78 protein-coding genes, 1 tRNA gene and 1 pseudogene are annotated in these 84,225 nt (G+C 61.3%); 36 read left to right on the top strand and 44 right to left on the bottom strand.

Annotation, left to right across the window (positions count from 1 at the left end):
- The 9 genes and pseudogenes from BTW08_RS17795 to BTW08_RS17755 all read right to left on the bottom strand — a co-directional run.
- Window positions 1-390: pseudogene (locus BTW08_RS17795) on the bottom strand (protein TolA); the annotation flags it as partial.
- 4 nt (window positions 391-394) lie between these two features.
- Complete coding sequence (gene tolR, locus BTW08_RS17790; RefSeq protein WP_075563833.1) at window positions 395-835, bottom strand: protein TolR; 441 nt, start codon at window positions 833-835, stop codon at window positions 395-397.
- Window positions 836-849: 14 nt separating this feature from the next.
- Window positions 850-1,527, bottom strand: a complete 678-nt coding sequence (gene tolQ, locus BTW08_RS17785; RefSeq protein WP_188113767.1) for a protein TolQ — start codon at window positions 1,525-1,527, stop codon at window positions 850-852.
- A gap of 25 nt (window positions 1,528-1,552) precedes the next feature.
- Window positions 1,553-1,951, bottom strand: coding sequence for a tol-pal system-associated acyl-CoA thioesterase (ybgC, locus tag BTW08_RS17780; protein ID WP_246837791.1), 399 nt, complete (start codon window positions 1,949-1,951; stop codon window positions 1,553-1,555).
- 4 nt (window positions 1,952-1,955) lie between these two features.
- Entirely contained in the window at window positions 1,956-3,053 is a 1,098-nt protein-coding gene (ruvB, locus tag BTW08_RS17775; protein WP_083627965.1) for a Holliday junction branch migration DNA helicase RuvB, read from the bottom strand.
- 7 nt (window positions 3,054-3,060) lie between these two features.
- Window positions 3,061-3,666, bottom strand: coding sequence for a Holliday junction branch migration protein RuvA (ruvA, locus tag BTW08_RS17770; protein ID WP_075563830.1), 606 nt, complete (start codon window positions 3,664-3,666; stop codon window positions 3,061-3,063).
- 89 nt (window positions 3,667-3,755) lie between these two features.
- A complete protein-coding gene (gene ruvC / locus BTW08_RS17765; RefSeq protein ID WP_075563829.1) occupies window positions 3,756-4,292 on the bottom strand; it encodes a crossover junction endodeoxyribonuclease RuvC in 537 nt (178 codons plus the stop codon).
- A 192-nt stretch (window positions 4,293-4,484) separates the two neighbouring features.
- Entirely contained in the window at window positions 4,485-6,266 is a 1,782-nt protein-coding gene (aspS, locus tag BTW08_RS17760; RefSeq protein ID WP_075563828.1) for an aspartate--tRNA ligase, read from the bottom strand.
- 59 nt (window positions 6,267-6,325) lie between these two features.
- Window positions 6,326-6,619, bottom strand: a complete 294-nt coding sequence (locus BTW08_RS17755; protein WP_075563827.1) for a zinc ribbon domain-containing protein — start codon at window positions 6,617-6,619, stop codon at window positions 6,326-6,328.
- Between the two features lie 346 nt (window positions 6,620-6,965).
- Between BTW08_RS17755 and BTW08_RS17750 the strand changes: the two genes are divergently transcribed.
- The 3 genes from BTW08_RS17750 (at window position 6,966) to BTW08_RS17740 (ending at window position 9,898) form a co-directional block, all read left to right on the top strand.
- Entirely contained in the window at window positions 6,966-7,898 is a 933-nt protein-coding gene (locus tag BTW08_RS17750; RefSeq protein WP_075563826.1) for a D-2-hydroxyacid dehydrogenase, read from the top strand.
- A 10-nt stretch (window positions 7,899-7,908) separates the two neighbouring features.
- Window positions 7,909-8,853 carry a ribokinase gene (locus tag BTW08_RS17745; RefSeq protein ID WP_075563825.1) on the top strand — a complete coding sequence of 315 codons (945 nt, stop codon included), beginning with the start codon at window positions 7,909-7,911 and terminating at the stop codon, window positions 8,851-8,853.
- An 88-nt stretch (window positions 8,854-8,941) separates the two neighbouring features.
- A complete protein-coding gene (locus BTW08_RS17740; RefSeq protein WP_075563845.1) occupies window positions 8,942-9,898 on the top strand; it encodes a nucleoside hydrolase in 957 nt (318 codons plus the stop codon).
- 197 nt (window positions 9,899-10,095) lie between these two features.
- Here the strand turns inward: BTW08_RS17740 and BTW08_RS17735 are convergent, their stop codons facing one another.
- The 8 genes from BTW08_RS17735 to BTW08_RS17700 all read right to left on the bottom strand — a co-directional run bounded on the left by BTW08_RS17735 (window position 10,096) and on the right by BTW08_RS17700 (window position 19,057).
- Complete coding sequence (locus BTW08_RS17735) at window positions 10,096-10,368, bottom strand: acylphosphatase (protein ID WP_075563824.1); 273 nt, start codon at window positions 10,366-10,368, stop codon at window positions 10,096-10,098.
- Window positions 10,307-11,299 carry a YihY/virulence factor BrkB family protein gene (locus tag BTW08_RS17730; RefSeq protein WP_083627966.1) on the bottom strand — a complete coding sequence of 331 codons (993 nt, stop codon included), beginning with the start codon at window positions 11,297-11,299 and terminating at the stop codon, window positions 10,307-10,309. The genes BTW08_RS17735 and BTW08_RS17730 overlap by 62 nt, the downstream gene beginning before the upstream one ends.
- Before the next feature lie 156 nt (window positions 11,300-11,455).
- Window positions 11,456-12,373, bottom strand: coding sequence for a LysR substrate-binding domain-containing protein (locus BTW08_RS17725; protein ID WP_075563823.1), 918 nt, complete (start codon window positions 12,371-12,373; stop codon window positions 11,456-11,458).
- A 91-nt stretch (window positions 12,374-12,464) separates the two neighbouring features.
- Window positions 12,465-13,895, bottom strand: a complete 1,431-nt coding sequence (cls, locus tag BTW08_RS17720) for a cardiolipin synthase (protein WP_075563822.1) — start codon at window positions 13,893-13,895, stop codon at window positions 12,465-12,467.
- Window positions 13,896-14,088: 193 nt separating this feature from the next.
- Window positions 14,089-15,594, bottom strand: coding sequence for a fumarate hydratase (locus BTW08_RS17715; protein ID WP_075563821.1), 1,506 nt, complete (start codon window positions 15,592-15,594; stop codon window positions 14,089-14,091).
- A 173-nt stretch (window positions 15,595-15,767) separates the two neighbouring features.
- Window positions 15,768-16,589, bottom strand: coding sequence for an endonuclease VIII (nei, locus tag BTW08_RS17710; RefSeq protein ID WP_075563820.1), 822 nt, complete (start codon window positions 16,587-16,589; stop codon window positions 15,768-15,770).
- 60 nt (window positions 16,590-16,649) lie between these two features.
- Window positions 16,650-18,683 (bottom strand): excinuclease ABC subunit UvrB, encoded by a 2,034-nt coding sequence (gene uvrB / locus BTW08_RS17705; protein ID WP_075563819.1) that lies wholly within the window; start codon window positions 18,681-18,683, stop codon window positions 16,650-16,652.
- Window positions 18,684-18,859: 176 nt separating this feature from the next.
- A complete protein-coding gene (locus BTW08_RS17700) occupies window positions 18,860-19,057 on the bottom strand; it encodes a hypothetical protein (RefSeq protein ID WP_075563818.1) in 198 nt (65 codons plus the stop codon).
- A gap of 292 nt (window positions 19,058-19,349) precedes the next feature.
- On the opposite strand from BTW08_RS17700, the gene BTW08_RS17695 reads away from it, so the two are divergent.
- Window positions 19,350-20,396, top strand: a complete 1,047-nt coding sequence (locus BTW08_RS17695; RefSeq protein ID WP_083627964.1) for a folate-binding protein YgfZ — start codon at window positions 19,350-19,352, stop codon at window positions 20,394-20,396.
- A 25-nt stretch (window positions 20,397-20,421) separates the two neighbouring features.
- Here BTW08_RS17695 and BTW08_RS17690 read toward each other — a convergent pair whose 3' ends face one another.
- From BTW08_RS17690 to BTW08_RS17680, 3 genes are all read right to left on the bottom strand, one after another.
- Window positions 20,422-21,192, bottom strand: a complete 771-nt coding sequence (locus tag BTW08_RS17690) for a TatD family hydrolase (protein ID WP_075563817.1) — start codon at window positions 21,190-21,192, stop codon at window positions 20,422-20,424.
- A gap of 3 nt (window positions 21,193-21,195) precedes the next feature.
- A complete protein-coding gene (mscL, locus tag BTW08_RS17685) occupies window positions 21,196-21,681 on the bottom strand; it encodes a large-conductance mechanosensitive channel protein MscL (protein ID WP_075563816.1) in 486 nt (161 codons plus the stop codon).
- Between the two features lie 211 nt (window positions 21,682-21,892).
- On the bottom strand, window positions 21,893-23,482 hold the full coding sequence (locus BTW08_RS17680) for a peptide chain release factor 3 (RefSeq protein ID WP_075563815.1): 1,590 nt from the start codon (window positions 23,480-23,482) through the stop codon (window positions 21,893-21,895).
- 393 nt (window positions 23,483-23,875) lie between these two features.
- Between BTW08_RS17680 and BTW08_RS17675 the strand changes: the two genes are divergently transcribed.
- From BTW08_RS17675 to BTW08_RS17660, 4 genes are all read left to right on the top strand, one after another.
- Window positions 23,876-25,147: an ATP-binding protein gene (locus BTW08_RS17675; RefSeq protein WP_075563814.1), complete on the top strand. Its 1,272-nt coding sequence runs from the start codon at window positions 23,876-23,878 to the stop codon at window positions 25,145-25,147.
- A gap of 51 nt (window positions 25,148-25,198) precedes the next feature.
- Entirely contained in the window at window positions 25,199-25,753 is a 555-nt protein-coding gene (locus BTW08_RS17670) for a response regulator transcription factor (RefSeq protein WP_075563813.1), read from the top strand.
- A gap of 130 nt (window positions 25,754-25,883) precedes the next feature.
- Complete coding sequence (locus tag BTW08_RS17665) at window positions 25,884-26,705, top strand: inositol monophosphatase family protein (protein ID WP_210403273.1); 822 nt, start codon at window positions 25,884-25,886, stop codon at window positions 26,703-26,705.
- 163 nt (window positions 26,706-26,868) lie between these two features.
- Window positions 26,869-27,138 (top strand): GrxA family glutaredoxin, encoded by a 270-nt coding sequence (locus tag BTW08_RS17660; protein WP_075563812.1) that lies wholly within the window; start codon window positions 26,869-26,871, stop codon window positions 27,136-27,138.
- 144 nt (window positions 27,139-27,282) lie between these two features.
- Here the strand turns inward: BTW08_RS17660 and BTW08_RS17655 are convergent, their stop codons facing one another.
- Window positions 27,283-28,599 carry an MFS transporter gene (locus BTW08_RS17655; protein ID WP_075563811.1) on the bottom strand — a complete coding sequence of 439 codons (1,317 nt, stop codon included), beginning with the start codon at window positions 28,597-28,599 and terminating at the stop codon, window positions 27,283-27,285.
- 410 nt (window positions 28,600-29,009) lie between these two features.
- On the opposite strand from BTW08_RS17655, the gene BTW08_RS17650 reads away from it, so the two are divergent.
- From BTW08_RS17650 to BTW08_RS17630, 5 genes are all read left to right on the top strand, one after another.
- Window positions 29,010-29,885 carry an acyltransferase gene (locus BTW08_RS17650; protein WP_075563810.1) on the top strand — a complete coding sequence of 292 codons (876 nt, stop codon included), beginning with the start codon at window positions 29,010-29,012 and terminating at the stop codon, window positions 29,883-29,885.
- Window positions 29,825-30,718: a M23 family metallopeptidase gene (locus tag BTW08_RS17645; RefSeq protein ID WP_083627963.1), complete on the top strand. Its 894-nt coding sequence runs from the start codon at window positions 29,825-29,827 to the stop codon at window positions 30,716-30,718. The genes BTW08_RS17650 and BTW08_RS17645 overlap by 61 nt, the downstream gene beginning before the upstream one ends.
- A 139-nt stretch (window positions 30,719-30,857) precedes the next feature.
- Window positions 30,858-32,015: a glycosyltransferase family 1 protein gene (locus BTW08_RS17640; protein ID WP_075563808.1), complete on the top strand. Its 1,158-nt coding sequence runs from the start codon at window positions 30,858-30,860 to the stop codon at window positions 32,013-32,015.
- On the top strand, window positions 31,984-32,538 hold the full coding sequence (locus BTW08_RS17635; RefSeq protein ID WP_075563807.1) for a phosphatase PAP2 family protein: 555 nt from the start codon (window positions 31,984-31,986) through the stop codon (window positions 32,536-32,538). Before BTW08_RS17640 ends, BTW08_RS17635 begins: the two co-directional genes overlap by 32 nt.
- A 9-nt stretch (window positions 32,539-32,547) precedes the next feature.
- Window positions 32,548-33,165: an alpha-ketoglutarate-dependent dioxygenase AlkB gene (locus tag BTW08_RS17630; protein WP_083627962.1), complete on the top strand. Its 618-nt coding sequence runs from the start codon at window positions 32,548-32,550 to the stop codon at window positions 33,163-33,165.
- Window positions 33,166-33,369: 204 nt separating this feature from the next.
- On the opposite strand, the gene gcvT is transcribed toward BTW08_RS17630, so the two are convergent.
- Window positions 33,370-34,482 (bottom strand): glycine cleavage system aminomethyltransferase GcvT, encoded by a 1,113-nt coding sequence (gene gcvT, locus BTW08_RS17625; protein ID WP_075563806.1) that lies wholly within the window; start codon window positions 34,480-34,482, stop codon window positions 33,370-33,372.
- 33 nt (window positions 34,483-34,515) lie between these two features.
- Entirely contained in the window at window positions 34,516-35,910 is a 1,395-nt protein-coding gene (locus tag BTW08_RS17620; protein ID WP_075563840.1) for a sodium:alanine symporter family protein, read from the bottom strand.
- A 675-nt stretch (window positions 35,911-36,585) separates the two neighbouring features.
- Between BTW08_RS17620 and gcvH the strand changes: the two genes are divergently transcribed.
- Together gcvH and gcvP are read left to right on the top strand one after the other, a co-directional pair.
- Window positions 36,586-36,993 carry a glycine cleavage system protein GcvH gene (gcvH, locus tag BTW08_RS17615; RefSeq protein ID WP_075563805.1) on the top strand — a complete coding sequence of 136 codons (408 nt, stop codon included), beginning with the start codon at window positions 36,586-36,588 and terminating at the stop codon, window positions 36,991-36,993.
- A gap of 104 nt (window positions 36,994-37,097) precedes the next feature.
- The gene (gene gcvP, locus BTW08_RS17610; protein ID WP_075563804.1) at window positions 37,098-39,998 is read left to right on the top strand and encodes an aminomethyl-transferring glycine dehydrogenase; all 2,901 of its coding nucleotides are present in this window, start codon (window positions 37,098-37,100) and stop codon (window positions 39,996-39,998) included.
- A 165-nt stretch (window positions 39,999-40,163) separates the two neighbouring features.
- Here gcvP and BTW08_RS17605 read toward each other — a convergent pair whose 3' ends face one another.
- On the bottom strand, window positions 40,164-41,084 hold the full coding sequence (locus tag BTW08_RS17605; protein ID WP_075563803.1) for a LysR family transcriptional regulator: 921 nt from the start codon (window positions 41,082-41,084) through the stop codon (window positions 40,164-40,166).
- Between the two features lie 410 nt (window positions 41,085-41,494).
- Between BTW08_RS17605 and BTW08_RS17600 the strand changes: the two genes are divergently transcribed.
- Together BTW08_RS17600 and ppnN are read left to right on the top strand one after the other, a co-directional pair.
- Window positions 41,495-41,782, top strand: a complete 288-nt coding sequence (locus tag BTW08_RS17600; RefSeq protein WP_075563802.1) for a YfcL family protein — start codon at window positions 41,495-41,497, stop codon at window positions 41,780-41,782.
- A gap of 33 nt (window positions 41,783-41,815) precedes the next feature.
- A complete protein-coding gene (gene ppnN, locus BTW08_RS17595) occupies window positions 41,816-43,180 on the top strand; it encodes a nucleotide 5'-monophosphate nucleosidase PpnN (RefSeq protein ID WP_075563801.1) in 1,365 nt (454 codons plus the stop codon).
- Between the two features lie 233 nt (window positions 43,181-43,413).
- Here ppnN and BTW08_RS17590 read toward each other — a convergent pair whose 3' ends face one another.
- The 11 genes from BTW08_RS17590 to BTW08_RS17540 all read right to left on the bottom strand — a co-directional run bounded on the left by BTW08_RS17590 (window position 43,414) and on the right by BTW08_RS17540 (window position 53,545).
- Entirely contained in the window at window positions 43,414-43,782 is a 369-nt protein-coding gene (locus BTW08_RS17590) for a hypothetical protein (protein ID WP_075563800.1), read from the bottom strand.
- A gap of 23 nt (window positions 43,783-43,805) precedes the next feature.
- Window positions 43,806-44,267 carry a flavodoxin domain-containing protein gene (locus BTW08_RS17585; RefSeq protein ID WP_075563799.1) on the bottom strand — a complete coding sequence of 154 codons (462 nt, stop codon included), beginning with the start codon at window positions 44,265-44,267 and terminating at the stop codon, window positions 43,806-43,808.
- Window positions 44,268-44,398: 131 nt separating this feature from the next.
- Window positions 44,399-44,707: an integration host factor subunit alpha gene (gene ihfA, locus BTW08_RS17580; protein ID WP_075563798.1), complete on the bottom strand. Its 309-nt coding sequence runs from the start codon at window positions 44,705-44,707 to the stop codon at window positions 44,399-44,401.
- A 28-nt stretch (window positions 44,708-44,735) separates the two neighbouring features.
- Window positions 44,736-47,117 carry a phenylalanine--tRNA ligase subunit beta gene (pheT, locus tag BTW08_RS17575; RefSeq protein ID WP_075563797.1) on the bottom strand — a complete coding sequence of 794 codons (2,382 nt, stop codon included), beginning with the start codon at window positions 47,115-47,117 and terminating at the stop codon, window positions 44,736-44,738.
- A gap of 28 nt (window positions 47,118-47,145) precedes the next feature.
- Window positions 47,146-48,165: a phenylalanine--tRNA ligase subunit alpha gene (gene pheS, locus BTW08_RS17570; RefSeq protein WP_075563796.1), complete on the bottom strand. Its 1,020-nt coding sequence runs from the start codon at window positions 48,163-48,165 to the stop codon at window positions 47,146-47,148.
- A gap of 159 nt (window positions 48,166-48,324) precedes the next feature.
- A complete protein-coding gene (rplT, locus tag BTW08_RS17565; RefSeq protein ID WP_075563795.1) occupies window positions 48,325-48,675 on the bottom strand; it encodes a 50S ribosomal protein L20 in 351 nt (116 codons plus the stop codon).
- A gap of 36 nt (window positions 48,676-48,711) precedes the next feature.
- Complete coding sequence (rpmI, locus tag BTW08_RS17560) at window positions 48,712-48,906, bottom strand: 50S ribosomal protein L35 (protein ID WP_071230088.1); 195 nt, start codon at window positions 48,904-48,906, stop codon at window positions 48,712-48,714.
- Window positions 48,907-48,999: 93 nt separating this feature from the next.
- On the bottom strand, window positions 49,000-49,539 hold the full coding sequence (gene infC, locus BTW08_RS17555; protein ID WP_075563794.1) for a translation initiation factor IF-3: 540 nt from the start codon (window positions 49,537-49,539) through the stop codon (window positions 49,000-49,002).
- Between the two features lie 21 nt (window positions 49,540-49,560).
- Window positions 49,561-51,474, bottom strand: coding sequence for a threonine--tRNA ligase (gene thrS / locus BTW08_RS17550; RefSeq protein WP_075563793.1), 1,914 nt, complete (start codon window positions 51,472-51,474; stop codon window positions 49,561-49,563).
- Between the two features lie 307 nt (window positions 51,475-51,781).
- Window positions 51,782-52,663, bottom strand: coding sequence for an OmpA family protein (locus BTW08_RS17545; RefSeq protein WP_075563792.1), 882 nt, complete (start codon window positions 52,661-52,663; stop codon window positions 51,782-51,784).
- A 399-nt stretch (window positions 52,664-53,062) separates the two neighbouring features.
- On the bottom strand, window positions 53,063-53,545 hold the full coding sequence (locus tag BTW08_RS17540) for a DUF2489 domain-containing protein (RefSeq protein ID WP_075563791.1): 483 nt from the start codon (window positions 53,543-53,545) through the stop codon (window positions 53,063-53,065).
- 304 nt (window positions 53,546-53,849) lie between these two features.
- On the opposite strand from BTW08_RS17540, the gene BTW08_RS17535 reads away from it, so the two are divergent.
- Window positions 53,850-55,304, top strand: coding sequence for a DASS family sodium-coupled anion symporter (locus BTW08_RS17535; RefSeq protein WP_075563790.1), 1,455 nt, complete (start codon window positions 53,850-53,852; stop codon window positions 55,302-55,304).
- Window positions 55,305-55,411: 107 nt separating this feature from the next.
- On the opposite strand, the gene BTW08_RS17530 is transcribed toward BTW08_RS17535, so the two are convergent.
- A tRNA-Pro gene (locus BTW08_RS17530) sits at window positions 55,412-55,488 on the bottom strand.
- 243 nt (window positions 55,489-55,731) lie between these two features.
- On the opposite strand from BTW08_RS17530, the gene BTW08_RS17525 reads away from it, so the two are divergent.
- Window positions 55,732-56,100 carry a CidA/LrgA family protein gene (locus BTW08_RS17525; RefSeq protein ID WP_075563789.1) on the top strand — a complete coding sequence of 123 codons (369 nt, stop codon included), beginning with the start codon at window positions 55,732-55,734 and terminating at the stop codon, window positions 56,098-56,100.
- On the top strand, window positions 56,097-56,825 hold the full coding sequence (locus tag BTW08_RS17520; protein ID WP_075563788.1) for an LrgB family protein: 729 nt from the start codon (window positions 56,097-56,099) through the stop codon (window positions 56,823-56,825). The genes BTW08_RS17525 and BTW08_RS17520 overlap by 4 nt, the downstream gene beginning before the upstream one ends.
- A gap of 91 nt (window positions 56,826-56,916) precedes the next feature.
- On the opposite strand, the gene BTW08_RS17515 is transcribed toward BTW08_RS17520, so the two are convergent.
- Window positions 56,917-57,492 (bottom strand): HAD hydrolase family protein, encoded by a 576-nt coding sequence (locus tag BTW08_RS17515; RefSeq protein WP_210403272.1) that lies wholly within the window; start codon window positions 57,490-57,492, stop codon window positions 56,917-56,919.
- Window positions 57,492-58,337 carry a 3-deoxy-8-phosphooctulonate synthase gene (kdsA, locus tag BTW08_RS17510; protein WP_075563786.1) on the bottom strand — a complete coding sequence of 282 codons (846 nt, stop codon included), beginning with the start codon at window positions 58,335-58,337 and terminating at the stop codon, window positions 57,492-57,494. The genes BTW08_RS17515 and kdsA overlap by 1 nt, the downstream gene beginning before the upstream one ends.
- A gap of 159 nt (window positions 58,338-58,496) precedes the next feature.
- Between kdsA and BTW08_RS17505 the strand changes: the two genes are divergently transcribed.
- The 8 genes from BTW08_RS17505 to modC all read left to right on the top strand — a co-directional run bounded on the left by BTW08_RS17505 (window position 58,497) and on the right by modC (window position 65,706).
- Window positions 58,497-59,876, top strand: coding sequence for an AlkA N-terminal domain-containing protein (locus BTW08_RS17505; protein ID WP_075563839.1), 1,380 nt, complete (start codon window positions 58,497-58,499; stop codon window positions 59,874-59,876).
- Complete coding sequence (locus BTW08_RS17500) at window positions 59,873-60,457, top strand: methylated-DNA--[protein]-cysteine S-methyltransferase (RefSeq protein ID WP_075563785.1); 585 nt, start codon at window positions 59,873-59,875, stop codon at window positions 60,455-60,457. The genes BTW08_RS17505 and BTW08_RS17500 overlap by 4 nt, the downstream gene beginning before the upstream one ends.
- 82 nt (window positions 60,458-60,539) lie before the next feature.
- Window positions 60,540-60,935, top strand: coding sequence for a DUF2946 domain-containing protein (locus BTW08_RS17495; protein ID WP_075563784.1), 396 nt, complete (start codon window positions 60,540-60,542; stop codon window positions 60,933-60,935).
- Between the two features lie 184 nt (window positions 60,936-61,119).
- Entirely contained in the window at window positions 61,120-62,514 is a 1,395-nt protein-coding gene (locus tag BTW08_RS17490; RefSeq protein WP_075563783.1) for a PepSY-associated TM helix domain-containing protein, read from the top strand.
- Window positions 62,515-62,593: 79 nt separating this feature from the next.
- Window positions 62,594-62,977 carry a winged helix-turn-helix domain-containing protein gene (locus tag BTW08_RS17485; RefSeq protein WP_075563782.1) on the top strand — a complete coding sequence of 128 codons (384 nt, stop codon included), beginning with the start codon at window positions 62,594-62,596 and terminating at the stop codon, window positions 62,975-62,977.
- Window positions 62,978-63,067: 90 nt separating this feature from the next.
- Window positions 63,068-63,859, top strand: coding sequence for a molybdate ABC transporter substrate-binding protein (gene modA / locus BTW08_RS17480; protein WP_075563781.1), 792 nt, complete (start codon window positions 63,068-63,070; stop codon window positions 63,857-63,859).
- Between the two features lie 12 nt (window positions 63,860-63,871).
- Window positions 63,872-64,585 carry a molybdate ABC transporter permease subunit gene (modB, locus tag BTW08_RS17475; RefSeq protein ID WP_075563780.1) on the top strand — a complete coding sequence of 238 codons (714 nt, stop codon included), beginning with the start codon at window positions 63,872-63,874 and terminating at the stop codon, window positions 64,583-64,585.
- Window positions 64,582-65,706: a molybdenum ABC transporter ATP-binding protein gene (gene modC / locus BTW08_RS17470; RefSeq protein WP_075563779.1), complete on the top strand. Its 1,125-nt coding sequence runs from the start codon at window positions 64,582-64,584 to the stop codon at window positions 65,704-65,706. The genes modB and modC overlap by 4 nt, the downstream gene beginning before the upstream one ends.
- Window positions 65,707-66,096: 390 nt before the next feature.
- On the opposite strand, the gene BTW08_RS17465 is transcribed toward modC, so the two are convergent.
- On the bottom strand, window positions 66,097-66,723 hold the full coding sequence (locus BTW08_RS17465) for a TetR family transcriptional regulator C-terminal domain-containing protein (protein ID WP_246837790.1): 627 nt from the start codon (window positions 66,721-66,723) through the stop codon (window positions 66,097-66,099).
- A gap of 260 nt (window positions 66,724-66,983) precedes the next feature.
- Between BTW08_RS17465 and xdhA the strand changes: the two genes are divergently transcribed.
- The 4 genes from xdhA to guaD are packed head-to-tail and all read left to right on the top strand — an operon-like array spanning window position 66,984 to window position 73,375.
- Window positions 66,984-68,507 (top strand): xanthine dehydrogenase small subunit, encoded by a 1,524-nt coding sequence (gene xdhA / locus BTW08_RS17460; protein WP_075563777.1) that lies wholly within the window; start codon window positions 66,984-66,986, stop codon window positions 68,505-68,507.
- Window positions 68,491-71,076 carry a xanthine dehydrogenase molybdopterin binding subunit gene (gene xdhB / locus BTW08_RS17455; protein ID WP_083627961.1) on the top strand — a complete coding sequence of 862 codons (2,586 nt, stop codon included), beginning with the start codon at window positions 68,491-68,493 and terminating at the stop codon, window positions 71,074-71,076. Before xdhA ends, xdhB begins: the two co-directional genes overlap by 17 nt.
- The gene (gene xdhC / locus BTW08_RS17450; protein WP_075563776.1) at window positions 71,073-72,047 is read left to right on the top strand and encodes a xanthine dehydrogenase accessory protein XdhC; all 975 of its coding nucleotides are present in this window, start codon (window positions 71,073-71,075) and stop codon (window positions 72,045-72,047) included. Before xdhB ends, xdhC begins: the two co-directional genes overlap by 4 nt.
- On the top strand, window positions 72,044-73,375 hold the full coding sequence (guaD, locus tag BTW08_RS17445) for a guanine deaminase (protein WP_075563775.1): 1,332 nt from the start codon (window positions 72,044-72,046) through the stop codon (window positions 73,373-73,375). Before xdhC ends, guaD begins: the two co-directional genes overlap by 4 nt.
- A 12-nt stretch (window positions 73,376-73,387) precedes the next feature.
- Here the strand turns inward: guaD and BTW08_RS17440 are convergent, their stop codons facing one another.
- Window positions 73,388-74,353 (bottom strand): hydroxymethylglutaryl-CoA lyase, encoded by a 966-nt coding sequence (locus BTW08_RS17440; protein WP_246837789.1) that lies wholly within the window; start codon window positions 74,351-74,353, stop codon window positions 73,388-73,390.
- Window positions 74,353-75,588, bottom strand: coding sequence for a CoA transferase (locus BTW08_RS17435; protein WP_139313709.1), 1,236 nt, complete (start codon window positions 75,586-75,588; stop codon window positions 74,353-74,355). The genes BTW08_RS17440 and BTW08_RS17435 overlap by 1 nt, the downstream gene beginning before the upstream one ends.
- Window positions 75,589-75,772: 184 nt before the next feature.
- On the opposite strand from BTW08_RS17435, the gene BTW08_RS17430 reads away from it, so the two are divergent.
- From BTW08_RS17430 to BTW08_RS17420, 3 genes are all read left to right on the top strand, one after another.
- Window positions 75,773-76,699 carry a LysR family transcriptional regulator gene (locus tag BTW08_RS17430; RefSeq protein WP_075563836.1) on the top strand — a complete coding sequence of 309 codons (927 nt, stop codon included), beginning with the start codon at window positions 75,773-75,775 and terminating at the stop codon, window positions 76,697-76,699.
- A gap of 182 nt (window positions 76,700-76,881) precedes the next feature.
- Window positions 76,882-77,868, top strand: coding sequence for a tripartite tricarboxylate transporter substrate-binding protein (locus BTW08_RS17425; RefSeq protein WP_075563773.1), 987 nt, complete (start codon window positions 76,882-76,884; stop codon window positions 77,866-77,868).
- 148 nt (window positions 77,869-78,016) lie between these two features.
- Window positions 78,017-79,393: a mechanosensitive ion channel domain-containing protein gene (locus BTW08_RS17420; protein ID WP_083627960.1), complete on the top strand. Its 1,377-nt coding sequence runs from the start codon at window positions 78,017-78,019 to the stop codon at window positions 79,391-79,393.
- A gap of 129 nt (window positions 79,394-79,522) precedes the next feature.
- Here BTW08_RS17420 and BTW08_RS17415 read toward each other — a convergent pair whose 3' ends face one another.
- Window positions 79,523-80,974 carry a mannose-1-phosphate guanylyltransferase/mannose-6-phosphate isomerase gene (locus BTW08_RS17415; protein ID WP_075563772.1) on the bottom strand — a complete coding sequence of 484 codons (1,452 nt, stop codon included), beginning with the start codon at window positions 80,972-80,974 and terminating at the stop codon, window positions 79,523-79,525.
- Between the two features lie 471 nt (window positions 80,975-81,445).
- On the opposite strand from BTW08_RS17415, the gene BTW08_RS17410 reads away from it, so the two are divergent.
- Window positions 81,446-83,170: an HD domain-containing phosphohydrolase gene (locus BTW08_RS17410; protein WP_075563771.1), complete on the top strand. Its 1,725-nt coding sequence runs from the start codon at window positions 81,446-81,448 to the stop codon at window positions 83,168-83,170.
- A 233-nt stretch (window positions 83,171-83,403) separates the two neighbouring features.
- Here BTW08_RS17410 and BTW08_RS17405 read toward each other — a convergent pair whose 3' ends face one another.
- Both BTW08_RS17405 and BTW08_RS19265 read right to left on the bottom strand, forming a co-directional pair.
- The gene (locus BTW08_RS17405; RefSeq protein WP_246837788.1) at window positions 83,404-83,646 is read right to left on the bottom strand and encodes a hypothetical protein; all 243 of its coding nucleotides are present in this window, start codon (window positions 83,644-83,646) and stop codon (window positions 83,404-83,406) included.
- 370 nt (window positions 83,647-84,016) lie between these two features.
- Window positions 84,017-84,225: hypothetical protein (locus BTW08_RS19265; RefSeq protein WP_210403271.1), on the bottom strand; the 209-nt coding region annotated here is incomplete at its 5' end.

Here is an 84,225-nt window from a genome sequence, read left to right as displayed (position 1 = left end):
GGCCTCTTTCGCCGCCTGCTGGCGACGCTCGGATTCCGCTTCGGCCTGCTCGGCAGCCGCCTGGCGCTCGGCTTCCTGCTGCTGCGCCTCTTCTTGAGCCTGCTGTTCGGCTGCTTGCTGTGCTTCTTCCTGCGACTGCTGTTCGGCCGCCTGCTGAGCCGCCTCTTCTGCCTGTCGCTGAGCCGCTCGCGCCCGCGCCTCCTTGGCGTACTGGGCCTGATCCGTGACGGTGACGTCGCTGACCAGCGTCGCCTGTACGACGGACGAGGAGCTCGGTGTCGGTTCACTCTCCGGCAAGCGCAACATCGTCAATAACAGCGCCGCGACATGAACGACGATCGCCAGAACGACGGGCAGGCCGTAACCGACTCGGCGGTTTCGCTTCGCCATGCGGTTACCCTTTGTCGCCATGGGGCGGCTCGGAAATCAATCCGACGTTCGCCACACCTGCCATCTGCAGTGTACTCATCAGCGTTACGACCTGGCCGTAGGAGGCATTCTGGTCGCCACGCACCATGACCGGGGTATCCGGCTTGCGCTCGAGAATCGCCACGACCTGATCGCCGACGGTCTCCAGTGTCACCGGCTTGTCTTCCTCGCCGAGCGAAATATAGTACTCGCCCTGGCTGTCGACCGAGACGATGATCGGCTCCTGCTCATCGGTGTCGATCGGTTCCGATGTGACCTGAGGCAGATCGACCTTCACGCCCTGGGTCAGCATCGGCGCGGTGATCATGAAGATCACCAGCAGCACCAGCATGACGTCGATGAACGGAACGACGTTGATTTCGCCCATCGGTTTGCGCCGTTGACGGCGGCTGTAGGGTCCACTCATGTTGAACCTCCGCCTCAGGACGCTTGATTGCTGCCGCGACCTTGCAGGTTACGGTGCAGGATCGAATGGAATTCCTCGGCAAAATCTTCGTACTCGCCGAGCAGGCGACTGGCGATGGCCGATAGACGGTTATAGAAAATGACCGCGGGAATCGCGGCGAACAGCCCCATCGCGGTTGCCACCAGTGCCTCTGCGATCCACGGCGCCACGGTCGACAGTGTCGCCTGCTGGGCCATCGATAGGCTCTGGAAGGACCCCATGATGCCCCAGACGGTCCCGAACAGCCCGATATAAGGGCTCGCCGAGGCCACGGTCGCCAACAGCGTAAGGTTGGCGTTGAGTCGATCCTCTTCACGAGAGAGCGCTACTCGCTGCGAGCGCTGCACGCCGTCCAGCACGGCTTCGCTGCTGCGCGTCTTGGGCATCAGCCGATTGAACTCGCGGAAGCCGGCACGAAAGACGTGCTCGGAGCCCTGCGCTTCGTAGTTTTCCGGAACATCCCGGTAGAGTTCGTTGAGATCGACGCCCGACCAGAAGCGCTCGTCGAACGCTTTCTGCGTTTTCCTGGCACGAGCCAGCGCGAAACTGCGTTGAAAGATGACAACCCAGGAGGCGATGGATGCGGCCAACAGCAGGAGCAAGACCAGCTGGACCACCAGACTGGCGTTCATGATCAGATGGGGGATGGACATGGAGTCGTTCACGAAAATCCTCGAATCACTGGCTTGGAATGTCTGACGTCAGCACCGCGCGGAGTTCGCTGGGCCAACGCATCGGTTTCAGGCGTTGCGCATCGACACAGGCAATATCGACCGTCGCTTCGCATAATGTATCCCCGTCGTACCGTACGGCCTGCTCGAATTGTAACGAGCAGGCCGACAGTCGACTGACCTTGGCCGTCACTTCCAGCCGGTCGTCGAGTCGCGCCGGGCGTGCATAGCGGCAACTCAGCGAATGAACCACCAGCTGCACGCCCTTCTCTATCAACCCACGCTGACCGAAGCCGCGCGCATTCAACCATTCGCTGCGCGCGCGCTCCATGAATTTCAGATAGTTAACGTAGTACACAATGCCACCGGCGTCGGTATCTTCGATATAGACCTTCACCGGAAACATGAATTCACTCATTGCCGACCTGACCCCCGCCCATCGACGAATTCTGCCCGGCGCCTGCAGGCGTCCGGTCATTGCGGGGGGCGTTATCGTCCGGCGCCTTGTCGTCAGGCGCGATGCCGAAATGCGTGTAGGCGGACCGCGTGACGACCCGGCCTCGGGTGGTGCGCATCATGAAGCCCTGCTGGATCAGGTAGGGCTCGATGACGTCCTCGATGGTGTCGCGTTCTTCGCTGATAGCCGCGGCCAGGCTGTCGACACCGACAGGCCCACCATCGAACTTTTCGATCATCGCCAGCAGCAGTCGCCGATCCATGTGATCCAGCCCGTGGCTATCGACGTTGAGCATGTTGAGCGCCTGATCGGCTACCACCGCGTTGACCCGCCCGTCGCCCTTGACCTCGGCGAAGTCACGCACGCGTCGCAACAGCCGGTTGGCGATACGCGGGGTGCCGCGAGCGCGTCGGGCAATTTCCCGGGCGCCTTCGACGTCGGCCGGTACGCCCAGCAGCCGGGCGGAGCGCGACACGATCTCGGTCAATTCGTCGACGGCGTAAAATTCGAGTCGCTGCACGATGCCGAACCGGTCGCGCAATGGCGAGGTCAGAAGCCCCGCCCGAGTCGTGGCGCCGACCAGCGTGAACCGCGGCAGATCCAGCTTGATCGATCGGGCCGCCGGGCCGTCGCCGATCATGATATCCAGCTGAAAATCCTCCATCGCCGGATACAGCACTTCTTCCACTGCGGCGGGAAGCCGGTGGATCTCGTCGATGAACAGCACGTCGCCCGGCTGAAGGTTGGTCAGCATCGCGGCCAGGTCACCGGCGCGCTCAAGCACCGGGCCTGAAGTCGACTTGATGTCCACGTTCATTTCGGTGGCGATGATGTTGGCGAGGGTCGTCTTGCCCAGCCCCGGCGGGCCGAACACGAGGGTATGATCGAGCGTGTCCTCACGCTGACGCGCCGCGGCAATGAAGATGTTCAGCTGCTCGCGCACGCGAGGCTGGCCGATATAGTCAGCGAGTCGGCGTGGTCGAATGGCATGGTCGACCTGCTGCTCGCCTTGCTGCGGCGGTGCCGCAATCAGACGGTCGGGTTCAATCATGAGCGGGTTATCCGGCCAGCTGGCGTGACAGCGCCGCTTTGATCAGCGCTTCGGTAGGGAGCGTCTTGTCCAGCGCGGACAGCATGCGCGATGCTTCCGTTGGCTTGTAACCCAGCGTGACCAGCGCGGCCTCGGCATCGGCCAGCGGGTCGGCCGGCGTCATCGTGGCGGCATTCTCGCTGCCCAGCAACGACGCCTGTCCTTCCTGCCAATGCGGGAAGCGATCACGCATCTCGACGATCAGGCGATCCGCGGTCTTCTTGCCGACGCCAGGCAGCTTGGTCAACGCCTTGCTGTCGCCTTCCATCACGCAGTGGATGAACGCATCGGTATCCATTCCCGACAGAATGGCCAGTGCCAGTTTGGGGCCGACACCGTTGACCTTGATCAGGGCGCGAAACAGCTGGCGTTCTTCGTCGTGGGAAAAACCGTAAAGCAGATGGGCATCCTCACGCACGCTGAGATGCGTATAGAGGCGCACAGCTTCCCCGGCGCCGGGCAGCGAAACCAAAGTGGTCATCGAGGTCTCGAGCTCGTAGCCAACGCCCTGCACATCGATGACGATCCAGGGGGGGTGTTTCTCCAACAGCGTGCCGTGCAAACGTCCAATCATGCCATTCGTGTCCTTACTCCGACGGCGTCCACTATACGCATAGCCGATTCAACTGACTAGCTACCCGAGGCGCTGTTATGACGCCTCTGTCAATCCGGCTTGAAGTCTCGCCAGCGCCCGCCCCGAGAGGGTTTTCCGCGGCGCTGCGGAGACACCGCCAACAAGCCCTGGCGGGCGTATCCATGGGTCAGCGCGATCGCCAGCGCATCGGCAGCATCGGCCGGTGGCGGCGCATCCAGGGAGAGTATCGCCGTCACCATATGCTGGATCTGCGACTTGTCGGCACCGCCGTTGCCGGTGATGGCCTGCTTGACCTGACGCGCGGCATACTCGTGGACCGGTAGACCATGATTTGCCGCGCAGACGATCGCGCTGCCACGAGCCTGACCGAGCTTGAGGGCGGAGTCCGCATTCTTGGCCATGAACACGCGCTCGATGGCGAATTCTGCCGGCCGATACAGGCCGATCAATTCGCTCACGCCGGCATAGACCCGTGCCAGCTTCTGGGCCAGATCTTCGCCGTCGATACGAATGCAGCCACTGGCGATATAACGTGGCTTGGCGGAGACATCGATCACGCCGTAGCCGGTTATCCGCGATCCGGGGTCGATACCCAAGAGAATCAAACGCCGGATTCCTGTATCCACTGGCCCAGATTCATCGAAATATGACCTCCCGACTGGCAGCGATGAATGTAATGAAGTTGCCCACGTCGAGCAGCACCGACACGGGATCCCAGACTACCGCCGAGCCTGGACGACTGCAGCCAAAACAACGCCGGCGCCCCTGAGGGCGCCGGCGTGTGAAGTCGAAAGCCGTTATTCGCCGCTGCTTTCGGGCTTCGCTTTCTGGCGCAGACGGATATGCAGATCGCGTAACTGCTGGCTGCTGACCTCGCCGGGCGCGTCGGTCATCAGGTCGGCGGCGCTCTGCGTCTTGGGGAAGGCGATGACGTCGCGGATGGTCCGTGATCCCGTCATCAGCATCACCAGCCGGTCGAGGCCGAAGGCCAGACCGCCGTGTGGCGGCGCACCGTACTGCAGCGCGTCGAGCAGGAAGCCGAACTTCTCCTCGGCTTCTTCCTTGCCGATACCCAGCACTTCGAACACCGCGCGCTGCATGGCCTGATCGTGAATACGGATCGAACCGCCACCCAGTTCGGTGCCGTTCAGCACCATGTCATAGGCGCGAGACAGCGCCGTGGCGGGCGACGCCTTGAGCTCGTCCGACGAACAGGACGGCGCGGTAAACGGATGATGCAGTGCCGACAGGCGGCCGCTATCGTCGGCTTCGAACATCGGGAAATCGACGACCCACAGCGGCGCCCACTTGGCCGTGTAAAGATCGAGGTCCTCGCCCAGCTTGACGCGCAGCGCGCCGATCGCTTCGTTGACGATTTTCGCTCTGTCGGCCCCGAAGAAGATGATATCGCCGTCTTCAGCGCCGACGCGATCCAGCAGCTGCTCGACGATGCCTTCCATGAACTTGACGATCGGCGACTGCAGCCCCTCGAGCCCCTTGGCGCGCTCGTTGACCTTGATCCAGGCCAACCCTTTCGCACCGTAGATACCCACGAATTTGGTGTATTCATCGATCTCCTTGCGCGACAGCTTGGCGCCACCGGAAACCTTGAGCGCGGCTACACGACCGTCGTCGGCCTTGGCGGGACCGGAGAAGACCTTGAAGTCCACCGACTGCATCAGGTCGTCGACATCGACCAGTTCCAGCGGGATGCGCATATCCGGCTTGTCGGAACCGTAGCGTTGCATCGCTTCGCTATAGGGCATGCGCGGGAACGCCGGCAGGTCGACATCCAGCACTTCCTGGAACAGCTGGCGCACCATCTGCTCCGTGGTGCCCATGATCTCCTGCTCGTCGATGAACGACGCTTCGATATCGATCTGGGTGAATTCCGGCTGGCGATCCGCGCGCAGATCCTCGTCACGGAAGCACTTGGCGATCTGATAGTAGCGATCGAAGCCGGAGACCATCAGCAACTGCTTGAACAGCTGCGGCGACTGTGGCAGCGCGAAGAAGTGGCCATCGTGGGTCCGGCTCGGCACGAGATAGTCCCGGGCCCCTTCCGGCGTCGCTCGAGTCAGGATCGGAGTCTCGATATCGAGGAAACCATGATCCTCGAGATAGGCACGCACGCTGTGGGTGATCCGCGAGCGCAGACGCAGGCGCTCGATCATCTCCGGGCGGCGCAGGTCGATATAGCGATACTTGAGCCGCACCTCTTCGCCCACCTTGCCGTGCTCGTCGAGCTGGAACGGCGGTGTCGCGGCGGTATTGAGGACTTCGACCTGCTTGGCCAGCACTTCGATCATGCCAGTCGGCATGTTGGGATTCTGAGTGCCTTCCGGACGCAGGCGAATGCGACCGACGATGCGAAGCACGTACTCGTTGCGCGCTCGATCGGCATTGGCGAAGGCCTCGGCCGTGTCGGGATCCACAACCACCTGAGCGATACCGTCACGATCGCGCATGTCGAGGAAAATGACACCGCCATGGTCGCGGCGGCGATGCACCCACCCGCAAAGCGTGACTTCGTGATCGATCAATGACTCGTTCAATCGGCCGCAATAATGACTGCGCATGCTGGATCCTAGAATTGTGAAGCTTAAAAATGTGAAGCCTAAAAACGTGGAGACAAGACTCAGGCAGACGCTTTGCTCTCACCGCTCGATTTGCTTTCGCCTGTCGACTTGCTGCCACTTTCGCTCGACGAAGCCGGCTTGGCGGCGTCACCGACGAGATTCTTCTTGCTGCCCGATTTGAAATCGGTTTCATACCAGCCGCCGCCGGCCAGCCTGAAACCGGCCGCCGACACCAGGCGAGAGAGTTCCGGGCGCTCGCAGGTCGGGCAATCCTTCAACGGCGGCGCGCTGATCTTCTGAAGCTTCTCCAGACGATGGCCGCAAGCCTTGCACTCATATTCGTAAATGGGCATGGATTGATCACTCTCTGGCTACGGGAAGCCTAGGCCCCGCTATGGGCGACTTCCTTGCGTTATCCGGGCGCCACCCGGTTGTCGGCCTGGCGCCAGCTGTTTGTCTAGTCCCGCTTATCCGTTTCCCGCCGGCGCGACGGCGAGAATGTTCTCGACGCCCAGCCCGAGCGGTGACGTACCGACCCTTTCCAAGCCGGGCAGGAAAGCCGCATAGTATAGCGCGCAGCAGCCGGTCGCGGGCAATATTACCGGCTGATAACGCCGATGTCGTCGTTCGCACGCAGCAATCGTGATACGACAGCGCCCGAGACCGCAGAGAGACCCGCAAGAGATAAGGAAAAGAAGCATGAAAGCCGTACTTCTGGACGCCGCTTCACTGGGGGACGATATCGATCTCGGCCCCATCCGCACCCTCGTCGACGATCTCGACATTCATCGTCTTACCGCTCCGGATCAGACTCGGGAACGACTCGAGGGCGCGACGGTAGCCCTCACCAATAAGGTCGTTCTCGATGCCGAACTGATCGAGTCCCTTCCCGCGCTGAAACTGATCTGCGTGCTGGCCACCGGCACCAACAATATCGACATGGCCGCCGCCGAGCGCCGCGGCATTGTGGTGCGTAATGTGACGGCTTACGGCACGGCCAGCGTCGCCCAGCATACGCTGATGTTGATACTGGCCCTGGCGGCGAGACTGCCTCGCTATCAGAACGAGGTGCAATCCGGAGCCTGGCAGCGTAGCGATATCTTCTGTCTGCTCGATCATCGCACGCTGCAGTTGGCCGGCAAGCATCTGGTGATCGTCGGTAGCGGCGTTCTGGGTACCGCCGTTGCCAAGCTGGGAGAATCCTTCGGCATGCGCGTGACGTTCTCCGCTCGCCCCGGCAGTGAAGCTGATGATTCGCGACCGGCATTGGCGACGCTGCTCGGCGAGGCCGATGTCCTGAGCCTGCACTGCCCGCTGACGGAAGCGACTCGCGGTCTCATCGATGGCGAGGCGCTGGCAATGATGAAACCGGATGCGCTGCTGATCAACTGCGCCCGGGGCGGCATCATCGACGAAGACGCCGCGCTTGCCGCACTGCGCGAACGTCGTTTGGGCGGGCTGGCTGTCGACAGCCTACCCAGCGAACCGCCCCGTGATGGACACCCGCTGCTTGACGCCCTGACCGAGCCGCTCAATCTGATCGTGACGCCGCACAATGCCTGGATCACGCCGGAAGCGCGTCAGCGAGTCGTCGAATTGACGGCGGACAATCTGCGCGGCTGGTTGGGCTAGGAGAGACGAGATGCCACGAGACACACCGAAGATTTACAACTACGGCTCCATCAACATCGATTACGTCTACCGGGTTCCCCATCTGGTGCGTCCCGGCGAGACCTTGGCCAGTACCAGCCTGAGCCAGGTGCTCGGCGGCAAGGGTGCCAATCAATCGTTGGCGTTGGCGCGTGCCGGCGGAAACGTCTCCCACTGGGGGCGTCTGGGCGAGAGCGATCGCTGGGCCCTGGGGGCGCTTGGCGACGCCGGCGTCGATATTCAGGACGTCGAGCTGACGGACGGCGCCAGCGGTCACGCGTTGATCCAGGTCGACGATGCCGGCGAGAACGCGATCATTCTCCACCCCGGGGCCAACCACGGTTTCGACGAGGCCCGGCTGAAGACGCTGGTCGGCTCGGCACGCGCGGGCAGCTGGGTCCTGATGCAGAACGAGTGCAACGCCGCGGAGTCGATGCTGCGTCTGGCGGTAGACAGCGATTTATCGATCGCCTTCAATCCGGCGCCGCTGTCCGCTGACGTGCCCGATCTGCCGCTGGAGCTATGCCGGATTCTGTTCCTCAATCGTGGCGAGGCCGCGGCACTAATCGAGCAACCGGAAACGGCCGACGTCGATACGCTACTCGATGCCCTCGCGGCGCGCCTGCCTGCCGTCGAGATCGTACTCACACTTGGCGGCGATGGCGTCTGTTATCAGTATCGGGGCACACGTGTCGCCATGGCGGCACACGAGGTCGAGGCCGTCGACACCACGGCCGCCGGCGATACCTTTATCGGTTACTTCATGGCCGCGCGACAGCGTGGCGACGAGATCGAGCAGGCTCTGCGCCTGGCGACGACCGCTTCGGCACTGTGCGTGCAACAGGCCGGTGCCGAGCCGAGCATCCCCACCGCCAAGGCTGTCGAATCCGCGCTGAACGCGTGGCCCGCGCTCTCGCTCGAGCCCCTCACGCCTTGATCGGCTCGTACGCCGATCATCGTGCATTATCCGAGTGACCGGTCTTGCATCCGGTCATGCCAACTGAATTGCCATGCAGGAATCCATCATGCCAACTCCGATCATTTTCGATACCGACCCGGGTGTCGACGACGCCCAGGCGATCGCCATCGCCCTCGCCCATCCGGACATCGAACTGCTGGGTCTGACGACGACTTTCGGCAACGTCACGATAGAAGTCGCGACCCATAATGCGTTGCTGCTGGCCGAGCTGGCCGGGCAATCGATTCCGGTTGCCCAGGGCGCCGCCGCGCCGCTGGTCAAGACCAAGAACCCGCCGCCAGGCCATATTCATGGCGACAACGGCCTGGGCGATATTTCACTGCCCCCTATCGAGACTCAGGCCCTGAAGCAGAGTGCGGCGCAGTTCATCGTCGATCAGGTCAACGCCCGCCCCGGCGAGGTGGTGCTGGTCGCCGTCGGCCCGCTGGGCAATCTCGCCGCCGCGCTGCAGCTCGATCCCGGCCTGGTCGACAAGGTCAAACGGGTCGTGGTGATGGGCGGGTCGATCCGGGAAGGCGGCAACGTGACGCCGGTGGCCGAAGCCAACATCTTCAACGACCCGCACGCGGCTGCCAAAGTGCTGGAAGCGAGCTGGCCGTTGACGCTGGTCGGACTGGATGCGACTCACCGCTGCGTGCTGGATCCGCAGAGCATGGCGCGGATCGTCGAGGCTCAAGGCGCGCTGGGGAAGGTGCTGGGTGAAAGCTACGCGTTCTACCGAAACTTCTACCAGCAGGCGCTGGGTATCGATGGCTGCTGCCCGCACGATAGCTGCGCGCTAGTCTGGCTGCTGCGTCCCGATCTGTTCAGCGTCGAACGGGGATACTTGAGCGTGGTGACCGACGGCCTGGCCGAAGGACAGACATTGATGGCGCCGGAATCACGCGAATTCGTCGATCCACGCTGGTCCCACGGCACGCCGGCGGATGTCTGCATGAATGCCAACGGCCCGGGCGTGATCGATTGGATCGTCGAGACGCTGACGACGCATAGGTCGCCCTGAACCGCCACTCAGACATCGCCCTGGCCCACCGCTCATACGTCATCCCGAACTGTTTCGGCTCGGCTCGGTTCGGCCGAATCAGTCCTGCCCGGGCCCGCCCGATCACTGTCGACGATCGGACGGGGCCGGTGGCTTTACCAAATCGCGGACGGTTGATTGGTAAAGTCGAGTAGCCGTGGGTTCAGCGACTCGTGAGTCTAGTGAGTCGTGAAACTCGCCGGTGCAACGAGCGTCGCTTCCTCGACACTGACGTCGCTGACGTCCGCCGCCGGGGAGCCTTCCCACAGCCGGTCGATCAGTTCGGCAACGGCGGTCGCTTCGCCGCAGGCGACGACCTCGACACGCCCATCCTCGAGATTGAGCGCATGGCCGGTGATACCCCAGCGCTCGGCGTGCCGCCGTACGTGCTCACGATAACTGACGCCCTGAACTCTTCCGCTCACCCAAGCCTTGATCGTTCGATGGGTCATCCGGTGTCTCCTTTCGAATCACTTCATGGCGAATCAGTACCGCCGTGTTACGCGGAACGATACGCTGCCCCTTGGCGACCGTGTGGGTGCGCGTGAACGCCGCCCCGAACAGTAGAATCAGCGATGAGTAATAGACCCATAGCAGCACCAATACCACAGAGCCGGCGGCACCGTAGGTCGATGCCGTCGCGGTATGGGCCAGATAAGCCGCAATCGCATTCCTGCCGATGATGAACAGTACTGCCGTTACCAGAGCGCCGAGCAGCACGTCGCGGTAAGACAGCACCACGTCCGGCAGCACCTTGAAGATCGCAGCGAAAAAGAGTGTCACCACGATGATGGACAAGAGGAACTCCGCTCCATCGAGCAGGAAGGCACTCCCCGGCACCCAGTCTCCCGCGTAGCTGAACGTCGTTCTCAGGATGACGCCCAGCACCAGCGACACCAGCAGAACGAAGCCGATGGCCAGTACGACTGCCATCGACAGCAGGCGCTTCTTGGCGAACAGCACGATGCTGTTGCGATCAGGATTGGGCGCTACGCCCCAGATGGTATTGAGCGAAAACTGCATCTGCCCGAAGACCGTAGTGGCCCCGATCACCAATGTGACGACACCGGCCAGTGTGGGCAGAATGCCGGAAGCCTGAATACTGGACTGCGCCACGGCATCTTCGATTGCGGTGGCCGCCGCTGGCCCCAGGGTGTCCTGCAGGCGGGTCGCGATTTCGCCACGAGCGGCGTCCTCGCCTAGCCAAAGCCCGACGACCGTGACGGCGATAATGATCGTGGGTGCCAAGGAAAACAGCGTGTAGAAGGCCAGCGATCCGGCATAGCTGAAGGCGTTGCGATCGAGCCACAGCTTGATCGAATCGCGCACGATGGCAGTCCAGTACTTCAGGAAAGGGACGACATTGGAAAAAGAAGCTCTCACGTAGCGTTCCTTATAGTTGGATTCCTCGTTGCTGGCTGCCACCGTCCGTGGCAGAAGCACACCTGGGGAAATCGATCGGCAATGACGCTTTCTCAAGTTATCAGCAGTCTAGACGACAATCCGCCGATATCCTGCCTGAGGCGCTGCTGATATCGCTCATGCACGCAAGAAATCGCTGGGGAGCTTCATCATGCGTCGCCAGAGTTTCTCGACCCCGGGCTTATGCACCAGCGAGCAGCGATAGAGGCGAATTTCCAGCGGAATGTCCCAGTTTTCGGCAGCCGCGCGAACCAGCCTGCCGTTGGCCAGTTCGTCACGAATACAGAAATCCGGAATCCAGGCCAGACCAAATCCCTGCAGCGCCATCCCTTTAAGCCCTTCGGCCATGGCCGTTTCGTAGACGGTCTTCAGGCGCATGCGTCCCGGCTCGTTCTTGAGCAGCATCCGTACGCTGCGACCGAGAAAGGCGCCTTGTGTGTAGGAGAGAAAAGGAATCGCTCCCTCATCATCGAAGGAAAATTTCGGCGCGCCGTCGGCGTCCGGCACGCTGACCGCAACCATCTTGACCTGGCCGATGGAGAACGACGGAAATATCTCGGCGTCCAGCTGCATGGTGGCGTAAGGATCGTGATACGCCAGCATCAGATCGCAATTGCCTTCGCGCAGCACATGAATGGCATCGCCGACGTTCATCGCCACCAGGCGTGTCGGCAGCTCGCCGACGCCCTTTTGCAGGCGTGATATCCAGGGCGGATAGAACGCCAGCGCCAGCGAGTGTGCGGCAACGATATCCAGGGCCTCGTTGTCCATCGCCAGACCGCGGAGATGGGCCAGGCTATCGCTGAGCTGCTCGACCATGTTTCTCGCGGTCACCAGAAAGAGCTGTCCTTCCGGCGTCAGACTCACAGGGGTTGTCGAACGATCTACCAGCGTCGCCCCGACCGCCTGTTCCAACGAGCGGATGCGCCGGCTGAAAGCAGGCTGCGTCACATGTCTCTGGCGCGCGGAGGCCGAAAAACTGCGCGTGTTGGACAAGGCGACGAAGTCCTCGAGCCATTTGGTTTCCAGATTCAATGAAGCCCCCTGACATCTCTAGTCTCGGCGCGATCTGCGCACGACCTGCGGTGCGATATCTTGTGCCATGAGTGCAAAATACGTTGTCTCGTCATTGGATGGGCGACAGCAGATAGGTGGCCCGCGATACCACTTTGCGCCATAACGGGCGGTCGGAAAGCTCGCGCTGGCTGACTTGCCGACTATTGGCGAAATCCTGCTCGAGCATATCGATGACCGTGGCAGCGAATGCCTTGTCGGGAATATAGGCTGTCACTTCGAAATTGAGCCTGAAAGACCGATTATCGAGATTGACGGTTCCGACCATCGCCGTGTGGTCGTCCACGAGCAGGACTTTTTGATGTAGAAATCCAGGTTGATAACGGTATATTTTTACCCCTGCCCGAATCATTTCCGGCAGGAACGCAAACGCCGAAAGGAAGACCAGCAGATGATCCGGACGCTCGGGAATCAGCACCCGAACATCCACTCCGCGCAAGGCAGCCAGAACCAGTGCATCCTGCACACCGTGATCGGGCACGAAGTATGGACTGGTAACCCAGAGTCGGTGTCGCGCACCGTGCATGGCATGCTGAACCAGCAAACTGGCGGTTTCCCGTCCGTCGGCAGGTCCGGAGGGCACGATCGCCACGTGCTGTGACGCCCCGGACGCCGGCTGAGGCTTCCAGCCCAGTGCCAAAATATCCCCCGTCGCCCAGTACCAGTCTTCCCAGAAAGCCTCCTGTAGGGCCAACACACTCGGCCCCTGGAGCTTGAGATGGGTATCACGCCATTGACCGTACCGCTCGACCCGGCCGAGATATTCGTCGGCGACATTGAGACCGCCGGTCCAGCCTTCCCGGCCGTCGACCACCACGATCTTGCGATGGTTGCGGAAATTGATCTGGAAGCGATGTCGCCAGCCACGCGAAGAGTTGAATGCCGATACTCGAGCTCCCGCCTCTTCGAGGTCGCGCAGATATCCGCCGGGGAGCCCACGACTGCCGATTTCGTCGTACAGGAAGTAGACATTGACGCCATGCTCGGCCTGATGGATCAGCTTGCGCTTGAAAGCCATGCCGATCTCGTCAGCGCGGACGATAAAGAATTGAACCAGGATGTACTCTTCGGCTCGATCGATACCTTCGAACAGACTATCGAACGTGGCTTCGCCATCGATGAGCAGATCCGCCCGGTTGCCGCGAGTCATCGGCATCTTCGCCAATGCCTCGACAGCGCGAATGCGACCGCTGACGGCCTCGGGCCGGGACACGTAGGATTCCATATGCGGACGATACCGCTGCAGTACCTGGCGGAGCACGGTATCGCGTTCACCCCGCGCGGAGACGTAGCCATAGAATCGGGGCCTACCGAACGTCCAGAAAATCGGGACCGCAATGTAGGGAAAGCTGACCAGGGTAACGATCCAGGCGACCGCCCCTTGAGAGGTGCGACTCGACATCAGCGCTACCACCGCGGTGATGATGCCGGCGACATGGGATACGAACAGAAACATACCGATCAGCCAGCTCATGTCTGCCATCTTTCCCCGCCCTTTCTCTCACTCTGCCCCATTGCAGCGCTCCCGCTTAAATCACCAAGCTAACCAATATCATACCGAAAAAAGGAGAGCCCCACCGGGACTCTCCTTTTTATCCGTGTTGCGACTTTCAACGGCCAGCGCCTCGAGCGGGATCCATCGCCGGCAGCCGACGGTTTGGTCCGATCCCGGAAGATCAGACGCGCTCGGCGATGATCTGTTTCCACTTGGCCGGCCCGGTCTGATGGACCGACGTACCGAGATGATCCACGGCAACCGTGACTGGCATGTCTTCGACCTCGAACTCGTAGATCGCTTCCATCCCCAGGTCGTCGAAGGCAATGACTTCGGCTTTCTTGATCGCCTGCGCCACCAGATACGCCGCGCCACCGACCGCCATCAGATAGACCGCCTGATTGTCGCGGATGGCCTCGATCGCCAACGGACCCCGTTCCGCCTTGCCGACCATGCCCAGCAATCCCGTCTCCTCGAGCAGGGTGCGGGTGAATTTGTCCATGCGCGTTGCGGTCGTGGGACCGGCCGGCCCCACGACTTCCTCGCCAACCGGATCGACCGGGCCGACGTAATAGATGAAGCGGTTTTTGAGATCGACAGGCAGGCTCTCACCCTTCGCCAGCATGTCGATCATGCGCTTGTGGGCGGCATCGCGGCCCGTCAGCAGTTTGCCGGAGAGCAGTACGGTATCGCCCGGCTGCCATTCACGTACCGCTTCCGGTGTTATCTCATCGAGGTTGACGCGTCGAACCCCTGCACCCACTTCCCAAGTGATCTCCGGCCAGTCGTCCAGCTTGGGGGCCGGCAGTACCGCCGCCCCGCTGCCGTCGAGGCTGAAGTGAACGTGCCGGGTTGCGGCGCAGTTGGGAATGATCGCCACCGGCTTGTTGGCGGCATGAGTCGGGTAATCCTTGACCTTGATATCGAGTACCGTGGTCAGGCCACCCAGCCCTTGCGCGCCGATACCACTGCGGTTGACCTTGTCGAACAGCTCGAGACGCAGCTCTTCGGCGCGGTTGGCGGCACCGCGAGCCTGCAACGCCTGAATGTCGATCGGATCCAGCAGCGCTTCCTTAGCCAGTTCCATCGCCTTTTCGGCGGTCCCGCCGATGCCGATACCCAGCATTCCCGGCGGACACCAGCCCGCGCCCATCTTGGGCAGCTGTTCCAGCACCCAGTCGACGACACTATCGGAGGGATTGAGCATGGCGAACTTGGACTTGGCCTCGCTACCGCCACCCTTGGCGGCAACGTGCACTTCGATCGTGTCACCCGGTACCAGTTTGTGATGGATGACGGCCGGCGTGTTGTCGCCGGTGTTCTGACGTTTGCCGTCGGGGTCCGCCAGCACCGAGGCGCGCAGAACGTTATCGGGCAGCAAATAAGCGCGACGAACGCCCTCGTTGATCATGTCGTCGAGACTCATGTCGGCTTCCCAACGCACGTTCATGCCGACATGGACGAAGACCGTGACGATGCCCGTGTCCTGGCAGATCGGGCGATGACCGGTGGCACACATTCTGGAATTGATCAGAATCTGGGCAATCGCATCACGCGCGGCGGGATTCTCTTCCCGTTGATAGGCCGCGTGCATGGCATCGATGAAATCTTTGGGATGGTAATAGGAGATGTACTGCAGCGCGTCGGCCACGCTCTGGATGAGATCCTCCTGACGGATCACGGTCATTACTAGTCTCCTGACTGGTCACGGTAACTGCCACCGGATCGATTGCCCGACGGTCGGTAACTTCAAGGCCGCCAATCATACCTTAGCGAACGTGAATTGGCAGTTGGCCGAAATAGAATTGTAAATTAGATAACGGTATAAAATTTAATGTCATCGATCCGAAACCTCAGGTGTCATTCTGGCTGGCATGTCGGACAGCGGTAGAGTCGGCGAGAAGCGATGGTCTCACGCAAAATGAGATCGCCACAGGCATGACAAGGCTGGTTATCGCGGTTAAACACGGCGAATCGCCATTGGCTGCGGCGATTCCCCTCCCGTTGCAGGCGTTTGCGCCATGTCGGGCGATTGGTAACACCCGCCTCGCGGTAAGCCTGCCGAATGGTCGTCAGAATGCAGTCGGCGAGTTTTTCCCGCTGTGCCTCGGAGAGCGTTTTAGGACGATTTCTGGGCGCAAGGCCGGCATAGAACAGGATCTCCGACCGCAGATAGTTACCGATCCCCGCATAGAAGCTCTGATCCAACAGCAATCCGCCCAACCCTCTTCCCGCGAAACGCGGTTCCGACAGACGAGCGACGATATCTTCGGCGGTGACATCGTGCGTCAATAGATCCGGGCCAAGGCGCGCCAGAAACGGTTGTTGTCGCAAGGTGTCGGTGGTCCACAACGAAATGTCCGAGGCACTGTAAAGGCTGGCGGTGTGCTCTCCGGCCACCAGTCGCGCCCGCAGCACCCTGCCCGTCGTCGGCGATCGCCCCCGACGATGAACCCGCCAGACGCCGTAAAGCTGGTTGTGAGAATAAAGCACGTGGCCATCGGCGAAGGTGATCAGCAGTGCCTTGCCCCAGCAGTCGACCGTGGTCACCCGACTCTTCACCAGGCGCCCTGCCATGCTTTCCAGCTCGGGAAAGGTAAACCAGACCTGGGTCAATGGCACATCTACCAGTACTTTTCCCAGGCGATCCGCAACGCGGCGTATTTCCGGCCCTTCGGGCATGACGCGATCATCCTTGATTCAGATTTCGACGATCCCAGCTTCAACTCGTCCCGACTCGATCTAGCCCAGTTCCAGCAGCCGCGATTTCAACGTTTGCAGCTGATCGCGCAGTTTCGCAGCTTGCTCGAACTCGAGATTCTGCGCGGCCTCATGCATACGATCCTCGAGCTTGCTGATCTCCTTGGTCAGCTGTGTGGCATTCATGGCGGCCAGCGATTCACGCGTATAATCGCCCGGCGCCTCGGCCACCAGCTGTTCGGTCCGCTTGCGACCGCTTTTACGACTACCCGGCGCTTGTGCACCTTCCATGATGTCCGCCACGGACTTGGTCACGGTCATCGGCGTGATGCCATGGCGTTCGTTGTGCTCGATCTGCTTGTTGCGGCGGCGCTCGGTCTCGTCCATCGCGCGGCGCATCGAGTCGGTAATTCGATCACCGTAGAGAATGGCCTTGCCGTGAGCATTACGCGCGGCACGCCCGATGGTCTGGATCAACGAGCGTTCGGCGCGCAGGAAACCTTCCTTGTCGGCGTCCAGAATCGCCACCAGCGACACCTCGGGAATATCGAGCCCTTCGCGCAGCAGGTTGATGCCGACCAGCACATCGAACTCGCCCAGACGCAGATCGCGGATGATTTCGACCCGCTCCACGGTATCGATGTCCGAATGCAGGTAGCGCACACGGATGTCGTGCTCGGCAAAATATTCTGTCAGATCCTCGGCCATGCGCTTGGTCAGCGTGGTCACCAGCACCCGTTCACCAACGTCGACGCGTAGACGAATTTCGGACAGCAGGTCATCGACCTGCGACGTAGCAGGTCGCACCTCGATCTGCGGGTCCACCAGACCGGTCGGACGCACCACCTGCTCGACGACCTGCCCGGCGTGTTCGGCTTCGTAATTCCCCGGCGTCGCCGAGACGAACACCGTCTGGGGGACGATGCCTTCCCACTCCTCGAAGGTCATGGGTCGGTTATCCAGCGCCGACGGCAGCCGGAACCCGTATTCGACCAGCGTCTCCTTGCGCGAGCGGTCACCGCGATACATCCCGCCGACCTGCGGCACGCTAACGTGGGACTCGTCGATGAACAGCAGCGCGTCGTCCGGCAGATAGTCGAAGAACGTCGGCGGCGCCTGACCCGGCGCCCGGCCGGAAAGATAGCGCGAGTAGTTCTCGATGCCGTTGCAGTAGCCCAGCTCCAGCATCATCTCGATGTCATACAGCGTGCGCTGCTCGAGGCGTTGCGCTTCGACCAGTCGCTCATGCTTGCGCAGGTACTCGAGTCTGTCGGCCAGTTCCTGCTTGATCGAATCGATCGCACCCAGAATGGTGTCACGCGGCGTGACGTAGTGGCTCTTGGGATAGATCGTCATGCGCGGCACCTGCCCCCGAACCTCCCCGGTCAGCGGATCGAACAGACGAATCGAGTCAATCTCGTCGCCGAAAAGCTCCACGCGCACGCCTTCGTCTTCGGCATCCGCGGGGAAGACGTCGATCACATCGCCACGCACGCGATAGGTCCCGCGCCGGAAATCGGCATCGTTGCGCGTGTACTGCAGCTCGGCCAGTCGCCGCAGAAACGCGCGCTGATCGATCTGCTCGCCGCGGTTGAAGTGCAGACGCATCTTCATGTACTGCTCAGGATCGCCCAGCCCGTAGATCGCCGAGACCGAGACCACGATCAGCGCATCGCGACGTTCCAGCAACGCCTTGGTCGCCGACAGCCGCATCTGCTCGATATGGTCGTTGATCGAAGCATCTTTCTCGATGAACGTATCCGACGACGGCACGTAGGCTTCCGGCTGATAGTAGTCGTAGTACGAGACGAAATACTCGATGGCATTGTCCGGGAAGAAGCTCTTGAACTCGCCATAGAGCTGCGCCGCCAGCGTCTTGTTGGGCGCCAGCACGATCGTCGGACGCTGCAGTTTCTCGACCACGTTAGCCATGGTGAAGGTCTTGCCGGAGCCGGTCACACCGAGCAGCGTCTGATGCGAAAGCCCCGCCCCCAGCCCGCGGATCAACCCCTCGATGGCGGCCGGCTGATCACCGGCGGGACGATACTTGGAGTGAATCTTGAAAGGTTTATTCATGGTCACTAATTAGGGTCCAAACTACCATCATTCAAGGGGCAGGCCGTTTTTCCGTTGCTTTCTATGCCTCGCCGGCGCGGAAATTGCCGGACGGCACGGTGCTGTACGACACAGTCATTGGGCGACACATTCACTAGACGACATATTCCTTGGCGACATATTCCTTGGCGACAAAATCACTGAGCAGAATAGCCGGCCTTCAACGAAGCGACGGCCTTGATCAGCGCCTCTCGGCTGACGCGTCCCTCGATCTCCGCCCACTCCAGTCCAATATCGACGGTATCGACTCCATTCACCATCATCAGTGCCGTCGTGACACGATTGAGATCTTCCGGGGTGGAGACCCCTTTCAGGGTCAGATTGATCCGGGCCATGCCGCTTTCTCCACGATGTTTTCCAGAACGCCGGTATGACGAACGGCGCTTTCTGATCAGTACTTCACAGCTGACAATTGACGGCGGTCAGCTCACGATAACGTCACACTCGGTTCATGACTGAGTTCATGACAGGGGCTTCCAGAACCGTGATTCGGGGAAAAGGTTCGAGCCAGCGATATAGCGTAGCACGCCGTTCGCCATCGCCGATGTTGCAATGGCGAGCGATCGACACCATCTTGACGCCAGCATCAGGCATAGACTGACATCAATGTCTTTATGGAGGGACCGGATGAACGATTGGCTGGCACATCTCACGGCAGCGGGCGGGCGCCAGGTCGACGAGCGTCTCTGGCAGTTTCCGCAGGACGATAGCCCCCTGGGCGCTACCCCAAGCTGCCTGTCGCCGCTGAGCCATCTCGGCATTCTCGAATGCGACGGCCCCGATGCGGCGCGCTTTCTCCAAGGCCAGACCAGCGCCAACGTCGAGCATGCGAACGGCGAATTCGCCCCGCTGACCACGTTCTGTACGCCCAAGGGGCGCATGATCGCCAACGCCGAACTGCTCAAGGTTGGCGCAGAGCGCTACTGGCTACTGCTGGATATTTCTCTGGTCGCCCCGCTGGCGACACAGCTCGGCAAGTACGCGCCGTTCTACAAGGTGACGTTGAACCCACGTGATGACCTGGCGCTAATTGGCGTCCTCGGTACCATGCCCTCATTGCCCAACGAGGCGCAGCTTCCCGCTCCGTCCGACATCGATTGGCACATGAGCCAGCAGGACGACACCGTGCTGGTGCGCCACCCCGGCGCCGGGTCACGCCTGCTGATGATTCTGCCCCAGGCGCGAGCGGTATCGATCTGGAACCAGATGCAGCCCAACGCCATCGCAGTCGGCAATGCGAGCTGGCAACGCGCGGATATCGACGCCGGGGTAGCCTGGCTCACGGCGACCCACAGCGACTCGCTGCTGCCACAGATGATCAACTGGGAAGCCCTGGGCGGCATCAGTTTTCGCAAGGGCTGCTATACCGGCCAGGAGATCGTGGCGCGCGCGCATTTTCGCGGACAGGTCAAGAAGCGGTTGCAGATCGCGGCCCTGGAGGGCGGCACTGCAGTCGAGATCGGCAGCGAGATCCGCAACGCCGAAGGCAAGCGCGTGGGCGAGGTTTTTCAGGCCACGCCTGCAGGCGACGCGGCCGTCTGCGATCTGCTGGTGGTGCTCAATACCAGCGAGTCCGAGGAATCCAGGCTCGTCGTCGGCGATCGCAAGCTGACGCTGCGCGAACTGCCCTATCCGCTGGAGCGCCTCGATCCCGAAAGCGTTGTTGCCGCTTAGACTTCGTGAGACGTCTCTCAACTACTCATGAGTCGGCGGCCAGCCGAAACAGTTGCCGCGTATTGGCCCAGGCGTTGGCGGCGATCCGGTCTCGCTCCTGGCTTCGCAACGCGGCGACGGCGTCCAATGTTCGGGGAAGACAGGATGGCTCGTTGCGCTGCCCCTGACGTCCGCATAGCGGCATGTCCGGGCTGTCGGTCTCGAGCACGAATCCGTCGTCGGGGAGCGACTGCACGGCGCGGTGCAATCGTTTCGCCCGATCGTAGGTGACTGCCCCGCCGAGCCCCAGCATGTAACCCAGATCCAGAAAGCGTCGGGCCTGCTGCGCACTGCCTCCGAAAGCATGAATCAGCCCGCCGGCCGGTAGATCGAGTAGCCTGAGCCGTTTGGCGACCTGGTCGTCGGCGTGCACACAGTGGACGATGACCGGCAGCCGGCGCTGCTTGGCCAGTTGGAGCTGCGCCTCGAACAGCGCCCACTGCTGGTCTAGCGTGGCCTCGAATCGCGCGTCGATCCCGCATTCGCCGATACCGACCAGGTGAGGATGCTGGTCCAACGCTTCCGCCAGCCGTTCAATGTCACCTTCGGCGTGCTCGTCGAGGAAGAACGGATGAAGCCCAAGTGACGCGACGACATCGTCGCGCTCACTCAATGCCAGCACGTTTTCCCACCGTCGCCGTGTCGTTCCCGGCACCATGAAACGCGAGACGCCGGCCGCGTGGGCACGTTCAAAAACGGCTTCGCGGTCGGCGTCGAAACTGTCAAAATCCAGATGACAATGCGCGTCGAACAGCATGACTCAGGCTATCGGGCTCTCTTCCGCCAGCGGAAGATCGGCGGTGCAGTGGCCGCACTTGGTCGCGTTGATCGGAATCGTCATGAAGCAGTGCGGACACGCCTTGTCCGTCGGCGCCTTGGGGGCGACCGCTTCTTCGCGCTTGAGCCGATTGATGGTGCGAACCAACAGGAACACGACGAACGCGACGATGATGAAACTGATCACGGCGTTGAGGAACAGGCCGTAATCCAGCGTCACGGCGCCGGCTTCCTGAGCCGCCCCCAGAGAGGCGTAGGGTCCCGGCGTCGCCCCTTCCTTGAGCACGACGTAGAAATTGGCGAAGTCGACGCCGCCAATGAGCAGCCCGAGCACCGGGTTGAAAATGTTCTTCACCAGGCTTTGAACAATCAGCGTGAAGGCACCGCCAATGATAATGCCCACCGCCATATCGACGACGTTACCTTTGACGGCAAACTCTCGAAACTCCTTGAGAAATTTGGAAGCCATCGGCTTTTTTCCTTTTTCTGATCTAACGGGTTGCTCTCGAATCTCGCCGGCCGCCGTGACGACTAGCCGGTTTTCAGAATGGCCTAAGCGCCGGGTGGCGGCAAGACGAAATCTCGCTGTGTCTCGCAAGATCCGTTGAACGGACGAGCGGCTTTGGCGGCCCCGAACGTCCGTGGAGGCGAGATATCCTGCAGCAACGACCTGACGGTAATCAGTGCTCGCGGGTGGCCCTGAACTCGATCTCCGGCCAGCGTTCCTGCGTCATCTGCAGATTGACTCGCGTCGGCGCCAGGTAAGTCAGATAGTCGCCGCCGTCCAGCGCCAGGTTGGCGCTCGCCTTGCGCCTGAATTCGTCGAGCTTCTTGGCATCCTTGCTGTAGATCCAGCGAGCGGTATTGACGTTGACCGGCTCGTAGATACAGTCGACCTTGTACTCCTCCTTGAGGCGATGCGCGACGACATCGAACTGCAACGTGCCCACGGCGCCCACGATCAGATCGTTGTTGTCCAGAGGTAGGAAGACCTGCGTCGCACCCTCTTCCGAGAGCTGCTGGAGGCCCTTCTGCAGCGCTTTCATCTTCAGCGGGTCACGCAGCCGAACGCGTCGGAACAGCTCCGGCGCGAAGTGCGGAATGCCCAGGAAGCGCATGTCCTCCCCAGCGGTGAAAGTGTCACCGATCTGGATCGTGCCGTGATTGTGCAACCCGATGATATCGCCCGGCCAGGCTTCCTCGACATGAGAGCGGTCGGAGGCCATGAAGGTCAGCGCGTCGGCGATCTTGACCTCCTTGCCGATGCGCACGTGGCGCATCTTCATGTTGCGCTCGTACTTGCCGGAACAGATACGCAGAAACGCGACTCGATCCCGATGCTTGGGATCCATGTTGGCCTGGATCTTGAAAACGAAACCGGAGAACCGGCCGTCGTCCGCGACCACTTCACGGGCATCGGTTTCCCGGGCCTGAGGCGTCGGCGCGAACTCGACGAAACCGTTGAGCATCTCGCGCACGCCGAAATTGCCCATCGCGGTACCGAAATAGACCGGAGACAGCTCGCCACGACGATAGGCTTCCAGGTCGAACTCATGAGAGGCGCCGCGAACCAGCTCGACTTCCATGCGCAGCTCTTCCGCCGCGCTTTCGCCCAGCACGCGGTCGACTTCCTCGCTGGCGAGGCCTTCGATGCGCTTGTCTTCCGGAATGCGGTTGCCCTGGCCCTGGGTATACAGATGAACCACATCATCGTAGAGATGGTAGACACCCTTGAACTGACGACCCATGCCGATCGGCCAGGTCATCGGTGCGCACTGGATGTTCAGTACCGTCTCGATCTCGTCCATGACCTCGATCGGATCGCGAGTGTCACGGTCCATCTTGTTGATGAAGGTCAGGATGGGCGTGGTCCGTAATCGGCACACCTCCATCAGCTTGATGGTTCGATCCTCGACGCCCTTGGCCGCGTCGATGACCATCAGCGCGGAGTCGACGGCGGTCAGTGTGCGGTAGGTATCCTCGGAGAAATCCTCGTGTCCGGGGGTATCGAGCAGGTTGACGATGCGGCCGTTGTAGGGGAACTGCATGACCGACGTGGTGACCGAGATACCCCGCTCCTGCTCCATCTTCATCCAGTCGGAGGTGGCATGGCGCTCGGCCCGCTTGCTCTTGACCGAACCGGCCAGCTGGATCGCGTTGCCGAACAGCAACATCTTCTCGGTGATCGTCGTCTTGCCCGCGTCGGGGTGACTGATAATGGCGAAAGTGCGACGAAGGGCCGCTTCCTGCGCTAGCTGGGCATCTGACATGAGTAATTTCACTGACTAGAGGCGACTCACACGCAACAGCAGTTGCAGTGCGAGAGTTCGCGGAGAATCGAAGATGGCGGCGATTGTACGCGCTGAACCGGCAGAGTTGTAGCCGCCGCAGCGGGACGGGAGAGGCCTTGCAAAGCCATGGCAGGGAAATCAGGCCGAGGACGCGATCAAACGGCAGCGTGTGTTCGTTACTACGATATGCCAGCGCATCCTTCCTCCTCTCCTCCGATCGCTTGCTTTCCGTATGACCACCCGAGTCGGGCTCACGTCACCTCGTGGCATGCGGTACCATGATCGTCGTACCCGCGGCGATGTCGAGTCAGCCGCGCTGCCCTCGTTCGCTTTTCGAACGTTCTGCCAACCCGACTCGATACCGGAGAGATCATGCTGCAGCCGCTTCCGCTTTCGACGCCGAACCGCAATCTGGTTCGCTTGACGATCGTTCGCGGTATTACCTGGACCGGATTTCTGGCCGCGATCATCTTCGGGATCGAAGTCCTGGGGTTCCAGCTCCACGTGCTGCCGGTCATCAGTGTCATCGTCGCCATGGGCCTGTTCAACGTGGCGACCTGGTGGCGCCTGGGTCGGCCGCGGGCCGTCACCAACACCGAATATCTGCTGCACTGGCTGGTCGACATCGCCGGGCTGAGTCTGCTGTTCTACTACACGGGCGGTTCGACCAATCCCTTCATCACCTATCTGCTGGTGCCGCTGGGAATCGCCGCCGCCACGCTGCCATGGCCCTACGCCTGGGTCATCGCGCTGGCGGCGACCGCCAGCTACACCACCATGATGCTGTTCTATCAATCCGTGCCGCAGTTGACCAACAGCACGATCGTCTTCGGTGTCCAGCTGCATACGCTCGGCATGTGGTTGAACTTCATTCTGTCCGGCAGCCTGCTCACCTTCTTCATCTTCAAGATGGCGCACACCTTGCGCCGACGCGACATGACGCTATCCCGGACCCGCGAGGCCGCCCTGCGCAACGAACAGATCCTGGCGGTGGCGACCCAGGCGGCGGGTACCGCTCACGAGCTCGGCACGCCACTGTCGACGATGGCCGTGCTGCTCAAGGAGATGCGCCACGAGGCCAGCCAACAGCCAGCGCTGCTGGAGGACATCGACCTGCTGCGCAATCAGGTCGACACCTGCAAACAGCGTCTGCAGACACTCGTCGCCAACGCCGACCGTCGGCGTCTGGAAAAGCCCGAAACACGGCGCGCGACACCCTGGCTCGAGAATCTGATCCAGCGCTGGCTGGTACTGCGACCGGACGTTCACCACCGGCTGGAAGTGCTCGGCAAACGTGGCCAACCCAGTATCGCCGTGGACGCCACGCTGGAGCAGGCGCTGATCAACCTGCTCAACAACGCCGCCGACGCCAGTCCCGAAGCCATCGTCACCAGTCTCGACTGGGATGCCGAGGAAGTGGTTATCGACATTCGAGATAACGGCCCGGGCGTGCCGATGTCGATCGCCGATCAACTGGGCGACACCTTCATCTCGACCAAGAGCAAGGGAATGGGGATCGGGCTGTTTCTGACCCACGCTACCGTCAGCCGGTTCGGCGGCGGCGTGAGTCTCTATAATCATGAGGAAGGCGGCACGTTGACCGAGGTCAAGCTACCCCGCGTCAAGGCAGGTGAAAGCCTGTGATACTTGCGCTCGTGTCCGCCGGGCAGGATTCAGTGACAGGAGGTTTCAGTGATGAGTGACTTGCAACGATCGGCCGATCAGGAGCGCCTGCTGATCGTCGACGACGACGAACAGCTCTGTTTCGTCATGGAGCGCGCCATGCGCCGACGCGGCTACGACGTGGTCGTGGCTCATACCTACGACCAGGCCCTGGCCTCGGCGCGGCAGACGCCGCCGGCGCTGGCGACGCTCGATCTCAAGCTGGAATCCGATTCCGGCCTCAAACTGCTGCCTGCGCTGCTCGAGGTTGCCCCGGCATGCCGCGTGGTGGTGCTGACCGGCTATTCGAGCATCGCCACCGCCGTGGAAGCGATGAAGCTCGGCGCCGCCAACTATCTTTGCAAGCCCGCTGACGCCGATGAGATTCTGCAGGCGCTCGAACGCGAAAGCGGCGATGTCGACGTGGAGATCGCCGACAACCCGCCCTCGGTCAATCGGGTGACGTGGGAGCATATCCAGAAAGTCCTGCACGAACACGACGGCAATATTTCGGCAACCGCCAGAGCCCTGGGCATGCATCGCCGGACGTTGCAGCGCAAGCTGCAGAAACGCCCGGTGAGGCACTGATCCGGCCGCTGATTTGACCAAAGCCTGACCAGACGGCACTTTTCAGCGACTCGACAAACAGACAGCTCATTCATCGTTGACGATCGCGCCCGGCTTTGGCGCGATCCTATCTTTCAGACAGGAGCCCATCGTGGACCACGCCCAGCGACTCGAACAGATAATCCGTATCGCCCGCCAGGCCGGTGAAATGATCGTTCAGGCCCGCGAGAAGCAGAATTTTTCGCGTCAGTACAAGGGCGGAGACGAGCTGGTAACAGAGGCGGACGTCGCCGTCGATCAGATGATTGCCGACGAACTGGAAGCGCTGTTTCCCGGAGAAGCCAGACTGACCGAGGAGCTGGCGCCGGATAGAAGCCAGCTCGAGCAGCGCGGTTCGCTGTGGGTCGTCGACCCCATCGACGGCACGGTCAATTTCGCCTACGGCCACGCCCATGTCGCGGTCTCTATCGCCTGGGCCATGGATGGTGAGGTTCAACTGGGCGTGGTTCACGCCCCGTTTCTGGGCGAAACCTTCACCGCCGTGCGCGGTCAGGGAGCCCGACTCAACGATGAGCCGATGCGCTGCAGCCAGGCGGATACCCTGGAGAGAAGCCTGGTCGCGACGGGATTCCCCTACGCGCGTGACAGACGCGCTCCGTTGGTCAGACGACTCGATCACGTCGTTCAGTCCTGCCGTGACATCCGGCGCAACGGCTCCGCCGCGCTCGATCTGTGCCACGTCGGTTGCGGGCAGCTCGACGCCTATTATGAAAGCGTCTCGCCCTGGGATTTTGCCGCCGGGCTACTGATCGCCCGGGAAGCCGGCGCGACGACGAGCCATCTCTACGAATGCCCAGACGGGCTGCCCGTCGAGCTCTATGGCGAGAACCTGCTGGTCAGCGCCCCCGACATTCATCGAGCGCTCGGAGATCTGCTGCGCGATGCCGATGCGGGTCAGCGGCTCGAGCCTTGAAGCCGGCGCTAGCGGCCCGTGGCGACGCGATAGCGGCCTGCAATAGCGAATGTAGCGAGACTCTATTGGTCCGCCCGGGTTTAATACGAAAGAATAAGCCCCATTCTATTTCCACACTCGTTCATTCGAAGCGAATCCATCATTCAGATCAGGAGAATCATTGATGCTGACCGTCATTTTTGGCCGCCCCGGCTGCCCGTTCTGCGTTCGCGCCAAAGATCTGGCGGAAAAACTGAAGGAAGCCCGGGACGACTTCGATTTTCGCTATATCGACATTCACGCTGAAGGCATTACCAAGGCCGACATGGAAAAGACCATCGGCAAGCCGGTCGAGACCGTACCGCAGATCTTCGTCGACCAGACACACATCGGCGGTTTTACCGAGTTCGATCAGTACGTTCAGGACAAGGCCTTGATGCCCGAAAACGCCTGACGCACGACACGATATAGCGACCGATATAACGACCGATATAACGACGAGAGCCGGCAGATGCCGGCAGATGCCGGCTCTTTTCGTTCGGAACTGAAGGTTTGGCTCGAAGTCTCGAGCCGCCTCGTCAAACTATCCATCAAACAATCAACCAGGTTGATAGGCCGGTTCGTCGTACTCCTCTTCCAGATCACCCTCCAGATTCAATTCATGCTGATAAGGGCCGTGGCGCGGATCCAGTTCATTGATGTAGTGGGTCGACTCCACCATCGGCACCAACGGCATGTAGGGCTCCTGCTCTTCCGGCGCCATGACGGGTTCGCGCCGCCACAGCCGATAGGCAATGAACAGTGCCAGACCCAGCGCCACCGCTCCCAGGAATAGCCACAGGCCATCCGGCCCCACGCTTTGCATCAATAGGGAAGCGCTGAACGGCCCCACCACGGACCCGACTCCATAGCACATCAGGATCTTGCCATTGGCCTGAATCGTCTCCTCTGGCTCCAGCCAATCGTGGGTATGCGCCAGGCTCAGCGAATAGAGGGTATGCAGCATCGCGGTATGAAAGCTGGCCACGAATACCAGCAACCAGTAGCTGGAACGCGCGGCAAACACGATCAGCACGCCCGATATCGCCATGACCACCGCCATGCACAGGATGACCTTGCGCCGATCGAAACGGTCCGAAACTCGCCCCAGCGTCCACTGGGCGATGAGGGCCACCAGCGTGGTTATCGACATGAACTTGGCCGTCTGAGCGGTGGTAAGCCCGATTTCCTGACCGTAGTAAGGCGTCATGGCGAAGAACGCCTGGACCATCAGACCTGCCACGAAAGCGCCGACGAGACCGACCGGGGCTCTCGCCAGCAGCGTTCGCAGCGATATCTTGACTGGCGCGCTCTGGCTGTTGCGCAGCGGGCCCTGGATGCGATGAATCGACAGCGGCACCAGCGATAGCGCGAACAACACCCCCGCCACCGAGAACAGCACGAAAGTGCCCGGATCAGCCATGTTGAGCATCCACTGCCCGCCCGCCAGCGACAGCGTCGAGATCACCAGATACCAGCCCAGCACTCTCCCGCGATTTTCATTGGTCGACTCGCCAGATACCCACGACTCCATCACCATCAGCAGCCCGGCGGTCGCCGCACCGCCGAAAAGCCGCCAGACCAGCCAGGCCCACGGGTTGACCCAAAGCCCATGCAGGATCGCGGTAGCCGCCAGCAACGCCGCACAAGCCGCGAATACGCGGATGTGGCCAACGCTACGAATGCGTTTCTCCAGCCAGTAACTGCCGGCAACGAATCCCAGCGAAAAGCAGGACATCAGCAGACCCGCCATCTGCGACGGAAACGCCTCCAGCGACATCCTTACGCCCAGCAGCGTCATGATCAGGCCGTGGCCGAGCAGGAAGCTGATTTCGCAGAGAAACAGGATGGGAAGGGTCGCGGGTAAGGAACGCAACGGCGATCTCCAGTAGCGTTGATAAGAAAGAGGCCAGGACTTGGCGTCGAGGCGAGTCGATAATCGGTACTCCGTATCGAACGGAGACGAAAGCGGCGGCATTCTATCAATTCATGGAGGATATTGCCGAGAATTGGCGAGATCGATGCATCGCGATCGTTGACCCGAATTATTCACATCTTCTGTGGATAACACTGTGCATTTCCCGTGATCCGCCTCGACCGTCGTCGGCCCCATCCACGCTGGTGTTGAATTGGTTAGTTTTTCGGCAATGAGAAATCTCACTCCGGCTCTCTGAGTGAATTTTTCCGGCGTCGATATCCGGGTTGACCATTGCCCAGGACTTCGGGGCGCTGGGCAGCTTTGCGACATTCCAGTAACATCTAGCCAAGTCGTTGATGGAGAATGGCATGTCGACCCTGAAGGGGGTAATCAGCGTCCTGTTGCTGATCCTCAATACGCTGTTCTGGGGAATCCCCCTGGTCGCGTTGACCGCAATGAAACTGGTCACTCCGACTCGACGCTGGCGCCTGCGTGTCCTGGGTGGGCTGCACCGCGTCGCGCTGGCGTGGATCAGGACCAACAACGTCTGGATCCGCCACTGGATTCGCCCCCAGGTCCGGACCGAGATTCCCGAGACGCTCTCGCCACATCAATGGTGGCTGGTGATCGCCAACCACCAGAGCTGGACCGATATCATGGTCATGCTCTACGTGCTGACCGGGCGAGCGTCGATGCCGAAGTTCTTCCTCAAGCGGGAGTTGATTCTGGTACCCATCGTCGGTTTGGCCTGGTGGGCGCTCGAGTTTCCCTTCATGCGCCGCTATAGCCGCGAGAAACTCGCCCGCAATCCCGGGCTGGCCGAGCGAGACCGCCAGGCGACGCATCGCATGTGCGAGCACGCCCGAGAAATGCCGATGACGATCTACAACTTCGTCGAGGGGACTCGCTTCACGCCGCAGAAGCAACGCCAGCAGGAGAGCCCTTATCGGCACCTGCTGCGCCCGAAGGCCGGCGGTATCGCTCAAGTGATCGGGCTGCTGGGTCCGCGCCTCGACGGCATACTCGACGTGACCCTGCACTACCGCCGAGGCTCTCCCAATTTCTGGGACTTTCTCTGCGGTCGCGAGTCAGAGGTGGCGCTGTCCGTCAGATGCCTCGACAGGCCGAAATGGATGCTGGAGGGCCGCTACGATGACGCCCAATACAAGGAACGTTTCTACACATGGTTGAATTCACTGTGGCAGGAAAAAGACGCGGCGCTCTCCTCCTACTGCTGGGACTGATGTTGATCCTGGGTGGCTGCGCCAGCGGCGGCGGCACCCGGGTCGCCGACGGCGGAGGCTGGGTGACGGTGCAGCGCGGCGACACGCTGGGCAAAATCGCTAACCAGGCGGGGATACCGCTGCTGCGCCTGCAACGTTTCAATCCGGGCGTGGATTCCCGTCGCCTCGCCGTCGGGCAGCGACTGATGCTGCCATCGCAGCAGGAACGCGCGCCGGGTGGCGGGCCCTATCGCTATCAGGTGCGTCGTGGAGACTCGCTGTATTCCATCGGACGCTATTTCGGCGCCAATCCGCAGCGCGTCCAGGCCGCCAACAAGGGCATCGATCCCTCGCAGCTCGAGGTCGGTCAGCTGATCCACGTCCCGCTGAACGGCGGACCGTCGTCGAGCGCCAGCCGTCGCACGGCTTCGGCGCCTGCGGCCTCCCGCTCGCTACCGGACCCCGGTCCCTTACCGTCGTCCGCCAGCCGATGGCAATGGCCGCTGGCGAACTACACCGTGCAACGCCGTTTTGGCCGCGATTCCCATGGCACCCTGCAACCCATGATGCTCTCCACCGCTACGGCGGCGAAGGCGAAAGCCACCACGTCGGGTCAGGTGCGGTTCGCCAGCGGGATGCGCCAGTTGGGCCAGGTCGTCATTCTTCACCACGCTGACAACATGCAGAGCGTCTATGCGTTCTGCGGCAAGCTGCTGGTGTCCGAAGGGCAATCCGTCTCGGCCGGAACACCACTTTGCGATATCGCTCCAGAGAGCGACAGCAGTCGCTACCACCTGCTGTTCGATCTTCGTCATGGCGGCAAGCCCGTGGATCCGGCGCGCGTGCTACGCTAATCCAGTGGTGTCATCTATTCGTCATCATCGTGACGCATTGACGTCATCGGTAACCCGGATGATCGAAGACCGAAGCAGACACGGTCGGTGACGAATCGAGTGCAGTGGCAGCTTCGCCAGCGTGCAAGGAGTAGTAACGATGCGCATAGCCCTGGTCAGTGAAACCTGGGCGCCGGAGGTCAACGGCGTAGCTCATACCCTGAGCCATTTCGCCAGCCACCTGGTGTCCAAGGGCATTCTGCTGCAGCTGATACGCCCCGACCCGGCCGATGGCAAGCGCGATGTGCTGGCCGAGCGCGATGTGCATGTACGGGGAGTGGCGCTGCCCATCTACGCTGACGTACACGTCGGCTGGCCTTGTCGGCGCCGACTGATGCGTCTCTGGCGTGAAGAGCGCCCGGATGCCATCTACATCGCCACGGAAGGGCCCCTGGGCTGGTCGGCGTTGAATGCGGCACGGCGACTGCAGATCCCCGTCGTCAGCGGCTTCCATACCAACTTCGATCAGTACGCCAGCAATTACCGACTCGGCTGGAGCATCCCCATGGCTCGCCGAGGCCTGCGCTACTTTCATAATCGCTGCGAAGCCACCCTGGTTCCCACCGCGGCCCAGCGTGACGCGCTGGAGGATTACGGCTACCGGGGCGTTTCGGTTCTCGCTCGGGGCGTCGACGCCAACCGCTATCAGCCGTCACGCCGAGACAACGAGCTACGACGCCAGTGGGGAGCCGCACCCGATCAGCCCGTCGCGCTCTACGTCGGCCGTCTCGCCAGCGAAAAGAATATCGAGCTGCTGGCCAGCACGATGGCGGCAATGCGCCGCGCCAACCCCGAACTGGTTCAAGTTCTGGTGGGCGATGGCCCGGCTCGCAAGACGATTACCCGACGCCTGCCGGACGCCATCTTTACCGGATTCCAGACCGGAGAGGCGCTGGCGCGTCACTATGCCAGCGCCGACATGTTCATCTTCCCGTCCCTTTCCGAGACTTTCGGCAATGTCGTACCAGAGGCGATGGCCAGCGGGCTCGCGGTCGTCGCTTTCGATCACGCGGCGGCCAAGGAACTGATAACCCACGACGTCAATGGCCGCCTGGTGCCTCCGGGCGATGACCAGGGCTTCATTCAGGCCGCCAGCGAGCTTTGCCAGCAGCCAGCGCTGTACACGAGCCTGGGCCGCGAAGCCCGCAAGCGCGCCTCGAGTCTGAGTTGGTCCCATATCGGCGACCGTTTTCTCGCACATCTAATCCAGGTTCAGGGAGCCCCGCATGCAGCCACGCACTCCACGTCTCACGTTTGAGCGTCTGGATCGCCTCGAGAGTCGGCTCAGTCACCGGCTGGCGGAACTCTCCCGCCATGCGCCGATGCTGTGGCTGTTCCGCTGCGTCAGTCGGCTGGGCGATTGGCCCGCCTGGGTGGCACTGGCATTGCTGCAACCAATCTGGCACGGCCACTTCGGATGGCTGATAGCGGTGCACTGGGGGTTGACCGCCAGCGTTGCCGCCCTGCTCTATCGCGTGCTCAAGACTCGCTTGTGTCGTGAACGTCCCTATATCACCTTCACCACCATTCGCTGCACCATGCCGCCGGTCGATCGCTACAGCTTTCCCAGCGGCCATACGTTACATGCAGCCATGTTCACCGGTCTGACCGCAGCCACCACGCCGCAACTGCTACCGATCGTGCTACCGCTGGCGGGGCTGATTGCCGCCTCCCGCGTGGTGCTGGGACTGCACTATGTGAGCGATGTCGTGGTAGGTGGCCTGATCGGGGCCACGCTCGCCTGGTGCAGCGGTCTCGTCGCGCTGTTCGCCTGGGGCTGAGCTCGCGCCGTGACCGACACGACGCCTATCGAATGGCAGCGTCTCGACGACTCTCCGGTGCTGACGCTGCTTCCCGGTTTCCTCTCGCCCGCGGACGCGACGCGGATACAGCACGCCCTCGATCAGGAAATCGTCTGGAGCTCACCGACCATACGACTCTACGGGCGGCTGCATACCATCCCGCGCGCCCAGTGCTGGATGGGAGATAGCGACGCCGGCTACCGCTACTCGGGGCAGACGTTTCAACCCCAACCGTGGCATCCGCTGGTACGGATGCTGCGAGACCGCGTGAAAGACGTCTTGCGAAGCAGTGATTTGCCGTCCGCCGACTTCAATAGCGTGCTGCTCAATCGCTACGCCAGCGGCGAACAGCGCATGGGTTGGCATAGCGACGACGAGCCCGAACTTGGCGATCGCCCCATCGTGGCATCGCTCTCGCTGGGCAGTGAGCGCCCGCTGCGCTTTCGTGAAAAGACGGGATCTCCCCGGCACGCCTTCAATGTCTGGCTACCCCATGGCAGTCTGCTCCTCATGGGCCCCGGCGCCCAGCAGCGTTGGCAGCATGCGCTGGCCCCACGCGCGATCCAGGGCTGTCGACTCAACCTCACTTTCCGCCGCATCGTATAACCTACGGCTGCGGCGCCTCGGGTTTGCAGCACTCGCCAGCCTGATCGGCATCGCGCGACTGGCCGACAACGAGGCTCGCTGGTAACCGCCATGATTCCGCCAAATGGCTGGCAAACAACAGTTCTGCCAAACAAAAGGCCTTCTCTCTCGAGAAGGCCTTTTTAAGATAACGGTATAAAGATAGAGCTTCAGGGAGCCTGACATTCACCCGCGATAGTAATTCGCTGTGACGAATGGCATCGGGCTGATGGTCATCGGCAATCGCTTGCCGCGAACATCGGCGTACAGCGTTGCACCTTTCTCGGCGGACTCGATGACGACGTAGGCCATCGCGACCGGTGCTCCGACGCTGGGACCGAAACTGCCCGAGGTAACGTGACCGACCTCGTGATCATCGGCGTCGAACAGCTTGGTCCCTTCTCTGACCGGTGCCCGGCCCTCGCCGATCAATCCCACCCGGCGGCGGCGATGATCCTTGGCCTGCAACTGGTGGAGCACCATGTCGGCTCCCGGGAAGCCGGCTTCACGCTCCCCGCCGACACGACGCGATTTGCCCACCGCCCAGGAGAGGCTCGCCTCTACCGGTGTAGTGGTCGTGTCGATGTCGTGACCGTAGAGACACAGGCCGGCTTCCAGACGCAACGAATCCCTTGCGCCAAGACCGATCGGCTCGACCTCCGGCTGCTCCAGGAACCAGTGCGCCAATGCTTCGGTCGCCTCGGACGGCGTCGATATCTCGAAACCATCCTCTCCGGTATATCCGCTACGGCTCACCCATATCTCATGCCCCATCACATCGAAACGAGCGTGCTGCATGAACACCAGTTCGCAGGCGGCCGGACACAGCCGCTGCATGACATCCCGAGCTTGCGGGCCTTGCAATGCCAGCAAGCCTCGATCCAGAACCTCGACGTCGTGTCCCGTCCCGAGGCCGGTGCGCATCAGCGCGATGTCCTGATCCTTGCACGCCGCATTGACGACCACGTACAGCGATTCGCCATGATTGACGATCATCAGATCATCCAGCACGCCGCCCTCACTGTTGGTGAACAGCGCATAGCGCTGGCCGCCCTCCACCAACCCGACGACGTCCGCGGTCACCAGAGTCTCCATGGCAGCAGCGGGCGACGGCCCCGTCACTTTTACCTGGCCCATGTGGGTGACATCGAACAGACCGCAAGCTCGGCGCGTATGCTCGTGCTCCTTCTTGACGCCCAGCGGGTATTGCACCGGCATGCTGTAGCCGGCGAACGGCACCATCTTGCCACCCAGCTGCTGATGCAGCGCAAACAGCGGCGTCTGTTTCGTGTTGGACATCAATGTCTCCCGTCTAGAGCAGATAAAAGAAAGTTACGCGTCTCGATCGCGGTCTTCCAGCGCTTCACCCGGCAGTACGGTCTTGCCGGCGAAGTGATCGCGAGTCAGCTTGAACACGACTGGGGACAACAGCGCCAGGGCGATCAGATTGGGAATGGCCATCATCGCGTTGAAGGTATCCGCCACCAGCCAGATAAAGTCGAGCTTGGCCATCGCGCCGACCGGCACCGCCAGCACGAACAGAATCCGGTAAAGCAGTATCGCCCGGTCGCCGAACAGATACTGAAAGCATTTCTCGCCATAGAACGACCAGCCCAGGATCGTGGTAAAGGCGAATATCGACAGCGCGATCGCCACGATGTGCTGACCGATACCCGGCAAGGCGCTGTCGAAGGACAGCGAGGTCAGCCCCGCTCCGCTCTCGCCATCCAGCCAGTGGGTCGAGGTCAGAATCACCAGCGCCGTCATGGTGCACACCACCAGGGTGTCGATGAAGGTACCCAGCATGGCGATGAGCCCCTGACGAACCGGATTGCGCGTCTGCGCTGCGGCATGCGCGATCGGCGCGCTACCCAGGCCGGCTTCGTTGGAGAAGATGCCCCGCGCAACACCAAAACGAATGGCCGCTGCCACCGCGGCACCGGCAAAACCGCCACTGGCGGCAATGGGCTGGAACGCATGCTCGAAAATGGTTCCCAGAGCGCCGCCGATCTGATCGGCGTTGATGATCAGGACAACGACACCTGCCGCAAAATAGGCGACCGCCATCAGCGGCACCAGTTTGCCGGCGACACTGGAGATCCGCTTGATGCCGCCGAGTATGACGGCGCCCGCCAGCACCATGATGATCACGCCGGTCAGCCACGCTGGCACACCGAAGGAGGTGGTCAACGCGTCGGCCACCGAGTTGGCTTGGACGGTATTGCCGATACCAAAGGCGGCGATCGCACCGAAGAACGCGAACAGCCCACCCAGCCAGGCCCAGCGTTTGCCCAGTCCGTTGCGGATGTAGTACATCGGCCCACCGACATGGTTACCGTTGGAATCGGTCTCCCGATAACGCACCGCCAGGACGGCTTCCGCGAACTTGGTCGCCATGCCCACCAGGGCGGTCAGCCACATCCAAAACACTGCGCCCGGTCCGCCCAGGGCGATCGCCGTGGCCACCCCGGCAATGTTACCGGTCCCGATAGTGGCCGAGAGCGCCGTCATCAGTGCGTTGAACGGCGATATCTCGCCCTGGTCATGGCTATCGGCTTCACTGCGGCGCCCCCGCCATAACAGGCTGAAACCCAAGCCCAGTTTACGGATGGGCAGCAACCTGAGGCCCAGCTGCAGATAGATACCGACCCCGAACAGCAGAATCAGCATCAGCGGGCCCCATACCACGCCATTGATGGCGCTAAATACGGCAGTCAATGAATCCACGGCGAACTCCATCGGCACGTTGTTGTGTATTGGTCAGTTATCGCTTATCGCTTATCGATCACGTTGTTGCATACAAAGCGGCGCCACATTAGAGGATTCGACTATCCACCCACAATTATCCAATAGCATTCTTTTGGCAAGCTGACTCGATGCCACACTGTCCATGGTCATGAAGCCGGTCTCGTTGACGCCCTGAATCCGGGTCTAATTCTAAGTATTGAATCCACGTACTGGGATCCACGTACTGGGATCCACGTACTGGGATCCACGTACTGGAATCCACGTACTGGAATCCACGCACTGGACTCTACGTACTGAGTCCAGTCACCGAGTTAGATAGGTTAAGACACCATAGCGAAAAGAGCCTTTGTTTCCAATAAGAAACACCGCCAGGGGATCGAGCACTGGGTACGAGTCGTCTTGTCGTCTCCCGAGCAGTATCCCGGTATCCATCGATAATGCGCATCCGCGCCGCGGGAAACGGCGTGGAGAAGCGCTGGTGCCGCTGTTGGTCTTCTTGGGACTGGACGTTTTCCGGATCTGGGGTCAACCTAGAAGCGCGATTCGCGAGAAGCTGCGATGGAAGCACGCGAGACTATGCCATTCGATCCCGTGTTGAGGCATAATGCTCGCCAAAATCCCCCGTATCGAAATTTGTTTCTTATAGGAAACCTCATGAGCGAAATCCCGAACAACCTGCTCTACACCGACAGCCATGAATGGGTGCTGGACAACGGCGACGGTACCGTGACCGTCGGCATCACCGATCACGCTCAGGAAGCCCTGGGTGATGTCGTTTTCGTCGAGTTGCCGGAAGCCGGCCGTGAGCTGGATGCTGGCGACGAGTTCGGCGTTATCGAGTCGGTCAAGGCAGCGTCAGATCTCTACTCTCCGCTGGCGGGTGAAATCGTCGAAGTCAACGAGGCTCTGGAAGACAGCCCCGAGACGGTCAACGACTCACCCTACAGCGACGGCTGGATTCTCAAGCTGCAGCTGGCCGATCAGGGCGATCTCGAATCCCTGATGTCGGCCGAAGCCTATAAAGAACTGGTTGCGGCCGAGGAAGATCAGGACGACAGCTGATCGCCCTCCTCTCTCGCCCGCCGATCCGGCCGTTCGGTGTTTCCATCACCGAACGGTCCGTCTCGCTTTCCCAGCAATCTCTTGCCAACCTCGCCGGATAGACTATGCCCACCGAGACTCGCCCCCTGACCGAACTGGCCAATCACGCCGATTTTCTTCAGCGTCACAATGGCCCTACCCGCCACGATGTCGCCGAGATGCTCAAGGCGCTCGACATGACCTCGATGGCGACACTGATCGACCGAACCATTCCCAAGGGAATTCGTCTCGAGGGCGAACTGGCGCTGGATGGCCCGCGGGGCGAGTCGGAATCGCTGGACTATCTGCGCGGCCTGGCGCGGCAGAACAAGGTGTTCAAGAGCTATATCGGCCAGGGATATTACCCCACCCATCTGCCGGCGGTAATTCAGCGCAACGTGCTGGAAAACCCGGGCTGGTACACCGCCTACACGCCCTATCAGCCGGAAATCGCCCAGGGTCGGCTAGAGGGTCTGCTCAATTTTCAGCAGATGGTGATGGATCTAACCGGCATGGCGATCGCCAATGCCTCGCTATTGGACGAAGCGACAGCGGCGGCCGAGGCCATGGCGCTGTGCCGGCGTTCGAACAAGAAACAGAAAAGTCAGCGCTTCTTCGTTGCCGATGACGTACTCCCGCAGACCCTGGACGTGCTGCGCACCCGTGCTGCCTACCTAGGATTCGAGCTGGTAGTCGCACCCGCGGCTCGACTGGCCGACGAAGAGGTGTTCGGCGCTCTGCTGCAATACCCCGGCGTCGATGGCGACATCGGCGATCTCGAGAATCTGGTGGCCACGGCGCGCTCGCGCCAGATCATGACCTGCGTGGCGGCCGACCTGATGAGCCTGATCATGCTCAAGGAACCCGGCGCCATGGGCGTCGATATCGTCCTGGGCAACTCCCAGCGTTTTGGCGTGCCGATGGGTTACGGTGGCCCTCACGCAGCATTTTTCGCGACCAGCGAGGCCCTCAAGCGCTCGCTGCCGGGGCGCGTCATCGGCGTGTCCAAGGATAGCCGCGGCCGTCCGGCGCTGCGCATGGCGATGCAGACTCGCGAGCAGCATATCCGCCGCGAGAAGGCGACCTCCAACATCTGTACCGCCCAGGCGCTGCTGGCCAATATCGCCGGCTTCTACGCCGTCTATCACGGCGCCGAAGGCCTGCAGACCATCGCCGGTCGCATTCACCGGCTGACCACGCTGCTGGCAGCTGGCCTCAAGCAGCACGGCATCGCACTCAAGCACGACAGCTGGTTCGACACCCTGACGCTGACAGGAGTCGACAGCCACCGGATTCAGGGACGCGCGCTGACCCGCGAGATTAACCTTCGCTATCCCGCCGATGGCGAGGTCGGCGTGAGTCTCAACGAGACCACGACCGCCGCCGATCTGGCGGAGCTCTTCGACGTGCTGATCGGTGAGGAGCACGGCCTATCGGTGAGCGAACTCGATCGCCAGGCCGTCGATCAGGGCTCCACCGGCATTCCCGCCGCCTATCGTCGTGACAGCGACTTCCTGCAGCATCCCAACTTTCAGCGCTTCCGCAGCGAGACGGAAATGCTGCGCTACCTCAAGCGCCTCGAGAATCGCGATCTATCGCTCACTCACGCGATGATCCCGCTGGGCTCGTGCACCATGAAACTCAACGCCACCAGCGAGATGATTCCCATCACCTGGCCGGAGTTCGCCAACATCCACCCCTTTGCGCCTAGCGAACAGGTGAGTGGCTATCGCCAGATGATCACCGAGCTCAGCGATTTTCTGATCGAGATCACCGGCTACGACAGCATTTCGATGCAGCCGAATTCCGGCGCCCAGGGTGAGTACGCGGGTCTCGTCGCCATTCGTCGCTATCAGGCCGCGGTGGATCAGGGGGAGCGTGACATCTGCCTGATTCCGAGCTCGGCTCACGGCACCAACCCGGCGTCCGCGGCGATGGCGCAGATGAAAGTCGTGGTGGTCGAATGCGATCGTGACGGCAATATCGACATGGCCGATCTCGAGGCCAAGGCGACCCAGCACCGTGACAAGCTTTCGGCGATCATGCTGACGTATCCCTCGACTCACGGAGTTTTCGAGGAAAACATCCGCCAGGCCTGTCAGATCGTTCATGACAACGGCGGTCAGGTCTATATCGACGGTGCCAACATGAACGCCCAGGTCGGCCTCTGCCGACCCGGCGATTACGGCGGCGACGTCTCGCACCTCAATCTGCACAAGACGTTCTGCATTCCGCACGGTGGCGGTGGCCCGGGCATGGGCCCGATCGGCGTCAAGGCACATCTCGCCGCTCACCTGCCCAATCACGTGATGACACCGCAGGAAGGCATCGCCAAGGATTCCGGCGCGGTATCGGCGGCCGCCTTCGGCAGCGCTTCGATCCTGCCGATCTCCTGGGCCTACATCAAGATGATGGGCGCTCGCGGGCTGCGCGAAGCCACCGAGCTGGCGATTCTCAATGCCAACTACATCGCCAAGCGGCTGGAAACGCATTATCCGGTGCTGTATCAGGGTGCCAACGGGACGGTGGCCCACGAGTGCATTCTCGACGTGCGCCCGCTCAAGGCGGCCTCCGGCATCAGCGAGGAAGATATCGCCAAACGTCTGATGGACTACGGATTCCACGCGCCCACCATGTCGTTCCCGGTGGCCGGCACGCTGATGGTCGAGCCCACGGAGTCCGAATCCCGCTATGAGATCGATCGATTCTGCGATGCCATGATCGCGATACGCGAGGAGATCGCACGCGTGGAAGCCGGCGACTGGCCGAAAGATGCCAATCCGCTGGTGCTGGCGCCGCATACCATGGCGGACGTGACCGAAGAAGAGTGGGATCGCCCCTACTCTCGCGAACGGGCCGCCTTTCCGACCCAGGCCGTGCGGGAGGCCAAGTACTGGCCGGCGGTCAACCGCGTCGATAACGTATTCGGCGATCGGAATCTGATCTGCAGCTGTCCGCCAATCGATGCCTATCGGGATGCCTCATGAGGCTTGGTGGAATACTAAGTCTTGGTGGAATATCAGCCCTGGTGGACTGATAGAAACGACAACGGCCGCTCATTGAGCGGCCGCTTTTCGCTTCCTGACTGACATGATGAGCCACGGTATCGTTATTGCCGACGGAGCGAACAGCGACAATCGAAGACCTGAACGTCAGCTCTTTTCCAGCGTGGGTAGTTCGCTATAGCCGTAGAGGGCATTGAGACGCTGCTGACGGAAAGATGACAGCAGTTGGCGGTAGCGCTTGGGCAGCTCCACATCCTTGCGCGACACCAGGTGCAGTGTTTCGTAGACCGGTTGCGCCAGCGGCATCTCCTTGACCTGACGCTGCCAGGGTGAGGTTTCCAGAACCGGGCGAGACACTACCGTGAACCCCAGCCCTCGGGCCACCGCATCCAGAACCTGTCCCACTTCGTTGGTGAACCCCTGCCGCGGGAAATGGCTCATGCTGCGAAATTCGCTGCCGAAGTTGCTCCGCAGCAGCAGGCCCGCGTTGGCATTGCCGTCGTTATAGTTGAGGAATCCCAACGCCACCAGCTCGCTCAGCGTGGTTCCGGTGAAATCGGCCGGCACGACCAGGCAAAGCGGCTCCTGATGCCAGGCTTCGAAATTGAGATCGGTCTGCTTGCCGATCTCGGTGACGATACCGATATCATAGCGACCGGCTACCACGTCCTGAGCGATCTCATGATCGAAGGCGAAGCTGTAGTTGACCGTCAGCCCCGGGTGCATCTGCTGATAGCCCAGCAGGAAGGGGTAGAACATCAATCCCACGCTACCGGGTGATGCGATACGGCACTCGCCGCTGTCCGGCGAATCGTCATCCAGCGAATGGCGAAAATGTTCGTGCTCGGCAAACAGCTTGACCGCGTAGTCATAGGTGCGGCGACCGGCATCCGTCAGTGAAAAGCGCCGACCATGGCGATTCAGCAGAGATCGTCCGAGATACTCTTCCAGCTTGCGCACGTGCTGACTGACGCCGGGCTGGGTCATGTCGAGCTTACCCGCAGTCTGGGTGAAGCTCCCCGTTTCGACGAGCATCATGTAAGTACGAAAATACTGAGCGTTGAACATGGAAGCGCGGATCACTCACACTGTACGGCTGATAAAACGTCTCGAAATGGCCTGAGCTGTCTGTCGCACTTCGATAACGTCTCGTTGTCGCCCACGGGCGTTCAAATCATAGCAGATTATGGAGATCGTGGCATTGTCCGCGCGAGAAAGGCGCGGACAAATCGTCGGCCAATCAGCGTCGAGCGCTGTCATCGCTCACTCTGGCGACGAGCCTGGGGACGGGCGTTAACGACGCAGGGCCGAGGTGAAAAACGCCTGCCTGTTCAAGCCCTACGCGTCAGGTCCTACGCGTCAGGTCCTACGCGCCCCGGGGACGCCCTTCACCCATTGTGCCGGTCTCCGCCCGGCTCGGCGGTGAGCGAACGCCCATGTTAGAATCGACCCACTTTCACCCAGGATTGAAGAACGCTATGTCTGATCCCTTCGCGCAGCGCGCCAAGGCCGTGCAGCAAACGCTACTCGTGATGGAAGAGAATGCCGATGACGGCGAACTTTTCGCCCTCGGTTACATGATTCCGCAAATCGGTCTGGTTCAGGAACTGGCCGAATACGATCCCGCCGAGGTCGACGCCGACGACTTCGACGCGACCTACTGGCAGTGGCTGGAAAGCACCTTCGCCCAGGACAACATGAGCGAAGCCGACCGCGAGCAGATTGCCGCGCTCTGGCAGACCGCCGCCGCACGTGCCGCGCACTAATTTACCGATTTCATTGCCACAAGGATGCCGTCCATGCCTGAGACGCTATCAACCATCGTCTCCCCCGAGGGGAGTCTCGAGGTCCTGTCCCAGTCCGAAGTCAACCGGCTGAGAGATACGTCGACGAGCGGTCTTCACGATCTGGTCAGGCGCTGTGCGCTGGCCGTTCTCAATTGCGACACCCCGACCGACGATGGCCTGGCGGTCATGGAAGCGTACAAGGATTTCGATATCGAAGTCCTGCAACAGGATCGCGGCATCCGGCTCAAGCTTTCCAACGCTCCGGCCTGCGCGTTCGTCGATGGACACATGATTCGTGGCGTACGCGAACAGCTGTCCGCGGTGCTGCGCGACATCGTCTATGTCTACAACGAGATCCAGAACAACCCCAGGTTCGATCTGCGGACCAACGAAGGCGCCACCAACGCGGTATTCCATATCCTTCGCAACGCCAGCACGCTGCGCACCTCACAGGAGCCGAGCCTGGTGGTGTGCTGGGGCGGCCATTCGATCACCCGCGAAGAGTATGACTACACCAAGGCGGTGGGTTATCACATGGGGCTGCGCGGGCTGGATATCTGCACCGGGTGCGGTCCCGGCGCCATGAAAGGCCCAATGAAAGGCGCCAACCTCGCCCACGCCAAGCAGCGGCGCAAGGGCAATCGATATCTGGGGATTTCCGAGCCGGGCATCATCGCCGCCGAATCCCCCAATCCGATCGTCAACGAACTGGTCATCATGCCGGACATCGAGAAGCGCCTGGAGGCGTTCGTGCGGATCGGCCATGGTATCGTGGTGTTTCCCGGCGGCGTGGGGACAGCGGAAGAGATCCTCTATCTGCTCGGCATTCTGATGCACCCGGACAACCGGGATATCCCCTTTCCGGTCATCTTCACCGGCCCGGAGAGCGCCCACGACTATTTCCAGCGCATCGACGAGTTCCTGCGCTATACGCTGGGCGAGGAAGTTCGCCGCCACTATCGCATCGTGGTCGACGATCCGGTCAGCGTTGCGCGCCTGATGCGCGACGGCATCCAGGAAGTGGCGGAGTTTCGGCGCGAAAAGAATGACGCGTTCTACTTCAACTGGCGTCTCAACATCGCCGCCGGTTTCCAGCAGCCCTTCGAACCGACGCACGAGGCGATGTCCGCGCTGGCGTTACATCACGACCAGCCCAATCATGAGCTCGCCGCCAATCTCCGACGGGCCTTCTCGGGCATCGTCGCTGGCAACGTCAAGGAACCCGGCTTGCGCGCCATCGCGGCTCGCGGCCCCTTCCGGTTGCATGCGGAGCCTGAGTTGATGACTAGGCTGGATACACTGCTGACCTCATTCGTGGCCCAGGGCCGGATGAAACTACCGGGCAGCGAGTACGTTCCCTGCTACACCCTTGGCTGACGTCGTACCGCGGGCCGACTGGGCCGTTGGCGCTGACGGCGCTTGATCGCAGAGCACGAAGGCCCTGCGCAAAGAGACAAAGAAATAGCGAAACGAAGACGGCGGGCCCTTCATAGGGCCCGCCGTCTTCGTTTTCATGTCCCATTGATGGCAATCTGAGTGACGCCGCAAATGCTATCTGCTCGACGACTCTCAATTCCAGATCCCGCCTCGCCGAGTGAGCAATAACGGCTTCAGCGACGACGCCAGATCCGAGCCACCACGTGCAGCAGCAAACCCAGCGCTGCGCCTTGGGACAAGACGACCGCCCAATGATCGGCGGCCGTATCGAACCAGCGCCAGACCATTATCAGCACTATCCCGCCCAGCAGACAGGTAGCGAGATGTTTGATCGCTCCAGGGCAACGACTGCGCGCCTCCGGCCCCATTACCCGCCAGAATCCGATCAGCGCGACAACGATTGCGGCCGCCAGAATCAGCAGAAGCGTCAGCCGGGGAGTGTCGTGCAGGAACCAGTAGCGCGGCAGTGACAGCAGCATGACCAAACCCAGACCCAGCAGCGTGCTCCAGCGCGTGGCGGTCAGCGTTCGGGTCAAAGGCATGCGCGAAGGCCCGCGCGACTCATTCACGTCCTCAGCCCCTGGGATTCGATCCATGATTCGACCCACGGGAGTGCGGCGTCGTCCGCCATGAAAGTTTCCATGGCGTCGATCTCGAGCCGCTCCCCCAGACGCTGCGCGCCCAGATCCGCCAGAATCTCGTCCAGCGCCCGGCCGGAACCGCAGAACGTATCCCCATACGAGCTGTCGCCGAGCGCGATCAAACCGTAGCGAAGCGATGCGAGGCTGGGCGGCTGGGACTTGAGTTGACGAACGAACGGCACGAAGTCGCCCGGGAAATCACCGCTCCCGGTGGTCGACACGCAAAACAGGGCCAGATCCGGCGGCTCGTCGATCAGGTCGTTCACCGACGGCTGCTCGATGATGACAACGTCGTAACCCGCCTGTTCGAACACCGGGGAAACCTGTTCCGCCACGTCGAGCGCCCCCCCGTAGACGGTACCGACGATAATCTTTAGCTTGGGCATAACACTCTGTCAGCAATTGATTTGCGCGGGAGCTTAGCATAGACCTCATGCGGGCTCACGGGGCAAAGTCCAAAGCATGACAGCCCGCCAGCGAATCGCTGGCGGGCTGTCATGGCGATCACGAGAACGGCTCAGTCTTCCTGCAACTCGCCGTCGAAACTCTCGACCTTGGCCTTGAGCTTCTGCCCGGGCCGAAAAGTCACGACCCGTCTGGCGGAGATCGGAATCTCCTCGCCGGTCTTGGGATTGCGCCCGGGCCGTTCCCGCTTGTCGCGCAGGTCGAAATTACCGAAACCGGATAGTTTCACCTGTTCGTTCTCGCGCAGACAGCCGCGAATCTCTTCGAAGAACGTTTCCACCATGTACTTGGCTTCCCGTTTGGAGAAACCGAGTTCGGTGTGAAGATGCTCCGCAAGCTCAGCTTTCGTCAGCGCTCCCATGATCGCTCCCTTCGCGCAGGATGACGGATCAACTTCGCAGTGTGGCCCCGAAACGAGTTTGTGCCACTTCGACCACGCCTGCGATTAACTGATTGATTTCCTCGTCATTGAGAGTGCGCGAAGGATGCTGCCAGGTCAAGCCCAGGGCAATGCTCTTGAAGCCCTCCTCGACCCCTTTTCCCTGGTAGACATCGAACAACTGCCACTGCGTGAGCCATTCTCCTGCCCGGGCGCGGATGGCGTCCAGCAGTGGCGCGACGCCCACGTCATCGCTGACCACGAAGGCCAGATCCCGACGCACTTCCGGGAATCGCGACAGCGGTGTGAAGCGCGGAATCACGCCGCGGGTCAATGCCTCCTGCTCCACTTCGAACAGATAGACTTCGGGTTTGATACCGAGCTCCGCGCGAACGGCCGGGTGCAGTGCCCCAAGCCAGCCCACGGCTTTACCCTGGCGATAAAGGCGTGCCGACCGCCCCGGATGGAGGGCAGGATGCGTTTCCTCGATGAAGCTCCACGCATCTGCCTCGCCGCTCAGCGCGATCAGGCTCTCGAGATCGCCCTTGAGATCGAAGAAATCGACACCGTCGCGGGAAGAAAACCAGCCTTCCACTTCCCGCGAACCGCAGATCAGGCCGCCGAACATCGAGGTCTGCACCAGCGCGTCCAGCTCGCCCTGGAAGACCAACCCGGTCTCGAACAGTCGCACGCGCTGCTGCTGACGATTGAGGTTGTGTATCAGTGCCTTGATCAACCCCGGAAAGAGGCTATGTCGCATGACCGACATGTCGCTGGAAATCGGGTTGGCCAGCGTCGGAGACAGTGCGCCCGGCGTGATCAACGCCTGCAGCTCCGGCGACACGAAACTGTAGGTCACCGCTTCCTGATAGCCGCGCGAGACCATATGGCGGCGCAGACGGCGAAGCGGCTGGGACGCCTCGTCGTCCGGTGTCAGGCTCAGCCGCGCCTGAGGCCGGCGCACCGGCAACCGGTTATAGCCATGGATACGCGCGATTTCCTCGATCAGGTCTTCTTCGACCGAAATATCGAAACGCCAGCTCGGAATCTGGACGTGCCAGCTTTGCCCCGGCGCAGAACTCGTCATCCCCAGGGATCGGAAAATCCGCTGGATGTCTTCATCGGGCAGACGAATTCCGAGACAGGCCGATAGTCGCTCTCGACGCAGCTCGACATCCGGACGACGAGGAAGATGTGCCGGCTGCCTGACTTCGGTGATCGGGCCCGGCGAACCGCCGACGATGGCGGTCAGCAGCTCGGTGGCGCGCTCCATTGCAGGGCGCGTGATATCCGGGTCCACGCCGCGCTCGAAGCGGTGCGACGCGTCCGTGTGCAACCCGAACTCGCGTGCCTTGCCAGCGACGGCGAGCGGTGAAAAGTAGGCGGCTTCCAGAAACAGGTTGCGCGTTTCGCCACTGACTCCGGTTGCCTCACCCCCCATCACCCCGGCGATCGCCAGCGCACGATCATGGTCGGCGATGACGAGAGTGTCCCCGTCCAGCACCACCTCCTGTCCGTCCAGCAGCGTCAGCCGCTCGTCCGATCGCGCCCGACGAACCTCGATCCCGCCGTTCAGGGCATCGAGATCGAAAGCGTGCATCGGCTGTCCCAGCTCGAGCATGACGTAGTTGGTGACATCGACTGCCGGATCGATACTGCGAATACCGCTACGGCGGAGACGCTCGCACATCCACAGCGGCGTACTCGCCGTGATGTCCACGTCGCGAATGACCCGGCCCAGATAGCGCGGGCAACGTTCTCCATCGCTCACGACGACCGGAAACTGCGCGTTGTTGCGGGCCACGACCGTCGCGATGCCCGGCTCGTTCACCTTGGTCCCCGTCACGCAACCGACCTCACGCGCCATGCCACGCAGGCTGAGGCAATCCCCGCGGTTGGGCGTCAGATCGACCTCGATGGTGTGATCATCCAGTTGTAGCCAGGCCCGGAAGTCTTTCCCGACAGGCGCATCCGCCGGCAGTACGTAGATACCCTCGGAGCGCCCTTCTTCCAGACCGAGTTCGGAGGCCGAGCAGATCATGCCTCGGGATTCGACGCCGCGGAGCTTGGCTTGCTTGATCTTGAAATTGTCGGGCAGCACCGCGCCGACCCGCGCGAACGGGACTTTCTGACCGGTGTCGACGTTGGGCGCGCCGCAGACCACCTGCACCGGCTCGCCGGATCCATCATCCACCTGACAGACATTGAGCTTGTCGGCGTCGGGATGCGGCGCCTTGGCGATGACCGTTGCCACGACCACGCCCTCGAAGATGGCACCAACGGGCTCGACCGCGTCGACTTCCAGGCCCGCCATGGTGATGGCATCGGCCAGCGCCTGGGTGTCGAGAGCCGGTGACACCCACTCGCGCAGCCACGCTTCGGAAAACTTCATCGGGATACTCCTTGACTGGGCGAGGACATCAGTTGAACTGACTCAGAAAACGCAGATCGTTATCGAAGAACAGGCGCAGGTCGTTGACGCCATAGCGCAGCATCGCCAGCCGCTCCGCCCCCATGCCGAAAGCGAAGCCGGTATAACGTTCGGCATCGATCCCCGAATGTCGAAATACCTCAGGATGAACCATGCCGCAGCCCATCACTTCCAGCCAGCCACTGTGCGAGCACACTCGGCAGCCGTTGCCCTGGCACATCACGCACTGGATATCGACCTCGGCAGAGGGTTCGGTGAAAGGGAAATAGGAGGGCCGGAAGCGCACATTCAGATCGTCGCGCTCGAAAAACGCCTGCAGGAAATCCGCAATGGTGCCCTTGAGATCGGCGAAGCTGACCCCTTCATCGACCAGCAGACCCTCCACCTGATGAAACATCGGCGTGTGAGTCAGATCGGAATCGCTGCGATAGACGCGCCCGGGACAGACGATACGAATCGGCGGTTCCTGGGACTGCATGGTGCGCACCTGCACGGGCGAGGTATGGGTGCGCAGCAGCCGCGTGGCATCGAAGTAAAAGGTATCCGCCATCCCGCGGGCCGGGTGATGCGCGGGAATATTGAGCGCTTCGAAATTGTGAAAATCATCCTCGATTTCCGGCCCGACGGCGACCTCGAAACCGATGTGCTGAAACAGCGACTCGATCCGCTCCAGCGTCCGCGTCACGGGATGCAGGCCACCGTTGACCTGGCCTCGCCCCGGTAGGGTCACATCGATGCGCTCGGCCTCGAGCCGACTCTGCATCGCGGCTTGCTCGATGATCTGCCTGCGCTGTTCGAGCTCACGCTGCAGGGCCTGTTTGGCCTCGTTGATCCGTTCCCCGGCGGCAGGGCGCTCCTCCGCAGACAGCTGCCCTAGCCCTTTGAGTAGCGCTGTAATCTCGCCTTTCTTGCCCAGAAAGCGAACACGCACCTGATCGAGTACCTGGGCGTCTTCAGCGGCGGCAATGGCCGCTCTCGCCTCGTTGACCAGGGCAGGAAGATGATCCATCCGTCGAGCTCCGCTTGTGATTCATGGCGCAGCGCCGTCGGTCACGAACGACGCGGCGATACGATATAAAACCTACGCTAAAAAAACAGGGGAAGAGCAGCTGCTCTTCCCCTGGATCGGTCATGCGACTCGTCACCCCGTAAGGTGAACTTGACTCGCTTATGCAGCTTTGGCTTTCTCGACAAGCGCCGTAAAGGTCGCTTTCTCGTGAACGGCCAAATCAGCCAGCACCTTACGGTCGATTTCGATGCCGGCCTTCTTCAGACCTGCCACGAAACGGCTGTAGGACATGCCATTAATGCGGGCCGCCGCATTGATACGCGTGATCCACAGAGCGCGGAACTGGCGTTTCCGTTGGCGGCGGTCGCGATACGCATACTGACCGGCTTTGATGACGGCCTGTTTGGCTACGCGGAAGACACGCGAACGCGCTCCATAGTAACCCTTGGCCTGCTTCATGATCTTCTTGTGACGACGACGTGCGACGACACCACGCTTGACGCGAGACATAGTTTTCTCCTGACGTTAAAGACTGACTACCAAGTGTTACAGATTGGGCAGCATGCGAGTTACGAGCTGCTTGTCGGCAGCGTGTACCTGCTTCATGCCACGCAGCTGACGCTTACGCTTGGTGGACTTCTTGGTCAGGATGTGACTACGAAAAGACTGTTTGTGCTTGAAGCCGTTACCAGTCTTCTTGAAGCGCTTAGCAGCGCCACTGTTACTCTTGATTTTCGGCATGGGAAAAACTCCACTCCGCTTTTTTTAGAAAACCCGAGGCCGGAAACGGCGGGCGCCATTCGCTCGCCGTCTCCCGTTCGACTTGCCCGCGGATCACTTCTTCTTGGGCGCAAGAATCATGATCATCTGTCGGCCTTCCATCTTAGGGAAGGATTCGACAGCGGCCAGCTCTTCCAGGTCGGCGGCAATCCGTTCCATCAGTCGACGACCGATGTCCTGGTGTGCCATTTCGCGACCGCGGAAACGCAGCGTGACCTTACCCTTGTCGCCACCTTCGAGGAAACGTATCAGGTTCTTGAGCTTCACCTGATAGTCACCCTCGTCCGTACCAGGACGGAATTTGACTTCCTTGACCTGGATCTGTTTGGTCTTCTTCTTCTGAGCCGACTTCTGCTTCTTCTGCTCGAAGAGGAACTTGCCGTAATCCATGATCTTACAGACGATAGGATCGGCATTGGAAATCTGGACGAGATCCATTCCGGCTTCCTCGGCGCGCTGAAGAGCCTCCTGCATGGGAACGACTCCCAGCTGCTCGCCCTCGGCGTCGATCAGGCGAACTTCGTCTGCATGAATACGGTCATTAATGGGCGCGCGCTTTTCCTGAGGGCGCCCGCGCTGATTATTACGCTTGATCGTTAGATCTCCATTTGGCGATTAACGTTGCTGCTCCGGCTGATTGGCCTGCTGAAGCTGCGCTAGCAGCGCATCGACAGTCACAGATCCTAAATCCTCACCGGACCGGGTACGTAATGCAACGGCACCCGATTCGACTTCCTTATCACCAACAACCAGCAGATAAGGAATCTTCTGCAGCGTATGCTCGCGGATTTTAAAGCCGATCTTCTCATTCCTCAAGTCCGACTCGACCCGAAAACCGGCTTCACGCAAGCGTTTGGCAAGATTTTCGGCATAATCACGCTGTGCATCCGTGATATTGAGCACGACAGCCTGGACCGGGGAGAGCCACAAAGGCAAGGCCCCCGCGTAATGCTCGATCAAAATACCGATGAACCGCTCCATCGAGCCGACGATCGCCCGGTGCAGCATGACCGGCACCTGACGAGAACCGTCCTCGGCGACGTACTGCGCGCCCAGACGACTGGGCATCATGAAGTCGACCTGCATGGTACCGACCTGCCACTCGCGACCGAGGCAGTCTTTCATGTGATACTCGATCTTCGGGCCGTAGAACGCGCCTTCGCCGGGCAGTTCCTGCCACTCGACGTCGCAGTTGCCCAAGGCGGCCCGCAACGCCTCTTCGGCACGGTCCCACGTTTCATCGCTTCCGAGACGCTTTTCCGGCCGGAGGGCGATCTTGACGGCGATGTCCTCGAATCCGAAATCGCCGTAGACCTTCAGCGCCTGACGATGAAACGCCGTGACTTCGGGCTCGATCTGGCTCTCGGTACAGAAAACATGACCATCATCCTGCGTGAAGGCCCGAACGCGCATGATACCGTGTAATGCGCCCGAAGGCTCGTTTCGATGGCAGCCGCCGAACTCGCCGTAACGAATCGGCAGCTCGCGGTAGCTTCGCAGACCGGAATTGAAGACCTGGACATGGCCCGGACAGTTCATCGGCTTGAGCGCGTATTCACGCTTTTCCGATTCGGTGAAGAACATGTTGTCGGCGTAATTGTCCCAGTGTCCGGATTTCTTCCATAGCGACACGTCCATGATCTGGGGACATTTTATTTCTTGGTAGCCACTACGCTTGTAGACGCCACGCATGTACTGCTCGACAGCCTGCCAGAGAGTCCACCCGCGAGGGTGCCAGAACACCATCCCCGGGGCCTCTTCCTGCATATGGAAGAAATCGAAGCGACGAGCCAGCTTGCGATGGTCGCGTTTTTCCGCTTCTTCGAGGCGCAGCAAGTAGGCTTTCAGTGCCTTCTTGTCGCCCCAGGCCGTGCCGTAAATCCGGGTCAGCATCGGCTTCGAGGCATCTCCACGCCAGTAGGCGCCTGCCAGCTTGGTCAGCTTGAAGGCTTTCAGGTGGCGCGTGTTCGGCACGTGTGGGCCGCGACACATGTCGATATATTCCTGGTGGTGATAGAGACGAATCGTCTCGCCTTCAGGGATACTCTCGACGATTTCCTGCTTGTAAGGCTCGTTTCTTGACGCGAAGGTAGCCAACGCTTGCGATCGACCCACGTACTCCCGAACGACCTCGTACTCCTGATCGATCAGCGACTTCATCCGCGCCTCGATTGCTTCCAGATCCTCGGAGGAGAGAGAGGTTTCGAAGTCGATGTCGTAGTAGAAACCATCGTCGATCACCGGGCCAATCGCCATCTTGGCGCCCGGGTACAGCTGTTTGATGGCGTGCCCCAGCAGGTGCGCACAGGAGTGGCGAATGATCGCCACGCCTTCGTCGTCTCTGGCGGTCAGGATAGCCACTTCGGCATCGCGATCGATGATATCGGCAGCATCGACTTCAACCCCGTCGATCTTGCCGGCAATACACGCCTTGGCAAGACCAGGACCGATGGACTCGGCCAACTGCATGACCGTCACGGGTTCTTCGAAAGTTCTCTGACTGCCGTCAGGCAGTGTCACAATAGGCATGAAACATTCCTTACGTTCAGTGGTGGTCCACACCAAGGATCACATGAACTCGTTTATGAAGCAGAAGCACCACTTGTCACCGGTTCGCATACGGGCGAACCCACTGTTGCTCGAAAGATGCCGTTTCGCGTGATATGGCAGTAATCGCGAAAACGTAGATTAGCAACGAGAAAACGCCTTCGCCATCGCTGGCAAAGACGCCGATTTCCAGCACTATTTTCTCTTGCCAAACCAGTTTTCTTTTGCCCAATAATAAGGGCGCCCGAAGGCGCCCTCATCATCACATCAACTACGTGTAGTGGAAAGCTTACTTCCACTCACCCAGTTCGACGCGACGGTTCTGAGCACGACCTTCAGCAGTGTTGTTGCTGGCGATCGGCTGCTCTTCACCATGACCAGTGGTCTTGATGTTGTCGCCGGAGAATCCTTTGTTAACCAGGTAGGATTTCACGGAGTCCGCACGACGCTGTGACAGATCCTTGTTGTAGGCTGCTGAACCGACGGAGTCAGTGTAGCCTTCAACGCGGATGCGCAGCTTGTCGTTGGTCATCAGCTTGTCGGAAACGCCATCCAGAATGGATTCTGCGCTGGAAGTCAGCTTGGCGGAGTCGAACTCGAAGTTGACGTCGCGAAGGACGACATCTTCTTCACAACCCAAGGAGTTGACTTCGGCACCGGCCGGGGTGTTAGGGCACTGGTCCTGATAGTCCGGCACGCCGTCACCATCGGAGTCCAGCGGGCAGCCCTGAGCGTTGACTTCAACGCCAGCCGGGGTTCCCGGACATTCGTCCATGTAATCCGGCACGCCGTCACCATCGGTGTCGAGCGGGCAGCCAACAGCGTCAACCGCTACGCCAGCCGGTGTGTTCGGGCACTGGTCACGATCGTCCGGCACGCCGTCGCCGTCGCTGTCCATGACGTCCGAAGAGTAATCGGCACACAGCAGAGCACCGGCAGTTGCACCAGCAACGCCGCCAATCGCAGCACCAGTATCTTCATCGGAGCTGCCGCTAGTTGCGTAACCGACACCGCCACCGATCAAACCGCCGGCGATACCGCAGACGAACGGGGACTGATACCAAGCTTGGTCGGACGAGCTACCAGTAGATTCCATACCGGAACTGGCACAACCAGAAAGACCGACTACCAGAGCAGAACCTAGTAGCAAGCCAGTCGTTGATTTTTTCATGTAAGACTCCTTCTTAACACAGCGCTAGTCGTAACGGGCGTTACCCAGCGGCTTCGAGTATAGAAGCCGAATTCGCCAAGAGGAAGGGGTCCCTCCCTCCTGATAACAAAGAAAACTTTGGCTGGCGTCATCAACACCGCTATGAACGGCGGTCAATGCCCCTTGCCTCTTTCCTTTGCAGCTCCGCAACAGCATTATCGATTCCAACCCGAGATACAAACCGGTGTCGGGAAACACTGTTCTGTTTTAGCACCATTTCCCAGATTGGCAAAGCGGATTAGCGAAAACTTTGCACTTTTTCTTTATGCCTCCGCATTTTGAAACCCGCATTCCCGTGGCGAGATAGCTCCTGCCACCCAGATCCATGAACCCATTCTTCTCGGATGCCGGAAGCGATTTTCAACGAATAACGGCAGACCCGCTGCGTCCTTTCCACTCTCGACAAAATTGCCGAAGCTCGGTCGCTGCGAGATTCAGCCGATGCTCGTGGCGCTGAGCCATTTCTTCTCGCTGGCGATCCTCGCGATGGCGTTCACGCGGAGACAGCTCGCGGCGGGCCTGATGGGTATGCAAATGTTCGGCTTCGGCTTGCACTTCAGCGAGCACCCGCCAGGCTTCACGGTCGACGAGGCGATTATCGATGATATCGAGCAGTACCTTGCACCGTAACGCCCCTTCCACCAAATCCACCTGACGCTCCGTCATCGCTTGCGACAACGCGTCCAGACTGTCGATGCAGTTCTGATTGGCACGATCGATTTCAGCGACTCGAAGCGCTCGCCGGCGCTTGACCTCGCTCCACAGCCGCCAAGCATAGATCGAGAGCGCGGCGATGATCACAAGGGCGAGAATCGCGAATCCGGCTACGTAGGGAAACGACATGACAGTCAACGCCACCTTATAAGGGAAAATGTTCGACCGCGGTCAAAGGTTCGAGACCAAAAGGGTAACAGCATCTCGAATAGCTCACCTATTTCTGCTTCTGCCACCTAATCCGTGAACGTTGATCCACGAACTATGAACATAGCGAAGACAGCTCCAACGCAGGAATGCAAGGCACCGCCAGATCGGAGAATGTGCGGCCGCCTTATCGATTAGACCAAAGGCTAAGATACGACACCATCAGGGCGCCTACATCTTAAGTAGAATAGACAGGACTCAAGCCACCCGAAAAGGAATTCACCTGATGGCGGAAGCTACAGATCAAGCGCCAAGCGCCCCGTCGATGGCCGCGCGCATCGGCCTCGTTCTCGGTCCGATCTGGATTATCCTGACACAGGTCTTGCCGGCACCAGCCGGCATGGAACCCGCCGCCTGGCACTGCGTCGGACTGGCGCTATTGCTGGCGACCTGGTGGGCGACCGAGGCCATCCCGATCCCGGCGACCTCGCTACTTCCCATTCCGCTGGCGCCCGCGCTCGACATCGCCGAGCTCAAGGGTACTGCCGCCAGCTACGCCAACCCCACGATATTCCTGTTCCTAGGCGGCTTCCTGCTGGGGATCGCCATGCAGCGCTGGAATCTGCATCGCCGTATCGCGCTGCGCATTCTCAACGTCGTCGGCCAGAAACCCAAGCAACAGATTGCCGGTTTCATGCTGGCGACGGGGTTCATCAGCATGTGGGTTTCCAACACCGCGACCGCCATCATGATGCTGCCGATCGGCATGTCCGTGGTTTCCCTGTTCGCCAGCGCGGATTCCGGCGAGGTCAAACGCTACGCTACCGCCCTGCTGCTGGCCATCGCCTACTCCGCCAGTATCGGGGGTATCGCCACGCTGATCGGTACGCCGCCCAACGCCATTCTCGCGGGCTACCTGTCGAGCGAACAGAATATCGAACTGGGTTTCGCGCAATGGATGATCGTCGGGCTGCCGGTCAGCATCGCGATGATGGTTGTCGCCTGGTGGTGGCTAACCCGCGGCGGCTTCAAGTTGAAGCTCGACGACGGCAGCGGCAATGTCATCGGCGATGAGCTGGCTAAATTGGGCAAGCTCAGCGCGGCCGAAGCCCGTGTCGGCATCGTCTTTCTACTGGCGGCCCTGGCCTGGGTAACTCGTCCGCTACTCAACGACTGGGGCGTCGAATGGCTTTCCGATACCTCTATCGCTCTGCTGGCCGGTGTCGCACTTTTCCTGATCCCCAGCGGCAATGAGCGCCACCGCCCGCTGTTGCTGTGGGAAGACGCCAGGGACCTGCCCTGGGGAATCCTGCTGCTGTTCGGTGGCGGCCTCGCTCTCGCCAGCACCATCAGCGGCTCCGGGCTCGCCGACTGGATCGCCAATCAGCTGAGCGTGTTTGGTGCGCTACCGTTGTTGTTGCTGATCGGAATCGTGGTACTGGTGATCATCTTCCTGACCGAACTGACATCCAACACGGCAACGGCCGCTGCCTTCCTGCCGCTGCTCGGCGCACTGGCCATGTCGCTGGGCGTCGATCCATTGCTGATTACCGTGCCGGCCGCCATCGCCGCCAGCTGTGCATTCATGATGCCGGTAGCCACACCCCCCAACGCCATCGTCTTCGCCACCGGACACATGAAGATCCAATCGATGATTCGAGCCGGCTTCCTGTTGAATATCGTGGGCACGGTACTGGTCACATTGATCGGGATGGGCCTGATCGAACTGCTCTGGCTATGATTCGGATCGATCCACGACCTGCGGCCTAGCATCCCTATCGAAAGCGCCTGAAAAGTCGACACAAAAAAAATGGCCATCAGACAATGTCTGATGGCCATTTTCATATTTGGTCGGAGCGACAGGATTCGAACCTGCGACCTCTGCAACCCCATTGCAGCGCGCTACCAAGCTGCGCCACGCTCCGGTTTCGATCAGTCGCCGAAGTTCGGTCCCTGCGAAACGCTGCGTATACTACCTTGCACCCCGAGAAATGAAAAGCGCTTCTTAAGGCTTTTTTTTCAATTGCTTGCGAAGGCATGCGGTTCCGCGTCCGGTCAATCCGGATACGGCTTCCCTATCGCTTTGATGATTTGCAGCGAGCCTCGTCTCCTGCTGGAGCCGCAGGTACAATTCATCAGCGCCAAGACCAAAGTCTAAGGATACTGCCATGGCACTGATCATCGGGATGAGCATTCTGCTCGGCTGCCAGTTTCTCGGCGAGATCATCAGCCGCGCCCTCGCGCTCCCCGTTCCCGGGCCGGTTCTGGGCATGCTGATTCTGTTGATCGGTCTGATGATACGAGGCAGCGTTCCCGCCAGCCTACGGACGCCGGGCGAAGGGTTACTCAAGTATTTGACGCTGCTGTTCGTCCCCGCCGGCGTAGGGCTCATCCAGCATTTCGGTCTGATCAGCCGGGAATTCGGGATTCTGATCATCACGCTGATCGTATCGACATCGGTGACCCTTCTGGTGACCAGTCAGATTCTGCAGCGTATCGCCAGCAGAACCAAACCCTCTCGGGAAGGCAAGACATGAACGGTTTGGGCCTTGCACAGGTCTGGGTCTATCTGTCCGCCAGTCCGCTGTTGCATCTATTCGCCACCCTGCTGGCTTTCATCGTGGCCACCAGGATCAACCGCTGGGCGGGCGGAACTCCGCTTCTGCATCCGGTCATCGTGGCCATCGCCCTGTTGATCGGATTCCTGCTTCTGACCGACACGGACTACGCCACTTATTTCGACGGCGCTCAGTTTCTGCACTTTCTACTCGGCCCGGCAACCGTTGCACTGGCCATCCCGCTCTACGATCATCGCGAACGCGTGCGTCGCATGCTATGGCCCATCGTTATCGGCACCCTGGCCGGCGTGGTGACCGCAGTGATTTCTGCCGTCGGCATCGCCATGGTTCTGGGGGCCGAGCCCGAAACGGTGCTGTCGCTGGCACCCAAATCGGTCACGTCTCCGATTGCGATGGGGATTGCCGAGAAAATCGGAGGGATTCCTTCGTTGACGGCCGGGCTGGTGCTGCTGACCGGCGTGGTGGGGTGCATCGTCGGGCCGTGGATTTTCCGACTGACCCGGATCACGGATCCCACCATCCAAGGCTACTCGATGGGGCTGGCAGCCCATGGCTTCGGCACGGCCTACTGCTTCGCCTCCATCGGCGCCGTGGCCGGCGCCTTTTCGGGATTGGCAATGGGCTTGTCCGGCCTGGTCACGGCCTTCGTGCTGCCGGCCATGGTTCATCTCTTCGGTTTCTGAGAGTCCGCCGTCAGGAGACGACGCCGGCTGACGACGGCTTCACGACCGCTTACCGCCAGCGCTTCGCACTACTGATCACCAGCCGCGCGCACTACTGAACAATGCCATGCAGACCGTGACCGTCATCCAGCATGTGCGCGTACATGTCGGCCAGATCCAGCCCCCGCGCGAGCAGCAGGTCCTCGGCGATCTCGCGGGCGACGCCACGGCCGCCGTTGGTTTTCATCACGTGATCGGCGGCGGCGAGAACCAGAGGATGCGCATCGGCCGGCGCGTAGGCCGCGGCGACTTCCCGCATCACCGGAATATCGATGATGTCGTCCCCCGCGAAAGCGATACGATCCGCAGCAATGCCCTGCTCCTCGGCAATCTGACGAATGGCCTCGAGCTTGTGGCTGAAACCGATCTTGATCACGTCCATGCCCAGCTGTGTCGCTCGGGTGATCAAGGGTCGACTCGATTTGGCCGACAGTACACCGCTCTTGATACCGTGATGGCGCAGCAGGCCGACTGCGACGCCGTCGCGGACGTTGAACGGCTTGAGCGCTTCCCCTTCCGGCCCGATCAACAGCGTGCCATCCGTCAGCACCCCATCGACGTCGAACAGCACCAGCTCGACACGATCACGACGATCCGGGCGCGCCATCACTCGATCTCGGCTTGTCATCACTCGATCTCTAGCGGGGGCAGACTCTTGATCAGATCATCGACCGCCTTGACCTGAGCCAAGAACGGCTCGAGCTTGTCCAGCGGCAATGCACTGGGGCCATCGCAACGCGCATTGTCGGGGTCGGGATGCGCCTCCAGGAAAAGCCCGGCGATGCCCACGGCCATTCCGGCACGCGCGAGTTCCAGAACCTGCCGACGTCGACCGCCCGACGCTTCACTGGTCGGATCGCGGCGCTGAAGGCTATGCGTCACGTCGAAGATCACCGGCGCGTTGCCGCTAACGTCCATCATTTCCCGGAAACCCAGCATATCGACGACGAGATTGTCGTAACCGAAGCAGCTGCCGCGCTCGCACAGGATCACCTGCTCGTTACCGGCTTCGGCGCACTTGGCGACGATGTTCTTGACCTGGCCCGGGCTCAAGAACTGCGGCTTCTTGATATTGATCGGCTTGCCCGTCCTGGCCATGGCAACCACCAGATCGGTCTGGCGCGCCAGGAACGCCGGTAACTGAATCACGTCCGCGACATCGGCGACCGCCTGTGCCTGTTCTATCTCGTGCACGTCGGTGATCACCGGCACGTCGAATTCGCGCTTGACCGCCTCGAATATCTTCATCCCTTCATCGAGCCCGACACCCCGGAAGGAGTGAATCGAGGACCGATTGGCCTTGTCGAAAGAGGCCTTGAAGACAAAGGGAATGCCGAGTTTTCGCGTCACTTCGACGAAGGCTTCGCAGGCCTTCAACGTGCTGTCCAGATCCTCGAGCACGTTGACACCGCCGAACAGAGTAAACGGCGAATCATTGGCTACGGATAGCCCGCCTACCGATACGGATTTCATCGAGTTTCCTCATTTCGGCCCATAAAATACAACTTTCCACGTCCCGCCAGCTTAGCGAATTCGCTTCGCGGATGGGAGTATCATTGAGTGCCGGATCCGGCCAGCCAATCCGTGGTCAGGCGTTACAATGGCTTCGAGACGATGATCAGGACGCACGCCATGCTCGATCCACGACAGTGCCGAAGTGCACGCCTGGCCCGCGACGCCCGCTTCGACGGTCAATTCTTCATTGCCGTCAGCAGCACCGGGATCTTCTGTCGTCCCATCTGCCCGGCGACGCTCCCACAGGAACGCCACGTGCGCTACTTCGAGTCGGCGGTGGCAGCGTCCAGCGCAGGTTTCAGGCCGTGTCTACGCTGCCGACCGGACAGCGCCCCGGATTCTCCCGCCTGGATGGGCACCAGAACCACGCTGACGCGAGCCACACGCCTGATCGACGACGGCGCGCTGCAGAGCGGCAATATCACCACGCTCTGCGAGAGGCTGGGGATCGGTGAGCGCTATCTGCGCCAGCTTTTTCAACAGCGTTTCGGCGTATCGCCCAAGGCCTACTCCCTCTACCGCCAGTGTCTGTTCGCCAAGAAACTGCTTCACGAAACGACCCTGCCGGTAGCCGATATCGCCCATGCCAGCGGGTTCGCCAGCCTGCGCCGCTTCAACGACGCCTTCAAACGCCAGATGTCGCTGACGCCTTCCGCTATCCGACGCCGTCGTAGCCAACCCGGTGCCGCACTCAACCTGAAACTGGCCTACCGCCCGCCTTATGAGTGGGAACGGCTACGCCATTTCTACGCGCTTCATCTCATCGAAGGTCTGGAATGGGTAGGCAAAGGCTCGTTCGGCCGCACGATCCGCTACGGCACGACGACCGGTCACTTCGAGGCCGTGCACGATCCCGAGCACCATCAGTTCGACGTGACGCTAGAGCTCAGCGAGCTAGGCGATCTCAACGCAATCGTTCGCCAGATCCGCCGCATGCTAGATCTGGATGCCGACACCCGCACCATCGAAGATCATCTGCGGCAGTCGGTCCCCGGGATGGCACTGGCCGAGGGCCTGCGTCTGCCGGGCGCATGGCACGTGTTCGAGGCCGGTATCCGCGCCGTCCTGGGGCAGCAGATTTCGATCGCCGCCGCCAACCGGCTGATCCAGCAATTGGTCGATCGGTTGGGTGAAGTCGACGGCCATGGCCACCGACGCTTTCCCACCGCCGAGACCATTGCCGCCAGCGATCTGAGTTTTCTCAAGTTGCCCGGCAGTCGCCGCGACACCGTTCGCCGGTTGGCAACTGCCTACGCCAGCGGGGAGATCGGGGATGATCCTCATCATTGGCTCTCGCTCAAGGGCATCGGGCCCTGGACGGCCAACGTGGTCGCCTTTCGCGGCAACGGCGATCCGGATGTCTGGCTGGACGGCGATGTCGGCGTGCGCCGCGCACTCGCCGCCATGGATGCATCAGTGCCGTCGCCGATCGACACCGCTGCCGCCTCGCCCTGGCGCAGCTATCTCACCCTGCAACTGTGGAATCAGATCCTATGAAACGCTTCTCGCCCCTCGATGATCCACGCCTTCCGGCCCGCCATGAAGACTACGTCCAGATCTATCATCCGCCGGCGTCGATCCCGCTCGGTCCCATCGTGATACGCGCAACCGATCGCGGCCTGACCTGGCTGGCATTTTCGGCAAGCAGCGATATCACCGAGCACCCCAACGCCATTACCGAGCGCTGCGCAGAGCAGCTCGAAGCGTATTTCCGAGGTGAGCTGACCGCCTTCGATCTGCCTCTCGCACCACGTGGCACCGAGTTCCAGACTCGCGTTTGGCAGGCGCTTCAAGCCATTCCTTTCGGCCACACGCGGAGTTATCGCGACATCGCCGTCGCCGTCGATGCGCCGCTCGCGGTTCGGGCAGTCGGTGCCGCGAACGGACGCAATCCGCTGTCGTTGATCGTGCCCTGCCACCGGGTCATTGGCAGCAACGGCAAGCTGACCGGTTACGCCGGCGGCGTCGACAGAAAGCGCTGGCTGCTCGAGCACGAGCGAGCGAAAGTCGAGACCGTGTCGGCCCGACAGGACTTCACTTTGAGCGTGACGTCGGGTGCGACCTGGGGTGCGACATAACCCCACACCCGGCCAGACAGGATTGGCGACAAAACCGCCAACGGGTAGAGTCGCGGACTGACGATGGCGTCCTGGAACGGATATGACGCATTTCTGGCACCGCTGGTACCGCCCGCTGACCGCGCTTGCGCTGTTCGCCATGCTGATGGCGTTCACCGGGCCGTTGATCAGCCAGATGCAGCGGTTGATGGAGATGCCGACCGGCGGCATGACCGAGATGGCCCACCAGGGCGATGCCGGGTCTCACGGCCACGATCATCCCCGGGCAGTCGGTGATGCCCAGTTCGTCCACCACTTCGACATGGCCGCGTGCGGCTATTGTGAGCTCTTCCTGCATGCCCCGGGGATCGAACCACCTCGAGTGATGCCCCCGGTGACGCCGCCGCCAGCGGCTCGCCCACTGCTGGCGATCGAAACGTCGCCGTCCACTGCACCGGTCTACCCCCGCTACGCCTCGCGAGCACCGCCCCGAGCCTGAATCCACTCGTCTCTCATCGCCGCTGCCTGCCGTCTCGCGAGATAGAAATCTTCGCGACCGGATTCCCCGAGACTGCATTCTTCGAGATTGCAGTTTCGTGGGATGCATGGCCGGCGACGTTCCGTACGCGCTCGATGCTTCGGCATCCTGGCGCTGCATACTGGCTCAGGCTTGGAGTTCCACCATGGACACCGCTCCCCCGGCGGCCGATCGCCGCACGTCTTCCGCATGGGTCGCACTGATCATGCGCCTTCATTTTTACGTCGGCCTTTTCATCGGCCCTTTCCTGCTGGTAGCCGCGCTCTCCGGCATTGCCTACGCGCTGACCCCGCAACTCGAGAACTGGCTCTATCACGACGCCCTGACTACGCAGAGCAGCGGCGAAGCGCAGCCACTGTCACGCCAGATCGAGGCCGCGCAGCAAGCCGTTGACATCGCTTCCCCGCCCGCGGCCGTTCGGCCCGCACCAGAAGCGGGGATGACGACACGGGTGATGTTCGGCGGCGATGACTACGGTGCTTCGGGACATCGCGCGCTGTTCGTCGACCCGGTGACGCTGGAGATCCGAGGCGACATGCCGGTCTACGGGACCAGCGGGGTGTTACCGCTGCGCACCACCATCGATCAGTTCCATCGTAGCCTGCTGCTGGGCGATGTCGGCCGTCTCTACAGCGAGCTGGCGGCCTCCTGGCTGTGGATCGCCGCGCTGGGTGGCGGCTTTTTGTGGTGGCAGAGACGACGCGCCGTGCGGCGGGCGAACGGACCGCAGCGCTTGCGCCAGCGTCATGCCACCCTGGGGGCCTTCGCGCTGATCGGGCTGCTGTTCTTCTCCGCCACGGGATTGACCTGGTCTCAGTGGGCCGGCGGCAACATCGCGCAGCTGCGCCATGCCTGGGGCTGGGGCACGCCCAGCGTCTCCACCGATCTGGCCGGGCATTCCGGCTCGGCGCAAAACGCCGATCCTCACGCCGCCCATCATGCCGCGAAGCAACACGCCGGGATGGACATGACCGACGAAACGGCACGGTCGCTGGACGACTTCGACCAAGCCCTGCATGCAGCCAGAGCCGCCGGCATCGATGCCGACAAGATCGAGATCGTGCCGCCGGATTCGCCGCAGAAGGCCTGGCAGATTCGCGAGATCGGCCGGGAATGGCCGACCCAGGTCGATCAGGTCGCACTGGACCCGCAGACCTTTGCCGTTACCGATCGAACCGACTTTGCCACCTTCCCGCTGGCCGCCAAGCTGACCCGGTGGGGGATCGATCTGCACATGGGGGTACTGTTCGGACTGGCCAATCAGTTGGTGCTGGTCGCCTTCGCTGCGAGCCTCGCGACACTGATCTGCTGGGGCTACGTGATGTGGTGGCGTCGGCGAGCCACGGCTTCCCGCGACACGCAGACGCTGACCGCGCTCTTCCGGCGCATGGGACGACGGTCCCAGATCTGCACCATTCTCATCGCGCTGGCCTGCGGCTACGCGCTGCCGGTAATGGGAGCCAGCCTGGCGTTGTTCGTGATCGTGGACTGGCTGCGCTGGCGATTCGGCACCTACCGCGAAGTCGCGCAGACGGCGTGAACCATGGGCCCAAGGCGAGCGTCTGTGTTAAAACGAGCCCGTGTTAAAATGAGAACCTCGCCACCACCATGATGCCGCCATGACCCGAACGCACCACCCGTCGCCGCGATTTCAACTTCGTCTGGTTGTCGACAAGGAGATCGTGATCGGCCCCGGCAAGGTCGAGCTGCTGGAGGCGATCGGGCGGCATGGCTCGATCGCCGCGGCGTGCCGGGAAATGGGATTGAGCTACAAGAAGGCCTGGCAGCTTCTCGAGACCATGAATCGCCATCTCGCTGCGCCGGTGATCGATACCGTCACCGGCGGTACCCAGCGCGGTGGCGCCACGCTGACCGCTCATGGCCACGCGCTCATCGAGGAGTACCACCGGCTAATGGCCGATCTGGCCTGCAATCGCCACGGCGAAGCGCTGCTTAATCATCTCTCCCCCCGGCCTCCGGCCGAAGAAAACGGCGCCGACTGATAACCAGCCCTCGGTTTTTCTGTCGACCAATGTATCGCCTGCGTCTATAGTGACTTCCCGTTATTTCCATTCAGACATAGCGAGAAATCCATGACCTCTCCGGCCCATCGAATTCAGCGCCACTGGCTGGCAGCACTCTTTTTCCTCCCGGTTGCGGCCCATGCCGGCGATTCTGGAGCACAGGTCCAGGTCTACGCCGCGGCTTCGATGACCAATGCCATGGACGACGCAATTGACGCTTATGAAGCCGATCATGACGTCGATATCGTCCCGGTCTACGCGTCGTCGTCGACGCTGGCGCGCCAGATCGCCAGCGGCGCGCCGGCCGACATCTATATCTCCGCCAATGAACAGTGGATGGACTGGCTCGACGACCAGCACGTAACGCTCGGCGAGCGCGTAGACCTGCTCCGAAACCGGCTGGTGTTGATCGCGCCTGCGCAAAGCGATATCCAGACATTCACTCCCGGCGGCGACACCCCGATCGCGTCGCAGCTCGAAGACGGCCAACGCCTCTCGGTGGGCGAGACCAGTCATGTGCCGGCCGGCATCTACGCCAAGGAGGCGCTGCAGTCGATCGGCGAATGGAACGCGCTGGAATCGCGCCTCGCCAACGGCGACAATGTGCGCGCTGCCATGGCGCTGGTCGAACGTAGCGAAGCGCCGCTGGGTATCGTCTACGAAACCGACGCCAAAGCCAGTGACAGAGTCAAGGAGGTCGGCGTTTTCCCCGACGACAGTCACGATCCGATCACCTATCCCCTCGCCGTGGTCGACCCGCAGCCGAGCGATGCGACCCAAGCGTTTCGGCAATGGTTGACCGGCGATGATGCGCTCTCGATCTTTTCCCGCTACGGGTTCACCCCTGCGAACGCCGACTGAGTCACAATCCTGATGTTATTCGAGTCGATAGCGCTCTCCGATGCCGAATGGCAGGCCATTACCCTAAGCCTGAAGATCGCCGGCAGTGCGGTCGGCTGGATTGTGCTTCCCGGCATCGCCGTCGCCTGGCTACTGGCGCGCCACAAGTTTCGTGGCAAGGCCCTGCTCGACGGTCTGCTTCATCTGCCGCTGGTGCTGCCGCCGGTCGTGGTGGGCTATCTGCTGCTGCTATCGTTGGGACGCAACGGCTGGCTGGGCCAGTGGCTCTATCAAGGCTTCGGCCTGTCGCTGCCCTTTACCTGGCAGGGCGCCGCGATTGCCGGCGGCGTGATGGCGTTTCCGCTGCTGGTTCGCGCCGTGCGGCTCTCGCTCGAAGCGGTCGACCCCAAACTGGAAGCGGCCGCCGGGACGCTGGGCGCCAATCGCTGGCGCGTACTGTTCACGATCACGCTGCCACTGGCGATACCGGGACTGTTGACCGGGACGGTGCTGGCGTTCGCCCGGGCGCTGTCGGAATTCGGCGCCCCCATCACCTTTGCCTCGAACATTCCCGGTGAAACGCGCACCCTGCCGTTGGCGCTCTACACGTTGATCCAGACTCCCGGCAAGGAAGCCGCCGCGGCGCGCCTGTGCGTGCTGTCGATCGTGATCGCCATGCTCTCGCTGATGGCCTCGGAATGGCTGGCTCGCCGGGCACGGCAGCGTCTCGAGGAGCGTGATCGATGAACGATGTTTCGCATCATCACGCCTACGGTGCGAGCGACAGCAACGCCCTGGCCTGCCGCGTTTACAAGCGCTTGGGAGATTTCGATCTGGATGTCTCGCTCGCAGTACCCGCCAGCGGAGTGACCGCGCTGTTCGGCCAGTCCGGCAGCGGCAAGACCAGTCTGTTGCGATTGATTGCCGGTCTCGACCGCCCGGATGACGGATACGTCCGGCTCGGCGAGCGTACGCTGAGCGATATCCAGCAGAAGATTCATGTACCGATTCATCGACGCCAGCTGGGCATTGTGTTTCAGGAAGCGCGGCTATTTCCGCACTACCGCGTTCGCGGCAACCTGACCTATGGCATGCCGCCGGCCGCTCGCTCGCGCTTCGACGATCTCGTGACGCTGCTGGGTATCGAACCGCTTCTGGAACGTTTGCCGGGGACGCTGTCCGGCGGCGAGGCCCGTCGCGTCGCCATCGGTCGCGCCCTGCTGACTCAGCCACGAATGTTGCTGATGGACGAGCCCCTGACCGGGCTGGATGGCGAGCGCAAGCAGGAACTGTTGCGTTATCTCGTGCGGCTGACCCGGGAGATCGACATCCCCGTGGTCTACGTCAGCCACGACACTGCGGAAATCGTCGCGATCGCCGACCATCTCGCGCTGATCGAACAGGGACGGCTGGCAGCTCATGGACCATTGGACGAGCTGATGATGCGGCTCGACCTCACCGATCGGCTGGGCGGCTTCGATGCCACCACGCGGCTGAGCGCCAAAGTCGTCGATCACGATCACCGCTATTCGCTGACACGGGTCACACTCGATGACGGCCAGACGCTACGCATCCCCGCGGTCGACCAGCCTCCCGGCACGTCGATACGTCTCAGCGTCGGCGTCCGTGATGTGGCCCTGGCACACGCCATGCCCCGGGGCACCAGCTATCGCAATGGTCTCGACACTACCATCGAGGCGATTGAGCCATCGCCGCAAGAGCCCAGCGCCAACGAAGTTCGGCTGATTTTCGGCCGCCAGCGGCTTCGCGCCCGACTCACTCGCCAGGCTTGTGACGAAATGCAACTCGAAGTGGGCGATTCCATCGTCGCGCTGATCCGAAGCGTCGCGTTCGACTCCCAATTATAGTCTACAAAACAATGACTTGAAGAAAGCTAGCTAGCGAACTAACAAGCAGGCGTATCACTTTGTAAATTAACGGTTTTTAGCGGATTTCCGGTTCGCTTTGTCGATCCCGAGTCGGCTACACTGGCAACGGCAGGATGCCGCTGCGGCAAGGAGGCACCTTCACGGATGATACGCACTCGCAAGGAGCGCGTTCAGGGATCGACAGCAGTGCAACAGGACGTTGCCGGCCCTCAAGGTTGAGACTCGACAGGAAGTCGAGCGCGAAGGGACTCGCATCCGAGTTTGAATCAGTGATTATGGTCTTCGCGTTTCTACCCCATCATTTTTCATTCTATCTTCCTTCCCGTATCGATAGTCGTCGCCTCTCGCCAATACCGATCAACGGTCCCGTTAACGCGCCCCGCACCCCTTGATGATGACCTGACAGAGGAAGTCGCTGGCCGACTGGAAGTCCTCTTCTCCAAGCTCGTCGCGAGGCGTGATGCCGACGATCTGGGTTTCGAAGTCCGCGTAATGCTGGGTCGCCGACCAGATCAGGAATATCAGCCAGACGGGATCCACCGGATCCATCAGACCGCGCTCCGCCCACTGACGGAAAACCCGGGTGCGTGCGTCCATCCATTCCCGCATCTCGTCGAAGAGCGATTCCTTCAGAAACGGCGCCCCCTGAAGTATCTCGTTGGCGAAAAGCCGTGAACTCTGGGGATGGGTCTGACTCAGCCGCATCTTGCTGCGAATGAAGGACTCGAGCACTTCTGCCGGGGAATCATCGACATCGATATCGCTCAACATCTCGTTCCACCGCCACATCGTGCGTTCCAGCAGCGTGACGTAGAGCCGTCGCTTGCTGCCGACGTAATAGAGAACGTTCGACTTGGGAATGCCGGCCGCCGCCGCGATCGCCTGGATGCTGGCGCCACGATAACCGTGCCGGGCGAAGATGGTTTCCGCAGCCTCGAAAATGCGCTGCTCGTTACGCTCCCGAGCCGTGGTTTCGGGAAGATCGTGATTATCCACCTGAGCTCCTTGCACACATCTATCTGCACACATCTATCAAAATGAAATCGCCCGCTCCGGGACGCGCCCTAGTGGTCCACGGTGCCGATGCTATGCTGAATCGGGTGGGTTGTCTGCCGGCGGGTCGGTTCAGACGCTGGTAGAGAGCACTTGCCATCGCGGCTGGAATCGAAGACGCTGTTCAAAGTTGACCGATCGGTCAGGATTTTGACGAACCGCTTTCTCGCATTGACCAAGACAATGATAACGACGGGTCCCCGATGATCGAATTCTTTCTCAACGGCCAACCCCAACGAGTGGCCGTCACCCCCGACACCAGCGTCCTCGAACTGCTACGGGGTCCGCTCGGCCAGTGTGGTACCAAGGAAGGCTGTGCCTCCGGCGACTGCGGTGCCTGCACCGTGGCGATCGCTCATCCCCAAGACGGCCATCCCCAAGACGGCCATCCCCAAGACGGCCATCCCAAAGGCGCCCCCCGAGCACTCGCCTATCGCACGGCCAACGCCTGCATCACGCCGGCTCACCAGCTTCAGGGCGCGCACCTGATCACCGTCGAAGGTCTCGCTCGAGGTGACGCGCTGCATCCGGCGCAGGCCTCGATGGTGGCGTGCCATGGCAGCCAGTGCGGCTTCTGTACGCCCGGCATCGTGATGTCACTTTTCGCCCTGCACGAGCAGCAGCGCAAGACGCCGGATGCAGCACTGGATCCTCACCGACTCGAAGCCAGCCTGGACGGCAATCTCTGCCGTTGTACCGGCTATCGCCCGATTCGGGATGCCGCCTTGAGCATGGGCGACCGCGCCGACGTTCGGCCGCCCTGGGCCGACGATCCGGCGCTGGAGAAGCAGATTCGCGCGCTGACTCGCCAACCCGCAGAAGCCGATGACGACTCGTCGACTCCCGGCTATCAGACCCCGGCCACGCTGGCCGAGCTCATCGCCACGATGCAACGCCATCCCGAGGCGCCGCTGGTGGCCGGTGCAACGGACCTATGGCTCGACGTGACCCAGCGCCTTGAGCGGTTCGATACGTTGATCGATCTGCGTCAGGTACGGGAACTGCGCCAGATAGAGGAGGAGGCCAACGGCTGGTGGATCGGTGCGGCGGTTACCTATCGCGAATGGGAGCCGCTGCTGGCCGAGCACTATCCGGCGTTCGCGCATCTGCTGACCCGGCTGGGCTCGGACCAGATTCGCAACCGCGCTACCGTGGGCGGCAATATCGCCAACGCCTCACCGATCGGCGATACCCCACCGGTGCTGCTGACGCTGGATGCCAGGCTGCGTCTGGCCGGCCCTGAGGGTATCCGCGAATTACCGCTCGAATCGTTCTTCCTCGATTACAAGAAGACTGCGCTCGAGCCCGGCGAGTGTGTTGCCGCCATCTATCTGCCCCAACCCCGGGCCGATCACGAGCTGCGGGTATGGAAACTCTCCAAACGCCGTGAGGACGATATTTCGACACTGCTGGGCGCTTTTCGCTGGCGATTGAGGGACGGCGTTCTCGCGGACGTACGCGTCGCCTTCGGCGGCATGGCGGCGACTCCATTGCGGCTCCAGGCCGTCGAGGCGGCACTGGAAGGCCAGGCGCCCGGCGAAGACGCCTTCGAGATCGCCAAACAGGCGCTGCGCGATTCACTCACGCCCATGAGCGATGCCCGCGGCTCTCGTGAGTATCGCCTCACCGCCGCGGTCAATCTGCTCGAACGCTGGCGGCTGACGCTGGCCCGGGCCGACTCGAACGTTCCGACGCCGGAGGTGGCTCTCGATGCGTACGCTCACTAAACGGCTGTTCAACTCCTCACGTGCCACGACCGTAACGGCTGGGTCCGAGTCTGAAACCGCAGCGCCACGGAAAGATACCGCAGCGCCACGGAAAGATACCGAGGCGTCGCTGGAAGCGCAGATCGAATCCGAGTTATCGGAGCCGGATCGGGAGACCGGCCGCCTCGAAGGCGACGAGCCGGTGGCCCGTGACACCGTCACGCCGCGCCCATCAGCCAAGGCCAACAAGCACGCCCAAGCTCATGAAAGTGGTACCCAGCATGTCACCGGTCGCGCCCGCTATATCGATGATCTGCCGGCGCCTCACGGTACGCTGAACGCCATGGTCGGTCTGAGTCAGATCGCTCATGGGCGGGTGACGCGACTCGATCTCGACCCGGTACGCGAGATGCCCGGCGTCGTCGACGTCATCGCGGCGCAGCATATTCCCGGGCATCGCGATATCGGCCCGGTGTTCCCAGGCGACCCGATGTTCGCCGACGAGACAGTGAGTTATGTCGGGCAACCGCTGTTTGCCGTGGCCGCCACCAGCTATGCCGAAGCACGCCGCGCCGTCCGGGCGGCCGTCGTCGAAATCGAGCCGCTGCCGCCCCGCTTCGATCCGGTTGCCGCCGCCGAGGCCGGCGAATTCGTGCGCCCGACCCACGTGCAAGTCAGCGGCGACTGGCAGCAGGCACTGACGAACGCGCCCCACGTGCTCGAGGCCGAGCAGTTCGTCGGCGGTCAGGAACATTTCTACCTCGAAGGCCAGGCCTGCCTGGTCGTGCCCAGCGAAGATGAAGGCGTCACCGTCTACACTTCCAACCAGCATCCCAGCGAGACCCAGAAACTGGTCGCCGAGGTGCTGGATATCCCGTTCCACGCGGTGACGGTGGAGAATCGCCGCATGGGCGGCGGCTTCGGCGGCAAGGAGACTCAGGCCGCGCCCTGGGCGTGCATGGCGGCGCTGCTGGCCCGCCGCACGGGACGCGCGATACGCCTGCGCCTGCCGCGGGCCGACGACACCCGCGCTACCGGCAAACGCCACCCGTTCCACAATCGTTACCGGCTGGGCTTCGACAGTGACGGCGTGATCGTCGGCGGCGATATCACCCTGATCGGCGATTGCGGCCATTCGCCGGATCTCTCCGAAGCGGTGGTCGATCGCGCCATGTTCCACGCCGACAACGCCTACTCGCTGGGCGAGGCACGCGTGACCGGCCATCGTGCCCGCACCCATACCGCCTCGAATACCGCCTTCCGCGGCTTCGGCGGCCCCCAGGGCATGATGATCGTCGAACGGGCGATGGACGATATCGCCCGCCATGTCGGCCAGGATCCACTGACCGTACGCAAGCGCAATCTCTACCGCGAAGGGCGTGACACCACTCACTATGGCCAGCACGTCGACCAGCATCCGCTGATGGTGGAGATTATCGAACGACTGGAGCGCAGTAGCGACTACTGGCAGCGCCGGGACACGATTCGTGAGTTCAACCATCGCAGCCCGATCATCAAACGTGGCCTGGCTCTGACGCCGGTCAAGTTCGGCATCTCGTTCACTGCCAAGCATCTCAATCAGGCCGGTGCCCTGCTTCACGTCTATACCGATGGCAGCGCGATGATCAATCACGGCGGAACCGAAATGGGCCAGGGTCTGCATACCAAGGTGTGTCAGGTCGTCGCCCGGGAGCTCGGTATCGATTTCGACTCGGTGAGAATCAGCGCCACCCGCACCGACAAGGTACCCAACACCTCGCCCACCGCGGCCTCCAGCGGCGCGGATCTCAACGGCATGGCCGCACGCGATGCCGCTACCCAGATCCGCCAGCGCCTGCTCGATTTCGCCGCCGAGCACTATCAATTCGACCGCGAAGGGCTGCGTCTCGAGAACGGCAAGCTCGTCACCGACACCGGCGCGTCGACGCCCGTGGTGTCATGGGGAGAACTGATCCAGGCCGCCTATCTTGGCCGGGTCTCGCTGTCGGCGACCGGCTTCTATTCCACCCCGCTGATTCACTACGATCGCGACAGCGGGCAGGGGCGGCCGTTCTACTATTTCGCCTACGGCGCGTCGGTCAGCGAGGTCAGTATCGATACCCTGAGCGGCGAGTACCGCGTCGAGCGCGTCGACATCCTTCACGACGTCGGCGATTCGCTCAATCCGGCGATCGACCTGGGCCAGGTCGAAGGCGGCTTCATTCAGGGCATGGGCTGGCTGACCAGCGAAGAGCTGAAGTGGAACGACGACGGCCGTCTGCTGACCGATGGCCCCGCCACCTACAAGATCCCAACGTTCGGTGACCTGCCACCGATCTTCAACGTCGAACTGCTCGAAGGCCATCCCAACTCCCAGGCCAGTATCTATCGCTCCAAGGCCGTGGGCGAACCGCCGTTCATGCTGGGCATCTCGGTGTGGTCGGCGCTGCGCGACGCGCTCTCGAGCCTCACCGACTATCGCGTCAGCCCGCCGCTGGATACCCCGGCCACCCCGGAACGCGTATTGATGGCCGCCGAAGCGTTGCGCGCCCAAAAGCCGAGCGCCCAAAAGCCGGAAGCCGAAAACTCGAACACCGGAGCGACGCCATGAGCGCTGGCGACTCGCTCGAGACTCGGGGCTCTTTCGACCCCCTGGACCATCCCGAAACCTGGCACGCCGCGCTGCATCGACTGCAGGAAAGCGCGGCACCCCACGCCCTGGCTAGCGTGGTCGGCGCCGCCGGCTCGACCCCGCGCGAGCCCGGGGCCAAGCTGGTCGTCACCCCGACGGAGGTCATCGACACCCTGGGCGGCGGCCACTTCGAACAGCAGGTGATCGAGACCGCTCGCCGGCATCTGAAGGCGATGCCCGTGGCGGCAGGCACCTATCTCGAAGCGTTTCCGCTGGGCGGTCGCTCCGGTCAGTGCTGTGGCGGCTTCGTCCACGTGCTGATCGAAATCTTCGCCGGTGCGGAGAGCCATCTGACGCTGTTCGGCGCCGGGCATGTCGGCCAGGCGCTGGTGGAACTGCTGGCGCCGTTACCTTGGCGCATCGACTGGTACGATAGCCGGGCCGAGGCGTTTCCGCTGCAAGATGGCCACAACGGTTACCCCACCCGCGTTCGGCCGATGGAGCTGATCCCGAATGCCGAAGACATCGACCGCGCCGTGGCGGCGATTCCGCCCGCCAGCCATGTACTGGTGATGACCCATGATCACGCCCAGGATCGTGCGCTGATCGCGGCACTACTATCTCGAACAAACTCGAGCCAAGAGGCATGGCGATCCATCGGCATGATCGGCTCGCGAAGCAAATGGGCCAGCTTTCGCTCGCGCCTGGCCGCCGCCGGGTTCGACGATACCGCGCTGGCCCGGGTTCGCTGCCCCATCGGCCTGGGTTCGACCGTCAACAAGCGTCCGCAGGAAATCGCGATCAGCGTTGCCGCTGAGCTGCTGGCCCAGCCACGACCGTCGAGCAAACCGGCCCAGCGAGGCATCGCACCGGCAACCCTGCGTAATACCTTCTCCGCTTTCGAACCTCTCGAGAGCGCCCCATTCGTCAAAGATCCTGCTAGAGAATGACCATGAACACTCACCAACGTCTGCTGCGCGGCCCGCTTTTCACCTGCCTCGACGATCCCGGCGAGGAAGCGACGCCGCTGGCCGCCACCACGCGCTATCTCGAGGATGGCGCGATCTGGATCGTCGACGGGCATATCCGGGCTGTCGAGCCTTTCGAGGTACTCGCCGACCAGCTGCCTCCCGGTATCGAGGTCGTCGACTATCGCGACAAGTTGATGATGCCCGGCTTCATCGATAGCCACGTCCATTACGTTCAGCTCGACATCATGGCGTCCTACGGTCGCGAGCTGCTCGACTGGCTCAACGATTACACCTTCCCGGCCGAATGCCGGTTCGCCGATGCCGCTTATGCCGAGGCCGGCGCCGAGCGATTCCTGGACGAGATGTTGCGTGTCGGCACCACTACAGCCCAGGTGTTCTGCTCTTCGCATCCGGTGTCGGTCGACAGCTTCTTCACTGCCGCTCAGCGCCGTCAGCTCCGCATGATCGCCGGCAAGGTGCTGATGGATCGTCACGCGCCGGACGCCCTCACCGACGATACGCTGGGCGGTGTACGTGACAGCGAACGTCTGATCGCCGACTGGCACGGCCGCGACCGCTTGAGCTACACGCTGACGCCACGTTTCGCGCCGACCTCCACCCGCGAGCAGCTCGACGCCGTGGGCGGCGTGCTGAACAACGCCCCCGATCTCTATCTACAGACCCATCTATCGGAGAATCGTGGCGAGGTGGCCTGGGTCGCGGAACTGTTCCCAGAAAGCCGGGACTATCTCGATGTCTACGAGCGTTATGGCCTCGTCGGCCCGCGCAGCACTTTCGCCCACGGCATCCATCTGAATGACGATCAGCGCCGCCGCCTGGCCCAGCGTGGCGCCAATATCGCCTTCTGCCCTACATCGAACCTGTTTCTGGGTAGCGGACTGATGGATCGGCTGGCGTGTCGTGATGCGGGTCTTACGACATCGCTTGCCAGCGACGTCGGTGCGGGAACCACACTATCCGGTCTCGGCACCTTACAAGGCGCCTATCAGGTCGGCGCACTACTCGGTCAGGCATTGACCGGCTGGCAGGGGTTCTATCGGCTCACGCTAGGCAACGCGCGGGCACTGCACCTTGATGACAAGATCGGCAGCCTGCAGGCGGGCTTCGAGGCGGATATCGTCGTGCTCGACCCGGACGCGACGTCATTGATGTCACGCCGGCTTTCCCAGACGGAGACGCTCTCGGAGCGCCTGTTCGCGATGATGATGCTGGGCGACGATCGCACCGTCGCGGCGACCTGGGCCAACGGTCGTCTGGTTCACGAGCGCGATGCGGTAGCGGCATGACACCGGACGAAATCAGCCGCCAGCCGCTTCCGGTAATGGATATCGCCGATCCGAAGTGCCGGCCTTGACCACCTGCCCCGGCACCTCATGGCCGATCATCGCCGGCAGCAGCTCGGCGGCCGCCATCAGACGCTCGAGATCCACGCCGGTGTCCACGCCCATCTGCTCGAACATGTGCACTAAGTCCTCGGTGCAGACGTTACCGGTGGCACCCGGCGCGTAAGGGCAGCCGCCCAGGCCGCCCAACGAGGCATCGAAGCGGGTGACACCGTTCTGCCACGCCACCAGCGCATTGGCCAGCCCCATGCCGCGCGTGTTGTGGAAGTGGAGCGTCAACGGCAGCCACGGCCAGCGGCTCAACGTTTCACGACACAGGTCGGCAACCTGGCGCGGATTGGCCATGCCGGTAGTGTCGCATAGCGAAATTCCTTGAACGCCCAGTGCCAGCAGTTTTTCGGTAATCCCGAGCACCCGCTTGAAGGGCACATCACCCTCGAACGGGCAGCCAAATGCCGTCGAGATCGAAGCGTTGACGAAGACGTTACTGCCTCTGGTGATCTCGAGAATGTTGGCGAAGCGTTCGAGTGACTGTTCGGCCGTCATGCGCAGATTGGCGCCACCGTGGCTGTCGCTGGCCGACAGCACCAGATTGATCTCGTCGACGCCGCAGGCCAACGCGCGTTCGGTACCCTTCTCGTTGGGCACCAGCACGACGTAGTCGACTCCGGGTACACGCTCGATCCCCCGCATCACCTCTTCGGCATCGCGCAGGCTGGGAATCGCCTTGGGCGAGGTAAACGACGTCGCCTCGATCTTGGCCAGGCCAGTGCGGGAGAGCGCATTGATCAGCCGAATTTTCTCTTCCGTCGGCACGAATCGTGATTCGATCTGGAGACCGTCCCGCGGCGCCACATCGTTGATGGTGACGCGGGACTGCGCGTTCGTCCCGGTCGTCGAACCAGGCATCAAATCGGTCATCAGATCACTCCTTTTTCACGCATCTTGGCCTGGGTCTCGCGGTCGATGCCCAGTTCGTCAAGCACATCCTGCGTGTGCTGACCCAACGCCGGTCCGCCCCCGTCGATGCGACCCGGCGTCCGGCTCAGCTTGGGCAGTACGCCCGGCACCTTGAGCGTTTCGCCACCGCCCAGCTGGATGGTCTCGATCATCTCCCTAGCTAAATAGTGCGGATCGGCCACGATGTCCTTCGCGGTATACGGGTAGCCGACCGGCACGTGGGCGCTCTCCAGCACGTCGAGCACGTAATCGCGCCGGTGCTGTCGGGTCCAGTCAGCGATGGCGCCATCGATCAGCTCGGCGTGACGACTGCGGCCGTCGTTATGCACGAAGCGTGGATCGTCGGCGAGATCCTGACGGCCGATCGCCGCCATCAAACGCTTGAAGATACTGTCGCCATTGCCGGCGATCAGCACGTATTCCTCACCCTCACCCTCACCCTCGCCCTCACCCTCGGCCGACGCACAGAGATAGGCATTGGAGGGCGTGATCCCCGGCAAGGCGCTGCCGCTGGGTTCGCGGATCACTTCGGCGCCGTCGTACTCGGGAATCAGACTCTCCATCATCGCGAATACCGATTCGTAGAGCGCGACATCGATGTACTGGCCCCGGCCGCTGCGATGACGCTCCTGCAGCGCCAGCAAAGCGCCGATCACGCCGTACAGCGCCGACAGCGAATCACCGATGCTGATCCCCACACGCACCGACGGCTGTCCGGCATGGCCGGAGAGGTACCGCAAGCCGCCCATCGCCTCGCCGATCACGCCGAATCCCGGACGGTCTCGATAAGGGCCGGTCTGACCATAACCGGAGATGCGCACCATGATCAGGCCCGGGTTGCGCTCGCTCAGCGCCTCCCAACCCAGCCCCCACTTCTCCAGCGTGCCGGGACGAAAGTTCTCGATCACGATGTCCGCCTCATCGACGAGACGCCGCACGATCTCCTGGCCCTCCTCGGCGCGCAGATCGAGCGCCAGCGAACGCTTGTTGCGGGTCTGGACGTGCCACCACAGTGACGTGTCATCCTTGAGCACACGCCACTTGCGCAGCGGATCCCCCGTTCCCGGCGGCTCGATCTTGATCACGTCCGCACCGAACTCGCCCAGCAGCTTGCTGGCGAAAGGGCCGGCAATCAGCTGACCCAGTTCCACCACCTTGAGTCCCGCTAGCGCCTGCGCATTGCCGTTGACTGCCATGTCGTTGCTGGCCGCCATGTCGATCTCCTTTATCACTTAAGATCCGCTACTCATCCAGCAGACCTCGCCCGACCAAGATTGACTCAGTCAGAGGCGAGCAACAATTAGGCGATCGTCAAGCTAGGCTTCGCCGATCGCGAACGCTAGAGTGAGGCGATCATTGCCGCACGCAGGCGCCATCGCCATGAAACGACTCGACTTCACGACGCTCAAGCTGTTCGTTGCCATCGCCGACTCGCGAAGCCTGACCCGCGCCGCCGAGCGCGAGCATCTGGCACTGGCGGCCGTCAGTAAACGAATCAGCGACCTCGAGACCCAGTTATCGACGACGCTACTCTACCGCCGTCCTCGCGGCGTCGAACTGACGCCCGCCGGCCATGCGCTTCTGCATCATGCCCGACACATGCTCGACAGCCTGGACCATCTCAATGCCGATCTCAGCGAGTACAGCGTGGGCATCCGGGGGCACGTGCGCCTGCATGCGAATACCTCGGCGGTGATCGAGTTTCTCCCCGATGACCTCAGCGACTTTACCTGGCGCTATCCGCAGATTCGCATCGACATGCAGGAGCGCCTGAGCCACGAGATCATCGCGGCGGTGCGCGACGGCCTGACCGACATCGGCATCTTTTCGGGACATACCCCCGCCGAAGGACTACTGATTCGCCCTTACCGAAGGGATCGGCTGGTACTGGTTACCGCGCGAGATCACCCGCTAGCCAGCCGGACGAGTCTGGCATTTGCCGACACGATGGATTACGACTTCATCGGCCTGGAGCAGGACTCTTCACTTCAGGCGCTGCTACACCAGGACGCTCAGCGCCTGGCGCGACCGCTAAGAATGCGCATTCAGGTGCGCAGCTTCGAAGGCATCTGCCGGATGATCGACCGTGGCATGGGGATCGGGATTCTCCCCGCCCGCGCCGTTGCGGCCTATCGCGAAAGTCTGTCGCTGGCGACGATTCCGTTGGTCGACGCCTGGGCGGAACGCGAGCTGGTCATTGGCGTGCGCGACCTGGAGGCGCTGCCCCTGATCGCCCGCCAGATGGTCGAGCATCTGGCCGGTGTCAGTACGCGAGACGCTGAACCCCCTGGCGATTCGGGATCGTGAAGGTTACGACCAAGGTGCAAATCCTTCGGAAACCGCGAAGGGTCGCTTGTTCAAATAACAATTTTGTCTCCTGACGCCGCTCGCTACAGTCTTCATCGACCACGGCCTTCATCGACCAGGGCTCTGGGCCAGTTGCTCTTTGCCGAGCGATATAGACCGATAACAAGACGAAGGAGAACGCCATGATTCGATCCACCCTGATCACTTTCATTGCTGGAGGCCTACTCTGGGGTGTAGCCAGTACATCCCAGGCTTTCGAACAGACCGGAAAGATCGACTGCATCGCTCCGGCCAACCCGGGCGGCGGCTGGGATTTCACCTGTCGCTCCGTCGGACGCGTTCTCGCCGATCTCGGACTGGTCGACGGCAACGTCCAGACCATCAACATGCCTGGTGCCAGCGGCGGCGTCGGTTTCTCCTACGTGGTGCAGAAGCGCGCCGGCCAAGAGAACGTGATCGTTGCCGCCAGCACCGTGACCACCACCGGTCTGGCTCGCGGCCAGTTTCCTGGCATGGAGGCCAGCATGGTCAACTGGATCGGCACGCTGGGCGCCGACTACGGTGTGATTGCCGTCGCCGCGGACTCTCCCTATCAATCGCTGCCCGAGGTGATGAAGGCGCTCAAGAAGGATCCTCGTGCGGTGAGCTTTACCGGCGGCACCGCCACCGGCGGCTGGGATCATCTGAAGCTGCTGATGGCCGCCGACGAGGCCGGGGTGGACGATCTGGCGCGCATTACCTATCTGGGATACAACGGCGGCGGCGAAGCGGTGACACAGACGCTGGGCGGTCACGTCGACGCCTTCACCGGTGATATTTCGGAAGTCATCAGCTTTATCGAGTCCGGTGACCTGCGGCCATTGGCGATCCTTTCCGAAGAACGGTTGCCCGGCAAGCTGCACGAATGGCCGACGGCGCGGGAACAGGGGATCGATACCGTCGCCCCCAACTGGCGTGGCTTCTATATACCGGCGGATGTCTCCGACGACGCCTACGACTGGTGGGTCGACACCATCGATACCCTGTACTCCAGCGACGAGTGGAAAGGCGTAATGTCTCAGAACGGTCTGATGCCCTTCGAGATGCATGGCCAGGCCTTCACGACGTTCGTCAACGACCAGATCGCCCAGATCACTGATATCTCGCGCCAGATTGGCCTTTCCCAGTAACCGGGACATCCCGCCGGACGCGCTCGCTCGAGCCCCGAGCGAGCGCGTTTTCCATTTGCGGCGATCAGAGAAATGCAATTTGCGACGAAAGTCGTAGCCAAAGCGCCTAAGCTGGAATGAGTCGACAACATCAATAACAGGCTCATCCATGAACGAATCCGTCCTCAATGCGACGTTCATCAACACCCTCATCGCAAGCTGGCTCGATGCGCTGCCGTTCTGGATCACGGCGGCAGCCATTCTCGGCGCGACCGTCGTTGCCCACGCGCTGCTCAAATATATCCACTTTCGCTTGCGGCGGCTCGATGATGGCCGCCTGCACCTGCTCGGCACGACGGCAAAAGCGGTACATCCGCCGTTAGTGGGCGTGCTGTGGATCTATGGATTATTCGGCGCCGGCTACTTCCTGATTCCCGATGAAGTCGAGGGCCACTCGTTGATCATGACCGTGGCGCATTTCGGCGCCGCGCTGCTTGGCGTCTGGCTACTGATCCGCCTGGCTCGGCGGCTGGTCAACACCATGGACCGCTGGGGCGATTCGCGTACTTCGATACTGGAACGCTTCCTGGTGCCGTTCATGGCGCGCTGCCTGGCCGCGCTGATTCCTATCCTCGTGCTTTTCTCCCTCTTTCCGATTTTCATCACCTCGGTCAGTCTCGATTCGGCGCTGCACGATCTCACCAGTCTGATTCTGATCGGCGCCATCGCCGTGGTGTTGATTCACGGCGTGAATATCAGCGAGCGCGCGCTGAGCGAGCGCTACAAGTTCGACGACGAAGATGCCATCGCGCGCAAGGTCCATACCCAGATCACGGTGCTGCGCAAGCTGATCAATTTCGTGATCATCATTCTGGCGCTCGCCTCGATGCTGATGGTGTTCGACAAGGTTCGTCAGTTGGGCGCCAGCATTCTGGCCTCGGCGGGGATATTGGGCGTGGTGCTCGGCTTTTCGGCGCAGAAGGTGCTGGGCAACCTGATCGCCGGCATCCAGATCGCGCTGACCCAGCCGATCCAGTTGAATGACTCCGTCATCGTCGAGAACGAATGGGGCTGGGTAGAAGAACTGACGCTGACCTACGCCGTCGTGCGCACCTGGGACTGGCGGAGAGTCGTCCTGCCGATCACCTATTTCGTCGACCACCCTTTCGAGAACTGGACCCGGCGCGACAAGGATCTCATCGGCGTGGTCATTCTCTACGCCGACTATCACCTGCCGATGGCGCCGCTGCGCGCCGAGTGCCAGCGGATCGCCGAGGCGTCGCCGTTCTGGACCGGCCGGGTCTGCAAGGTGCAATTGCTGGAGATGACCGAGCGCAACAAGCAACTTCGCGTGCTGATCAGCAGTAGCGGCGGCCCCAATACCTTCGATCTACGCTGCGAGATCCGTGAAGGTCTGATCGACTTCATCTGCCGGAATTATCCCGAGCACCTGCCGACCGTGCGCCTGGATATGCCACAACGCGACGGCGGCAATGCGCCGCAACCACCGCTATCGGATTCGGCCGCTTCGCTGGTGAGGGGCTAGGCACAGAGCGACACTCTGGCGATATTCTGAGCAATGCGCAGGGCGTCACACAGGGCGATACACCGAATCAGGCCCAGGGCGACGGTCAAGGCCACGCTGTTCAGCCAGGATCATGATCGAGACTAGTGGTCACTCCCGCCGGTAGACGTCATCGAACCGCTCGATATCGTCTTCGCCGAGATAGCTTCCGCTCTGGACCTCGATCAGCTCCAGTTCGATCTTGCCCGGGTTCTCGAGCCGATGGACAACGCCCAAGGGTATATAGGTCGATTGATTCTCTTCCAGCAGGAAGGTTTCGTCGCCACACGTCACTCGCGCTGTGCCGCGAACCACGATCCAGTGTTCCGCGCGATGGAAATGCTTCTGCAACGACAGCCGGCCGCCGGAGTTCACGCTGATACGCTTGACCTGATAACGCTCGGCGCGATGCACGCCGTCGTAGCTACCCCATGGGCGATGCACACGGCGGTGATGGTCCCACTCCGGCCGATTTTGATGCCTGAGCGTCTCGGCGATCCGCTTGACTGCCTGGGCGGCATCGCGATGGGCGACCATGACTGCATCCGGCGTCTCGATCACCATCAGATCACGGACGCCGACCGCCGCCACCAGTCGGCTTTCGCTGTGGATCAGGCTGCCGTAAACGTCATCGACGATCACATCGCCGCGCAGCGCGTTGTCGTTGTCATCCTTGGCCGATATCTCCCACAGCGACTGCCATGAACCCACATCCGACCAGCCGGCATCCAGCGCTACCACGCTAGCATCCGCGGTATTTTCCATCACCGCGCAGTCGATCGACTCCGCCTCGCAGGCACTAAAGGCCTCGACGCCGACTCTCAGGAAGTCGAGATCGGCTTGACGGCCTTCCCAGGCGCGGGTCACCGCCGCCAGCATGGCCGGCCGATGCTGCTCGAGTGCTCGTAGGTAGCGGTCCGCACGCATCACGAACATGCCGCTGTTCCAGAGATGCCGACCGCCATCGAGATACCGCTGCGCCGTCTCCGCATCGGGCTTCTCCACGAAGCGCTCGACCGGCACCGCTCGCTCCGCGCTATCGTTACCGAGTGACTCGCTCGTCCCGGGGGCGCTCCCGGTATCGGTATCGGTGCGTTTTTCGATATAGCCGTAGCCGGTTTCCGCACGCGTCGGCTTTACACCGAAGGTCACAAGCTTGCCCTGCTCGGCCGCTGCCTGCGCCGGGGTCATGGCACGGATCAGAGCCTCGGGGTTGGCGATGGCATGATCGGCGGGCAACACCAGCATCACCGAGTTCGGATCACGGCTCATGGCTTGTAGCGCGGCCAGGGCAATGGCCGGCGCGGTGTTGCGCATCGCCGGCTCGAGCAGGATATCCGCCGACCAGCCGGCCTCTCGCAGTTGCTCGGCCACCACAAACCGGTGCGCCTCCTGACACACGACGATTGGCGCCCCCGGCGCCAGCGGTTCGAAACGCGCCAGGGTTTCCACCAGCATGCTGCGCGTTCCGGTGATCGGCAAAAACTGTTTGGGATAGCTCGCCCGCGACATCGGCCACAAGCGAGTGCCGGAACCACCGGCCAGAACAACGGGGATCAGCATGCGCGCATCCTTGGCTTCGCTGGAACAGATAGCTGCTGCATCGAGCTCTCTCCTACAGGCCACGATATCTAACTCGATGCATCCAGGCACCGCCAGGCATCGCGCCCAGTCGTCAGGGTAAACGGTTTTGGCCCTCAAGACGCTACAGCATTGGCGTTGGTTGGTTCGGTCGATTCGGCTCAGAGCAACAATCCGACCGGTCAAGCCAGCTAAGTTAACTTCGATTATAGACATCGAGTTGATTCGTCCGAACCCGATTGCGCTCAAGGACGACCAACGAAAAAAGTAGTTTGGCTGTGTATCGTCGAAATCGATAGCAAAATCCATATACCTATCTTCCCTATGCTTGAGGGAGTACCTAGAATGCGGATTAGGCAGCGGACCGCTGACCGGCATCACCAAACTATACTTAAGCGGCTTTGCTCAAGAGCTATTAAAAAAAGAAAATACACGACCAACGCAGGGTGACTTATGAATGGCAACTCACGCGCCCCCAACCTCTCCGCCCGAGTCATTCGGTCACTGACGCAGTACCAGCACAAGCTATCGGTCTATTCGGAGAACGAAGATTATTCCATTGAAGCCGACATCCTCGATATCGATCAGGATTCCGGCCGAATAGTCTTGAAAGTCCAACTCAATGATATAGATATCGAGAGGTATGCCAACGAAGGTAGTTTCAATTTCGATATCGAAGCCGCCAAGCCCACGGCCCCTCAGAACCGAGAGGTCTACAGCGTTTATTCGGCACCGGCGAAGATATTGAAAACCGATACTTTCAGCTACCGACTCGAATGCCAGTTACCTGACGCTATTGCCGGCGCGGGTATCGGCCGCTCTGCTCGCGTGCCTTTCGTGTTAGGAATGCATGCCGACGTCAGGCTGGAAGTCTATCGTCACAGCCTGAGTATCAACGGCTTCCTGCATAATCTGTCCATCGGCGGTTGTCTGTTGGAGATTCCGATAGCCAACAGTATTGCCCTGACGGTCGATCAGGTACTTCCTGGCATTACCCTGGAATTTCCTAACGGTGAGACTTTTTTCTCGGAAGGCAAAATCCGGCACATTCGGCCTATCGGCAGCCAGGGCTATACCGCCGTCGGCATACAGTTCATCAACATGAACTCCGAGCAGCAGGAAGCCATCTATCAGCACGTCAGGGATGCTGAAAGAGAAGCCGCTTACCGCTGTGGCACCAACCAGAAAATCACGAATCATTCGCCCCTGTTCATCGCGAACAACAAGGACAAGGAATTTCGTCAGTCCCATAGCCAAGGCGGTAAAATGAAACCCTCTATCCAGCGTGGCGTGGCCGAAATCGCCAATCAGATTCAAATAGGGTTTCTTTTCATCAAGGCCGGAACCAATTTCCGCGAAAAGATATTCTACGACAGTGCTGACCGTTTGATCGATATGGCGATGCGAGATCGCAAGGCGCTGCTATATGATCTGGCCTCGCTACTGATGGAGCCGGACTGGGTCAGGCATGCCGTGCAGGTAGCGGGGCAACTGGCGGATATGCTGATCACGCAGGATCCCCACTCTCCGCAGATCAGGGAGGCCGTTGTCGGCGCTCTCATGCATACGCTGGGCAAACCGCTGCTTATCAGTCCCGAGCTGCCCTCTCTCGAAGCCCACATGACACCCAGCCAGAGAGCGATACTCAAAGGCCATTCGACCACGCTGTTGAAAAGACTCTCGGTCCTGGAATGGTCGCCCAGCCCGGTCTGTCACGATATCCTCGAAAATGCCAATGAACGGCTGGATGGCACCGGCTATCCTCAAGGCAAATCGTCCGAAGATCTCTCCAGTCTCGTCAAGACGATTTCGGTTATCAAAGCCGTCAACAAACTGACCCACGGTCGCAATGGCAACCCGGGAAGGCCGCCACTGGATGCTTACCGCTGGATCAACGACGCCTCCGGCGCCTACGATAAAAGCCTGCTCGTCGAGTATATCCAGCAGTACGGGTTGTATCCGATCGGCAGCCTGGCGAAGTTTTCCAGAGGATATCTGGCGTGGATCATGGAAATCGACGCGAAGGGTATTCCAATGAAGGTCGCCGTCGTCAAGAACTTGAATTTCCTGGACATGAATCTTAACTACATACTCGTAGCCGATGATTTTCCGCAAATAGGTAAACTGGAAGAAATCGTCAATCCACTGACCTACGGACTTACGCCCCTCAGAGTCTAAAGCCGTGAAAAATCCTTTAGTGACTATCTTTTTAGGTCCTTTATAACTTCCGAAAAAGCCATCAAACCATCAAAGCCACTAACGAGGCGACAATCAGCACGGAAAATAAAAACTTATTATTTTCGGATAACATTATCACTCAGACGACACTTATCGATGACCAGTGCGAAATGGTCATCGATACGACTTTCGATTATTAAAAGCAGTCATAAAACGGGGAAAGCCTGTTTCTGCTAGACAATCTTCTTGAATTCCAAAAGCGTGCTGAGCATGGTGTGCACGCAGCCTTGGCTCAATGCGTACTCGTCCATCAAACCTTGCAGGCGCAGCTCGAACTCAGGGTGAGCGGCCGGCGCTTCCGGTTTGCTCGATGCCGGGCGGGAGCCGCCATCCATCTCACGAAGGGCCTGTGCAAAGGCATCATCGAGTTCCCGAAACTTACGAAGTTTTTCACGTTCATCCATCATACGAGACATAATAGGTTATTAAACATCCTGAAAAACGACCCGATCGCGGGTCGATAAAGTCTGATGAAAAACGGCCTGAGCCAGCGTTGAACGGGATGATAAATTTGCTGGCGGGAAATAGTGCCGTGGCTCTCTAAAACAGCGCATGAGTCTAGCGAAAAACACCCCAGAAATCATCAATACCGCCACCCTTCTTTGACTACCAACGGTCACGGCAAGCATTGAAAGGCATTGCATGGCGCTGAATGCTTGGAAATAGTCACCAAAAATACCAACCGGCGACAGCCATCACTACATCTCGGACCACGAGAATCGCTCAAAATTCCCCACCCTGGACTCATCCGGCCCACGGCCACTGTCGCGATAGCTTTCGCGGCCACTATCGTGGCGGCCGTCCGGCCAGCGCTGCCAGGCATTCATAGCGGTACCTCGCCGACGCAGCCAGGCACGCAATATCATCCTCCCTGCCTCCCTTCTCTTTCTCTCTTTCTCTCTTTCTCTCTTTCTCTCTTCCGCTCTTCCGCTCTTCCGCTCGTAGCTCGTAGCTCGTAGCTCGTAGCTCGTAGCTCGTATCTCGTAGCTCGTAGC

It is taken from the genome of Salinicola sp. MH3R3-1 (assembly GCF_001937155.1).
GTDB classification, from domain to species: domain Bacteria; phylum Pseudomonadota; class Gammaproteobacteria; order Pseudomonadales; family Halomonadaceae; genus Salinicola; species Salinicola halophyticus.
This window is presented reverse-complemented; position numbering and strand designations above follow the sequence as displayed.

Bases quoted from the DNA above. Each gene is read 5' to 3' on its own strand.
- tolR (WP_075563833.1), bottom strand. From the start codon at position 835: ATGAGTGGACCCTACAGCCGCCGTCAACGGCGCAAACCGATGGGCGAA.
- tolQ (WP_188113767.1), bottom strand. From the start codon at position 1,527: ATGTCCATCCCCCATCTGATCATGAACGCCAGTCTGGTGGTCCAGCTG.
- ybgC (WP_246837791.1), bottom strand. From the start codon at position 1,951: ATGTTTCCGGTGAAGGTCTATATCGAAGATACCGACGCCGGTGGCATT.
- ruvB (WP_083627965.1), bottom strand. From the start codon at position 3,053: ATGATTGAACCCGACCGTCTGATTGCGGCACCGCCGCAGCAAGGCGAG.
- ruvA (WP_075563830.1), bottom strand. From the start codon at position 3,666: ATGATTGGACGTTTGCACGGCACGCTGTTGGAGAAACACCCCCCCTGG.
- aspS (WP_075563828.1), bottom strand. From the start codon at position 6,266: ATGCGCAGTCATTATTGCGGCCGATTGAACGAGTCATTGATCGATCAC.
- BTW08_RS17755 (WP_075563827.1), bottom strand. From the start codon at position 6,619: ATGCCCATTTACGAATATGAGTGCAAGGCTTGCGGCCATCGTCTGGAG.
- BTW08_RS17750 (WP_075563826.1), top strand. From the start codon at position 6,966: ATGAAAGCCGTACTTCTGGACGCCGCTTCACTGGGGGACGATATCGAT.
- BTW08_RS17745 (WP_075563825.1), top strand. From the start codon at position 7,909: ATGCCACGAGACACACCGAAGATTTACAACTACGGCTCCATCAACATC.
- BTW08_RS17740 (WP_075563845.1), top strand. From the start codon at position 8,942: ATGCCAACTCCGATCATTTTCGATACCGACCCGGGTGTCGACGACGCC.
- BTW08_RS17735 (WP_075563824.1), bottom strand. From the start codon at position 10,368: ATGACCCATCGAACGATCAAGGCTTGGGTGAGCGGAAGAGTTCAGGGC.
- cls (WP_075563822.1), bottom strand. From the start codon at position 13,895: ATGGCAGACATGAGCTGGCTGATCGGTATGTTTCTGTTCGTATCCCAT.
- BTW08_RS17715 (WP_075563821.1), bottom strand. From the start codon at position 15,594: ATGACCGTGATCCGTCAGGAGGATCTCATCCAGAGCGTGGCCGACGCG.
- nei (WP_075563820.1), bottom strand. From the start codon at position 16,589: ATGCCCGAAGGGCCGGAAATACGCCGCGTTGCGGATCGCCTGGGAAAA.
- uvrB (WP_075563819.1), bottom strand. From the start codon at position 18,683: ATGAATAAACCTTTCAAGATTCACTCCAAGTATCGTCCCGCCGGTGAT.
- BTW08_RS17700 (WP_075563818.1), bottom strand. From the start codon at position 19,057: ATGGCCCGGATCAATCTGACCCTGAAAGGGGTCTCCACCCCGGAAGAT.
- BTW08_RS17695 (WP_083627964.1), top strand. From the start codon at position 19,350: ATGAACGATTGGCTGGCACATCTCACGGCAGCGGGCGGGCGCCAGGTC.
- BTW08_RS17690 (WP_075563817.1), bottom strand. From the start codon at position 21,192: ATGCTGTTCGACGCGCATTGTCATCTGGATTTTGACAGTTTCGACGCC.
- mscL (WP_075563816.1), bottom strand. From the start codon at position 21,681: ATGGCTTCCAAATTTCTCAAGGAGTTTCGAGAGTTTGCCGTCAAAGGT.
- BTW08_RS17680 (WP_075563815.1), bottom strand. From the start codon at position 23,482: ATGTCAGATGCCCAGCTAGCGCAGGAAGCGGCCCTTCGTCGCACTTTC.
- BTW08_RS17675 (WP_075563814.1), top strand. From the start codon at position 23,876: ATGCTGCAGCCGCTTCCGCTTTCGACGCCGAACCGCAATCTGGTTCGC.
- BTW08_RS17670 (WP_075563813.1), top strand. From the start codon at position 25,199: ATGAGTGACTTGCAACGATCGGCCGATCAGGAGCGCCTGCTGATCGTC.
- BTW08_RS17660 (WP_075563812.1), top strand. From the start codon at position 26,869: ATGCTGACCGTCATTTTTGGCCGCCCCGGCTGCCCGTTCTGCGTTCGC.
- BTW08_RS17650 (WP_075563810.1), top strand. From the start codon at position 29,010: ATGTCGACCCTGAAGGGGGTAATCAGCGTCCTGTTGCTGATCCTCAAT.
- BTW08_RS17645 (WP_083627963.1), top strand. From the start codon at position 29,825: ATGGTTGAATTCACTGTGGCAGGAAAAAGACGCGGCGCTCTCCTCCTA.
- BTW08_RS17640 (WP_075563808.1), top strand. From the start codon at position 30,858: ATGCGCATAGCCCTGGTCAGTGAAACCTGGGCGCCGGAGGTCAACGGC.
- BTW08_RS17635 (WP_075563807.1), top strand. From the start codon at position 31,984: ATGCAGCCACGCACTCCACGTCTCACGTTTGAGCGTCTGGATCGCCTC.
- gcvT (WP_075563806.1), bottom strand. From the start codon at position 34,482: ATGTCCAACACGAAACAGACGCCGCTGTTTGCGCTGCATCAGCAGCTG.
- gcvH (WP_075563805.1), top strand. From the start codon at position 36,586: ATGAGCGAAATCCCGAACAACCTGCTCTACACCGACAGCCATGAATGG.
- gcvP (WP_075563804.1), top strand. From the start codon at position 37,098: ATGCCCACCGAGACTCGCCCCCTGACCGAACTGGCCAATCACGCCGAT.
- BTW08_RS17605 (WP_075563803.1), bottom strand. From the start codon at position 41,084: ATGTTCAACGCTCAGTATTTTCGTACTTACATGATGCTCGTCGAAACG.
- BTW08_RS17600 (WP_075563802.1), top strand. From the start codon at position 41,495: ATGTCTGATCCCTTCGCGCAGCGCGCCAAGGCCGTGCAGCAAACGCTA.
- ppnN (WP_075563801.1), top strand. From the start codon at position 41,816: ATGCCTGAGACGCTATCAACCATCGTCTCCCCCGAGGGGAGTCTCGAG.
- BTW08_RS17590 (WP_075563800.1), bottom strand. From the start codon at position 43,782: ATGCCTTTGACCCGAACGCTGACCGCCACGCGCTGGAGCACGCTGCTG.
- BTW08_RS17585 (WP_075563799.1), bottom strand. From the start codon at position 44,267: ATGCCCAAGCTAAAGATTATCGTCGGTACCGTCTACGGGGGGGCGCTC.
- ihfA (WP_075563798.1), bottom strand. From the start codon at position 44,707: ATGGGAGCGCTGACGAAAGCTGAGCTTGCGGAGCATCTTCACACCGAA.
- pheT (WP_075563797.1), bottom strand. From the start codon at position 47,117: ATGAAGTTTTCCGAAGCGTGGCTGCGCGAGTGGGTGTCACCGGCTCTC.
- pheS (WP_075563796.1), bottom strand. From the start codon at position 48,165: ATGGATCATCTTCCTGCCCTGGTCAACGAGGCGAGAGCGGCCATTGCC.
- rplT (WP_075563795.1), bottom strand. From the start codon at position 48,675: ATGTCTCGCGTCAAGCGTGGTGTCGTCGCACGTCGTCGTCACAAGAAG.
- rpmI (WP_071230088.1), bottom strand. From the start codon at position 48,906: ATGCCGAAAATCAAGAGTAACAGTGGCGCTGCTAAGCGCTTCAAGAAG.
- thrS (WP_075563793.1), bottom strand. From the start codon at position 51,474: ATGCCTATTGTGACACTGCCTGACGGCAGTCAGAGAACTTTCGAAGAA.
- BTW08_RS17545 (WP_075563792.1), bottom strand. From the start codon at position 52,663: ATGAAAAAATCAACGACTGGCTTGCTACTAGGTTCTGCTCTGGTAGTC.
- BTW08_RS17540 (WP_075563791.1), bottom strand. From the start codon at position 53,545: ATGTCGTTTCCCTACGTAGCCGGATTCGCGATTCTCGCCCTTGTGATC.
- BTW08_RS17535 (WP_075563790.1), top strand. From the start codon at position 53,850: ATGGCGGAAGCTACAGATCAAGCGCCAAGCGCCCCGTCGATGGCCGCG.
- BTW08_RS17525 (WP_075563789.1), top strand. From the start codon at position 55,732: ATGGCACTGATCATCGGGATGAGCATTCTGCTCGGCTGCCAGTTTCTC.
- BTW08_RS17520 (WP_075563788.1), top strand. From the start codon at position 56,097: ATGAACGGTTTGGGCCTTGCACAGGTCTGGGTCTATCTGTCCGCCAGT.
- BTW08_RS17515 (WP_210403272.1), bottom strand. From the start codon at position 57,492: ATGACAAGCCGAGATCGAGTGATGGCGCGCCCGGATCGTCGTGATCGT.
- kdsA (WP_075563786.1), bottom strand. From the start codon at position 58,337: ATGAAATCCGTATCGGTAGGCGGGCTATCCGTAGCCAATGATTCGCCG.
- BTW08_RS17505 (WP_075563839.1), top strand. From the start codon at position 58,497: ATGCTCGATCCACGACAGTGCCGAAGTGCACGCCTGGCCCGCGACGCC.
- BTW08_RS17500 (WP_075563785.1), top strand. From the start codon at position 59,873: ATGAAACGCTTCTCGCCCCTCGATGATCCACGCCTTCCGGCCCGCCAT.
- BTW08_RS17495 (WP_075563784.1), top strand. From the start codon at position 60,540: ATGACGCATTTCTGGCACCGCTGGTACCGCCCGCTGACCGCGCTTGCG.
- BTW08_RS17490 (WP_075563783.1), top strand. From the start codon at position 61,120: ATGGACACCGCTCCCCCGGCGGCCGATCGCCGCACGTCTTCCGCATGG.
- BTW08_RS17485 (WP_075563782.1), top strand. From the start codon at position 62,594: ATGACCCGAACGCACCACCCGTCGCCGCGATTTCAACTTCGTCTGGTT.
- modA (WP_075563781.1), top strand. From the start codon at position 63,068: ATGACCTCTCCGGCCCATCGAATTCAGCGCCACTGGCTGGCAGCACTC.
- modB (WP_075563780.1), top strand. From the start codon at position 63,872: ATGTTATTCGAGTCGATAGCGCTCTCCGATGCCGAATGGCAGGCCATT.
- modC (WP_075563779.1), top strand. From the start codon at position 64,582: ATGAACGATGTTTCGCATCATCACGCCTACGGTGCGAGCGACAGCAAC.
- xdhA (WP_075563777.1), top strand. From the start codon at position 66,984: ATGATCGAATTCTTTCTCAACGGCCAACCCCAACGAGTGGCCGTCACC.
- xdhB (WP_083627961.1), top strand. From the start codon at position 68,491: ATGCGTACGCTCACTAAACGGCTGTTCAACTCCTCACGTGCCACGACC.
- xdhC (WP_075563776.1), top strand. From the start codon at position 71,073: ATGAGCGCTGGCGACTCGCTCGAGACTCGGGGCTCTTTCGACCCCCTG.
- guaD (WP_075563775.1), top strand. From the start codon at position 72,044: ATGACCATGAACACTCACCAACGTCTGCTGCGCGGCCCGCTTTTCACC.
- BTW08_RS17440 (WP_246837789.1), bottom strand. From the start codon at position 74,353: ATGACCGATTTGATGCCTGGTTCGACGACCGGGACGAACGCGCAGTCC.
- BTW08_RS17435 (WP_139313709.1), bottom strand. From the start codon at position 75,588: ATGGCAGTCAACGGCAATGCGCAGGCGCTAGCGGGACTCAAGGTGGTG.
- BTW08_RS17430 (WP_075563836.1), top strand. From the start codon at position 75,773: ATGAAACGACTCGACTTCACGACGCTCAAGCTGTTCGTTGCCATCGCC.
- BTW08_RS17425 (WP_075563773.1), top strand. From the start codon at position 76,882: ATGATTCGATCCACCCTGATCACTTTCATTGCTGGAGGCCTACTCTGG.
- BTW08_RS17420 (WP_083627960.1), top strand. From the start codon at position 78,017: ATGAACGAATCCGTCCTCAATGCGACGTTCATCAACACCCTCATCGCA.
- BTW08_RS17415 (WP_075563772.1), bottom strand. From the start codon at position 80,974: ATGCTGATCCCCGTTGTTCTGGCCGGTGGTTCCGGCACTCGCTTGTGG.
- BTW08_RS17410 (WP_075563771.1), top strand. From the start codon at position 81,446: ATGAATGGCAACTCACGCGCCCCCAACCTCTCCGCCCGAGTCATTCGG.
- BTW08_RS17405 (WP_246837788.1), bottom strand. From the start codon at position 83,646: ATGTCTCGTATGATGGATGAACGTGAAAAACTTCGTAAGTTTCGGGAA.